The sequence below is a fragment of the Hydrogenophaga sp. genome (assembly GCF_011390835.1).
Taxonomy (GTDB): domain Bacteria; phylum Pseudomonadota; class Gammaproteobacteria; order Burkholderiales; family Burkholderiaceae_C; genus Hydrogenophaga.
The window spans coordinates 1-111,542 of sequence record NZ_JAABRQ010000010.1 but is presented as its reverse complement, the minus strand read 5'-3'; the positions used below and the strand labels follow the sequence as shown (position 1 = coordinate 111,542).

Genomic DNA, 111,542 nt, shown 5'->3' with positions numbered 1-111,542 from the left:
GCACACTGCCGGGATGGTCTTACTTGCTCGCGCCGGTGATTGAGGCCATGCTGTGGCCGGTGGTCAGCGTACTGCTGCTCGCCCCGCAACGCCGTGCACCCAATCCGGATGACAACCGACCACTCTAGACGCTCCCCCCCGCGCCGGCTGCGCCGTCGCCCCCTGGGGGGTGACGGCGCAGCCGGCATGGCGGAGGCTATATCATGACCGAGATCCGCAACGTCGAAGCCGAGCTGAGCCATTTCCGCACCCGGGTGCTGGTGGCGGGGCTGCTGGTGTTCTTTGCGTTTGGGCTGGTGGCCGCGCGCATGATGTACCTGCAGGTGGTGCGCCACGAAGATCTGCTGGCCCAAGCGGAGAGCAACCGCACGGCGGTGTTGCCGGTGGTGCCCAACCGAGGTCAGATCCTGGATCGAAATGGTCGGGTGCTCGCCACCAACTTCTCCGCCTACACGCTGGAGATCACGCCGTCCAAGGTGGAGGACCTGGATGCCACCATTGACGAACTGGCCCAGGTGGTGGACATCCACCCGCGCGACAAGCGGCGCTTTCGCAAGCTGCTCGACGAATCGCGCAGTTTCGACTCGCTGCCCATCCGCACCCGGCTAACCGACGACGAGGTGGCGCGGTTTGCGGCACAGCGCTACCGCTTCACCGGAGTCGACGTGCGTGCGCGCCTGATCCGCCACTACCCCAATGGTGACATTGCCAGCCACGTGGTGGGCTACATCGGCCGCATCAACCAGCGCGAGAAGGAAGCCATCGAAGACTGGCCCGAAGAAGAACAGGCCAATTACCGCGGTACCGACTACATCGGCAAGCTCGGCGCGGAGCAGCACTATGAGCGCGAACTGCACGGCATCACGGGCTTCGAGCAGGTCGAAACCTCGGCCGGTGGCCGTGCTGTGCGCTCGCTGGCCAACACGCCGGCCACGCCCGGCAACACGGTGGTGCTGGCGATCGACATCCAGCTGCAGAAACTCATCGAGGACATGTTTGGCCAGCGCCGAGGGGCTCTGGTGGCGATCGATCCACGCAGTGGCGAGGTGCTGGCCTTTGTGAGCAAGCCCACCTTCGACCCGAACCTGTTCGTGGAAGGCATCGACGTGGAGAACTGGAAAGCGCTCAACGAATCGCTAGACAAACCGCTGCTCAACCGCGCGCTGCGCGGCACTTATCCGCCAGGCTCGACCTACAAGCCTTTCATGGCGCTGGCCGCGCTGGAGACCGGTACACGCACTGCCAACACCGTGATCAACGACCCGGGCTTCTGGATGTTCGGCAACCACCGATTCCGCAGCCATGGCGATGGCGGTCTGGGGTCGGTGGACATGGCGCGCAGCATCATCAAGTCGAGCAACGTCTACTACTACTCGCTGGCCAACGAGATGGGGGTAGACGCCATGCACGACTTCATGGCGCCGCTGGGCTTCGGGCAAATCACCGGCATCGACCTGCGGGGGGAGCTGCGCGGCGTGCTGCCCAATCAGGAATGGAAACGCAACACCTACAAACGCCCCGAGCAGCAGAAGTGGTATGCCGGTGAAACCATTTCGCTAGGCATTGGTCAGGGCTACAACACCTTCACCATGCTGCAGGTGGCCCACGCCATGGCCACGCTGGCCAACGGTGGCAACAAATACACGCCCCACCTCACCCTAGCGACCGAAAACGTGGTGACTCGCGAGCGCACGCTGCAGATCGACCAAACCCCGGTGAGCCTGGGCTACAAGCCGGAGAATGTCAAAACCATTTTGCAAGCGATGCACGGCGTCACCACCGAGGGCACCTCAGCGCGCGTTTTTGCGGGAGCAGGCTACCTCAGCGGCGGCAAAACCGGCACCGCCCAGGCGGTGACCATCGGCCAGAAAGACAAATACGACGCCCGTAAGCTCGAAGAGCACCAGCGCGACCATTCGCTGTACGTGGCCTTCGCGCCGCTGGACCAGCCGCGGGTGGCGCTGGCGGTGGTGGTGGAAAATGCCGGCTTCGGCTCCGCCCACGCCGCGCCCATCGCCCGCCGCGTGTTCGACTACCTGCTGATGGACCAGTACCCCAACGCACAAGACCTGGCCGCGGTGCAAAAAGGCGAAGCGGCAGCGCCTATCGGGACACCGCTCAAAGCCAGCGAGATGCCGTGGCCACCGGAAGAAACGGCGATCCCCGCCGCGCTGCGCGCAGCACCCTAGGCAGGTTCCGAGGTGCCGTTGGAAAACCTTCCCTCCGGCGCTCAGGATATTGACTCAGGATGCGGTGGGACCGGCTTTGCCAGACCAGTCGCATCGCCCTCTTGGGGAGGTGACGGCGCAGCCGGCGCGGAGGTCAAATCCAAGCGTCATAGCCCGTCTTAAAAATCAGCGCGCCCACCACCAAGATGAAGGCCCCGCGCACAAAGCCGCTGCCGTACTTGAGCGCCAGCCGCGTGCCGATCAGGCTGCCCACCACGTTGGCCACCGCCATGGCCAGCGCCAGGTGCCACCAAACGTGGCCCTTGGCGGCGAAGAGCAACAGGGCCGCGAGGTTGGAGGTGGTGTTGAGCAGCTTGGCGCTGGCGCTGGCGTGCAGGAAGTCGTAACCCAGCCAGCGCACAAACAGAAAGACAAAAAAGCTCCCGGTACCTGGGCCGAAAAAGCCATCGTAAAACCCGATCGTGACGCCCAGGGTGGCCGCTGCCATCGCTTCCTGGCGGCCTGCGAAGCGCGGCGCGTGGTGGCGGCCCAGCTCCTTGCGTGCCACCGTGTAAATAAGCACACCCAGCAGGATGAGTGGCAGCAGCCGGCGCAGGAAATCGGGCGAGATCTGCGTCACCGTCCAGGCGCCGAGCATGGAGCCGGCAAAACACACGATGGCCGCAGGCCACAGGGCGCGCCAGGGCATCTGCACTCGGCGGGCGTATTGCACCGTGGCCGCTGCCGTGCCCCAGATCGACGCGCTCTTGTTGACACCGAACAACGTGGCCGGGTGCGCGTTGGGAAACACCGCAAACAGGGCGGGCACCAGGATGAGGCCACCACCACCAACGATGGAATCCACTAAGCCGGCAAAAAACGACGCGGTGGAGACCAGCAGCAATTCCATGCAATGGATTGTCGCTGCGCAAAAGGCCCGCGACCGGCGCGCCTGTCGCCCGCGAGCGGTACCGCCCAAAACAAAACCGACCCTTGTGGGGTCGGCTGTGGTGTGGTGCATCTCTTGGGACGCGGCGGCTGGGGTGGCGCCTGGACGGGTTTGTCTCCTCGGTCCTCCCGCGGTCGTCAGCGCAGGGCGCTGTTGCGAGTGCATTCACTTTAGCGGCTCGCACCAGTTGTGTGCATCGGGACTTTCCCTTGCCGCCCATGCATGGCACGGTCCCTGCTCAACGAAGGCCATCGTTGGGTTCTGGAGAAAACATGTCTAAAAACGAGGCGTTTGCGGCTGCCGCGCACCTGCACGTGCTGTTGCGCCGAAAAACCGGGCGCGTGACCGACACGGAGTGGATGGTGAGCAATGCCGACTATGCGCGCGCCATCGTGCGTTTCGCACGAGAAAAGGCGAGCAGCGAAGGCATGGTCGAACTGCTGCCCCTGGCCGATCGGCTGGAGTCGCTGTTGGCGCCACCGATCGCGGTACCGCCGCGCAATGAGTCCAGAACGCCGCCCTCAGCAGGCAGCGCAGATGGCGCAATGAGATCCCACACGACCGACATCAGCGCCCGCTACGTCGGCCGCTTGCGCTGAGAGCGTCCTGCGGCACCGGGCGCTTGCGCCGGGTCACTGGCCTATCACGATCCAGCGCGCCGCCTTCTCCGCGATCATCAGCGTAGGGCTGTTGGTGTTGCCGCTGGTGATCGTGGGCATGACACCGGCGTCCACCACGCGCAGGCCCGCCACGCCACGCACCCGCAGGTGGCTGTCAACCACGGCCAACGGGTCGTCTGTACGGCCCATGCGGGTGGTGCCCACCGGGTGAAAAATGGTGCTGGCGATGTCGCCGGCCAGGCGGGCGAGCTCCTCGTCGGTCTGGAATTGCGCGCCAGGCTTGAATTCTTCGGGCCGGTACTTTGACAGCGCCGGCTGGGCCAGGATGCGGCGCGTCACGCGCAGGCTGTCGGCGGCCACCTGCCGGTCTTCTGGTGTACTCAGGTACAAGGGCGCAATGGCGGGCGCATCTTCGAAACGGGGGCTCTGAATCCGTACATGGCCCCGGCTGGTCGGGTTGAGGTTGCACACACTGGCGGTGAAGGCTGGGAAGCTGTGCAGCGGCTCGCCGAAGGCGTCGAGGCTGAGCGGCTGCACGTGGTATTCGATGTTCGGATACGGCTGGTCCGGGCTGCTGCGAGTGAATGCGCCGAGCTGGCTGGGCGCCATGCTCATGGGGCCGGTGCGTTTGAGGGCGTACTCCAGCCCGATCATGGCCTTGCCCCAGAGCGAGTTTGCCAGTGTGTTGAGCGTTTTGGCACCGGTCACTTTAAACACGGTTCGGATCTGCAAATGGTCTTGCAGGTTTTCGCCCACGCCCGGCAGCTCGTGCTGAACTTCGATGCCGTGTTTGCGTAGCAGGCTCGCTGGGCCGATGCCCGAGAGCTGCAGGATCTGCGGTGAATTCACGCTGCCGGCGCTCAGCACAAGCTCGCGCGCGCAACACACGGCGACGTTTTGCCCACCACGCACCAACTCTGCTCCGGTGCAGCGCAATGCACCCGCGCCATCGCGCGCCAGTGTCAGCCGCTGCACACGGGTTTGTGTCCACACCGTCAGGTTGGGCCGCTGCGCAATCGGGCGCAGAAACGCCTTGCTCGCGTTCCAGCGCCAGCCGGCTTTCTGGTTCACCTCGAAATAGCCCACGCCTTCGTTGTCGCCGGTGTTGAAGTCGCTGCTGGCCGGCAGGCCGGCTTCTTGGGCGGCAAGCGCAAAGGCATCGAGCACGTCCCAACGCAAGCGCTGTTTTTCGATGCGCCATTCGCCGGTGCTGCCGCGCTGGCCATTGCCATGCAGCGCGGCGAAAGCGGGATCGGCCTGGGCATCCAGCCGATGGTGGTCTTCATGGGCTTTGAAATCGGGCAGGCACTGGACCCAGGTCCAGGCATCGTCACCGCTGAGCTGGGCCCAGCCGTCGTAGTCACGTGCTTGGCCGCGCATGTAAATCATGCCGTTGATGCTGGAGCAGCCGCCCAGCCCGAGACCCCGCGGGTAGCGCAGCCGCCGCCCATTGAGTCCGGCGTCGGGTTCAGTCTGGTACAGCCAGTCGGTGCGCGGGTTGCCGATGCAATACAGGTAACCCACGGGGATGTGAATCCAGTGGTAATCGTCCTTGCGGCCGGCCTCAATCAGCAGCACGCGGTGGCTGGGGTTGGCGCTGAGCCGGTTGGCCAGCAGGCAGCCGGCGGTGCCGGCGCCGACCACGATGAAGTCAAAAGTAAGGTCGTTCATGGCGGGGGTCATTCAAGCACCTCGTCTTCGCTCAGCCCATAGTCACCGCGCTCGAATGCTGCCAGCACTTGCTTGCCTTGGTCGATGCGCTGCTCGGGCACCTGCACCCGCACCGGAATCGCCGGCGCGAGCAGCCCATGGGCCTGCACCAGGTGCGCATCAGCCACCGCCGCCGGCACACCCGCGGCCTGCAACATGCCTCTGAGCATGTAGGCCTCGGTGGGGCTGAACACGGTGATCAAGGTTATCCAGTCGCCAAGGTCTGGGTCGTAAGCACTGTTCCCATCTTCCATTCATCAACCTTGCTGGAGGATCGAAGTGGCCCCGTTCAGGGCAACGGTGGAACTCGCTTTGCCGGGCCACTCGCTGCGTCCCCGCTCCGGGGGGACGCGCCGAAGGCGCGCAAGGGGGATCTCACTTCGCCGTGGGCATGACGAACTCGGCCCCTTTAGCGATCGACTCAGGCCAGCGTTGCATGATCGATTTCTGCTTGGTGTAGAAACGCACACCCTCTTCGCCATACGCGTGCATGTCGCCAAACAGGCTCTTCTTCCAGCCACCAAAACCCTGCCAAGCCATGGGCACGGGAATCGGCACGTTGATGCCCACCATGCCCACCTGGATGCGTCGCGCAAACTCGCGCGCCACGTTGCCGTCGCGGGTGAAGCAGCTGGTGCCGTTGCCGAACTCGTGGTCGTTGATGAGCTGCACCGCCTCGCCAAAGTCTTTGGCGCGCACGCAGCTCAGCACAGGGCCAAAGATTTCTTCCTTGTAGATCTTCATGTCGGCCGTCACGTGGTCGAATAGCGTGCCGCCCAGCCAGAAGCCGGCCTCACATCCCGCACCGGCGGCCTTGCCCTGGAAGCTCCGGCCATCGACCAGCAGCTTCGCGCCTTCCTTCTCCCCGGCTTCAATGTAGCCAGTGATGCGCTCGTGAGCCACACGGGTCACGATGGGGCCCATCTCGGCGTCGAGCTCCAGACCGTTCTTGATCTTGAGCGCCTCGGCCCGTTTCTTCAGCAGCGGCATGATCTTGTCGCCCACGTCGCCCACCAGCACCGCCACCGAGATCGCCATGCAGCGCTCGCCGGCCGAGCCATAGGCCGCGCCGATCAGCGCATCCACCGCCTGGTCCAGATCGGCGTCGGGCATCACGACCATGTGGTTCTTGGCGCCGCCCAGCGCCTGCACGCGCTTGCCGTGGTGGGCACCGGTCTCGTAGATGTAGTTGGCAATCGGCGTGGAGCCGACAAAGCTGATGGCCTTCACATCGGGGTGCACCAGCAACGCGTCCACCGCCTCCTTGTCGCCCTGCACCACATTGAAAACGCCGTCGGGCAGACCGGCCTGCTTGAGCAGTTCGCCCATGAGCAGCGCCGGAGAGGGGTCGATCGGGCTGGGCTTGAGGACAAAGCTGTTGCCCGCGGCGATCGCCACCGGGAACATCCACATCGGGACCATGACGGGAAAGTTGAACGGCGTGATGCCGGCCACTACGCCCAGCGGCTGGCGGATGGTCCAGTTGTCCATGCCAGTGGAGACCTGGTCGGTGAAATCGCCCTTGAGCAGCTGCGGGATGCCGCAGGCAAATTCGATGATGTCGATGCCGCGTGCCACCTCGCCTTGCGCGTCGGTGAACACCTTGCCGTGCTCCAGCGTGATCAGGCGGGCGAGTTCGTCCTTGTGCTGGTTCACGAGCTCAAGGAACTTGAACATGACCCGCGCGCGGCGGATCGGCGGCGTGTCGGCCCAGGCCGGGAACGCCGCCTGCGCAGCGGCTACCGCCGCGTCCACATCGGCGGCATTGGCCAGCGCCACGCGGGCACTGACCGCTCCGCTGGCGGGATTGAACACATCCTGGGTACGCGAGGCGCTGCCGGCGGCGGCCTGACCGTTGATGAAGTGATGAATATTTGAAACGCTCATGACAAATCTCCGTGTATCTGACCAGTGTGCGCAAAAATCCGGCAGAAAGCCAATGAAAAGACCCAAATCGTCGTATAAGCTGAACAAATATGAAGCCCGGCGCCCGTTCCATCCTGCCCACCCGCATTGATCCGCAGACCCTGCGCGCCTTTGCGTCGGTCGCGCGGGAAGGCAGCGTGTCGCGGGCTGCCGCCCGGCTGCACCTGAGCCAGCCCGCAGTCAGCCTGCAGCTTAAGACCCTGACCGAGGCCACCGGGCTGCCACTCTTCACCCGCACGCCGCAGGGCATGGCGCTCACCGCCGATGGCGCGGCCCTGCTGCCATTGGCCGACAAGGCGCTCAGTGCCCTGGCCGACTTCGGCCAGGCCGCCGCCGGCCTGCACACCACGGTCCGAGGCACGCTGCGCATCGGCACCATCCTCGACCCGGAGTTCATCCGCCTCGGCGCTTTTCTCAAACAACTGGTCGAGACCAGTCCACAAGTGGGCACAGAGCTGCGCCAGGGCATGAGTGGCAACGTGTTGGCACAGATCGACAGCGGGGACCTTGATGTGGGCTTTTTCCTAGATCTGCCGCAAGACCCGGTAGACGCCGCGCCTGGCGCCACGCACCGCCTGCGCCCACTCACCCGTTTCACCTACCGCGTGCTCGCCCCGGCGGGCTGGGGTCCGCAAGTGCGAGGCAAGGACTGGAGAGCGCTGGCCGCGCTGCCCTGGCTGGCCACCCCTGCGGCGAGCGCGCACCACCGCCTGCAGCGGCGGCTGTTCGGACCAGGCTCGCTCACTGGGGTCGAGCCTCGGCGGGTGGCGCTGGTCGACCAGGAAGCGTCCATGCTCGACCTGGTGCGCAGCGGCGTAGGCCTGTCCCTGGTGCGCGACTCGATCGCCATCCGAGAAGCGCAGGCTCGCGGCCTTGTGATCGCCGACCAGGTGGCCCTGGAGTGCGACCTCAGCTTCGTCTGCCTGGCGGCGCGCGCCGACGAGCCAGTGGTTGCGCAGGCTTGGGACGCCCTGGATGCGGTGTGGGGCTGATGCGCCGAGGGAGCAGCACGCCGCCCTGGCAGAAACCCGGTGCGCCGCCCCGTCTGCTCGTTTGGGCAGAATGAGCTGCTTGGAACCCCACCGAAAGGCCTCCGTGTCCGCAAGCGCCCCCTACCGCGTGCTCTTTGTTTGCATGGGCAACATCTGTCGCAGCCCGACCGCGCAGGGCGTGTTCGAAGCGCAGGTGCGTGCGGCAGGACTGAGTGAGCGAGTGCAGGTGGATTCGGCTGGCACCCACGGTTTTCATGTCGGCAAACCGCCCGACTCGCGCAGCCAAGCCCACGCGCTGCAGCGCGGCTACGACCTCTCGGCTCAGCGCTCACGCCAGCTGACCGCGCAAGACTTTGCCGACTTCGACCTGGTGCTCGCGATGGACTGGGACAACCTCGCGCTGGCCCAACAGCTGTGCCCGGCGCCGCACCAGCGCAAGCTGCGGCGCCTCGCCGAATTCTTCCAGCAGCACGACAGCCCCGTGGTGCCAGATCCCTACCAGGGCGGCGCCAGCGGATTCGACGAGGTGCTGGATCTGGTGGAAGACGGCTGCGCGGGTCTTTTGCTACACGTGCAGCAGCGGCTAAGCCGCCCTGGCTGAGGCGGTGCGCGCAGACCGCTCACCAGGCATCGGGGAAGTCGTAGTTCGGGTCCAGCACGCGCGCGGCCATGGTGGGCAGCATGTGCGCCAGAAACACTTCACCGACCCAGCGCCGCAACGCCGAGGTGTCGGAGGCGTTCAGGATGAGGCTGCTGAAGCGGGTGATGCCAGCGTCCGCGTTCAGGCCCTCGGGGACAAACGCAGCAGCCGGCGGGCCATCGGCGCGCACGGATGTCTCCAGCTGCCAGGCGCTCAGGAACCGCTCGAAGCTGCCCACCGTACCCTGGCGCCAGACCTCGGCCACATAGACTGCCCAGCCGTCGTCGGACTCGGTGAGAAAGCCCCAGGGAAATTCATGGATGGTTTCGGGTGCTGCGTCGAACACGCCTATCTCCCGCACGTCCTGGCGCGCTGCGTACTCCGCGTACAGCGGACCCGGGCCGCTGGGGGAGCCGGCGACAAAGCGTCGGATATCGTCTGCATCGGCCTGGAACAGCGGTGCGGGCTCTCGCCAGGCGGGTTTCGCCCGGTTGAGCAGCCGGGCGGTGGCGTCCGCACTCTTTTGCGCGTGGATGCACCAGTCCATGAAGGTCTGGCGACCTTCGGGCGTGGACACCTGCAACAGCAGCTTGTCGAACGCGGCGTCTTCCTGCAGGTAACCGTCCTCCCGCAAACGCAGAATCAGGTCGAGCATGGCACTGCGCGCAGTGTGCTCGATGCTGTAGGCCAGGTCGCCGCCTTCGAAGTCGGCCATGGCGCGTTCAATCCAGGCCACGGACTCTTCACTTGAGAGTCCCTGCGGTGCGCGCGGCAGGTCGCCAAAAAGGGCGCGCAAGGTGCGCACAGTGTCCAGATCGCTCGCCATGGAGTTGGTTGTCAGCAGCTAGTGTTGGGAAGGGCTGCGCCGACGGCGCAGGGGCAAGGTTTTTGAGCATAGTGGGGAATGCCCTGCCTGGGGGGCTTTCGCTGGGTCCACAGCCGCGCCGCGCGTGAGCAAGTTGGCAGGACTTGACCTGCGTCAGAGTGCGATTGGATACCGCGACTAGCATAAATATGGACGGCCTTCGGTTAAAAGGTCGCCATTTTCAACCCCAAGGAGACCCCCATGCGCCAAGCTTTGTTCACCCTCGCCCTGGCCGCCGCCCTGCCCGTGCTGGCCCAGACCCAGGCACCCACCTTCCAGATCAAGACCCTCACGCCCGAAACGGCGCTGGTGGCCGCCCAGGCCGCGCTGGCGAGCTGCCGCGCGCAAGGCTTTCAGGTCGGGGTGGCGGTGGTCGACCGGTCGGGCCTGACCCAGGTCTTTCTGCGCGACCGGTTTGCCGGCGCCCACACCTTGCAGGTCGCGACCGACAAAGCCTGGACAGCGGCGAGCTTTCGAACCTCCACGCTGGACCTGGCCAATGAAACCCAGGCCGGCAAGCCCATGAGCGGCATCCGCAACACGCCGCGCATGCTGGCCATTGGCGGTGGTGTGGTGATCGAGGGCGGTGGCTCCATCTATGGCGCCATTGGCGTCTCGGGTGCACCTGGTGGCGAGGCCGACGACGCCTGCGCCAAGGCAGGCATCAAGGCCATCGCCGACAAGATCGAGTTCTGATCGACGCGGGCGGCCGCCAGTCGAAAAAAAGGCGCCCGAAGGCGCCTTTTTTGATCGCGTCAGCCGCAAGGGCTGTTGCGGGGGATCAGACCTTGGCGGCCTTCTTGGCAGCGGCTGCGAAGTTGGCTTGGGCCGACTCCGTGGCTTTCTTGATTGTGGCCTGGGCCGACTCGATTGCTTTCTGGCTGTTGTTCACGGCGTTCTGGAAAGCGGCAACAGCGGCCTCGGAGCCAGCCGGAGCATTCTTGACCATCTGGTCCATGGATGCGCCAAAAGCCTTCTGGGCTTCGGCCAGGTTGGCCTCAACCTGCTGCGTGAAGCCAGCGCTGCCTTCGGTGGCAATGCTCTGCACGTGCTGGAAGTAAGCCACCGACTTTTCAGCCATGGGCTGGAAGAAGCTGGTTTGCAGCGTCATGAATTCCTGGGGGGTCTTGACCGACATCACGGCCTTGGCGTGGCCAAAGGACTCGCCCATCGCGGCCTTGGTGGCCGCCATGTTGAGCTCGACCAGTTTTTCCATGCCAGCGTAAGCTTGGCCCAGGGCGCCTTCAAAGGCTTCCATGTTGGCTTTGTTGGTGGCGACGATTTGTTCAGCGGGGTTTTTCATTTCGGTTTCCTTTTGGAATCTGTAAAGAGGTGGGGACAGAGGAGCTGCCCGGTCAACATGCATCAGGGTGATGATCTATGTTGCAGTGCAGCATGACCCGAATTTTACGGAGAATTGGCGCCTTGGCAAGTGTTTTTGTTGCAGCGCAACAAATCTAGGGAGCTGCACCCAGAGCCCATGAACCGGACCATCCCTTGCCCACAAGAAAAAGGCCGGCGGGAGCCTTGACGCATCCGGCTAGCTTGAGAGGTGGTGCCGTATCATCAGCCGGCGGCACAGGCCCCGCTGGCAGCAGACTCCATGGTGCGGCCGCTCAGCGGGAGGCGCACGGGCACGGTGGTGGCCTTGGTGAACGTTTCGGTCTTGGTGCCGGTACGCAGCTTGCCACCTTCGGCGACCAACTCGTTGGCGTGCGAGGCGATCACGGCCGTTGGCTTGACTAGCTCATTGACGACATACGCCGCCTCCTGCGGGCCGGTGGTGAAGGTGCCACCGATGTTGAGCAACACCAGGCCGGCCTTGTACATGCGGCGCACCACCAAGTCCTGTTCGGCGGTCACGCCAGTGTCACCTGACAGATAAACCACCAGGCCGTTGCTAAAGGTCAGCACGTAGCCGCCGGGCGGGCCGTGTAGGCGGTCAATGAGACGTTACCTGAGTGAGGCTTGAGGAAATTGCGACTATCCAGTTTAACAAGCGACTAATTCGTATTCAGGTTCGCCTGATACGCCTATCCTACTCGGACTGGGGTTTTCCACAGTGGCGCCCGTTGGTCCCTTGCCGGAAGGGCCCGCCTCGCTCAGGGAGCTTGCAACAGCCCCATGACCTCGTCGTCTTCCACCTGCGGGAAACGCCGGTAGTACTGGCCGACCGCCTGGAAGTCCTCCGGCGCCAGCAAGCACACCACCTCGTCGGCCAAGGGCCGGACCCTGTCCAGTGCATCGCGCGACGCCACCGGCACAGCGCAGATCAGCCTCGTCGGATGTCGCTCGCGCAGGCTGTGCAAGGCGGCAATCATGGTCGCACCCGTGGCCAGCCCATCGTCCACAACGATCACGGTGCGCCCTGTCGGGTCCAAAGGCGGCCGCACAGGCGAATAGCGCGCCCGCCGGGTTCGGATGGCTTCCAGCTGGCGGCGCTTCTCTGCCGCGATATAGGCCGCATCAGCACCCAGCAGCGCAGCGTGAGGCGCCAAGTAGGTCCAGCCACTTTCGTCCACCGAGCCGATCGCCACCTCGTCCGACCGCGGCGCGCCCAGCTTGCGCACCAGCACCACGTCCAGGTCGCCGCCAAGCGAGTCCGCCAACACCTTGCCCATGGGCACAGCGCCGCGCGGGATCGCGAGGATGAGCGGCTGTTTTCCGCGCAAACCCGCCAGCTGATCGGCAAGCTGAAGAGCAGCATCTTCGCGGTCATTGAACATGGCAGCAGATCTCCTGAAGTCCGCTGGCCTCGCAGATAGGGTGGCGCTTGCGGCATCCAAAGGCCACTGTAGGCTGGTCCCTCGGTGTGTTTCCTGACGCGGATCAATCCGCCGCAAGACGCCCGCTCAAAGGCGATAGCTCAGACTGCAGCCGCTCAAGTACCGCGGCCATGCCTCGGTACGCCACCACAGCAGGGCTCATGCTGGCCAGTGCGCTGTGCAGTTCGGCGCAACGCGAGGGGTGGTGGTCCAAGACCTTGGTCAGCGGCGCCACCACCACCCGGATCAGGAACACCGCGCGCTGTAGCTGGGGCAGCGGCAGCGTCGTCTGGCGCTCCACACGGAAAAACACCTGATCGATCAGGCGACAGCCACTTGTGTCGGCCTGCCGCAGCGCGTCGTCCCAGCGCAAACGGCGGGTCTGAGGGTGTTGCGCCAGGTCTGCGCTGGGTGTGAGCAGCCACACATGCCGCAGCATGGGCGTCTGGCGCAAGGCCAGATCGACGATGCCGCGCGAGCCGGCCTGCAGCAGTGCGTTGTCGGCCACTGGCGCGTGGATCGCGCTGAAGTCCAGGCCCAGCTTTTCAGCCGGCGACCAGTTGGATGGAAAACACACCGAGAGAAAGCGGGTGCGCAGATCGGGGCCGGCCTCTCCCGGTTCGTCATGCAGGATGACGAAGTCTTCCTGCATGTCCAGCGCCAGCGCATCGGCATCGGGCGACAGCCGCACGCCGGTTTGTGCCGCATAAGCGTCGGCAATCGCGGCGAGAACTGCCGGATCGGCTGCGCCGACTTGAGCGATGGCCCGTTGATCCCGCAGCGCTGCCCGCTTGTGGGCCGCGTAGACCGGCGCCAGTGCATCGCGCAGAAACAGCAGTGGGGCCGTTGCCGCATCCAGCCGGGCCAGGCCTGGTCGCATGCGAAACGGGCTGAGCACCGGCCACGGCATCTCTGCCGCGGGTGTGCAGATGTCAGAGGTGGCCATGCGGGTCAAGCCGGCGCGGTTTTCAGCAGACTTTGCACCAGCGGGTGCTGCACCTTGCGCGCCGTGCCGATGGCGTAGTAGTGCTCCTGCACTCCCTCACACGGCGCGACCCAGCGCAGGCCATAACCTTGCGAGAGCTTTTCGCGCATGCGCTCCGAAGCGGGAAACACCCCCATGCCCGAGGAGCCGAAGGTGGCGAGCAGCGCGCTGTCTTCGAATTCGCCCACCAGGTTGGGCAACACGCCATGCTGCTCAAACCACTGGTCAATCGACAGCCGCACCGAGGCCTGCGCACTCGGCAGCAGCACTGGCACGCGCGCCAGGCTGTGCGGAAAATCGAGCCGGACCTCGGCCAGCAGCGCCTTGGGCGCGTACCAGCCCAGAGGCGACGAGCCCAGCGCGTGGCTGTACAGCTTGAGGTTGGGGTTGGCGGGCGCCGGGCGGTCGGACAGCACCACGTCGAGCCGGTGCAGGGCCAGGTCGGCGAGCAGGTCTTCAAAGTCGTCTTCGTGGCACACCAGCCGAAGCCGCGGCTCGGCCAGCGCTGGCGCCAGCAGGTCGCGCACCGCCAGCTTGGCCAGACCATCGGAAATACCCACCACCAGGCGCACGCCGGTCTGGCTGGTGGCGTCGCGCACAGCGGTGTGCAGATGTTCACCCAGGTGGAAGATCTGCTCGGCCACCTGCAGGGCCGCCTGCCCGGCTTCGGTCAGCGCAAGGCCGCGGCCCGCCGGCTTGAACAGCGCATGGCCCAGCGACTGCTCGAGCAGGCGCACCTGCGCGCTCACCGTCTGCACCGCCATGCCCAGACGGGCGGCGGCGTGCGACATGCCGCCCTCTTTCGCAGTGACCCAGAAGTAATACAGGTGCTTGTAGTTGAGTTCCTGGTTCATATTCCACTTTTACGGGATGAAGGTTCTTTGATTATCTGCTTTCACGGGATTCTTGAGAGGCCTATCGTTGCATTTACCCGCCCGGTGCCGCCCCCGTTGTCTCACAAGGAGTTACCCCATGCAAATCCTGATCGAATCCCCCCGCGGGCCGCAAGCCTCTGCCGAGATCGCCCAGTGGCGCGCTGTCGCTGAGCGCCGGTTGCGCTTCGTGATGCGCCGCCTGCGCAGCGAATTGCTGCAGGCGCAGGTGCGGCTGGAAGACGTGAACGGCCCACGCGGCGGAGTCGACCAACGATGCCAGGTCCACCTGACCACCGACGGCCTGGGCACGGTGGTGGTGCACGCCACTCGCCGCCACGCCACGCAGGCGCTGGACGCGGCCCTCAAGCGAGCCGCGCACGCCCTGGTCCGGCTGTGGCAGAAGCAACGCCGGCCCGCTCGCCAGCCGCTGCGAGCGTTCACGGCCACCCCGACCCTCTGATCTTTTCTGTCACCCCTTCTTCGGAGCCCACCATGAACGACAACCCCCGCGTCATCGCCCTGCCCCGCGACCAGCGCCTGCCCGGCAACGGTGGCGACTCTCTGGCCACCGAACGCCCGGAAGTCACGCGCGTCCTGCGCAACACCTACGCCCTGCTCTCGCTCACGCTGCTGTTCAGCGCCGGCGTGGCGGCCGCCGGTGTGGCCTTCCAGTGGCCCGCACCCGGGCTGGTGCTCACGCTGGTCGGCTTCTTTGGTCTGTTGTTCGCGGTGCACAAGCTGCAGAACAGCGGCTGGGCGCTGCCCGCGGTGTTTGCACTGACCGGCTTCATGGGCTACACCCTGGGCCCGATGCTCAGCCATACCCTGGCCCTGCCGGGCGGCGCGCAAACCATCGTGACCGCATTGGGGGCCACTGGTGCGACCTTCGTGTCGCTGTCTGCCTATGTGCTGACCACGCGCCGCGACTTCAGCTTCATGGGTGGCTTCCTGTTTGCAGGGATCGTGGTCGCGCTGATGCTGATGCTGGCCGCGTTCTTCTTCCAGATGCCTGCGCTGGCGCTGGCCGTCTCGGGGCTGGTGGCGCTGCTGTCGGTGGGCCTGATCCTGTTCGAGACCAGCCGCATCGTCAGCGGCGGCGAGACCAACTACGTGCTGGCTACCGTGGGCCTGTACGTCTCGGTGTTCAACCTGTTCACCAGCCTGCTGAGCTTGCTCGGCATGGGTGGCGACGAGTAACAGCCAGTCCCACCACGACCCCGATACCACCCCACTCCCAGGAGTCAACGATGCGCAGCTATCCCACCGACAGCCCCGAAGCCGCCGCCCGACTGGTGGCCATGGCCCTGGTCGCCGACGGTCACTACGCCACCGCCGAAATCCGTACCCTGGACCGCCTCCGTGCGCCGGCGCGCCTGGGCCTCGCACCCGAGTCCTTCAAGCTGGTCATGGATCAATTCTGCGAAGACCTGCTGCTGGCCTCGCACGGTGAGTGGACAGGCTCTGCCGCGATCGACAGCAACACACGGCGCCGCCTGTTTGCCGAGGTGCAAGACCCGGCGCTGGGCGCTGAGGTGCGCGCCCTGTGCGAAGCGGTGATGCTGTGCGACAGCCACCTGGCCGACGGCGAGACTGCACTTCTAGACGACATGGCGCGCGCCTGGCCAAGCACCATCAACCCGCTCCAGACCACCAACCAAATGGATCGGCTGGCGATCTGATCGTGCCTTCAATTAGCCATCGCTGTCTCTGGAAAACCTCATGAAAATCGCCCTCTGGATTGTCTTCACCCTTCTCGCGGCGTTGTGGACCGGGACCGTACTGGTGTCGGCCGAGCTCACCGGCTGGCTGGCCACGACCATGGCCTCTGGCCAGGCTGGTGATGTCATCAACAACGTGGGGCAGTGGCCGGTGCCGGCCTGGATGGCGCTGTGGATCGACCCAGTCTGGATCCAGGGTCTGCAAACCGCCTGGGTGCAGGTGATGGGCTGGCTGGGCCAGAGCGGCCCGACGCTGGGCAGTCTGGTGAGCTGGCTGATCCCGCTGATGTGGGTGGTCTGGGGCGTGGTGCTGTTTCTGATGCTGGCGGCCGCGGTAGCCGGGCATTTTCTTCTGAGCAGCTTCTCCCGGCCGGGCACCTTAAAACGCGTGCCTGCATGACCCGAGCGCTGGCGCAGACCTTGCGCGATGACACCCAGCCCAACGACAGGTCCGCCGGCGCTTCTGTGCCGGCGGACCTGCGTTTGAGCGTCGCCGATCTGGTGAGCCTGACCAGAGACCCATCCGGCCTGAAGCCGCTCAGATTGATGGCGATGCTGGCCGTGGCGGGCGCCTCCGGCGTCGCGTGATGACCAGCGCCATGTTGCTGCCTCAACTGGTCACCACACTCGCGCAGACCGCCTGTGCTCAATTGCCGGCCTGACCCTGGCCACTTGTTCAGCGATCACCACAACAACGCCACCCCGAGGAAGACCATGAAAAACGACATCCCGTTCGACACCGCGCACCGGCCGTGGGCCTCCACCTACAACAGCGTCGGCATCTCGCCCGAGCTGCCGGCCCCAGCCCATGCCTCGCTCGCCGAGCTGGTGCAGGAGCGCTGCACCCACTTTGCCGCCGAGCAGGCCGCCAAGAGACTCAAGCACCCGGCCTTCAGTTGCGTCATGCCCAACGGCATGAATGGGCGCCTAAGCTTTGCGCAGGTCAACGACCTATCCGACGCCTTCGCCGGCTACCTGCGCCAGACGCTGAAGCTGCAGGCCGGTGACCGGGTGGCGGTACAAATGCCCAACTGCCTGGCCTACCCGGTAGTGGCGTTTGGTGTGCTCAAGGCCGGCTGCGTGCTAGTCAACACCAATCCGCTCTACACCGAGAGCGAGATGGTTCATCAGTTCAACGACGCCGGCGCACGCACCCTGGTGGTCATGGACATGTTCGCCGACAAGCTGCCAGACGTGCTCAAGCGCAGCAGTATTGAGCACGTGGTATTGGCCCGGGTGAGCGAGTTTTTCCCCGCCGTGCCGGGTACGGTGATCCGCGGCGTGCAAAAAGTCTGGAGCAAGGTGCTGCCACCAGTGACGGTGCCGCACGTGCGGCTGTCGCAAGCGCTGGCGCAAGGCTGTGCCACGCTGGCGGCGCAACCGGCCAAGGCCTACTGGAAGAGCCTCTCGCACGAAAGCCTGGCCGCCCTGCAGTACACGGGCGGTACCACGGGCGTGAGCAAGGGCGCCATGCTCAGCCACGGCAACCTGCTCAACAACGTCAACCAGATGCTGGCCATGGGCGCCACCCACATGGAGACTGGCCACGAGTGCGTGCTCACAGCGCTCCCGCTGTATCACATCTTCGCCTTCACGGCCAACCTGCTGGGCTTCCTGTCCATAGGCGCACACAACGTGCTGGTGCCCAGCCCGCGGCCGGTACAGAACCTGCAGCGCGCCGTGGAAAACTTCCCCATCACCTGGATGACAGGGGTCAACACCCTGTTCAACGGCCTGCTGAACGAAGAGTGGTTCACAGCCTACCCTCCGAGCAAGCTCAAGGCCTCGATTGCCGGTGGTACCGCCTTGCACAGCGCGGTGGCTCAGCGCTGGGCCGAGGTCACGCGCACGCCGATCGCCGAAGGCTACGGTCTGACCGAAACCTCGCCTGTGGTCAGCTTCAACCCGCTGCGTGGCACACCGCGGCTGGGCAGCATCGGCATCCCTGCGCCAGGCACCGAGCTGCGCCTGATGGGCGAGGACGGCATGGCGGTGGCGCCGGGCGAACCCGGTGAGATCTGTGTGCGCGGCCCGCAGGTGATGCGGGGCTACTGGAACAACGAAGCCGAGACCACGGGTGTGTTGAACGATGGCTGGCTGGCCACCGGCGACGTGGCGGTGATGGAGCCCGACGGCTTTCTGCGCATCGTCGACCGCAAGAAAGACCTGGTGCTGGTCTCCGGCTTCAACGTGTATCCCAACGAAGTCGAAGACACCATCGCGCAGCTGGACATGGTGCTAGAGGTGGCGGTCATCGGCGTGCCGGATGACAAGACCGGCGAGGCGGTGCGCGCCTATGTCGTGCCGCACCCGGACCACGCCGCTCAACTCACGACCGAGCAGGTGATCGCCCATTGTCGACAGCAGCTCACCGCTTACAAGGTGCCGCGCCTGGTGGTGCTGCGCGACGAACTGCCCAAGAGTCCGATCGGCAAGGTGCTGCGCAAGACGCTCAAGGCAGAAGTACAGACCGAAGCGAAGGCCAAGGCCTAATTCCAGAACAACACGAAGAGACCAACACCATGATCACCGAATTCGAAACCCGCCTGCTGGGCATCATGATGATGGTCATCATGCTGGGCATGGGCGCCTCCCTCACCTGGCGCGACTTCCTCATCGCCTTTCGCAAGCCCAAGGGCGTGCTGGTCGGCATGCTGTGCCAGTTCGGCATCATGCCGCTGCTGGGCTTTGCGCTGGCCATGGCACTGGACCTGTCGCCCGGCCTGACCGTGGGCCTGATCCTCATGGCCTGCATGCCGGGCGGCACCACCTCCAACATCTTCAGCTACTTCAGCAAGGGCGTGCTCGCCCTGTCGATCCTGATGACCACGGTCTGCACGCTCACCGCGCTGGTCATGGTGCCGCTGCTGCTGGAGTTCTATTCCTCGCTGGCCGGTCTGTCGAGCGAGTTCAAGATACCGGCGTCCAACGTGGCGCAGGTGCTGGTGGTGCTGCTGGTGCCCACCGTGCTGGGCATGGTGCTGCGCAAGCTCAATCCCAACATCGGCGCCACCATCGAGCTGCTGGGCGGCTTCATGGGCATTGTGGTCATCGTCTTCCTGGTCGCGACCTGGGTGCCTCGCAACCACCAGCTGCTGGCTGAGACGGCCTGGCCGGTGTACTTCGCGGCCATCGGCCTAGGTCTGATCGGCATGGCGCTGGGTTATGCGATGGCGCGCCTGCTGCGCCAGGACAACAACCGCAGCCGCACGATTGCGCTGGAGACCGGCATCCAGAACGGGCCGCTGGCGGTGCTGATCGTCACGCTCAGCATCTCCACCACCATCCAGCAAGAGGTGCTGTTGATCCCGGTGCTGTACTCGCTGTTCATCGTGCTCAGCAGCAGCGTGGTCACCATCTTCTTCCGCCGCTGGGCGACCCGCGAAGCCCTGGCGCGTGACCGCATGAAGGCAGGCGCGCTGGTCGCTGGTTGAGGACTTCAGGCCGATTCGATTTCGCAAGGCGAGGGCCGCAGACAGTGCGCCGGCACGGCAAGGCCAAACAACGCAGCCATCGGCTTGAAAGTGTGTCGGCCTCAGCAGCTGCGGGCGAAGAACAGGGCGGTCATCACCAGGCCGACCCCAATCACGCCCCAGCGCAACCAAGTCACCGATGGCACAAATGGGTATTTCGCGCACCAGACGGCGCTGAGGCAACGCGCGTAGCTCGGGTTTGAAACCCAGCGTGCTGCCTAGGTAACCTGGGCTCCCCAGCAGGGCGCTGGTGGCGTTGGCCACGTTTGGCGGCACACCGACAAACACATGGGCGGTAAAGCTCAGGGAGCTGCCACCACCGGTGAAGACGTTGAGCGCGCCAACCGCAAATGCGGCCATAGACAGCAGGGCAAAGATCAGCAATGGGTCCAGGGGGCCGTACGCTTCGGACGGCGGGCGCAATGGCGAAGCTGCGATGATGGCCGGCACCCTAGAATCCTCTCACCCCCACCCCGCTCGAATTCACCGCTTGACCACGCCCCTCGCCACCGTCGCGCCACGTCCCTGCCCGCTGTATGTGGACCTGGACGGCACACTCACGTTGAGCGACACGCTGTACGAGTCGGTGATGCTGTACATCCGGCGCAGCCCGCTCAACCTGCTGCGCCTGGTGGGCTGGTTGCTGCTCGGCAAGGCGGGCTTCAAGCAGCGCCTCGCGGGCGTGGTGCGGCCCGATCCGGCGCGCTTGCCTTACGACGAGCGCTTCGTGCAATACCTGCGCGATGAACACGCTCGCGGCCGATCGCTGGTGCTGGCCAGCGCGGCCGACGCCCGCATCGTGCGCGAGGTCGCCGCCCACCTGCAGCTGTTCGACGACGCACTGGGCACCGAGGGTGGTCCCAACCTCAGCCGCGGCCACAAGCGCGACGCCATCCAGGCACACGCCCAGGCGGGTGGCCACCGGCAATGGGCTTATGCGGGCAACAGCAAGGATGACCTCGCGGTCTGGCAGGGCAGCGCGCAGGCGGTGGCGGTGAACACGCCCGGCGCCGTGCTCAACCGGCTGCAGCAGCAACACCCCGATGCGCGCGTCTTTGAACGCCAGCCGCTGACCCTGGGCACCGTGTTGCGCGCGATCCGGCTCAAACAATGGGCCAAAAACGCGCTACTGTTCGTGCCGCTGCTGGCGGCGCATTCGCTGAATCCAGAGGCCTGGTTCGACGTCGCGCTAGCCTTTGTGGCGTTTGGCCTCTGCGCCTCGGCCACCTACCTGTTCAACGACCTGCTCGATCTGCCCAGCGACCGGGTACACCGGCTCAAGCGCCTACGCCCGCTGGCCTCGGGCGTCATCGCCATCCCCACGGCGGTGCTGTTGGGGCTGGCGATGATGGCGTCGGCCTATGGCGTTGGGTACGCCGTCTCGGGTGGCTTTGCCGCCATGCTGCTGCTCTACACCCTGATCACGCTGACCTATTCACTGCGGCTCAAACGCCTGCCGCTGGTGGATGTTTTGGTGCTGGCTTCGCTCTACACCTTGCGCGTGGGTGCTGGTGCGTTAGCGGCCCAGGTCACGCTGTCCAACTGGCTGCTTGGCATCTCAATGTTCTTGTTCCTGAGCCTGGCCTTGGTCAAACGATGCGCCGAGCTCGAAGAGCTCGAGGATGAGGCCGCGAAGCCGGCGCCAGGTCGGGGCTACCAGGCGCGCGACCTCGCCTCGCTTCGCGCCATGGGCATGGCCAGCGGCTTTCTGGCGGTGATGGTGCTCACACTCTACATCGACAGCCAGCATGGCCGCGAACAGTACGCCCAACCTGAATGGCTCTGGGCCGCCACGCCGCTGCTGCTGCTGTGGATCATGCGCATCTGGCTCAAGACCGGGCGGCGCGAGCTTCATGGCGAAGACCCGCTGCAGTTCGCGCTGCGCGACCGCTTCAGCTGGCTCACGGTGCTGCTGATGGCAGGCATTGGCCTGCTGGCCATCAATGGGGTGGATATATGAAATCGGTGGCGCTGGGCTTGGCCCTGTTCTGTGTGCTGCTGTCTTCGGCGGCGCAGATCGCGATGAAGCGCGGCATGTCGGCGCCCCCGGGCGGTGATCTCGGCACCACCTACGGCCACGCGCTGTCCAGCCCACTGGTCTGGCTGGGTCTGCTGCTGTACGGTGCAAGTGCGGTGCTCTGGCTATGGGTGCTGTCGCGGCTGGACGTGAGCGTGGCCTATCCGTTGGTGAGCCTGGGCTTTGTGGTCACGCTGGGCGTGGGCGTGGTCTGGCTGGGCGAGCCGTTTTCCTGGCTGCGGGTGGCAGCGTGCACGCTGATCGTCATCGGTGTCAGCCTGTTGGCGCTGGACAGTTGACCCACCGCAGCGCCGCCTGCGGCGTCACTCGCTCAAGGACGCGGCACTGGCGGCCTGGTGGAGCCAGTTCCGAGGTGCCCTGGATCGGAGCACTTCGCGCCGGGCACGATGCGCAGTTCAAGCTGCCTTGTTTTCTCCATTTGATCCGTCATGAAGCCTCCTGATTTCTCCATCGCCGCGTCCAGGCGGCTGTTCTGGCTCATCTTCGCGGGCACGCTGCTGCTCAAGATCGTGATCGCGGCGGGTTTCCCCATCACGGGCGACGAGGCGTTTTTTTACCAATGGGGCGTGCGCCCGGCATGGGGGTATTCGGACCACCCGCCCATGGTGGGCTGGCTGCTGGCGGTGCTGCATGGCATTAGCGATCAGCCGATCATCCTGCGCAGTGTCACCGTGCTGGTCACCAGCGTGATCGCGCTGGGGCTGGTCGATGCGCTGATGCGCATCCTGCCGGCTGAGCGCGAGGCCAGCGCCTGGATGGCCGGCGCGGTCTACCTGGCCCTGCCCTGGTCCTGGATGTTCGTGCTGGTCACGACCGACACGCTGCTGCTGCTGTTCATGGCGGTATCGGCCTGGTGCTATGTGCGGGCCAATGCCTGTCCGGATCGCGGAGCGGGCTGGTACACGCTGGCCGGAGGTTTCGTCGGTCTGGCCTTCCTCTCGAAATACTTTGCGGTGTTGCTGGGCATGGCCTACGCAGTGCACATCCTGGGTTGGCGGCGCGATCGCTGGTGGGCGCCGCTGCTGATGTTCGCCGCCGCCCTGCCGGCAATCGCCGTCAACGTCGCCTTCAACGCCACACATGGCTGGACCAATGTGATGTTCAACGTGTTCAATCGCAACGAAGGCGGTCACTGGAACCTGCAGACACCACTCACCTACGTGGCCATGGTGGGCTACCTGTTCACGCCTTGGCTGCTGTGGCAAGCGGGGCGCGCGCCCCGGGCCGATGGGGTGGCTCCAGCCACACGGCGGGCGCTGGCCGTGCTGTGGCTGTTTCCCATCCTGTTGTTCGCGGTCATCAGCTTGCGCCGCACCATCGGCCTGCACTGGGTGCTGGGCTTTGTACCGCTATTCGTGGCCTGGGCCGCGCTGTTCCTCGATGCGCGCAGCTTACGCCGCTCGCTGAACGGAACCCTGCTGCTCTCGGCCCCTCATCTGTTGATCGTGGCCGCGGTGGCCTGGGCGCCGCTGTCGTGGTGGCAACCCACCCGGCTTCACGACCGCGCCGTGTTTCTACGCGAAACGCCCGTGCTGGTTGAAGCCTTGCAACGCGACATGCCAGCTGGCGCCACGCTGATGGCACGCACCTACAACCCGGCGGCCATGCTGGCATTCCACCACCAACAGTATGTGCCCGTGTTTGGCGTCGGGCGCCACCACGCGCGCCAGGACGATCAGCAGGTGAATTTCCGCGACTTCGACGGCCAGTCCCTGCGCATCTTCGACTACAACCCGCCCGACCTGGCTGACTTCGCACCCTACTTCGAGCGCGTCAGCAGCCAGGTGATCGAGATCGAAGGCGTGCGCTTCTACGCGGTGGACGGCACAGGCTTTCGCTTCCAGCCCTATCGCGACACGGTGCTGACCACCATTGCGCGCGAGTTCCACCAGGTGCCAACCTGGCTGCCGCTGCTGGGCAGTCCCTTCTGCGAACGCTACGGCTTTGCCGAGTGCTCGCCAGGGCGCTGAAGCCGATCTGCCGCGGGGCTGAACCGGGGCAGATAGCCGCTGCGCAACGCTGGGGCCGAGTGTCTAGCGCGATTTGCCCAAGCGGGTCTGCAGCCGGTCCAGCACCTCGCCCACTGAGGGCGCAACGTCACCGGGCTGCGCCAGCTCCTGTTCGGCCACCGACAGGTTGAGCCGCACATAGGTGCTGTCCAGCGCATGGCGCGTGGCCAGCAACTGCTGCGCGATGCGGGCACAGTCAGCCCCCTCTTCCAGCAACCGCTGCAGCCCGCGCACCTGTCCTTCGGCGCGGCGCAGCCGGTGCAGCAGATCGGCCTTGCGTTCGACGGGCAAACCCGCCGCGCTGGTGGGTTCGGGCCGGGACAAGGGCGCTTGTTTCATGCTGCCACGGGCTGGATGTTGGCCAGCGGCTCTGGCGCCAGCAGGCTGCCGTCGCGCAGGCCGCGCACGGTGGCAAAACCCAGCCACAGCACAACGATGGAGGTAATGGCCAGCAGGACCACACCCGCGGTCTGCCAGGCCCCGCTGCCCGGCTGCAACTCGGCCAGCCTGAGGGTGAGCGTGCTCAGAGCAGCCAGTGGGAACGACAGCGCCCAGAACGCCAGGCCAAACGGCTGACTGGCGATGCGGCGCAGCATGGGCAGCAGCCACAACAAGGTGAACAGCGCCACGCCCCAGAGCGCGAGCACCAGCGGCAGCGGAGCCTGCCACTGCGCGAGCACGATGCCGATCACCGCTGGCGGCGCCAGGGTGATGAACCAGGCCGGCAAGATGCGATCGGGCACCGGGCTGTGGGCCAGGCGGCGCACCAGCACCAGCGCCAGCACGATGGGCCAGAAGAAGGCGCCGATACCCAATTGCGCAGCCGACCAGGCCTCGTGCCCCAGCGGCAAGCCGGCCAGCGGCACCACCACATTACCCACCACCGGAATCAGCAGGATCGGCGTGACCGCTGGCCACAGGCCGGTGTTGCCCGGGCCTTGCCCCGGCGTCACCGGCGCCAGCCAGCGCCCCAGCACCCAGACCGTGGCCCAGAGCTGGGTCAGTGCGCCCAGCCACCACAGGCCGTTCCACATCGGATTTGGCCCGGACAGCACGACACCCACCGCCGCTAGCAGCAGCACCGACACGGGAAACGCCGCCACGAAGGCGTGGCGCACCGGGTGGCGCAGGTCTTCGGCCAACGCAGCGGGGTAGCGCGCGGCGCGCAGCACCGAGGCCACCAGCAACACGGTGAACACCAACGCCGCGAGGCCTGCTGTCACCAGCGCCACCCCATCGGCCATGTCACCGAGCAAGGCCTGCGCCCGATGCCAGGCCAGGCTCAGGCCACACAGACCCATGACCACCGAAAACCAGCCGGGCATCAGGAATTTCAATGGGGTCGGACTGGACATGGCTGACTTTGGAAAAGTGGGCGGGGAATCCGGTCAGCGGGCCTTGCCGGTGGAGCAGGCGCCGCCGCCCTCAGGCACGCCCAGCTTCTTGAGCAGGCCGGCGGGTGGACAGAAGCCAGTGATACCCGACTGGAACAGGTTGAAGCCTGCAAATGCGGTCAGCGCCAGGAACCACTCGCTCACGAAGATCGGGCTGCCGTGGTAGCCCACGGCCAGGGAAAGCATGACCACAAGACCGGCCATGATGCGGATGTAACGTTCGACGTTCATTTCAGACTCCTTGAAAAAAGTACAACTCAGAGGGAAAAGGATCAGGCCGGTGCGACCTCGTGGTGCTTGCGGTAGACCGCGAAATACAGGACCGGAATCACCACCAGGGTGAGCAGGGTGGACACCGCGATGCCGAAGATCAGCGAGATCGCGAGACCGTTGAAGATCGGGTCGTCCAGAATGAAAAAGGCGCCCATCATCGCGGCCAGACCGGTCAGCGCGATCGGTTGCGCGCGCACCGCCGCCGACTGCACCACCGCCTGCGCAAACGGCACGCCGCGCTGGGTCTCCAGCTCGATGAAGTCAACCAGCAGGATGGAGTTGCGCACGATGATGCCGGCCAGGGCGATCATGCCGATCATGGAGGTGGCGGTGAACTGTGAGTGCAGCAGCGCGTGCCCGGGCATGACGCCGATCAGGGTGAGCGGAATCGGCGCCATGATGATGAGCGGCGTGACATAGCTTCTGAACTGCGCCACCACCAGCAGGTAGATCAGGATCAGGCCGACACCATAGGCCGCGCCCATGTCGCGGAAAGTCTCGTAGGTGATCTGCCACTCGCCATCCCATTTCACCGCGTACTGCCGGTAGGGGTCTTTGGGTTGGCTGATCCAGTATTCACCCAGCTCGCCGGCGTTGGGCAGCGCGGCGGCGTCCATGCGGGTTCGGATGCCGAACAGGCCGTACAGCGGCGAATCGAGCTGGCCCGCCATGTCCCCCATGACGTAGGTCACCGGCAGCAGGTTCTTGGTGTAGCGCGGCTGGTCGATCACGCCACGCTCCACCGTCACCAGCTCAGACAGCGGCACCATGGCGCCGTTGGCCGCCTTCAGTGGCAGCGCCAGCAGGCTGTCGAGACCCACCTGTTTGTCCAGCGGCAGCTGCAAGCGAACTGGCACGGCGAACTTGGCCTGTCCGTCGTGCAGGAAGGCGGCGTCGGCTCCCGAGAGCGCCGCGTTCACGGTTTGCGCGATCACCTGCACCGGAATGCCGAGCGACTCGGCGCGCTGGCGCTGGATGCGAAGAAAGGCGCGGGGTGCGTTTTCCTTGAGTGTGGTGTCCACACCCACGATATCGGGCGTGTCGCGGTAGGCCTGCGCCACGCGCAACGCGAGTTGTGCGCGACCGGTCTGGTCAGGGCCGTAGACCTCGGCCACGATGGGCGACATCACGGGTGGACCCGGGGGCACCTCCACCACCTTGACGCGCGCACCATGCACCGCGGCGATGCGCTCCAGCTCTGGCCGGTGGCGCTGCGCAATGGCGTGGCTTTTTTCGCTGCGGTGGTGGGAATCGACCAGGTTGATTTGCAGGTCACCGCTCTCGGCATCGGCGCGCAGGTAGTACTGGCGAACCAGGCCATTGAAGGTGATCGGACTGGCGGTGCCCGCATAGCCCTGCACGTTGGCCACCTCGGGCTGGCGGGCGAGCCAAGCGGTCATGTCCTGCAGCGCGGCGGCCGTGTCCTCCAGCGGCGTGCCCGCCGGCATGTCGAGCACCACCTGGTATTCGCTCTTGTTGTCGAACGGCAGCATCTTGAGCACCACCCACTGCACCCCGGCCAGACCGACCGACAGCAGCAAGGCGACCAGGATGCCGGCCAGCAGCAGCCAGCGCTTCTTGGCACTGGCCAGCAAGGGCGTGAGCACGCGGGTGAAGAAATCCTGCAACGCGCTCGTGACTTTGCTCGGGCCGTGTGCGGCGTGGCCCTCGCCGGTCTTGGTCAATTTGAGCGCGAGCCAAGGCGTGACGGTGAACGCGATCGCCAGCGAAATTGCCATGCCCATGCTGGCGTTGATGGGGATGGGGCTCATGTACGGCCCCATCAGACCGGTCACGAACGCCATCGGCAGCAGCGCGGCGATCACGGTGAACGTGGCCAGGATGGTCGGACCACCCACTTCATCGACCGCGCGCGGAATGATCACCGACAAGGGCACATCGGGTGTGAGCTGGCGGTGGCGGTGGATGTTTTCCACCACGACGATGGCGTCATCCACCAGGATGCCGATGGAGAAGATAAGGGCAAACAGCGAGACCCGGTTGAGCGTGAAACCCCAGGCCCAGGACGCGAACAGCGTGGCCGTGAGCGTGAGGATCACCGCTGCACCCACGATGATCGCTTCACGCCGACCCAGCGCCAGGCCCACCAGGATGATCACGCTGCCCGTGGCAAAAATCAGTTTCTGGATCAGCTTGTTGGCCTTGTCGGCCGCGGTCTGACCGTAGTCGCGGGTGATCGACACCTGCACCTCGTCTGGAATCACCGTGTTCTGCAGCAGGGTCAGCCGCTCGCGCACACCGGCGGCGACATCGACCGCGTTCTCGCCCGGCTTCTTGGTCACGGTGATGGTCACGGCCGGGTGGTTGTGGCCTTGTTGGTCCGCGTGTTCAGCATCGGCCGCGCCGGGCGTGAACCACACGTAGCGTTGCGGCAATTGCGCGCCGGCTTCCACCCGCGCCACCTCGCGCAGATAGATCGGCCGGCCCTGGCTCACACCGACCACGATGTCGCCCACGTCCTGCGCGTTCTGCAGGAACTCGCCGGTCTGCACGCTGAGCATGCCGGGCTCGCCGGGTGCCGCCGCCGGGTTGGCGACCGAGCCCGAAGGCATGGCTTGATTCGCTGCGGCGATAGCGCCGTGCAACGCCTGCACGCTGACACCTCGCTCGCGCAGCCGGTTGGGCTCCAGCCACACATGCACCGCGCGGCCGGGGCCGCCGATGGTGACCACCTCGCGCGTGCCAGGCACGCGCTTGAGCTCGCTCTCCACCGAGTTCGCTACCCGCTCCAGGTCGTAGGCACTGGCAGCATCCTTCGTCCACAGGGTCGCGGCCAGCACCGGCACATCGTCGATGCCCTTGGGTTTGACGATGGGGGTGAGCACGCCCAGGCCCTGGGGCAACCAGTCCTGGTTGGCGTTGAGCACGTCGTACAGCCGCACCAGCGCGTCGGTGCGGGGCACCCCCACCTGGAATTGAACCGTCAACACCGCCACGCCAGGGCGCGACACCGAGTAGGTGTGTTCAATGCCCTGGATCTGCGACAGCACATGCTCGGCGGGTGCAGCCACCATCTTTTCCACGTCCGCGCTCGATGCCCCGGGAAAAGGGATCAGCACATTGGCCATGGTCACGTTGATCTGCGGCTCTTCTTCGCGCGGCGTCACCATCACGGCGAACAGGCCAAGCAGCAGCGCCACCAAGGCGAGCAAGGGGGTGATGGCGTTGGCCTGGAAGGCGCGCGCGACCGAGCCAGAGAAGCCCAGTTTCTCAGGTACCGTGTCTGGTAGCGGGGTGTGGGAGGAGTCGCTCATGGCCGACCTCTCACTTCCCGGCCGCGGGCTGTGCGCCCGCCAGGCCAGCGCGCACCGGGTCCAGGGCCACCCGGTCACCCGCCTTCAAGCCTGCCAGCACCTCCAGCCCGGCCTCGCCGTGGCTGGCACCGGTGCGCACCGCGCGCAAAGCGAAGCCCGCGGGCTGGCCCTCACCGCGCGAGACCACCACATACACCGCGGTGAGTTCGCCGCGGCGCAGCAGCGCCGACTCGGGTACCACCATCCGCTGTTGATCAGAGTCGACCACGAAACGAATGCGTACCTGGCGCCCCGGCACCTGGTTGGCGCCATCGGCAGCGCTCAGGTCCAGCCGCCATTCCACCGTCTGCGACACCGGATCGGCAGCGGGCAGGCTGGTCACCGACGCCGGCTGGACCCAGGCCGTGCTGCCTGGCAGGCGCACTTCAACCCGCCGCGCCTGCAAAGCCGCCGCTTGTTGTGATGCCGGCACGTAAACCACTGCCCGGATGGGTTGTGGCGCATAGACCGTGAGCACCGGCGTGCCTGGCATTGCGAGTGCGCCGGCTTCGGAGTGGGTTTGCAGCACCCAGCCGTCATATGGTGCGGTCAGCCGGGTGAAGCCTTGCGCCAGGGAAGACTGCGTGCGCCCGGCGCGTGCAGCGGCCAGGCCAGCTTCGGCGGCGCGCAGTTGCGATTGCGCGCTGTCCAGCGCCGCCTGAGCGATGAAGCCCTGAGCTCTCAGGTCGCGTGTGCGCTCGAAATTCGCACGGGCGTTGGCGAGCTGGGCATCGGCCTGGGCCACACCGGCCTGCGCTTGGGCCACGCCAGCCTGCGTGGCGCGGTCGTCAATCACGGCGAGCACCTGCCCGGTCTTGACCCGGTCACCCGCCTTCACATTCAGCTGCGCAATGCGACCACTGGCCTGGGCAGACAGCGTGCTCTGCCGAACCGCCTGCAGGCTGCCATCCAGCTCCAGGCCGGCGCCCACCGCCTGCGCGCCCATGTCCATGACGGGCACCTGAGGCGCTGGTGCCGGGGCATCTGCCGCGAGCGCGGCACCGCTCAGCAGCAGCCCTGCCGCCAGAGCCAGCGACAAGGCCACGGCGCCAAAGCGTCGGTCGGCCGCAGCGGGAAGCGCGGCCAGCAGGGGTGAGCAAGACGGGGAAAGCATGTTGAATCTCCTATACCTGCCACAGTATATCTGTATACCCCCAGGGGTACAAGAGCCAAGCTAGAGATTGCACTCTTGCCAGCGAGGCTACTGCCGCTCAAAGGCCCAACCACCGAGGGCTCGGCTTGGATGGACGCAGGCCTCAAGCCACCGTGAACGGCACGCGCTGCGCCACCGCACACAACAGCTCGTAGGCAATAGTACCGGCCGAAGCCGCCACTTCGTCCACCGGCAGTGCGGCGCCCGACGCCGCGCGACCCCACAGCACCACCTCGGCGCCCACACCGGTGGCGGCGTCCAGCGGCGTCAGGTCGACGGTAATCATGTCCATGCTCACCCGCCCCACCACCCGCGTGCGCACGCCGTTGACCAGCACTGGAGTTCCGGTCGGTGCGTGGCGCGGGTAGCCATCGGCGTAGCCGCAAGCAACGACGCCGATTCGCGTCGCCCGCTCGGCGGTGAAGCTGGAGCCATAGCCCACCGTATCGCCGGGCTGCAACGACTGTACGCCGATCACGCGAGTCGACAGCGTCATGGTGGGCCGCAGATCCCAACTGGCGGCGGTGTGCTCGGGATGGTCCGGCGCACTGCCGTACAAAGCGATGCCCTCGCGCACCCAGTCGGCCGCCAGCGTCGACACCCCTTCACCTCGCAGTGGGCTGCCAGCGTGGCGCAGGATGGCCGCGCTGTTGCACAGGGTGCGCTCACCGGGCAAGTCGGCTGTGGCCGCTTCAAACACCTCCACCTGGTGGGCGATACCCCGCGGGCCATCGGCGTCGCTGAAGTGCGTCATGAGCGAGATTTCTTCCACCTGCGGCAGCGCATTGAGCCGCGCCCAGGCGGCCCGAAACGCCATAGGGGTGAACCCGAGCCGGTTCATGCCGCTGTTGAGCTTGAGGAAGATCCGGTGTGCCTGCTGGGTCTTGTGGGCCGCCAGCCAGTCGATCTGTTCGCTGCAGTGCACGGTGTGCCAGAGGTGCAAGCGCGAACAGAGTTCCAGGTCGCGCGGCTCGAATGCGCCCTCGAGCAGCAGCACGGGGCCGCGCCAGTCCAGGGCGCGCACGCGCTGCGCTTCGTCGAAGTCGAGCATAGCCAGGCCATCGGCGCTGCGCAGACCCTCGAAACAACGCTCGATGCCGTGGCCATAGGCGTTGGCCTTGATTACTGCCCACAACTTGGCGTCGGGCGCACGCAAGCGCGCCTGGCTCAGGTTGTGTCGCAAGGCGTCGATATGGATGGTGGCGAGGATGGGACGGGGCATGGGCAGACCAGAAATGAGGTGATGCGAGACAGGCGGCAGGCGCTGGGGTCATCAGCAGCCGCATCAGGGGCGCGTGCTATAACCCGGCATCGTTGGAGACACCCGCCGAACTTTCGCACAAATTCCCCGCGCCCGGCTCCGCGCCCGGGCAGCTTCGGCACACCATTCATTCTCATGAAGCGCGGCTTCTACACCATCATGACGGCGCAGTTTTTCAGCTCGCTGGCTGACAACGCGTTGTTTGTGGTGGCCATCGAATTGCTGCGCACCCAGGGTGCACCCAACTGGCAGGCCGCGGCCTTGGTGCCGCTGTTTGCGTTGTTTTATGTGGCCTTGGCGCCCTTTGTGGGCGCATTTGCCGACGCCCGACCCAAGGGCCAAGTCATGTTCATCAGCAACGCCATCAAGGTGGTCGGCTGCCTGATGATGCTCTGGGGCGTGCACCCGCTGCTGGCCTACACGCTGGTTGGCCTGGGCGCTGCGGCCTACTCGCCGGCCAAGTACGGCATCCTCACCGAGCTGCTACCGCCATCGCAGCTGGTCAAGGCCAACGGCTGGATCGAAGGGCTGACGATTGCCTCCATCATCCTGGGCGTGTTGCTTGGTGGCCAGCTGATTGCACCCTACTTGTCCAACCGCCTGCTGGCGCTGGACCTGCCGTTCATGCAAACCGGGGTGAATACCCCGCCCGAGGCGGCGATTGCGGTGCTGGTGGTGGTGTACGCGCTGGCGGCCTGGTTCAACACCCGCATTCCGCTCACCGGCGTGACCCCACGCCCCATGCCCACCAACCCGCTGGCGCTGCTGCCAGATTTCTGGCGCTGCAACCAGCGCCTGTGGCGCGACCGCCTGGGCCAGATTTCACTGGCCACCACAACACTGTTCTGGGGTGTGTCGGGCAATCTGCGCTACATCGTCCTGGCCTGGGCTGGCGCAGCGCTGGGCTACTCCACCTCTCAGGCCTCCGCGCTGGTGGGCGTGGTAGCGTTGGGCACCGCAGTGGGCGCGGTGGTGGCGTCGATGCGCATGAGGCTGGACCAGGCGACGCGGGTGATGCCACTGGGCATCGCCATGGGCGTGCTGGTGATCGCGATGAACTTCATCGACAACGTTTGGGTGGCGGCCCCCTTCCTGGTGCTGCTGGGCGGGCTGGGCGGCTTCCTGGTGGTGCCCATGAACGCCTTATTGCAACATCGCGGCCACAACCTCATGGGCGCGGGCCGCTCCATCGCGGTGCAGAACTTCAACGAGCAGGCCTGTATCCTGAGCCTGGGCGCGCTCTACAGCTTTTCCACCGCCGCCGGCGTCTCGGCTTTTGTCGCCATTACCCTTTTCGGCCTGGTGGTGGCCGGCTTCATGGGCCTGATCGCGCTTTGGCACCGCCACAACCAGCGCGAACACCCGCACGAGCTGGATCGCCTGCTTGAGATCGCACGGCGCGACGATCTTCACGGGTGAATGGGTACCCCCTGCCGCCTGCGGCGTCACCCCCCAGCCGGCGATGCGAGTGGCCCGGCAAAGCCGGTTCCACCGCATCCTGGGTTGAAGAAGGCTCGCGCCAGAGGGCAAGTTGTTCTAGGGCACCGCGGAACCGACTTTGCCAGGCCGCCAGTGCCGGCCCCTTGGGCGGTGACGGCGAAGCCGGCGCGGGGGCAGACTAGAAATCCACTGACGTCTTCTGGAAGCCGTCGAGATTGACCAGCCGGTGCTGGGCAAGCACCTTGTAGAGGTCGGACTCAGCCACCGACCGCGAGAGGTAGGCATCGCTGCCGGCCAGTCCAGCCTTCATGCGGTCCATGCTGCCTGCGATGGCAGCAAACATGATCACCACGGGCGGCTTGCCGAGCTGCTTTTGCTGCTTGGCGGTGCGGCAGACCTGGAAGGCATCGGGCTCGCCGCTGAGCCGGTCAACCACCACCAGCCGGTAGGGATGGGCCTTGAGCATCACCACCGCCTGGGTCGCTTCGCGTGACCAGTCGACATTCAGGTTGTATTTCTTGAAGCGCTTGAGCAGGATACGGCCTTCGACCAGACTCTCGGCCACCAGCAGCACCTCGCCGCGCTGCACTTCGGGCACCGCTGGCGCCTTGCTGAGACTGGGCGGAGATCTCTCCTGCGCCGAGTCGCTTGGGCTGCGGTTCAGCCTGGAGGCGGGCAGCGGCAAATCTTCCAGACCACCAAAGTCCGTGACACCCATGACACCCGGGCGCTGCGCGGGCGCCGCCGCGCGCACCGGGGCCTGCGGTGCGGCGGGCTCGGTCATCCGAGCTGCGACCGCCTCGCCGTGTGTCATAGGCCGGGTGGGCGGGAATTCTGTGTCTTTGGCGCGCCGACGTGGCGCCATGGTGGGCTTGAGGAGCGGTGTCTGCCGACTCTGATAGGGCTCGGTCTGGGCAAAAGAGCGGTCGCCTCCTTGACGCGGCTGCACGGGAGGGTCGTGTTGGGTCGCGGCCGCGGGCCGGAGAGAGGATGTGGCCACGGGCAATGCAGCCGGTTTGCCGCCTACGATGCCATCGAGCTCAGCCAGCACCGCCACCAGCTTGACCGGCTTTCGCTGCAGCGGCCAGCCGGTGCCACCGTCGCTGTTGCCCACCAGCAGCACCCGCCCGGGCAGGTCGGCATGCCGCACCAAGTGCAAGGCCTGCGGGTTATCAGCGTTGACGATCAGGATCTGCGCATCGATCACCTCGTCCTGCACCCGATAGCCGGGCGGGCGGCGCGCTGCAAGCCGAAAAAACGACTCGAAGGTCGACGCCTCGCTTTGCGCGAAGCCCACCAAGGCCACTGTGTAAGAACCACGCATCAAGCGCCCCCGCTGCTGTCTAAAAATGGGTTACCGGAGCCAGTATGCCCTTTCTGGTTCCTAGTCGATCCGCAGAAATGAGCCATAAAACGCACAAACGCCACAGATCGCACAAGCGCTTAGACGGCAAGCCACAATCCTTTGTCACGTCACTCGATCACCGCAGGAGTTCGCCCATGTCCAGCCTCTACGATTTCGAAGCCCAGTCCATTGGCGGCCAGCCGGTCCGCCTGGACCAATACCGCGGCAAACCGCTGTTGATCGTCAACACCGCGAGCGCCTGCGGCTTCACGCCGCAGTTCGGTGGCCTGGAGAAACTGCACCAGACCTACGGCCACCGTGGCCTTGTGGTGCTCGGTTTCCCGTGCAACCAGTTTGGCCGCCAGGATCCCGGTAGCAACGCCGAAATAGCTACCTTTTGCCAGCGCAATTACGGAGTGAGCTTTCCGATGATGAGCAAGGTCGACGTCAACGGCGCCGAAGCCCACCCGCTTTACCAGTGGCTCAGCGCAGAAGCCCCTGGCCTGCTGGGCAGCAAGGCCATCAAGTGGAACTTCACCAAGTTCCTGGTTGGCAAGGACGGCCGCGTGATCAAGCGCTACGCGCCACAGGACGCGCCTGAGAAACTCGCCAAGGACATCGAAGAGGCGCTGGGGTAACCGCCCCCTGGGGGGGTGACGGTGCAGCCCGCGCGGGGGGGTATCTAAACCCAGCGCAGCAGCACACCCGCCACCAGCGGCAGCGCCACCGCGCTGAAAAGGGCGCACAGCCCCATCGCCAGGCCGGCAAAAGCGCCGGCCTCTTCACTCACCTGAAACGCGCGGGCGGTACCGATGCCGTGTGCAGCGGTACCGAGGGCAAATCCGCGCACCATGGGGTCGTGGATGCGCAAGGCGTCGAACAGGAAACGTGCGCTGGCCGCGCCCACGATGCCGGTGCTCACCACCAGCACCGCGGTGAGCGAAGGCAGGCCACCAATCTTCTCGGCAATGCCCATGGCCACCGGCGTGGTGACCGACTTGGGCGCCAGCGAGGCGAGCGTGGCCCGGGAAGCGCCCAGTGCCCAGCCGATCGCGATCGCGCTGGCGGTCGCGGCCAGGGTACCGACCACCAACGCGCCGAACATCGGTAGCCACAACCGCTTCAAACGGTCGAGCTGTTCGAACAGGGGCACGGCCAGCGCCACCGTGGCAGGGCCGAGCAAAAAGTGCACGAACTGCGCGCCTTCGAAATAGGTAGCGTAAGGCGTACCGGTGGCCCAGAGCAGCGTGCCCAGCGCGATCACCGACATGGCCACCGGGTTGGCCAAAGGATGAAAACCGCTGCGCTGGTAAATCAGGAAGGCGCCATGGTAAACCAGCAGCGTGGCGGTCAGGCCCAGCAGCGGGGTCGCTGAGAGATAGACCCACACCTCGTTGAGCGCAAGCGGCAGCCCCGGCGTCATGCTTTGTCCTTGGAGGCTTGCACGCGCTTGATCAGCCAGGCCATGGTGAGCGCCGCACTCGCCAGCCCGACCCAGGTGCTGACCACCAGCGCCACCCCGATAGCCAGCGCCTCATCGCCCAGGCGCTGCAAATGCAGCATCACGCCCACGCCAGCCGGCACGAACAGCAGCGAGAGGTGTTGCAACAGGGTCTGGGCGGTGGGTTTGAGGCCCGTCACCAACGTGGGCCGCAGCACCAGCGTGAACAGCAACAAGGCCAGCCCCACCACCGGCCCAGGCACCGGCGCGCCCGAGACAAACACCAGCGCTTCGCCCAGCAACTGGAAAACAAGCAAGGTGGCGAGAGCAGCAATCATGTCCCCCCCGCGCCGGCTTTGCCGTCACCACCCAGGGGGCGGCAGTGGCGGCCCGGCCAAGGCGGTTCCGCGGTTCCCTGAGAGAACGGCACTTCCGGCGCGAGGGATCTTCGTTCAGGATGCGACGGAACCGGCTTTGCCGGGCCACTCGCATCGCCCCCTAGGGGGTGACGCCGCAGGCGGCACGGGGGGTTCATCATGAAAGCGCGTCGTCCAGCACCTCGACCCAATGACGCACCGGCGTCTGTGTGCCGCTTTGCAAGTGGGTGATGCAGCCGATGTTGGCGCTAGTGATGACTGCGGGCTTCAGTTCGGTCAAATGGCCAAGCTTGCGGTCGCGCAGCTGGTAGGACAGTTTGGGGTTGAGCACCGAATAAGTGCCAGCCGAGCCGCAGCACAAGTGTGCTTCGTTCTGCGCCACCATGACGGTGAAGCCCAAAGCGCTTAGGTGCTGCTCGACGCCCCCTTTGAGCTGCTGGCCGTGTTGCAGCGTGCAAGGCGGGTGAAAGCCCACCACCTTGCTGGCGTCGGGCGCTTTCGCGAACTTCGGCTTGAGCACCGGCACCAAGGCTGGCAGCAGTTCGCTCAGATCCTGGGTGAGTTCGCTGATGCGCGCGGCCTTGGTCGCGTAGACTGGGTCGTCGGCCAGGATGTGGCCGTACTCCTTGATAGTGACGCCGCAGCCCGAGGCGTTCATCACGATGGCTTCGACCCCGCTCTCAACGTGGGCCCACCAGGCGTCGATGTTGGCGCGCATTTCCGCCTTGCCGCCGTCCTGGTCGTTCAGGTGGAATTTCACCGCGCCGCAACAGCCGGCCTTGGGCGCGATCACAGTCTGGATGCCCGCAGCGTCCAGCACGCGGGCGGTGGCGCTGTTGATATTGGGCATCATGCTCGGCTGCACGCAACCGGCCAGCATCAGCACCTTGCGCGCATGGATCTGCGTGGGCCAGGCCCCCGGGTTTTGTTTGGCGGGCACCTTGTTCTTGAGCACGTCGGGCATCAGCGGGCGAATGAGTTGCCCCATCTTCATGGCCGGACCAAAAAGCGGTGACGGCAGGCCTTCCTTGAGCAGCCAGCGCACGGCTTTCTCCGTCGCCGGCCTTGGCACTTTTTCATCTACGATCTTGCGGCCGATGTCGATCAGGTGACCGTAGTCGACACCACTGGGGCAAGTGGTTTCGCAGTTTCGGCAGGTAAGGCACCGGTCCAGGTGCATCTGCGTTTTGCGCGTGGGCGCAGCGCCCTCTAGCACCTGCTTCATCAAATAGATGCGTCCGCGCGGACCATCGAGTTCGTCGCCCAACAGCTGGTAGGTCGGGCAGGTGGCGGTGCAGAAACCGCAGTGCACACACTTGCGCAGGATGGCTTCGGCCGCACGGCCGTCGGCTCGGTTCTGGTATTCAGGGGAGAGTTGGGTTTGCATGGCGTTCAGCCCATCCGGCCGGGATTGAAAATGCCAGCCGGGTCGAACTCGGCGCGCAAGCGTTGGGTGATGGTCTCGATGGTGGCGCTCTGGCGATCGAAGCGCGGCACACCCGGTGCCCCGTCGGCGCCCGCGCGAAACAGGGTGGCATGCCCCTGGACCGAAACCGCCGCCGCCCGAATGTCGGCTGCGGCCGATGCCGGCGCCCACAGCCAGCGCTGCGCACCATGCCATTCCACCAGTTGCGCATGGGGCAGCTTCATCACCGGCGCGGTCTGTGGCAGCGACAGCCGCCACAGGCACAGGTCCGGCGACGGAGCCTGGAAAAACGGCAGGGTCTGGTCCCGGCAGGCGGTCCAGTCGCCCGCGGCCTGCGCGTTGTCCATGCGCTGGCCCCCGGCTTCGCGGATCAAACGTTCGCAGGCGGCGTCCACCGCGGCGACCGCGCCGCGCAGGCGCACATACAGGCGCTCGGGTTGCCCCGCCACGGTCTCGTCCTTCACCCAGCAACTGGCGTTGAGCGGCAGGGGCTGGCCGCCCCAGCGGTGCAGCTGTTCGAGCGCATCGTGCTGGCCAAGCTCAAACACCAGCGTGGCCTCGGCCGGCGCCACTGGTAGCACCTTGAGCGAAACGTCGGTGATGACCCCCAGCGTGCCTAGGCTGCCCGCCATCACGCGGCTGACGTCGTAGCCAGCCACGTTCTTCATGACCTGGCCGCCGAAAGTGAGCCACTCGCCGCGACCGTCGATGAATTGCATGCCGAGCACAAAATCGCGCACACCACCCGCGCTGGCGCGAGCCGGACCTGCCAGACCAGCGGCGACCACGCCGCCGATGGTGGAGGTCGGGCCAAAGTGTGGCGGCTCAAACGGCAGGCACTGGCCTTTCTCGGCCAGCGCTGTCTCCAGCTCGGCCAGCGATGTGCCGGCGCGAACCGTCACTACCAGCTCGGTGGGTTCGTGGCTGCTGATGCCGCGCCAGTCGCTGGTGTTGAGCAGCGGATCGCTGCCCGGCTGTCCGTAAAAGGTTTTGCTGTCACCACCGACGATGCGCAGTGGCTGGCGCGCGGCGCTGGCGGCGCGCACCTGGTCGATCAATTGGCTGGGGGCGTGGTCGGACGATGCTTGCATGGCCGCCATGGTAGCGGCCAGCCTCGAGCGAGGCGTTGAATTTTTTGCACAACGCAGTGCAATCGCAAGCGGAAGAGGCGCGTCCCAGCGCAGCGACCTAGGGATTACCCCTGGTCAGTGCCGGCGAGTCAGTGCATTTAGCCCAGGCACATGCCGGCGTTGGGGCGGCCTTTGCATTCGCGCTCGAGGCGCTTCTCTCGCGCAGCCGGTTTTTCGCTTAAGGGGGTGTCGTTGAACGAGACCTCGCTCGGCAGGCTGCGCTCGCCCGGCGGCGTGACGGCCAGGGCGGTGGCACAACAGGCGATGAGCCAGATGGCGACGACGGCGTACAGCCAGCGCTGATTGAAAACTTCCGGCATGAGGTACCCCTCGGCATGGTGTTCTGAAGATTCACATCTTGCCGCGAGCGCTCATCGCTGTCTGTGATGTGTTCACCAACAAAAAAAGACCCGCGTGCCTTTCAGCAACGCGGGTTCAACATCCAAAGGAGAACAGTTCACCCAGGCAGCGCGGGTGCGCCGCCTGGGGCTTCGACCGGGTCAGCGGCCGTAGGCCGTCTCGCCGTGCGAGGTGATGTCCAGACCTTCGCGCTCGGCTTCTTCCGTGACGCGCAGACCCATGACCATGTCGACGATCTTGTAGCAGATGAAGGCCACCACACCCGACCACACCATGGTGATCAGCACGCCTTCGGCCTGGATCAGCAGCTGGCCGCCGATGGAGAAGTCGTCGCCACCGGTGCCGCCCAGGCCAGGGGCGCCGAACACGCCCACCAAGAGCGCACCTACGATGCCACCGATGCCATGGATGCCGAACACGTCGAGCGAGTCGTCGGCGCCGAGCATCCTCTTCAGACCACCCACGCCCCACAGGCACAGGAAGCCGGCGATCAGGCCGATGATGATGGCGCCCATGGGACCCACCGAACCGCAAGCCGGGGTGATGGCCACCAGGCCGGCCACCGCGCCGGACGCAGCGCCCAGCATCGAAGCCTTGCCCTTGCCCAGGGACTCACCGATGCACCAGGCCAGCACAGCGGCTGCGGTGGCCACCAGCGTGTTGATGAACGGCAGGCCGACAAACGTGTTGGCTTCCAGGTTGGAGCCGGCGTTGAAGCCGAACCAGCCAACCCACAGCATGGCAGCGCCCACCATGGTCAGCGTCAGGCTGTGAGGCGCCATCGATTCTTTTCCGTAGCCGATGCGCTTGCCCACCACATAGGCACCCACCAGACCGGCCATGGCCGCGTTGATGTGAACCACGGTTCCGCCGGCGAAGTCCAGTGCACCCTTGTCGAGCAGGTAGCCACCGGTACCCCACACCATGTGAGCGATCGGCAGGTAGCTGAAGGTGAACCAAAGGGCGCAGAACAGCAGCACCGAGCCGAACTTGATGCGCTCGGCAAACGAGCCCACGATCAGCGCGCAGGTGATGCCAGCGAAGGTGCACTGGAAGGCGATGAAGATGTACTCAGGGATCTTCACGCCATCGGTGAAGGTGTCTGCCAGCGAATCTGGCGTGACACCCATCAGGAACACCTTGCTCAGGTTGCCGATGATGAGTCCTTCGCCGCCAAAAGCCAGGCTGTAACCGTAGACGGCCCACAACACCGAGATCAGGGAGAACACAACCATCACCTGCATCAGCACCGACAGCATGTTCTTGCTGCGGACCAGGCCGCCGTAAAACAAGGCCAGGCCGGGGATGACCATCATGACCACTAAGATGGTGGAGACCATCATCCAGGCCACGTCGCCTTTGTCCACAGTGGGCGCAGGCGCCGCAGCTTCTGCGGCGGGAGCGGCTTCAACCGCCATCGCAGGGGCTGCAGCGGCATCGGGCGCTGCCGCGGCTGCGTCGGCAGGTGCGGTCGCAGCGGGCGGCGCTTCGGTGGTGGTCTGGGCGATGGCGCTCAGCCCGCCCAGGGCCAGGCTCAAGCCCAGCGTGAGGGAAACAATCAGCTTTTTCATGTCCGTGCTCTTTCTTGTGCGGGCGTTGATCAAAGCGCTTCTTTACCGGTTTCACCGGTGCGGATGCGAACCACCTGTTCGAGGGCGGTGACGAAAATCTTGCCGTCGCCGATCTTTCCGGTGCGCGCAGCACCCTCGATGGCTTCGATCACGCGCTCGACGAGGTCGTCGGACACGGCGGCTTCGATCTTCACTTTGGGCAGGAAGTCGACCACGTACTCGGCGCCGCGGTACAACTCTGTGTGGCCCTTCTGGCGGCCAAAGCCTTTGACTTCAGTCACGGTGATGCCTTGCACGCCCATGGTGGACAGGGCTTCACGCACCTCGTCCAGCTTGAACGGCTTGATAACGGCTGAAACCATTTTCATGCTGTGATTCCTCTTCTAGATCGCAAAAGGCGCTGAGCCAAAGGCCCGGCGCAAGGGTGGATACAAACGCTCACAGACCTAAGCACGGTCCGTGCCAGGCGACTCGAATGTGCTGCTCGCAGCAGGCGGGCATATGGCTGCAAAGCAGCACCAGTGCGGCGCTAGGCCCTTACCTCCCCCGCATGGGTGGCGGATCTTGGCGCCGCCTGCGCCATGATTTACTTGCTGTTGCGCGCGTCCTGCTGTCACACCAAAGCCGTGCGCACCAAGTTTGTGCATGCACCGCGTTGATCTCGTCCGGGGTCGCCCGTTGCGTTATGCACCGAAAAAGGGATTTTTCACACCATGAGTCTGTCGCTGGTGCACAGCCGCGCCCTGATCGGACTGGACGCGCGCCCGGTGCAGGTGGGAGTCCACTTGGCCAACGGCCTGCCCAGCTTCACACTGGTGGGCCTGACCGTGTCCTGAGAAATTAATCGCACACAACGCGATCAATAAAATCAATGACTTACAGGCGATTTTTTCGCTGCGCGGCACCGTTTTGCGTCGCACAAGTTGTGCACGCACAATTTTTCGACTCGATTCGAAAAATGCGGTCGGCTTTAGATCTCCGGGGGACCCGAGGCTTGGCGTCTTTCTACGGTCGCCCCTCCTGCCACCGGGTCCCTGTGGTTCAGTTTTCCCGGCCGTCCGCTGGATTTCTCATTTTTAAGGTCATCTCGATGAAGACTCGCCTGATCAATGCATTTTTGCTCCTTGTGGCTCTGTCGCCAGCATGGGCAGGCGTCCTCGTCGGCAAGGTCGTCGCCGTGGCTGATGGCGACACCATCACCGTGCTCGATGAGAGCAAGCTTCAGCACAAAATCCGATTGGTTGGCATCGACGCACCGGAGAGAAAACAGCCTTTCGGCCAGCGCTCAAAGGAACTGCTGTCGGACCTAGTCTTTGGCAAGACTGTCCAGGTTGATACGGAGAAAGTGGACCGGTACGGGCGCCAGATCGGCAAGGTACTGCGGCCCCGGAGCGATGGGATCTTCAATGCATGGATCGATCAATGGATTCACCTGGCCAAAGCCAGCGGTGTACACGACAAAATCGTCTCGCGCTGGCTTAAATAGGCCTCGGCTACCGCCAGCAGACGCGAGACCGCGCCGGTTGATGGCCGGCACCACGCGACGGAGACGGCTTTGTGCCAGACTCCGCCATCGTTATTATTTTCCCCCTCCAGCGTTAACCCGTGTACCCCACCCTGACCCACTCGACCTTGCCCATTTTCAAAACTGCGCTTGCCAACTTGGCACACTGCCTGAATAAGGCCGAAGCCAACGCGGTGGCGCGCAAGTTCAGCCCGGAGGTCTTGGCGGGCTTGCGCCTGGCGCCCGACATGTTGCCCCTTGCCGCGCAGGTGCGTATCGCCTGCGATGCCGCGAAGAATGGTTCGGCGCGGGTGAGCGGCCTGGAGGCGCCCAAATTTGCCGATGATGAAACCACGCTGGCCCAGTTGCAAGAGCGCATCGCCAAGACGCTGGCCTGGCTCGCCGCGCTGCCTGCGGACGCCTTCGACGGGCGCGAGGCGCAAGATGTGACCTTCCCGGTGGGCAAGGACGCCACCCGCACCATAAAGGCCGATGCCTACCTGAGCCATTGGGCTATTCCCAATGTGTACTTTCATGCCACCACCGCCTATGCGCTGCTGCGCCAGGCTGGCGTGGACCTGGGCAAGGTCGATTTCCTCCTGGGTAGGCAAGCGCCTGCGGCCTGAACGGTGGATTCCATGAAATCTGTTATTCGCGCCTTCTTCCGAACCCTTCGCACCGTGCTGGGCCCGGTCATGCTGTTCAAGGAGCGGGTGACCCGGCCCAAGGGCATGGAGCGCGAACCCAACCAACAAACGGTGGTGAACCTGCAGTGCCAGAACCTGGCGCTGTACCAGTTCCAGACCTGCCCGTTTTGCATCAAGGTGCGCCAGGAAATGCGCCGCCTCTCGCTGCCCATAGAGCGCCGCGATGCTCAGCACGACACCGCCCACCGTACGGCGTTGCTGCAAGGGGGTGGCGCCGTCAAGGTACCCTGCCTGAAGATCAGCGACGGTCAGGGGCAAAGCCAATGGCTCTATGACTCTGCAGCCATCATGGCTTACCTGCAGGCGCGCTTCGAGAAGGTCTGAGGGGCGACCCATCGGGCGGGCTGGTTTGGGCGGGTCTTCCGGTGATCGCCGTCAGGTTCTGATGGATTCGTGAGGGAGGCTCCAGCCCGCAGTCAACGCCGCCCAACAGTTTTCCCATCAGCCACCGCTCACCGCCCTGCCACAATCCCCGGCATGGCCACCTCCGTCCTGCTCAAACTGTTGGCCATGGGCCTGATCGTGGCGCTGGGCTGGGGCGCGGCGCGGCTGCGCTGGCTGGGGCCGGGCGACGTGGCGCGCACACTGAGCAACGCGGCGTTCTACCTGTTTGTGCCCGCGCTGCTGTTTCGCACCTCGTCGCGCATGGACTTTTCGGCCATGCCCTGGAGTGCGCTGGCGGTGTTTTTCCTGCCGGCCTGGGCCCTGATGCTGGCGGTGGTGGTGTGGAACCAGCGCCGCGTGGCCCATGCCTCGCCTGCGGCGCCGGGGGTTCGCGCCATGACCGCGTGTTTCGGCAACTCGGTGCAGCTGGGCATTCCGCTGGCCGCCTCCGTGCTGGGCGAGGCGGGGCTGGCCATCCACCTCACCATCGTGAGCCTGCACGCGCTCACCCTGCTCACGCTCATGACGGCGCAGGTGGAGCTGGCCCTGGCGCGGGACCGCGCGCGCCAGGGGCTGGCCGACGGCCACCTGGGTCGGCTGCTGCGCGACACCGCACGCGCCACGGTGATCCACCCGGTGGTACTGCCCATCATCATGGGTCTGCTGGTGAACGCCAGCGGCATAGGCGTGCCCTCGCTCATCGACGAACTGCTGATTCAGCTGGGGCAGGCGGTGGTGCCGCTGTGCCTTGTGCTGATCGGAGTCTCGCTCAACCAGTACGGCTTCGTGTTCACGGGGCGCGGCATGGCGGCGCTGGTGGTGGTCAAGTTGCTGGTGATGCCGGCGGTGGTGCTGGTGGTAGGGCATTGGGTGTTTGGGCTGGAGGCTTTGCCGCTCACTGTGGTGGTGATGGCCGCTGCCCTGCCCTCGGGCAGCAACCCGCTGCTCTTCGCGCAGCGCTACAAGGTGCTGGAGGCTGAGACCACGTCGGCCATCACGGTGTCGACGCTGACGTTTGTGCTGACCGCACCCTTATGGCTGGCCGTGATGGCCTGGGTGGTGGGCGCCTGAGTGACCCGATGGCGAGCCTTGAAGACCTGAACGCAACACACGGACTGGGCAAGGCGCTGCGTGTCGTGGCTGGCGCCAGCGGCGGGCCCGTGATCGAGATTCACAGCGCCAACGCCAGCGCTCGTGTGGCACTGCACGGGGCACAGGTGCTGAGTTTCTGGCCTCACGGCGCCAAAGCCGATCTGCTGTTCCTCAGCGATCGCGCCGTGTACCAGCCCGGCAAGGCGATTCGCGGCGGCGTACCGATTTGCTGGCCCTGGTTCGGACCCGATCCCGCGCGCCTGGACCGGCCCAACCACGGGTTTGCGCGCATCACGGCCTGGCAACTCACCCGCACCGAGCAGTTTGCCGATGGCGGCATCCGCGTGGAGCTGGTCTTGCGCGACACACCCGACACAAGGGCCCTGTGGCCTCACGCCTTTTGCCTGACTTTGTGTGTGACCGTTGGCCAGCAGTTGCGGCTGGGGCTGAGCACACACAACTCCGGCGACACAGCCTTTGCGATCACACAAGCGCTGCACAGCTACTTGGCGGTGGGTGACATCGCACACACCCAGTTGCTGGGGCTGGGCGGCACACGCTACCTCGACAACGCCGCCAGCGCCCATGGCGTTGAGCGCGAGCAGGTGGGCGACGTGAGCTTTGAAGACGAGGTGGATCGCGTCTACCAAGCGGTACCGCCCGAGCTGAACCTGGTTGACGGCCGCCTGCAGCGGCGCATCCACATCCGCGCGGAGGGCAGCCGCACCGCCGTGGTCTGGAACCCTGGCGACAACGTGGCAGCCCGCCTGAGCGACCTCGCTCCCGGCGACCACAGGCGCTTTGTGTGTGTGGAGACCGCGAATGCGGGAGATGAGGTGGTGACGCTGGCTGCGGGGGACATCGCCACCATCACCGCGGTTATCGCAGGGTTGGCATGAGGCCCCTCAGTTCGTCGGCTGGCGGCGGTTGGCCGCCTCGACCTGCCGGAACCGAATGCACACCGGGTCGTTGAAGAACGCCGCTTCGCCGCAGCTCTGGAAACGGCAGACCTCGCGCGCGAAAAAGTTGCCGCTGCTGGCGCAGGTCTGCTCCACGGTTTTCACCAATGGTGGCGGTACGGCTGGCGCTGTGCTGGCCTGGGCCGGCTGGGCCCGGGCTGCGGCTTCCTGAGCAGCTTTCTGTTGCGCGGCCCGTTCGGCGCGCTGTTGCGTCTGGGCCAGCGCCAGGCGCTCGCGCTGGTCGGCAGCGGCTTGCTCCCGCTCCGCCTGCTGGCGCCTTTTCTCCACCGCAGCTCGTCGACGCTCCTCGCGAGCGCGCTGCTCGCGCTCGGTGACCGAGGGCTGGGTCGCCGTGGTCGACTCGGTCTGGGTGATGGCGGCGGTGGGCGTCAGACTGGGCAAGGAAGCCGACTGACTGGCCACGACGCCCGTGGGCTCAACGGACGCCGAGGCGGACGATCCAGCATCGCGCAGACCCCACCAGCCGGCGGCGCCGACCAGCAACACCAAGCCGATCAGGACCACTGCCTTGGTTGCGCCGCCGCTCGCACCCTGAGTGGACACCGGAACCGGGGGAGCAACCCAGTCGGGCACCAGCGACGTGCGACACGATTTGCACACCGTCGCCGCCAGGGGGTTGGCGGTCTGGCAGGTCGCGCAAACCTGGACCGGCCCTGGCGCTGGCACCGGTGCGGCCGGCGCATCAACCGGCGTCACCAGCGCTCGCGCGCAACCCCGGCAAAACTTCGCCTTCTCCCGGTTGTCCATTCCGCACGCATCACACAACGCCATGATTCATCCGCCCATTGCTGCTTTGCGCGGGTTCTATCACGCCCCGCCGGGGCGTCGAGCGCCAACGCGGTTCAGCGGGCCGGGCGCCGCGATGGGCGGTCGGTTTCGGCGGGGGCAGCCTACAGGCTGGGCGCGAGCCAGCGCCGCAGCTCGCTCGCCTCTACCGCGCTGCGCTGGGCCAGGTCGGCCACCTGATCTTCGCCCAACTTGCCGACGTTGAAGTAACTGCTTTGAGGGTGGCTCAGGTAGAAGCCGCTCACGCTGGCGGCCGGCGTCATCGCCAGGCTTTCGGTCAGGCCCATGCCGATGTCTTCGCAGCCCAGCAACGCAAACATGGCGCGTTTGACCGAGTGGTCCGGACAGGCCGGATAGCCCGGTGCCGGGCGAATGCCCTGGTATTTTTCCTTGATGAGGTCTTCAACGCTCAAGTCTTCATCGGCCGCGTAGCCCCAGAGGTCGATGCGCACGCGGTGGTGCAGGCACTCGGCAAACGCTTCGGCCAGCCGGTCGGCCAGGGCCTTGAACAGGATGGCGTTGTAGTCATCGTGCGCGTCGAGAAACTGCTGTTCCTTTTTCTCGATGCCCAGACCAGCGGTGACCGCAAACAGGCCCACATAGTCTGGCGCCACACCTTGGGGCGCGACAAAGTCGGCCAGACAGCGGCTGGGGCGCATCACGCCGTCGATTTCCTGCTTTTCGGTCTGTTGACGCAGACCGCACCAGGTCAGCGCGATCTGGCTGCGGCTCTCATCGGTGTAAAGCGAGATGTCATCATCGTTCACCGCGTTGGCCGGGTAGAGACCGATCACGCCGCTCGCCCTCAGCCAACGGCCTTCGATGATTTTCTTCAGCATCGTCTGCGCGTCGGCAAACACCTTCTTCGCCTGCTCGCCCACCACCTCGTCTTCCAGAATGGCCGGGTAGGGGCCGGCCAGATCCCAGGTCTGGAAAAACGGACCCCAGTCGATGTATTTCGCGATCTCGGCCAGATCGAAGTTCTTGAACTGGCGCTTGCCGATGAACTTCGGCTTCACCGGCTTGAAGCCGCTCCAGTCGATCGGCGCCTTGTTGCCGCGCGCCTTGTCGAGCGGCCACAGCGTCACGGCCTTTTTGTTCGCGTGCTGCGTGCGCACCTTGTCGTAGTCGGCGTTCAGATCGGCAATGGTCTGCACACGGCTGTCACCCAGCAGGCTCTGCGCCACGCTCACGCTGCGCGAGGCATCGGGCACGTACACCACCGGCCCGCTGTAGTGCGGCGCGATCTTCACCGCGGTATGCACGCGGCTGGTGGTGGCGCCGCCGATCAGCAGCGGAATCGCCTGGTCGCGGAAATGCGGGTCTTTCTGCATCTCGCTGGCCACGTACTGCATCTCTTCCAGGCTTGGCGTGATCAGACCCGACAGGCCCACGATGTCGGCGCCGGCTTCCTTCGCCTTGGCCAGGATTTCATGAGCCGGCACCATCACGCCCATGTTCACCACCTCGAAGTTGTTGCACTGCAAGACCACGGTCACGATGTTCTTGCCGATGTCGTGCACATCGCCCTTCACGGTGGCGATCACGATCTTGCCCTTGGCTTTCACGTCCTCGCCGGCGGCGGCCTGAGCCAGCTTCTCGGCCTCAATGTAGGGAAGCAGATGGGCCACGGCCTGCTTCATCACGCGCGCACTCTTGACCACCTGCGGCAAAAACATCTTGCCCTGGCCGAACAGGTCGCCGACCACGTTCATGCCGTCCATCAGCGGGCCTTCGATCACGTTGAGCGGGCGTCCGCCATCGGCCTCGATCTCGCGCCACATCTCCTCGGTGTCTTCGGTGATGTGCTCATTCATGCCGCGCACCAGCGCGTGCTTGAGGCGCTCGCGAATCGGCAGCTTGCGCCATTCGTTTTTCTTGCTGTCGTCCTTCGCCATGCCTTTGGCGTTTTCCGCCACGTCCACCAGCCGCTCGCCGGCATCGGGGCGGCGATTCAGCACCACGTCTTCCACCCGCTCGCGCAGCTCGGGCTCCAGCTCGTCGTAGACGCCGACCATACCGGCGTTGACGATGCCCATGTCCATGCCCGCTTGAATCGCGTGGTACAGGAACACAGTGTGGATCGCTTCGCGCACCGGGTCGTTGCCGCGGAAGCTGAAACTCACATTGCTCACGCCACCGCTCACCTTGGCGCCGGGCAGATTGGCCTTGATCCAGCGCGTGGCGTTGATGAAGTCGACCGCGTAGTTGTTGTGCTCTTCGATGCCGGTGGCGATGGCAAAGATGTTGGGGTCGAAGATGATGTCCTCCGGCGGAAAACTCACCTCGTCCACCAGCACGCGGTAGGCGCGCTCGCAAATCTCGACCTTGCGCTCGTAGGTGTCGGCCTGGCCTTGTTCGTCAAACGCCATCACCACGGCGGCAGCGCCGTAGCGCTTGACCAGCCGCGCCTGGCGCTTGAACTCGTCCACGCCCTCTTTCATGCTGATCGAGTTGACGATGCCCTTGCCCTGGATGCAGCGCAGCCCGGCCTCGATCACCGTCCACTTGGAGCTGTCCACCATGACCGGGACGCGAGCAATGTCAGGCTCGCCCGCGATCAGGTTCAGGAAACGCACCATGGCGGCCTGGCTGTCCAGCATGGCCTCGTCCATGTTGATGTCAATGATTTGCGCGCCGTTGTCCACCTGCTGGCGCGCCACGGCCAGCGCCTGCTCGTATTCGCCGTTCAGGATCATGCGGGCGAAGGCCTTGGAGCCCGTGACGTTGGTGCGCTCGCCTACGTTGACGAACAGACTGCCCTCACCGATGCGCACCGGCTCCAGACCCGACAGCAGCATGGGCGGCACGAGCGCGGCGGTGACAGCAGAGGACGACGGGGCTTTGGAAACGGCTTCGGGCATGGGGCTCACCAGGACGGACACAGGGCTGGTGAGCGCGGTTGGGACCGGACCAGCCGGCGAGGAAGGCAGGCTTCCCGACCACTCAAGCCTGACACCGGCAAGGTGAACCCGCTGGGTCCGGCCGGCGCTGCAGCGCTCCTTGAGAGGCCCTCATTTTAACGGGGGACCGTTGGCGGCTTCTGCTTTGCCAGCCTCAAGCCCTGGCTTGGTGCAATGTTTGCTTGCACTGGCCCCATGCCCCAGATCACACCAGCCTCCGAATCCGCCCCGCCACCGGGCACCGACTGGCGCGCCCAGGAGCTGCTGCTGATGCGCGAGGTGATGAAGCTGGTGGGGCGCAGTCTGGCGCCCGGCCTGGTGTTTCGCGAAATGCTGCACCTGATGAGCGAGCTGCTCGGTCTGAACCGCGGGCGCATGGTGCTGGCCGACGAGGCCGGCGCTGGCGGCGGGGCGCGCACGGCTTCGGTGCGCCACGCCTACGGCCTCAACCCCGACGAGGTGGCGCGCGGTGTGTTCGCCTGGGGAGAGGGCATCACCGGCCGCGTGCTGGCCAGCGGCCTGCCTGCCATCGTGCAGGACGTGGACGCCGAGCCGCTGTTTCTGTTTCGCAGCGTACGGCGCGTCCAACTGCCGCCGGAAACCGTGGCCTTCATCGCGCTGCCGATCGCCGTCAACGGCGCCACCGTGGGCGTGCTGGGTTGCCACCGCATCCGCAGCCGCCAGCGGCATCTGAACGACGATCTGGCGCTGCTGCGCATCCTGGCCACGCTGGCTGGCCAACTGCTGCAGCTCGAGCAACTGGTGGCCGAGCAGACGCGCCAGCTGGAGGCACGCAACGAAGCTTTGTCGCGCGCGCTGGACACCCGAACGGCGCGCTACGGGCTGATCGGAAGCTCCCCGGCGCTGTTGCAGGCATTGGGCGAGCTGGAGCGCGTGTCGCAGTCGCAGGCCACCGTCTTGCTGCTGGGCGAGTCGGGTACGGGCAAGGAGCTGTTTGCGCGCGCCGTGCATCTGGCGAGTGGCCGGCGCGACCGCCCGTTCATCAAAGTCAACTGCTCGGCCATCCCGGAGACGCTCTTTGAGTCCGAGCTGTTTGGCCACGAGCGCGGCGCCTTCACCGGCGCTGCCACCGCGCGCACCGGCTGGTTCGAGCAAGCCGAAGGCGGCACCTTGTTTCTCGACGAAATCGGTGAGCTGCCCCTGGCTTTGCAGGCCAAGTTGCTGCGCACCTTGCAGGAAGGCACGCTGGTTCGCCTGGGCGGCACGCGCGAGATTCGGGCCGATGTGCGCCTGGTCGCTGCCACCAACCGCGAGCTCAGTCACGAAGTACAGGTCGGCCGTTTCCGGCAAGACCTGTACTACCGCCTCAACGTGATCCCGATCCGCCTGCCCAGCCTGCGCGAGCGGCGCGAAGACGTGCGCGCGCTCGCGCTGCATTTCGTGAGCCGCGCCAACCAGGCGCACCAGCGCAACGTCTACCTCGCGCCCGATGCCCTGGCTCGGCTGGAAGCGCACGCCTGGCCCGGCAACATCCGCGAGCTGGGCAACCTGATAGAGCGCCTGGTGCTGCTGGCCGATCACGCCATGGTGAGCGCCGTGGCTCTGGAGCGGTTCATGCCTGTGGACGAGTCACCCACCCTGTCCGGCCCGATGGACCCTGACCTGTCCAGCGCGCCCAGCAACGTTCGCGATTACCAGAGCGCGAACTCCCATAGCGCGCAGGTGTTGAAGGACACGCTGCAGCGCCACCAGGGCAACCAGACCCGAGCAGCGCAAAGCCTGGGGCTCACGCTGCGGCAGTTCAGTTACCGACTGCGCAAGGCGGGGTTGCGGTAGGGGGTGAACGCGAGCGAGTCGGCTTTCGGTCAGGAGCGGCCAGTGCTCAAACGGGAAAGCTGTCGCTCCGGTTCAGCGAGGGGCTAGGCTGCACTCGTTGCGACAACGTGGCGGCCCTTGGACTTATTTGGCTTCGGTGCCAGGATTGACCCACCTTTGCACAGCTGCCACTGAGTCAAACGGCCCGCCGTTGAAGCAGACCCTGGCCTTGGGCGCGTACTCATGGAAAGTGTTGACCAAATTCTCGAAGAGGTGAAGGTACTCGGGAACCGTTCGTACCCCGGCGCCGATCAGAACGCAATCTCGGTCCTTCTCCGTCAGCATAGCCTTGAGCAACGCAGCTGCCGTTTCCGCGCTATCGATCAATCCGAGCTATGCGTCGTAGCCAGCGGCTTCCAACTTGGCTCGGTCACTATCAAGCGCGGCGCGCGGTTTTTCTGGCGTCAGTCCTGGCCACTTGCTGTAGTCATCAACCTCTGGATTCCAGCCAATGAGAAGTACTGCCTTCCTGTGCTCCATGAATGTCTCCTTCACGGTTGATTGACGGGGAAACGCTGGCCGTGCGGCCTTCCTTTGATTTAAACGGAATCATGTAGGGTACCCACAATCCCGATCATTAAACAAGGTGAGCCACGGCTGTCACAGACAGCAGACCAAAAAGATCTTCGTCCACTGTGCTGTGGATTTGTAGCGTTGAGTGACTGCTTTGAGGAATGTGCTGGATAGTCTGCATCAGCTCGACAGGGTGATCTCGCAGCCTCAGAGAACGGCCGCTCAACCCTGACCGGATCGGATGGCCAGTGTCGACATTGACCGCGAGAGGGAGGTACCGCCCAAGAGCGATCTATCAAGCTCGGTGGGCGCTTCAGTTGAAGCACCGCACACGGGAGACTTCTGTCGCTCGACTCTCGGCGCCAGAGCACGAGAGTTGGGCTACGTGGTTCCCAGTCAGCTCAGGTGCTTGCCCACCAGCCCGGTCATCTCGAACATGGTGACTTCATCTTTTCCGAAGACCGCCTTGAGCTTAGCGTCTGCCAAGATGTTTCGCTTGTTCTTCGGGTTCTGCAGGTTGTTGGCCTTGATGTACTCCCACATCAGCTTCACAACTTCGGTACGGGGTTGTGGCGTTGCACCGATCACTGCGGCCAGTTCGGCACTGGGGGTGAGGGCACGGTTGAATGCGGTTTGCTTTTTGGCAGTGGTCATCTGAAGCTCAGTAGTTAAAGCGGAGATTTTAGGGCGTGCTTTCGATCCCCGTGTAACCGCGTGCCACCGAGCAAGCGATTCAGGAATTTTCTTGTCCGGTGCAGGAGCGCGTTCGATAAAGGCTTGGCGCAGGCTCCGACGACAGCAAGGGGTCGAAAACGGAGGCTCCAGTTCCGGGCCACCCGCAAACCTGGACGGGCCCAGACTGAGCGCCCCAGCCCCTCGCCACTGTGTCGACATTGTGTCGACACAGTGGCGCCCTGAAGCGGCAAGCCGCTGACCCCGGCGCTTCGCCTGCGCGCGGAAAAACCCAACTGCAGCAAGCACTTGCGTCCATTCGCAAGGTGCATCGCAGTGTCTCGCCGCGTTGGCACGGCAGTTGCAAAACAAATTGCAGGCCATTTCGCCCGCCCTCTGTCTTGCGAGGTTCCCCATGAGCATCTCTGCCGTCCTGATCGCACCCGATCAACTGAACACACTGCAAGCCACCGAACCCGTGGTGGTGATCGACACGCGCGACGCCGACACCTTTGCCGCCGGCCACATTCCCGGCGCGGTGAACCTGCGAGAGGTGTTCACCTTTCTGGCCACGTCCACGCCCGAAGGCTTGAAGGAACTGAAAGACACCTTCGCCAGCGCGTTGGGGGCGGCGGGCTTGTCGGGCAAGGAAACGGCCGTGTTTTACGAAGACGCCATGCACAGCGGCTACGGCCAGTCGTGCCGCGGCTACTACCTGCTCACCTGGCTGGGCTACCCCAAGATTAAGGTGCTCAACGGCGGTTTCAGCGCCTGGATCGCCGCTAGCCTGCCGGTTTCCACTGAAGCGGCCACGCCCACGCCGGCCACATTCCCCGAGCTGACCATGAACGATGTGATGCTGACCCAGGCCGACGTGCAGGCCGCGCTGGGCACGGGCACCGTGCTGCTCGATGTGCGCGATGTGGACGAGTGGATTGGCGACAGCTCGTCACCCTATGGCAAGGACTTCGCGCCGCGCAAGGGTCGCCTGCCCGGCGCGGTGTGGATCGAGTGGTACCGCTTCATGAAACCGTCGCCACAAGGCGCGGTGTTCAAGACGCCGGACGAGGTGCGCGCCGAGTGCGCCACGGCCGGTATCGCGCCGCAAGACACGGTCTACCTGTACTGCTTCAAGGGCGCGCGGGCCTCCAACACCTTTCTGGCGCTGAAGCAAGCGGGCTTTGACGACGTGCGCATGTACTTCGGCTCATGGAACGAATGGTCGCGCGACGACAGCCTGCCGATCGAGACCGGCCTGCCGGTGGCAAAGACCAGCAGCAAGCCTGCACTGGCCATGGCCGCCTGAGCCTTCCGACAACCCCCATCAACCCGTTTTTTCACCCCGCAACCCGGAGACACCATGTCCGACATCGCCACCCCCGAAGCCACCACCACGATCAAGACCCACCTGCGTCCCATCGACGCAGCCGGCTTGGCCGCCTTCGCCGCCAAGGGCAAGGCCAACCCTGGTTCAAGGGGCACCAACAAGGTCCACACCGTGATGGAGGGCCAGTACCGCTCGCTGTCTTACGTGGGTAACCACGCGCCGGTGGTGGTGGACGAACCGCTGCACCTGTTCGGCGAAGACACCGCACCGGCGCCGGGTGAGATCGTGCTCTCGGGCCTGGGCGGCTGCATCGCCGTGGGCGTGACCGCGGTGGCGACCTGGAAAGGCGTGAAGCTGAGCAAGCTCGAGGTGTTTCTGGAGGGCGACATAGGCAACCCCGCCGCCTGGGGCGCCGGTGGCGCGCTGGACAAGACGCCACCCGAGATGGGCTTTCAGGCGATTCGCGTGAAGGTGCTGGTGGAGGGCGATGCGCCGCGCGAGGTTCTGGACGAGATCGTGCAGCACGCAAATTTCTATTCACCGGTGGCCAATTCGATGCGCAACCCGATTCCGTTCTCGATCGAGATGGCGGCGTGAGCCTTCTGCCGAACCGCGCACCCTGAACCGCCAAGCAAGGACACACCATGAACCCGAAAGACTTGCCTCCCGAACTGGGCCACGAAGCGGCGGCCGAGCAGCTGCTGGCTGCAGTGCGCGAGGTGGCCCGCGGGCCGCTGGCGGCGGTGGTCGAGTCGATTGATCGCACGGGTTATTACCCGCGCTCCGAGATGCAGCAACTGGCTGCGCTCGGGGCCATGAGCGCGCATTTGGATGCCCCCGCCGGTCGCGGTGATTTTGGCCTGGCGATCCGCGCCATGGCCGAGGTGTCGCAGGTCTGCGGCGCTACCGGCTTCATGATGTGGTGCCAGGCCGTGTGTGGCCTGTACATGCAGGCTTCAGGCAACCAGGCGCTGGCCGGCGACGACCTGCTGGCGCTGGCGCGCGGCGAGGTGCTGGGCGGCACGGCCATGTCCAACCCGATGAAGAGTTACGCCAAGATCGAAACCTTGTTGCTCAAGGCCACGCCCGTGGAGGGCGGTTTTTCGGTCAGCGGCACCTTGCCCTGGGTGAGCAACCTGGGCCCGGACCACGTGTGCGGCGCGCTGGCCGGCGTGGTCGATGCCGACGGCAACGTGGTGCGCGAAGTGATGTTCCTGCTGCGCTGCAACGGCCAGGGCGTGGAACTGCCCGACTGCCCGAGCTTCTCGGCCATGGAAGGCACGGGCACCTACGCGCTGCGGCTCAAGAACCATTTCATCGGCGCGGGCGAGATCATGGCCGATCCGGCCAAGCCTTTCATTGCGCGCATCCGCAGCGCCTTCGTCATGCTCCAGTGCGGCATGGCGGTGGGCGTGACGCAGGCGGCTATCGATTCGATGTGGGCAGTGGAAGACCAGCTGGGTCATGTGAACCAGTTCCTGGAAGACCGGCCTGACACGCTGCAGTCCGAGCTGGACGCGCTCACCGCTCGTGTGATGAAGCTGGCCGAGACCCCCTTCAACCCATCGGTAGAGTTTTTCATCGACGTCCTCGATGCGCGCGCCCACGGTGCCGAGCTCTCGCTGCGCGCGGCGCAATCGGCGCTCCTGCACCAGGGCGCGCGCGGTTACCTGATGAGCTCGGCGGTGCAGCGCCGCGTGCGCGAATCGCACTTCGTGGCCATCGTCACGCCGGCGATCAAGCACCTGCGCAGCGAAATCGCGCGCCTGTCGGCCGAGGTGCTGCCGGCATGAACACCCTCTCCACGGTGGCTTCCGCGGTGCAGGCCCTCACGCAGACGCCCTTCGAGACCTACATCTGCGAAGCCTGCGGCTACGTCTACGACGAAGCACTGGGCGACCCCGATGGTGGCCTGCCCCCCGGTACCCGCTTCGCCGACATCCCGGACGACTGGGCCTGCCCGCTGTGCGGCGTGACCAAGGCCGACTTCACCGCCTACGCCGCCCCCTCGATGGAGGCGCTGCGCGCGCGCGCGCCAGCCAGCGCTGCCGTGGCCAAGCGAGGCGGCCCCGCGGGCGTGGTGATCGTGGGAGCGGGTCGCGCCGGCTGGCAGACCGCCGAGGCGCTTCGCGCGCTGGACGCCGATCTGCCCATCTCCCTCGTGACCGCCTGCGCTGGTGACGTGTACGACAAACCGCTGCTGTCGGTGGCAATGGCGCGCCATCTGGATCTTGAGACGTTGGTGAAAGAGAGCGGTGCGGCGGCCGCGGCGCGGCTCGGTGTTCGCCTGCTGCCTCACACCCAGGCCACCCGCATCTGCAGTGACACACGCACGCTGCGCACCACGCGCGGCAACCTGCGCTACGACCGTCTGGTGCTGGCCCATGGCGCGCGCGCAGCCCTGCCCGCCAGCCTGCCACCCGAGCTGTGCTGGCGCGTCAACCACCTAGCCGCCTACCAGAAGCTGCGTACCGCGCTGGGCGATGCGCCACGCGACTTGCTCATCGTCGGCGCCGGCCTGATCGGCAGCGAACTGGCCAACGACCTGGCCCTGGGCGGTCACCGCATCACCCTGCTGGACACGCAGCCCGAGCCGCTGGCGCGCTGGCAAAGCGAGCAGGCGGGCACGCAACTGCTCGACGCGTGGAAAGACCTGAGCATCCGTTTCGTGGGCGGCGTGCAGGTGGCGCAGGTGGAGGAGCTGGGCGGCCGCTACCGCGTGACCACAGCCGACGGCCAGCGCTTCGCTGCCGACCAGGTGATCGCCGCTGCGGGCCTGGCCACACCGTCGCGCCTGGCCGAGAGCGCGGGCCTGGCCTGGGACCAGGGCATTGCGGTGGACGCGGCCACCCTGGGCACCAGCGTAGAAGGTATCCACGCGCTGGGCGACTGCATCACGGTGAACGGGCAGGCCAGCCGCTACATCGAACCCATCGCCCGCCAGGCGCGAGCCATCGCCGCGGCCATCTGCGGAGCTGCGCCCGCGCCCTACGAACCGCGCGCGGCCACGGTGCGCGTCAAGACCACTTCACACCCGATGACGCTGCACTGAGCGGCTGAGACAGCGCTCGCTCAGGCTTCGGCTCGGATGGGCACGGAGCGCCGCGCTGGCATCTCAGCTCGCGCGCGCAGCTGGCCGCAACCACCATCCACATCCTGCCCTGCAGACTGACGCAGTTTGGTCAGGATGCCGCGGCGGTGCAGGCGGCGCGCCAGGTCGGCGGCCTTGTCCCAGCTGGGGCGGGTGAACGGCAGCTCGGGCACGGTGTTGTAGGGAATCAGGTTGAGGATGGCGTACTTGCCGTGCAGCAACCGCACCAGGCCTTCCACCTCGTCATCGCCGTCGTTGATTCCGTCGAGCAGCGTCCACTGGTACTGAATCGGGTGGTCGGTGACGCGGGCATAGGTCTCGCCCAGCGCCACCAGCTCGTCTGGCGCGATGCGCGGCGCGCGAGGCAACAGGCGTTCGCGCAGATCGGCTTTCGTGGTGTGCAGCGACAGCGCTAGCGCCGGTTTTACACGGGCAGCCGGCAGAGCCTCAAACACCCGCAGATCCCCGACGGTGGAGAACACCAGGTTCTTGTGGCCGATGTTGCCCACCGTACCCAGCAGGTCGATGGCTTCCATCACGTTGTCCAGATTGTGCGCGGGCTCGCCCATGCCCATGAACACGACCTTTTTCACCGGGCGCTTGGTTCGAGCGAGCGCCACCTGGGCCACGATCTCGGCGCTGCCCACCTGGCGGATCAGGCCGGTGGTGCCGGTCATGCAGAACACGCAGCCCACCGCGCAGCCCACCTGGGTGGACACGCACAGGCCACCGCGCGGCAGTAGCACGCTCTCGACCATTTGCCCGTCGGCCAGCTTCACCAGCAGGCGCGCCGAGCCGTCTTCGGCCGGGTGCTCGCTGTGCAGCGTGGCCAGCTTGGCCAGTTCGCCGGCGATGGCGGGCAGCTCGGCCACCAGCGCTGCGGGCAGGAAATGTTGCACCTGGCGCCGGCCCGCCGTCTGCGACAAAGCCTGGCTCCACAGGCGCAGCACGCGCTGCTCGTGGCGGGGGTTGGCGCCCAGCGCGCGAAGGCGCTGACGCAGGGATTCGATCTGCATGCTGTGGATTGTCTCCCCCCAGCGCCGCCTTGCGGCGTCCCCTCAAGGGGGACCACGCCCTCGGCCCGGCAAAGCCGGAGTTTCGGCGTGCGCTGGTGAACTTCCCTTGCTTCGGCGGGGTGTTGGGGATCGGCCGACAATGACCTTCAAAGGAGACTCCCGATGAAGTCCGTGTCTTTCATCCAGCGCAACACCCAGGGCCACTGGGTCGGCGACGGCTTTCCGGTGCGCACGCTGTTTTCGTACAACGACGACCCCGCCGCGTTTTCGCCCTTCCTCATGCTCGACTATGGCGGCCCGATGAACTTCGAGCCGACCACCCAGCGCCGTGGCGTGGGCGCGCACCCGCACCGCGGCTTCGAGACCGTGACCATCGTCTACGACGGCGAGGTCTCGCACCGCGACTCCAGCGGCGGTGGCGGCACCATCGGCCCCGGCGACGTGCAGTGGATGACCGCCGCTTCGGGCATCGTTCATGAGGAATTCCACAGCGAGGTTTTCGGCCGCGTCGGCGGGCTGTTCCGCATGGTGCAACTGTGGGTGAACCTGCCAGCGCGCGAGAAGATGGCGCCGCCTGGCTACCAGGGGATCACCGCCGCACAGACGCCCACGGTCGCTCTGCCCGGTGGCGCTGGCTCGGTGCGCCTGATCGCCGGCGAGTTCCAGGGCGAGCGCGGGTCGGCGCGCACCTTCACGCCCATGCAGGTCTGGGACGTGCAGCTCAAAGCCGGTCACACCGTGATCCTGCCCGCGCCCGAGGGCCACACCACCGTGCCGCTGGTCTACCAGGGCCGGGTGAAGACGACCGACGGCCAGGAGGCCAGCGACGCGGAAATGATCGTCTACAAGCGTGCGGGCGAAGGCGTGACGCTCACCGCGCTGGCCGACACCACCCTGCTCTGGCTGTGCGGCGAACCGATCGACGAGCCGGTGGTTGGCTACGGCCCGTTCGTGATGAACACCCCGCAGGAAATCCAGCAGGCCTTCGTCGATTTCCAGAACGGCCGGATGGGGAGGCTTTGACCCACCCCTGCCGCGCTGCGCGCGACCCCCTCAAGAGGGCGACCCTGGCGGCCCGGCGGAGCCGGCTCCACGGCGCCTTGGGTTTTGGGCATCTGCGCTCGGGGCGCGCATCTGAGTTCAAAGTAGTGGGAGATCGCCGTGCTTGAACTGATCATCAACGCCCGCGCGGCCGACCTGGGCCACGGCCTCACGGTGCGGCGCGTGCTGCCCCACGCCAAGCGCCGCATGATGGGCCCGTTCGTGTTCCTTGACTACGCGGGGCCGGTGACGATTCCGCCCGAGGCGATCGCCCAGGCCGATGTGCGGCCACACCCGCACATCGGCCTGTCGACCGTGAGCTACCTGCTGAGCGGGCAGATCACCCACCGCGACAGCCTGGGCGTGCAGCAGGACATCAGGCCCGGCGATGTGAACTGGATGACTGCCGGGCGCGGCATCAGCCACAGCGAGCGCTTCACCCACCCGCAGTCGTTCGCAGGCGACGGCCTGGAGCTGATGCAGATGTGGGTGGCCCTGCCCGAGGCCGACGAGGAAACCGAGCCCGCCTTCACCCACTATCCCCAGGCCGAGCTGCCGGCGCGTGAGCAGAGCGGCGTGTGGCAACGCGTGATTGCCGGCCAAGCTTACGGTTTGCAAAGCCCGGTGCGCACCCATTCGCCACTGTTCTACGTGCACGCCGAGTGCCAAGCTGGTGCGCAGCTTCCACTGCCTGGCGGCTACAGCGAACAGGCGGTGTATGTGGCCAAGGGCCGGATCGAACACGCGGGCGAGACCTACCAGCCCGGGCAGCTGCTGGTGTTCGATGGCGACAGCTCGGCGGTGGTGCGGGCACACAACGCGGCCACGCTGATGGTCTTTGGCGGCGAGCCACTGGGTGAACGACACCTGTTCTGGAACTTCGTGTCATCACGCAAGGAGCGCATCGAGCAGGCCAAGGCCGACTGGCAGGCCGGCCGTTTTCCGCGGCCGGCCGGTGACGATCAGGAATGGATCCCGCTGCCGGGCTGAACGCCTAAGCTCGCGGCTGGTACCAGCCGCTCAGAGCCCTAGTTCGCTCAATCCCGGATGGTCGGCCGGGCGCGCGCCCAGCGGCCAGCGGAACAGGCGCTCGGTCTCGGTGATCAGTCGGTCGTTGATGCTGGCGTGGCGCTGCTCCATGTAGCCCCGCGCATTGAACTGCCAGTTCTCGTTGCCGTGCGAGCGATACCACTGACCTGCGTCATCGCGCCATTCGTAAACAAAACGCACGGCAATGCGGTGGTCGCTGAACGTCCACAGCTCCTTGATGAGCCGGTAGTCCAGCTCGCGCGCCCACTTGCGCACCAGGAAAGCATGCACCTGTTCCCGACCCACCGGGAACTCCACCCGGTTGCGCCAGCGTGTGTCTTCCGTGTAGACCTTGACCACCCGGTCCGGATCGCGCGAATTCCAGGCGTCCTCGGCCATGCGCACCTTCTGTGCGGCGGTTTCGGCGGTGAAGGGCGGTAAAGGTGGGCGGGGTTCCACAGGACGTTCAACTGGTGAGTGACTTGGAGTCTGCGGATCGGCAGCGCGGGTGTGTTTCGAGTCCGGCGCGCACACCACCCTCAGCGGGCGCCGTGGAACGGGCTTTGCCCGGCCACAGGCGCCGCCCCTTGAGGGGCTGACGCCGAAGGCGACGCGGGGGTGGTCTTGCCCTGGGGTCAGTACTGCTTGTAAGGCAGAAACTTGCCCGACATCACGATATTCACGCGGTCGCCGTTCGGGTCGGCCTGGCGCTTCATGTCCATTTTGAAATCGATGGCGCTCATGATGCCGTCGCCAAACTCTTCGTGAATCAGTTCTTTGAAGGTGGTGCCGTAGACGTTGATGAGTTCGTAGAAACGGTAAATCAGCGGATCGGTCGGCACGGCCGTGGGCAGCGAACCCTTGTAGGGAACGACCTGCAGCCACTTCTGCTCTTCGGCGCTCAGACCAAAGATTTTGCCCAGCACCTTGGCCTGCGCCGGCGTGGCCGTCATCTGGCCCAGGCACAAGGCCGTGGTCCATTCCTTGGACTGGCCCACCTTCTTAGCCACGTCGGCCCATTGCAGGCCCTTGCTGACCTTGGTGGTGATGATTTTTTCGGTGACGGCGAGTCGGCTCATGGTGTTGCCTCGTGATGGTTGGTAGTGAGAAGAGAAACGAAAAAGGAAAAGTGAAAGACAGAAAAGAAGCGGGGACGTCGAAACGAAGGGAAGCTGATCAAGGGCGCCGCGGAACCGGCTTTGCCGGGACACCAGCGCCGCCCCTTGGGGGTGACGCTGCGGACGGCGCAGAGGGAGCCTTTCCTGCGGCGCGGGAGGTCAATGGGCTTTCGCGCGACTCACCAGGAAATCCACGATGTGGTTGCGCAGCTCGTAGTAGCCATCGAGGTGGTGCAACTGGGCACGCGTGCGGCTGCGCGGCAGCGGGTTCACCACCACCTCGGCCATGCCGCCGGGCGCGTAGCCACCGCCTTCCAGCTCCTGGCCGTTGGTCATGAGCAGGATGCGGTCAGCCAGCAGGATGGCTTCGTCCACGTCGTGCGTGATCATGAAGACGGTCTGCTGCGTCTGGCGCACGATGCTCATCAGCTCGTCCTGGATGGTGCCGCGTGTGAGCGCGTCCAGCGCGCCGAAGGGCTCGTCGAGCAGCAGCATCTTGGGCTGGATGGCAAACGCGCGCGCAATGCCCACCCGCTGCTTCATGCCGCCCGAGAGCTGGCTCGGCTTCTTGTCGATGGCCGGCGTCAGGCCCACCAGTGCCACGAACTTTTCCACCTGCTCGCTGATCTGCGCCTTGCTCCACGACGGCCAGCGTGACTTCACCGCGAAAGCAATGTTCTGGCGCACGGTCAGCCAGGGCATCAGCGCATGGCTCTGGAACACCACGCCGCGCTCCAGACTGGGGCCCGCGATCTCGCGACCGTCCATGAAGCAGTGGCCAGCGGTAGCGGTGTCGAGCCCGGCCAGCACGTTGAGGATAGTGGTCTTGCCGCAGCCACTGTGGCCGATGATGCAGACGAACTCGCCCTGGTCGATGGCGAACGAGACATCGGCAAACACCGGCTTGTCGGTCTGATAGGACTTGGCGAGGTGCTCGACCTTGAGGAAACCGGACATGTTGGAACTCGCCTGAGGGGTTGGACGCGGGGCCGTCAGGACGACGCCCTGGCGGTCGGAAGATTCACTCCACATAGGTCACCGCCTTCTGCAGCTGGGCAAACATGAGGTCGAGCAGCATGCCGACCACGCCGATCACCAGCACCGCGAAGATCACGTTGGTGAGCGAGAGGTTGTTCCACTCGTTCCAGACGAAGTAGCCGATGCCGGTGCCGCCCACCAGCATCTCGGCCGCCACGATCACCAGCCAGGCAATGCCCATGCTGATGCGCATGCCGGTGAGGATGGTGGGTGCGGCCGCGGGCAGGATCACCTGCAGCGCCTTGCGCAGCGGGCTCACCTCCAGCGTGCTGGCCACGTTGAGCCAGTCGCGCTTAACTGAGGCCACGCCAAAAGCGGTATTGATCAGCATGGGCCAGATCGAGCAGATGAAGATCACGAACACACCGCTCACGTTGGAGTCCTTGAGCGTGTAAAGCGCCAGTGGCATCCAGGCCAACGGGCTGATGGGCTTCAGGACCTGCACGAAGGGATCGAAGGCCTTCTGCATCAGCGGCGACATGCCGATCAGAAAGCCCATCGGGATCGCCACCGCCATGGCCAGCAAAAAGCCAGCCGCCACGCGCGCCAGCGAGTGGCCGAGCTGGATGCCCACGCCCTTGTCGTTCGGACCGTTGTCGTAAAACGGGTCGGACAGATGCGCCCAGCTTGCCTCGGCCACCGCCAGCGGTTGCGGGAAGCCGGTGGTCTTCTCGGCACCCGGATCCTTACCCAGCAGTTTGGCGTACTCGATTTCCTCGGCCGTCATGCCGGCGCTGGAGCCGCCCACCGAGGGCGCTTCAGTGGCGAGTTGCCAGGCCCCGATGAACACCACGAACAGGATCAGCGAGACTAGCGCGGCGCGCAGGTTGAGGTTCCGGGTGCTCATGGTCAGGCGGCCTTGCTGATCGCGAAGCTCTTGGCGTAGGAAGCGGCCTTGCTGGGGTCGAACTCCTTGCCCATGATGGTGTGCTTGGCGTAGCCCGAGCCGGCCTGGAACGGCATGCCCAGATCCTTCATGTGCTTGCGGGCATCGGTGATGAGGAACACCTTTTCAGCGATCTGGTTGTAGTTCACCTCGCCCTTCACATAGCCCCAGCGCTGCATTTGCGTGAGCATCCACACCGCCATGCTCTGCCACGGCATGGGGTCGAAGTCGGCGCGGTCGGGCACAGTCTGCACATTGCCCAGACCGTCGGCGAAGCGGCCGGTTAGCACCTGCGCCACCACCGTCTCGGGCTGGTTCAGGTAGGCTTGGGGCGAGATCACCTTGGCGATCAGCTCGCGGTTTTTGGCCTGGCGCGCCATGGCGGCGGCGGTGAGCACCGCGCGGTAGAGCGCGGCGAAGGTGTTGGGATTCTGCTGGATGAACTCGGTGCTGGTGCCGAAAGCACAGCAAGGGTGGCCGTTCCACAAGTCCTTGGTCAGCACATGCAGGAAGCCGATCTCGTCGAACACCGCGCGCTGGTTAAACGGGTCCGGGCCAAGGTAGCCGTCGATGTTGCCAGCGCGCAGATTAGCCACCATCTCCGGTGGCGGGACGACGCGGATCTGCACATCCGTATCGGGGTTGATGCCGGCTTCAGCCAGGTAGTAGCGCAACAGGAAGTTGTGCATCGAATACTCGAACGGCACACCGAACTTGAAGCCCTTCCACTGCTTGGGGTCGCGCTTGTCCTTGTGTTTGTTGTGCAGCGTGATCGCCTGGCCATTGGTGTTCTGGATTGTGGCCACATTCATGGGTACGGCGTTCGAGCCAGCTCCCATCGAGATCGCCAGCGGCATGGGCGAGAGGAAGTGCGTGGCGTCGTATTCCTTGTTGATCATCTTGTCGCGGATCAGCGCCCAGCCAGCTGTCTTGATCACCTCAACATTGAGGCCCTGCTTCTCATAGAAACCCAGTGGCTTGGCCATGATGAGCGGCGTGGCGCAAGTGATGGGGATGAAGCCGATCTTGAGATTGGTCTTCTCCAGTGAGCCTTTCTTGTCCTGGGCCATTGCCTGCAGGCTGGCCACAGGCAGGAGGCTGGAGATAGCCGCCATGGCCGTGCCCTTGCCAACCGCACGCAGGAAGCGGCGGCGCACCTCATCCTGCGGAAACAAGGCCTTCATCAGCGTGGCCTCGATGAACTCATTGCTGTAGGCCTCAAACTCGGCCGTCTCGCTGCGCTCGCGCAGGGTGCGGGTGGCCTCGGATGCACCGGCCTGCTCTGCCTCGTGCTCGGCCACGGTGTGGTCGCGACCGCAACTGCACTTCATCATGAGCGGACGGTCGGCGTTGTAGGGATCGAAGAATTCAGACATGGCGCACCTCTTGAGTTGAAGACCCTTCATGCATTGCAAGCAGCGGGCCAAGTTGGGCGATCAAGGGCCCCTCTTTGAACCCGAAGCCCATTTCGCAGCCGTGACCACCACCCGCTGTAGGGCTGGCCCTACGCCAAGCCGGCGGGTTGGATACGCTCGGATCGCCAACGCGCCCGCCACCGGGCTCCTGGGCGGCCCTCCATCTGCTCAGCTGGGCATTAAAGTCGCGGAGGGTGCGGTGCGCTGTCGAGTCAGGGCGGCAATTGGCCACTGCAGCCACATCGCGCACCAAAGCGGGACGGTTCCATCCTGGCCAAGCACCGCCTTAGTGCTGAGTCAGCCCCTGCCAATGGCGAAGGACTTCACATAAGCCTCGGGCTTCGCGGGGTCGAAGGTCTTGCCCATGATCACGTGGGTCTTGCTGTTGGCTGCGGGGGCGGTGAAGCCCAGCTCGGCCATGCGCTTGCGCGCATCGGTGGCGAGGAACACCTGCTCGGCCACCTGGGCGTAGTTGATGTCTTGTTTCACATAGCCCCAGCGCTTCATCTGGGTCAGCATCCACACTGCCATGGACTGCCATGGGAAGGGGTCGAAATTGATGCGGTTGGGTTCGTTACGCACGCTGCCCAGCCCGTCGGCGAAGCGGCCCAGCAGCACCTGCTCCAGCACGGTGAGCGGCTGGTTGAGGTAGTTTGGCCCGGCAATGGCAGCGGCCACCGCCGGGCGGTTTTCCATCTTGGAGCAATGCAGGGTGGAGGTGACGATGGCGCGGAACAGGGCTGCAAAGGTATTCGGGTTGGTCTCCACAAACTTTCGCGTGGCAGCAAATGCGCAGCACGGGTGGTTGTCCCAGAGTTCGCTGGTAAGCAGATGGATGAAGCCCACGCCGTCGAACACGGCGCGTTGGTTGAACGGCTCGGCGACGATGAAGCCATCGATGTTTTCGGCGCGCAGGTTGGCCACCATGTCGGGCGGTGCCATCACACGAAGCTGCACGTCGGTGTCCGGGTCGATGCCGTTTTCTGCCAGGTAATAGCGCAAAAGGAAGTTGTGCATGGAGAAGTCGAACGGAATGGCGAACTTCATGCCCTTCCACTTCTTAGGGTCCCGGTTGTCCTTGTGCTTCACGTGCAGGGTGATCGCGTTGCCGTTCACGTTCTCGATCGCCGGCATCACCATGGGCGTGGCATCTGCACCCAGGCCCATGCTGATGGCCAGCGGCATGGGCGAGAGCATGTGCGAGGCATCGAACTCGGCCGCGAGCGTCTTGTCGCGCACCACCGCCCAGCCCGCCGTGCGGTTGAGTGAGACCTTGAGCCCTTCTTTGGCGTAAAAGCCCAGCGGGTCTGCGGCCACCAGCGGCGTAGCGCAGGTGATGGGCAGGAAACCGATCCTCAGATCGGTTTTTTCCAGCGGCTTTCTGTCCTGCGCAAGCGCCTGCATCGCGCCCATGGGGAACAGGCTAGCAATGGCCGCCATGGCGGTAGGGCGCCCCACCGCTTTCAAAAAGGCTCGCCGCACCGGCTCCTGTGGGAACAAGGCCTTGACCAGCGCCGCCTCCATGAAGTCCGCGGCGCGCTGTTCCTCGGCATTCATGCCCGCGTTGTCCACCAGCCGCTGAGGCCCGGCATGGGCGGCACCAAACGCCTGAATGTGCTCGGCCACCGAGTGGGGTCGGCCACAGGTGCAGCGCAGGGTCAATGGTCGGTCGGCATCGAAGGGGTCGTATTCAGCGGTCATGGCACACCTCTTGAGTTGAAGAACGCGGTGTGCGTTGCAAGCGTCGCGCCAGATCGCGGAGCAGCGAAGGCATTCGACGTGGCCGGCACCACGTCATGTAGGGATAGCCCTACAAATCCCCGCGCAGCGTGAACTTGAAAGCGCCTCTCAAGCCATGGATGGGCCGGGCGCAGCAGCCCGAGCGTGGCGCTCGGCGTAGAGCGCGAGCTCCACGTCGTTCTTCGCACCGGTTTTTTCTAGGATGCGTGCACGGTAAGTGCTCACCGTATTGGGGGCTAAACCGAGCTGTGCACCAATTTCGCTCACGGTGTGCCCTTGAGTGAGCAGGCGATAGACCTGGTGTTCGCGGTGCGACAGGGCTTCGGGGCCAGCGTGTGTGCGGGCCTGGCCAACGGCGGTGGCCAGGGCTTCGGCCGTGGCTTCGGTAAGGTAAACGCCGCCATGGGCCACCTTTCGCACCGCTGCCAGCATGTCGTCGGGGTCGGCGCTCTTGTTCAGGTAACCGCTGGCGCCCAGGCGGATGCAGCGCACCGCGTATTGCTTCTCCGGGTAAGTGCTAAGCATCAACACCGGCAGGCGCGGGTTTTCTCGCTTGAGGGTCTGCAACACATCGAGTCCGTCGATGCCGGGCAGCGCAATGTCGAGCAACACCAAGCCCAGGCCTGGCGCGCCGGGTGCCATCCAGGTCGCCACCTGTGCAAGCACCTCAGGACCGGTGGGCGCCTCAGCCACTACGGCCACATCGGGCGCGTCGGCCAGCACCTGCTTCAGGCCTTCGCGCACGATGCGGTGGTCGTCGCCAATGAGCACGCGGATGGTGTCGGGATCAATGATGGTCATGCCGAGGTCTCTGGGGGGATGGCGACCGAGAGGCACATGCGCGTGCCCGCGCCGGGTGCGCTGCGGATATCGATGCGGCCGCCAAAATGCCCGGCGCGCTCGCGCATGCCCATGACGCCGTAGGCATCGGCCGCCTCAAAGGCTTGCGGCGGCGCGCCCTGGCCGTCGTCCTGCACCGCCAGCGTCAGCGCGCCGCCCTCCAGTCCAATCTGCACCCGTAGCGTCTGCGCACGGGCATGGCGGCCGACATTGCTTAGCATTTCCTGAAAGATGCGGAACACCGCCATGGCCAGCGGCTCGGGCAGTTCCAGGGACTCGTCCAGCGCCAGCTGCCAGTCAAGCGCCAATTCGGCGGACGCCACGAATTCCTGGGCCTGCCATTCCAGCGCCGCCCAAAGTCCCTGGTGGTCGAGGATGCTGGGGCGCAGGTCGGTGATGATGCGGCCCACGTTGTCCACTGCGGTCTCGATCAGGCGACTCATGTTCTGGCACTTGCAGCGCATGCGCTCGCGCATGTCGGTGGCCGCCTCGGGTGCGCGCTGGGGTTGCTCCGCCAGGCGCTTGTCCATCCAGTTCACGTCCATCTTGAGCGCCACCAGCAGGCTGCCGAGCTCGTCGTGCACTTCTCGCGCGATGCGGGTGCGCTCGTCTTCACGAACCGTGTCCGACCAGGCAGCCAGTTCGCGAACGCGCTGCAAGGCGGTCTCTAGCGCCCCGGTGCGCTCCCGGACGCTGGCTTCCAGCCCATCCTTGGCGCGCTGAAGGGCATCAGCCGCGCGCTTGCGTTCTGTGATGTCGACAAAGGTGACCACCGCGCCCAGGACCCGCCCCGCCTCCACGATGGGGTGGCTGGAATACTCCACCGGAAAGGCCGTACCGTCCCGGCGCCAGAACACCTCGCTGTCGATACGACACGGAAGGCCCTGGCGAAAGGCGTTGAAGATCGGGCACTGGTATTCGGGGTAAGCCGAGCCATCGTGCCGGGCATGGTGGGTCAGCTCGTGCATGTTGCGCCCGCGCACCTCGTCGGGCTCGTAGCCGATCAGGCGCGCGCCGGCCGGGTTGATGAAGACACACAGCCCGTCCAGGTCGACCCCGTAAATACCTTCGCCGGTCGAGGCCAGCAACAGCGCCAGCGGGTCTCGCCAGGCATCGGCCGCCACCGGGGTGGCACGGGCATACAAGGCTTGCGCGTCAATCTGCATGCACCAGCACAAGCAATGGATGTGCCAAAGCAGTGCAATCGGTCACAGCGTGTGTGGCGCATCGGCGTCACAATGATCCAAACGGTGCCCCGTCGGGCATGCGCTCCTCTTTTCACCACCATGGCCCTGTTCGACAAGTTGTTCGGTTCCCACCGCGAGGGGGAGGCTCCCGAGTCTCGCCTGCCCGCCGAGCGGCAGGCCGCTGTGGGTGCGTCGGATGCGGCGCGCCGGGCTGCCCAGATGCTGCGAGCACCCACGGCGCTGATGCAGCTCACAGAAACGGAGGCGCTCGCGGTGGTGGGCTTCATGCGCCCACGCGTATTCAAGAGCGGCACCGAGATCATCCGCCAGGGCGAAACGGCCGACACCGGCTTCATGGTGCTGGTGCTCGAAGGCGAAATCACGGTGGAGAGCCTGATGGCCAGCCGCGTCAACGCTGCCACCGTGAAGGTGCTCGGCCCGGGCAGCCTGATCGGCGAGATGGCGCTGGTGGACGGCGCGGCACGATCGGCCTCCTGCACCGCCAGCACCGAAGTTAAGTGCGCCGTGCTCACCCGCGAATCGCTCGAAGTCCTGACCACCGAACAACCCGCCACCGCCGCCAAGCTCATGACCGCCGTGGCCCAGCGCCTGGCTGAACGCCTGCGCGAAAGCAGCCACAAGCTGCAGGTCTACAGCAAGCTGGTGGACACGCTGCAGCAAGAGGTGGATCGCCTCATGCCCACCCCAAAGGGCAAGCATCGCAGCTAGGGCCTGGAGCCTGCGGACTGCTGATCGTAGGACAGACACGCCAGACGAACGCGACAACGATCAGCCCTGCTCCCGGCCGAAAACCCCATGCCACAGACCCTTCATCCCCTTTCATTTCGGGCCACTCGCCCATGAGTGACGCGCCCACCGATTCCCCAGCTTCCTGCCCGGTGCTCATCATGGGCGCGGGCAGCGTGGGCTGTTATGTGGGCGGCTGTCTGCAGGCCGCCGGCGTGCCGGTGGACTTCGTGGGCCGGCCGCGCGTACTCGATGCTTTGCGCCAGCACGGCCTGAGGGTCACCAACCGCGACGGCGCTGACCGACGCATCCCTGCCGATGCGCTGCGGCTGCACGAGCAAGTGCCTGCTGACAGCGCGCACGCGCTGGTTTTGCTGTGCGTCAAGAGCCCGGCCACCAGCGCCGCCGCACGGGAGCTCGCCGAGCGCTTGCCGCTGGGCACCGTAGTCCTCTCGCTGCAAAACGGCTTGCGCAACGCCGAGGTGGCCGGCGCGATCGCCCCCGGCCTGCGCCTCGTGCCGGGCATGGTGCCGTACAACATCGCCGAGCTCGCCCCGGGCCATGTGCACCGCGGCACCGACGGTCACTTGGCCGCGCAGCACGACGCCACACTGGCCGCCTGGGTCCCGCGCTTCGCCGCCGCTGGCATCCCGCTGGACCTGCATGCCGACCTGCTGCCGCTGCAATGGGGCAAGCTGTTGCTCAACCTGAACAACCCGGTCAACGCCTTGTCGGGCCTGCCGCTCCTCGCACAGCTGCTCGACGCCGACCACCGCCGTCAGTTTGCGGCGCTGGTGCAAGAAGCGCTGGGTGTGCTCAGCGCGGCGGGCATCCACCCCGCTCAACTCACGTCCCTGCCTTGGCCCTGGCTGGTGCGCGTGTTGCGCCTGCCCACACCGCTGTTTCGAGTGATTGCGGCGCGCATGCTGCGCGTGGACAAGCTGGCGAGGTCCAGCATGGCCGATGACCTAGCGCTGGGCCGGCCGACCGAAATTGATGCCCTGAGCGGCGAGGTGGTGCGGCTGGCGCAGTCGGTCGGCAGCCGGGCACCGCTCAACGAGGCCATCGCGGCGCGCGTGCGTGCGCTGCAGGCCTGAGCCACCGTCAGGTGTTGGGCGCGGTCTTGCTGCTCCAGACCATGGTGATGGCCAGGATGGACAGCACCACGCCCAGCGACACCGCCACCGGAATCTTGTAAATGTCGATCAGCATCATCTTGCTGCCGATGAAGACCAGGATGATCGCCAGACCATAGTTCAACAGGTGGAAACGGCTGGCGGCGGCCTGCAGCAGGAAGAACATAGCGCGCAAACCGAGGATGGCGAACACGTTGCTAGTGAGCACGATAAAAGGGTCTTTGGTGATCGCGAAGATGGCCGGAATGGAGTCCACGGCAAAAATCACGTCGGTCATGCCGACCAGGGCGACCACCATCAGCAAGGGCGTGGCGATCTTCTTGCCGTTCTCCACAGTCCAGAATTTTTCGCCATCGTAGTGCTGGCTCACCGGGAGGATTCTGCGCAAGAGCCTGAGCGCCGGGTTGTCTTCCAGGCTTTCTTCCTTGCCTGCTGCCCACCACATCTTGACGCCGGTGAGGATGAGGAAAGCCCCGAACACGTACAGGATCCAGTGGAACTGGTCGAGCAGCCAGGCACCCAGCAAGATCATGATGGTGCGCAGCACGATGGCGCCGATGATGCCGATCATCAGCACCCGTTTCTGGAACGCTGGCGGCACCGAGAAGTAGGTGAAGATGAGCAGAAAGACAAAGATGTTGTCTACAGCCAGGCTCTTCTCGATCAGGTAGCCGGTCAGGAACTCCAGCGATTTTTCGTTGGCGATCGCCGTGGACCCGGTGGTGTCGCGGATGGCGAACCAGAACAGCACGTTGAACACGAAGCTCAGGCCCACCCAGGCCAGCGACCAGTTCACCGCCTCCCGCACGCTGACTTCGTGCGCGCCCTGCTTCTTGAGCACGACGAAGTCCACGAACAGCGCCACGATGACGAAGGTGACAAAGACGATCCACAGCCAGAGAGGCGCGATGGTTTCCATGAGGCAAGAGACCTGGGTTGGGTGTTGGCGGTCACACCTGCAAGGTCTTGCTGAAACCGGGCATGGCGCCCGGCCCGGAGTTTCCGGCCGCGTGATCACGCGGCGTACTGACGAAAACCCCTCCCGACCCTTCGCGCGGCAGGGCCGGCATCGAATCTGGATGGCTACTCCCCTTGTAGGGAAAACTAGATTTTCACAGCCGGCGCGAGGCCGGGACAAGCTGATCCACCTTCAGCAAAAACCGGAAGGTAGACCCTCAGCGTTTCCGTTGTTGCGCTGCCGGCGTCTCCAATATCAAGCCGCTTCCCTGTAAAACAGCTCGCGTTTCACCGGGCGCGGCGCCTGTGGAGCCACGCTGTCATGAATGGCGGCAATGTGTTGCGGTGTGGTGCCACAACAACCCCCGACGATGTTCACCAGGCCTTCGGCCGCGAACTCGCGCAGCAGGCGGCTGGTGACATCTGGCGTTTCATCAAAGCCGGTGTCGCTCATGGGGTTGGGCAGGCCGGCGTTCGGATAGCAGCTGATGAAGGTGTCGCTCGCCACCTTGGCCAGTTCCTGGATGTAGGGCCGCATCAGCGTGGCTCCCAGCGCACAGTTCAGGCCCACCGCCAGCGGCTGCATGTGGCGCACGCTGGCCCAGAAGGCGCTCACCGTCTGACCGCTCAGGATGCGGCCCGAGGCGTCGGTCACGGTGCCACTGATGATTACCGGCAGGCGCTCGCCGCTGGTCTCAAAGAACTCGTCGATCGCAAACAACGCGGCCTTGGCGTTGAGCGTGTCGAAGATGGTTTCGACCAGCAACACGTCCGCACCCCCTTCCACCAGCGCTTCCACCTGCTCGTAATACGCGGCGCGCAGCTGCTCAAAGGTGACGTTGCGAGCGCCGGCGTCGTTCACGTCCGGGCTGATGCTCGCGGTCTTGGGCGTGGGGCCCAAGGCACCGCAGACGAAACGGGGTTTGTCGGGCGTTGAATATTTGTCGCACGCTTCGCGGGCGATGCGGGCGGAGGCCAGGTTCATCTCTCGCGCCAGGCTGGCCATGTCGTAGTCCTCCTGCGCGATGGTGGTCGCGCCGAAGGTGTTGGTCTCGATCAGGTCGGCGCCAGCGGCCAGGTAACTTTCGTGGATGTCACGGATCACGTCGGGCCGGGTCAGGCTCAGCAGCTCGTTGTTGCCTTTCACGTCCCGGTGAAAGTCCTTGAACCGCTCGCCGCGGTAACCGGCTTCGTCAAGCTTGAAGCGCTGGATCATGGTGCCCATGGCGCCGTCGAGCACAGCGATGCGCTTCGCGAGGATGCCGGGCAGCGCCTGGGCGCGGGTAAATTGAAGTTGAGAGGCGGTCATGGAGGGATTGTAGAAAGACTGGCCCGGCGCCGCGCCGAACCTCTGACCTGGCCCACAGGGCATTCGGGCTACATTCGTGACAAGCGCTGCCTGGCTCGCATCCGCAAACGCACTTTTTTCTCCCCCCTACCCGGAAACCCCATGACCCCCGCGATGTACACCCACTCCGTTCCCGTCCTCAAGCAAATGCTGACGGCCCTGAAAACCATGCTGGCGCAGGCGAGCGAACACGCAACCGCCAAATCGATCGAGCCCGATGCCTTGTTGCAGGCACGGCTGTTTCCCGACATGTTTCCACTGATCAAACAGGTGCAGATTGCGGCCGATTTTTCGCGCGGTATTGCGGCGCGCCTGGCTAGCGTCGATGTGCCCACCTTTGAGGGCAGCGAAAAAACCTTTGCCGATCTGGATGCGCTGCTGACGCAGACACTGGCTTTTCTGGACAGCGTGAACGCCGACCAGTTTGAAGGCAAGGAAAGCAGCGAGATCGTCTTGCGCCCGGGCACGCCGAAAGAGAAGAAGCTGAGCGGGCAGACCTACCTGGCCAACTATGGCTTGCCTCAGTTCTTCTTTCACGTGACCACCGCCTACGCCATCCTGCGCCACAACGGCTTGGCCATCGGCAAGCGCGACTTCATGGGCACCTATTGATCGCGCCCTGCGCACCGCCTTCACCATGACGCTTTTGTTCACTTACGGTTCGCTCAAGCAGGGTTTCTGCAACCAGCACATCAACACCGGCGAGCGCATGCCGGGCAGCTACCGCACGAGAGAACGCCTGCCGTTTTATCTGATGGGCGACGGCCATGTGCCCTGCGTGATCCACGATCCCGGGACTGGCCATCAGGTGGTGGGCGAGCTGTACCGGGCCGATCCTGCTGCGATGGCCAACATGGACCGGCTGGAGCGCATCGGCGAGCCGGGCGGCTACTCGCGCATTGCGATCGAGCTGGAGCGCACCGACACGGCCACGTCAGAGACCGTGATGGCCGAAATGTATGTGCGCCTGCCCGCCGATGTGATACCGGGTGAGCGGCAGTCGGAGTACCTGAGCGAGTACACGACCGAGCACGCGCTGCGGTTCGCCTGGTAGCACGACGGGCCGGGTCTCACCCCGTCGTGCCAGTGACCAGGCGCCATCAAGCCTCAGAACTACAGCTGCGCCGCCAGCCGCGCAGCCTGGTCGATGGCGCGTTTGGCGTCGAGCTCTCCGGCTTCCAGCGCGCCGCCGATCACATGCGTTGACTTGCCGAGAGCCTGCAGTTGATCGGCCAGCGGGCGATGCGGCAGCTGACCGGCGCAGAGCACCACGGTGTCGCAAGGAATCCAGGTCGGGTCTTCGCGTTTCTCGCCGTGGGACACGAGCAGGCCTTGGTCGGCAATGCGCTCGTAGTTGACGCCGCCGATCATCTCCACCTGCTTGTGTTTGAGCGCGGTGCGGTGGATCCAGCCAGTGGTCTTGCCGAGGCCGGCGCCGAGCTTGCCGGCCTTGCGCTGCAACAGCGTGACCTGGCGCGCCGGTGCGGACACCGCGGGCTTGGTAGTGGCCAGGCCGCCAGCGGCCAGCGCCGGATCGGCCACGCCCCACTCGGCCTGCCAGGCGGGCAGGTCGAGCGTGGTGGAAGTGCCGCTGTGCACAAGGTACTCGGCCACGTCGAAGCCGATGCCCCCAGCGCCCACGATGGCCACGCGCTCGCCCACCGGCTTGTGCTCGCGCAGCACCTCGATGTAGCTCAACACCTTGGGGTGGTCCTGGCCGGGAATCCGGGGGTCGCGCGGCGTGACGCCGGTGGCGACAATGACTTCGTCAAAGTCCGCCAGATCGCTGACCGCCACGCGCCGGCCCAGGTGCAGTTCGACGCCGGTGGTTTCCACGCGGCGACCGAAGTAGCGCAGCATCTCGTGAAACTCCTCCTTGCCAGGCACCTGCTTGGCCATGTTGAGCTGGCCGCCGATGTCGCTCGCAGCGTCAAAGAGCTGCACCACATGGCCGCGCTCGGCCAGCAACGTGGCAGCGGTGAGGCCAGCCGGGCCAGCGCCGACCACGGCGATGCGCTTGGCCTTGAGCGTGGGGCGAAACACCAGCTCGGTTTCTCGGCAGGCGCGCGGGTTCACCAGGCAGCTGGCGGTCTTGTTCTGGAACACATGGTCCAGGCAGGCCTGGTTGCAGGCGATGCAGGTGTTGATGAGGTCGCTCTGGCCTTGGGCAGCCTTGTTCACGAAATCCGCATCGGCCAGCAGCGGGCGCGCCATGGACACCATGTCGGCCGCACCGTCGGCGAGCAGCTGCTCGGCCACCTCAGGCGTGTTGATGCGGTTGCTGGCAATCAGCGGCGTGGTGATGCCTGCGGCGGCGAACTCGGCCTTCATCTTCTGCGTGACCCAGGCGAACGCGGCGCGCGGCACGCTGGTCGCGATGGTCGGAATGCGCGCCTCATGCCAGCCGATGCCGGTGTTGATGATGCTCGCGCCACCTCGAGCCACTGCCTTGCCGAGTTGCACCACCTCGTCCCAGCTGCTGCCACCGGGCACCAGGTCGATCATGGACAGGCGGTAAATGATGATGAAGTCGCGGCCTACGGCCTCGCGCGTGCGTGCCACGATCTCCAGCGGCAGGCGCATGCGGTTGCTGTAGTCGCCGCCCCATTCGTCGCTGCGCAAGTTGGTGGCCAGGCTCAGGAACTGGTTGATGAAGTAGCCCTCGGAGCCCATGATTTCCACGCCGTCGTAGCCCGCTTCGCGCGCCTTGGCTGCGCAGTTCACGAAGGCGCGGATCTGCCGCTCGACGCCGCGCGCGGTGAGCGCAAACGGAGTGAATGGCGAGATGGGCGACTTCAGTCGCGAGGGCGCGACCGCCAGCGGGTGGTAACCGTAACGCCCGGTGTGCAGGATCTGCAGCGCGATCTTGCCGCCAGCCTGGTGCACCGTCTCGGTCACCACGCGGTGGCGCTTCGCTGCGCCCGAGGTGCTGAGCGTGCCGGCGAACGGCTTGGTCCAGCCAGCGATGTTGGGCGAAAAGCCGCCGGTGACCATCAGGCCCACGCCGCCCTCGGCGCGCTCTCGGAAATACGCCGCCAGTTTGGACAGGTCGCGCCCTTCTTCCAGGCCTGTGTGCATCGAGCCCATGAGCACGCGGTTTTTAAGCTTGGTGAAGCCCAGGTCCAGCGGGGCCAGCAGGTGGGGGAAAGGGGAAGCGGTGGGGTTCGCGGTCATGTGGGGTGGGCTGGGTCGGAAGGTAAGGCGCGGCGCGGCGCGTGGCTCAAGCCGCACAGCCTACCTGCTGTCAGACGCGCCGCGTAGAGGACAAGACCTATCGATGCCCGACAATAGCGGCCATGAAACACCTCTTTCCCAAGGAAGCCTGGACCTGGCTGCAGGCCGAGCAGGCCAGGCGCGAAGCCGCTGGGCTGGAGGGGCCACTGTTTGTCGACGTGCGCATGGAAATCGAGTCACTTTACGTGGGGCGCCCGCCCGGCGTGGAGAACATCCCGTGGTACGAATACCCCGACCTCACGCCCGACCCCGCGCGCTTTGCGGCGGCCGTGGCCGCCGAGGCGGGGAGCAAAGACCGCCCAGTGCTGCTGATCTGCCGCAGCGGCAAGCGCACGCTGGACGCTGGTCTGGCGCTGGAAGCCGCCGGCTTTTCCGAGGTGGCGCACGTGGTGCACGGCTTCGAGGGCGATCTCAACGAGACTTTCAAGCGCTCGTCCATCAACGGCTGGCGTCACGACAACCTGCCCTGGGAACAGATGTGAGCAGGTCGGTATGGGCCTGATCGACATCGCGCCCGCTGGCGAAACGCTGGAAACCTGCGCCGGCGTGCTGCAGGAGGTGTTTGGCTACGACGCGTTCCGGGGCCCGCAGGCACAGATCATCACGCATGTGAGCGAAGGTGGCGACGCGCTGGTGCTCATGCCCACGGGCGGCGGCAAATCGCTGTGCTACCAGGTACCGGCCATCGTTCGCGCCCGCGCCGGTCAAGGCCTCACCGTGGTGGTGTCGCCGCTGATCGCGCTCATGCACGACCAGGTGGGCGCGCTGCTCGAAGCCGGCGTGGCCGCGGCCTTTCTCAATTCCAGCCTGAGCAGCGAGGACGCGCAGCGCGTGGAGAAAGAGATGCTGCGCGGCGAGATCACGCTGCTGTACGCCGCGCCCGAGCGCCTGACCACGCCGCGTTTCCTGGCCCTGCTCGACTCGCTGCACGAGCGCGGCCAGCTCAGCCTGTTCGCCATCGACGAGGCGCACTGCGTGAGCCAGTGGGGCCACGACTTCCGGCCCGAGTACCGCGGCCTTGTGGTGTTGCACGAGCGCTTTGCCAGCGTGCCGCGCGTGGCGCTCACCGCCACGGCCGACGATCTGACCCGCGCCGACATCGTCGAGCGGCTGCAGCTGCAAGACGCGCGCACCTTCATCAGCAGCTTCGACCGGCCCAACATCCGCTACACCATCGTCGAGAAAAAGGACAGCACGCAACAGCTGCTGCGCTTTATCCGCGATGAACACAGCAGCGCCCAGGAGCACGATGCCGGCATCGTCTACTGCCAGTCGCGCAAGCGTGTGGAAGAAGTAGCCGGCTTGCTGCGCGATGCCGGATTTAACGCCCTGCCGTACCATGCCGGGCTGGAAGCCGCGACGCGGCAGAACCATCAGGACCGCTTTCTGCGCGAAGAGGGCTTGATCATGGTGGCGACTATCGCCTTCGGCATGGGCATCGACAAGCCCGACGTGCGTTTCGTCGCCCACCTGGACATGCCCAAGAACATCGAGGGCTATTACCAGGAGACTGGCCGCGCTGGTCGCGACGGCGAACCCGCCAATGCCTGGATGGTTTACGGCCTGCAAGACGTGGTGAACCAGCGCCGCATGATCGATGAGAGCCCGGCGGCCGACGAGTTCAAGCAGGTGTTGCGCGGCAAGCTTGACGCACTCTTGACCCTGGCCGAAGCCAGCGACTGCCGGCGCGTGCGCCTGCTCGGCTACTTCGGCGAAACGGGCGAGCCCTGCGGTAATTGCGACAACTGCATCAAGCCGCCCGAGCTGATCGATGCCACCGAGGCCGCGCGCAAGATCCTCTCCTGCATCTACCGCGTGCAGCAGGCCAGCGGCACCGCGTTTGGCGCTGGCCACATCATGGACATCCTGCGCGGCAAGCAGACCGAGAAGATGGCGCAGCACGGGCACGACAAGCTGTCCACGTTCGGCATCGGCACCGACTGGTCGGAAACGCAGTGGCGCGCGCTGCTGCGACAGCTGATCGCCCGTGAAGCGGTGCAGGTCGACGCCGAGCATTTCAACACTCTGCACCTGGCCGAGGGCGCTCGCGACATCCTCAAAGGCGCCGGGCAGGTGTGGGTGAAGCAGGCGAGCGAGAAGCCCACCCGAGTGCGAAGTGGCCGCAGCAGTTCAAAGAAAGACGTGGCGCCCGACGGCAAGCCGCTGAGCCTGGCCGAGCGCGAGTGCCTGGACGCGCTCAAGGCCTGGCGCGCCAAGGTGGCGCAGGAACACAACCTGCCCGCTTTCGTGATCTTTCACGACGCCACGCTGCGCGAACTGGCCGTTCGACGGCCGCGCACGATGGCCGATCTGGATGGCATCACCGGCATCGGCCAGAAAAAGCGCGAAGCCTACGGCGCCGAGGTGCTGCGGGTGGTGAGTGCTTTTGGGTGATTGGTGACCGCGCTTCGGCGCGCTTGCGTGAGTACCATCGTCTGATGGCGTGATTTCTGAATGACCGTCCGTCGGGGCGCGTGCATTTTTTCCCGGATTCCTACTTAAGGGCTGACGGAGTGAGCCGAAGCGGAGGTGAAGCTGGCGAATACCTTGCCCGCGAGCCCTGTGAACACATCCGGAGTCCCCACCATGTTCTTCAAGCTGCCCTGGTTCAACAAAGCCAAGAACGACAACTACCATGACACGCAGGTGCTCGAGATGGATTTTCTGGTGGACGAGTTCGAAGACGCCATGTCCGACATCCAGGACCCGCTACGCACCCGCCTCCGAGCCGCACTGATCGGCTGCGAAACGCCGAAAGACCTGTGGTTTCTGCGTGGCAAGCTGCACAACCTGATCTCCAAGCACCACTGCGAGCAAATCGCCCGCGAGCGCGTGGGACGGCTCGACCAGAAGATGCAGTTTTTCGTAGCCCACCACCCAGACTACGACGCCGAAGAACTGCCGTCAGGGCCGATGGCGCTGCTGCACTAGCTCCCCGCGCGCCGCGCCTGTGGCGCAGGGGGATACTACTGAAAGCCGATTCGTCGGCTTTCGCGCACTTCGGGCTTGATGCGGTGTTCCGCTTCTAGCTGGGCAAGGAATTCGCTCGGCTCCAGGGTTTCGCCGAGGATATCGACCTGGCGCTTGACGGCGGCGAAGTCGCCCGGGCAGAGCTGGTCGAGCCGGGTCAGACGCTGGGCCAGCTCGGGGTTCAGGCGACTGGTTTCGCCACCGAGGGCTTCCACAACAAACATGGTTTCGCGCTGCTCGGTGGTGAGCGGCCGGAAGCGAATCTTGAAGGTGAAGCGCCGAAGCGCGGCCTGGTCAATGCTGTCCATCAGGTTGGTGGTACAGATGAAGATGCCGGCGTAGCGCTCCATGCCCTGCAGCATCTCGTTGACCTCGGTCACTTCGTAGGTGCGCTGCGCGCCACGGCGATCTTGCAAGAAGCTGTCGGCCTCATCCAGCAGCAGCACGGCTTTTTCGGCCTCGGCCTCGCGGAACATGGCGGCCATCTGCTGCTCGGTTTCGCCCACGAACTTGCTCACCAGGTCGCTCGCGCGGCGGATCATGAGCGGGCGCTCCAGCTGCTGCGCCAGGTGCTCGGCCAGCGCGGTCTTGCCGGTGCCAGGGGCGCCATGGAAACACAGGCAGCCGTGCCCACGCGCCTTGAGCGCAGTGATGATGCGCGGCACCTCGTAGCGCGTCTCCACATTGAGCATGGCCAGGCTGTATTGCGTGACGCTGGGGCGCTGGACCACATCGGGCGCACGGCCCAGGGCCAGGTCGGCGTGCTTGAGCTGGCGCTCGATGAGGTCGTCGAGCAACGGTGCGGCCTTGCGGCTACGCCGCGCGGTGGATTTGGCCGGCCCGGCAGCGAGCTGGGCGAAGCGCACCGCGGTGCGGATCTGCGCCGGGGTCAAACCCTTGCGCTCGGTCAGGCGGGCCACTAGGGTTTCGGACACCGCCACGTCTTCCAGCGTCTTGCGCACCAGCTGCTCGCGTGCGCCGGGCGGCGGGCTCTTGAGTTCGAGGTGGTAAGCGAAGCGGCGACGGAACGCAGGGTCGATCTGCTCGATGCGGTTGGTGACCCACAGCGTAGGCACGGCATTGGATTCCAGAATCTGGTTCACCCAGGCCTTGCCGCTGACGCTGCCCGTGTGCGGCGCGGCCACATGCTCAGCGCGCGCCATGAGCTGGGCCGCCTCGCTGGAAATGGGCGGAAACACGTCCTCCACCTCGTCAAACAACAAAGCCGAGTTCGCGGTGCCTTTCAGGAACACCTGCGCGATTTGCAGCGAGCGGTAGCGGTCGCGCCCACTGAGCGCATTGCCATCGCGGTCCGCGTACTCCACTTCGAACAGCTCCAGCCCTGCCGCCTGCGCGACCACGCGCGCCAGTTCGGTCTTGCCGGTGCCCGGCGGACCGTAGACCAGCACGTTCACGCCCGGCTCCTTGCGCGCCACCGCTTCGCGCAGCAGGCCGCAGAGCAGGCGCACGTCATCGCCCACAAAAGCGAAATCGGTTTCGGTCAGGGTGGAGCGAGCGGCGGGCCGGGTGAACACGGCCATGAGCTCGCTTTGCGTCTGGTACTCGCGCATCAGCACCGGTGGCAGCTTCTCGCTCACCTTCATAAGGTCGGCCAGGTCGGTGATGTTGTGCTCGGAGATCAGGTTCTCCACCATGCCGATGCGCTCCAGCCGCGAGCCGACGCGCAGCGCCTCGCCCACTTCGCTGGCCTTGACGCCGGCCACATCGGCGATCGCCGCATAAGCCTCGGGGGCGTTGTTCACCTTGAACTCGACCAGGATGGAGCGCAGATCTCGCTGGTAACGCGCCAGCGTGCCGTAGAGCAACAGCGCACGCTCGGCGCGGTTGAGCTGCAACAAGCCCGCCAACGCGTCGATGTTCTTTTCCACCAGGGTGGACTGCTTCTTGAGCGCCTGGCTCAGCCAGTCACCGGTTACGGCGAGCACCGAAAGCAGATCCTTGGGCGATTCCTTGGCGTATTCATCCAGGTAAAAGAACAGCGTGCCTTCTTCGTAGGGACCGCGCCACACGCCGTAGCGCTCCATGAAGGCGGCCGTGCCCAGGCGGTCGTGGCCAGCCCAGAGCTCGTTGTCCTTGCAGCGGCGGCCAAGAAACTCTCGCACCCTTGCCAGCACCGTGTGCGGCCAGACCAAGTGCCGGCCAGCCAGCGAAAGCAGGGTGTTGAGGTCGCGGCGCACATTGAAGCGCGGGCCTTGCCGCGCGGCCAGCGTGAGCACGAAGTGCGAACACATGAGGTCAAGCACCGGCGCCTGGCGCAGCCCGTGCGGCACGAAGACGCGCCCTTCGCGCGCCTCGCTGCCAGGGCGCACCGAAGCAGCCATTGGCTCCACCATGCGTTTGCTCATTCAACAATCTCCAGAACGACGATGTCGCGGTGCCCCGACGGGACCGACCGGGCGTGGCGTTGAGGCACTCGCCGCGCGAGCCTTGGGGCCACCACCCCGGGTATTCACGCGGACCATACCCCAGCTTGCACCAACATGGAAGGGATGCAAGCGGGGAGGTACAGGACTTTGTACGGCCTTTTTACTGGGCCGTGCAAAACACACGCTGACCCCGGGCACGCCACAATGGCAGCCATGTTGCAACTCACCGACATTGAAGCCGCCGCCGACCGCCTGAAGGGCCAGGTGCTGGACACGCCGTTCGTCGAATCGCGCACGCTCTCGCAGCTGCTGGGTTGCAACGTGTTCCTCAAGTTCGAGAACCTTCAATACACTGCCTCTTTCAAGGAGCGCGGCGCCTGCAACAAGCTGGCGCAGCTGAGCGCAGCCGAGCGAACGCGCGGCGTGGTGGCCATGAGCGCGGGCAATCACGCCCAGGGCGTGGCCTACCACGCGCAGCGCCTGGGCCTGCGGGCAGTGATCGTCATGCCGCGCTTCACGCCCGGTGTGAAGGTCGAGCGCACCCGCGGCTTTGGTGCCGAAGTGGTGCTGCACGGCGATTCGCTGGAGGAAGCGCGCAGCCATGCCCGGGCGCTGGCCGACAGCGAAAGCCTGGTGTTTGTACATCCCTATGACGACGAGGCCATCATCGCCGGCCAGGGTACGGTGGCGCTGGAGATGTTGCGCGTGCAGCCCGATCTGGACACGCTGGTGGTGGCGATCGGCGGCGGCGGGCTGATGGCCGGCATGGCCACAGTGGGGCGTGCGCTGAAACCCGGCATCGAGATCGTGGGCGTGCAGGCCGAGCGTTTCCCCGCCATGTTCAACGCCATCAAGGGCACGCACCTGCCGCAAGGCAGCAGCACGATTGCCGAAGGCATCGCCGTGGGCACACCGGGTACGCTGACCGAGGCCATCGTGCGCGAACGAGTGGACGACCTGCTGCTCGTCGACGAAGGTGACATCGAGCAGGCCATCGTGATGCTGCTGGAAATCGAGAAGACCCTGGTGGAAGGCGCTGGCGCCGCTGGCCTGGCCGCCCTGATCCGGCACCCGGCGCGCTTTGCTGGCAAGCGGGTGGGCCTCGTGCTGTGCGGCGGCAACATCGACCCGCTGCTGCTGGCCTCCATCATTGAGCGCGGCATGGTGCGCGCCGGGCGGCTGGCCCGCATCGAGGTCAGTGCGCGCGATGTGCCGGGCAATCTGGCGCGCATCACCGCCATCGTGGCCGATGCCGGCGCCAACATTGACGAGGTGCACCACCAGCGCGCCTTCACCCTGCTGGCGGCGCAGAACGTGTCAATAGAGCTGGTGGTGCAGGCGCGCGGGCGCGAACACACGGCCCAGGTAATCGACCGGCTGCTGGCCGCCGGCTTTGACGCGCGACTGGTCTGAACGAGGGACCCAAGCCACAGGCCGTCAGTGACCCAAAACAACTGCTTTGAATTTGCCGTCTAAGCGCGGCAATTTGCATTTTCTCGCGGCTTCCGCTGCCATCGCGCGCACATGGGTTGCGCCACCAAGCCCCGTCTGCCATCATGGATGCGTATCCAAACATGACAGGAGAAAGAAAATGAACGCTCTATGGGACTCCATGCAGAACACGCTCGGCGCCCACATACCGCAGCTGTTTGGTGCCCTCGCGATTTTTGTCCTAGGCTGGATCGTGGCGGTGCTGGTGCGCGCAGGTGTGCGCCGCAGCCTGGGCTTCATCGGTGTGAACCACCAGTTTGGCAAGCTCACGGGCAAGGGTGTCGACATCGAGGGTGCAGTAGGGCTCGGCCTCTTCTGGGTGGTAATCCTACTCACCCTGGCTGCCGTGTTCAATTCACTGGATCTCGCCCTGGTCTCCGGCCCCTTCTCGGCCCTGACCACGCAGCTGTTTGAATATGCACCGCGCCTGCTCGCCGGCCTGATGCTGGCCCTGGTGGCCTGGCTGGCCGCCAGCGTGGTGCGAGCGGTCGCGCAGCGCCTGCTGGACAAGACCACGCTGGACGAAAAACTGTCCGAACACGCCGACATGGCGCCCATCAGTGAAGGTCTGGCCAATGCCTTGTTCTGGCTGGTGATCCTGCTGTTTGTGCCGGCTGTGCTGGGCGCACTGCAAATGGATGGTTTGCTCGACCCTCTGCGCGCGATGATCGCCAAGACGCTGGACATGGTGCCCAACGCGGTCGCTGCGCTGGTGATCGGTGGTGTGGGCTGGATCGTGGCCACCGTGTTGCGCAACCTCGTCACTAACCTCTCTCGCACCGCCGGGGTGGACAAGCTGGGCGACCAGGCCGGCATGGCGCCGAGCGTGAAGGTCTCCAGCGTGCTCGGTCTGCTCGTGTTTGTGGTGGTGTTCGTGCCCTCTCTGATCGCCGCGCTCGATGCCTTGAAGATCGAAGCTATCTCCCGCCCCGCCACCGACATGCTGGCCATGCTGCTCGACGGCGTGCCGCACATCATTGCGGCTGGACTCATCCTCGTCATCACCTGGCTGGTGGCCTCGTTTGCCTCCAAGCTGCTTGCCAGCGTGCTGGCCACGCTCGGCTTTGATACCCTGCCCCCACGCGTCGGCCTGGCTCATGCGTTTGAGCAGACGCCGGCCTCGATCGTGGTGGGGCGCGTGGCCCTGTTCTTTGCGATGCTGTTCGCCACCGTCGAAGCCGCGGCCCAGCTCGGTTTTGGACAGGTGAGTGACCTGGTGAGCAGCTTCATCCGCTTTGGTGGCGACATCCTGCTGGGCTCAGCCATACTCATCATCGGCTTCTGGCTGGCCAACCTGGCGCATGACGCCATCGACCGCGCGAGTGGCGCCAAGAGTCAGGGCCTGGCGCGCATCGGTCGTTACGCCATCCTGGCGCTGGTGCTGGCCATGGGCCTGCGCGCCATGGGCATCGCCGACGACATCGTCAACCTCGCCTTCGGCCTCACACTCGGCGCGATCGCCGTGGCCATCGCATTGTCGTTCGGCCTGGGCGGGCGCGAAGCCGCCGGCAAGCTCATGGACCACTGGCTGTCCAAATTCCGCAAGGAAGACTGAACGCTGAACGCCCCCGCTGGATGACAAAGCGCGGGGCCTGGGTGAAGTGGCTTACCTCAAGCGACGCACTATGGCCCCGCTGAAGCGCCGCAGTAACCACTTGGGCGCGGCGCGTCCGGCGGTGGTGACCGCCTGATTCACCCATCCCGGGACACAGATGACATCGCCGCGCATGCAGGCCTCGTAGCCCTGCTGCGCAACCTCGTCGGCGTCCCCGATCAGAAAGTCGGGTAGTCCAGCCAGCGCTTCTCGCTCGGCAGCGGCGCTGCTCAGCATCTGGGTAGCGGTGATGCCGGGGCAGAGAGCGGTGAAGCTCACGCCCGTTCCCTTGAATTCCTCCGACAAGGATTCGGTGAGCGACAGCACATAGGCTTTGGTAGCGGCGTAGACGGCCAGCGAAGGCACGGGCTGGAACGCGGCAATCGAGGCCACGTTGAGGATGCGACCCTGACCACGTGCCGCCATGGCGGGCGCGAACTCGGCCACCATGGCCGTCAACCCGATGATGTTGAGGTCGATCATGCTGCGCTGCAAAGCCAGGCCTATGCCGCTGAAAGCGCCAGTGTGCAAAACGCCCGCGCAGTTGACCAACACATCGATGGGCCGCCGGGCGCGGCGCATGGCGGCTGCCAGCCGCTGGGGCGCATCGGCATCCGACAGGTCAGACGCCACCGGCCAGGTCTTCACGCCGTGTGACATGGTCAGGCGGTCTGCCAGCGTCTGCAGCCGTCCGCCGCTGCGCGCGACCAGCACCAGGTTGAAGCCCGCCCGCGCAAATTGATCTGCCAACGCGGCGCCAATGCCCGACGACGCGCCCGTGATCAAGGCCGTTTGGACTCGGTGGGGTGGGGTTGTCATCTCGGGGATCCTTGTACAAGACCACAGGGGTTTGGTGGATCCCCCCCTGCGGCACGTCTGGGTAGGATAGCCTCGACTCCCTGAACGCCCGCTGCATGAGGAACGCTGCCATGAAGGCCCACGAAACACCGCCAACCCCTGTGACCACTCAAACCCTGGAGGACGCCCTGAAAGGCTGGTTCGCCCCGTGGGTCCAGGCGCTGGACTTGCGCGTGGAGTCGTTCGAGGTCGGCGCGGTCACCCTGCGGCTGCCTCAGCAGGCGGCACTCAGCCGCATCGGCGGCATGGTGTGCGGACAGGCGCTGATGTCAGCCGCCGACACCGCCATGGTGCTGGCCATCGTGACCCAGCTCGGCGCACAGCGACCCATGACAACGGTGCAGCTCAACACCAGTTTCCTCAAGCCCTTGTCCAACCAGGACGCCCTGATCACAGCCCGCGTCATCCGGGCTGGCAAGAGCCTGTTGTTCGGGGAGATCGACATCGTGGCAGCCAACGAGGGCAAAAGCGTCTGCCGGGCCAGCACCACCTACGCATTGTTGTAGGCCCATTACCCTCGCTGCTCTTACAATCTGTTGTTATTCGCGTATTCATCCGGAGCCCTCCATGTCGCAACCTGATCACAAAACCCCAGCCGACCAGCCCCAGGACGTGGTCGAGTCCATCGTGCACCTGATGCCCATCGTGTTGCCGGTGGCGGGCGCGGTGCTGATCTTTCTGCTGGCCTTCATCGCCGTGTTCATGGCCTGACGTTCCCGCGACCCGGTCAAGCCGAACGCCCTCTGGGGCCTTCGGCTTTTTTCTTGCCTGTTCGGCCAAGCGGCGACAGACCGCAGCGGCACCCTGTTTTGGGCATGAAGTTATGCGGGTTTTGCATGTAACAACTCTGTAACCACCTTGGGGCGTTCTTAAAATGGAGCCATAAGTCGACCCGCGGAACGCCAACCTGGTCCACAGACCGGGCCAGGCACTCCAGCCGCTGTATCCGTTACCCGCCCCGCAGCCCCGAGCGCCGACCGCCCTTTTCGCACGCGAGCCCTTCAACAGCCGCCCGCCCACGCAGCCCGTGGACAGCGGCTGTTGGTGTCTTGAATGCACACCGCTTTGATCTTTTGCCTGGAGCCGTTTTCATGAACTCACCCGTGATGCAGGGCCTGAACCTGAACACCCCCGCCTATGTAAAGCATGCGCGCCTGATCGCCTGGGTAGCCGACATGGTCGCGTTGTGCAAGCCGGCCGATGTGGTCTGGTGCGATGGCAGCGAGGCCGAATACCAGCGCCTGTGCCAGGAGCTGGTGCAGGCCGGCACCTTCAAGCAGCTGAACCCGGCCAAGCGCCCGGGCAGCTACCTCGCCTGGTCGGACCCGTCGGATGTGGCGCGGGTGGAAGACCGCACCTACATCTGCTCTGAGAAGAAGGAAGACGCCGGCCCGACCAACAACTGGATGGCGCCTGCCGAAATGCGTCAGACGCTGCAGCCACTGTTTGACGGCTGCATGGCGGGTCGCACCATGTACGTGGTGCCGTTCAGCATGGGTCCACTGGGTTCGCACATTGCCCACATTGGCGTGGAGCTGACCGACAGCGCCTATGTTGCGGTTAACCAGAAGCTCATGACCCGCATGGGCAAGGCCGTGTTCGACGTGCTGGGCATGGACGGCGAATTTGTGCCGTGCATGCACTCGGTGGGCGCACCACTGGGCGCTGGCGAGAAAGACACCACGAGCTGGCCCTGCAACCCGAAAGTCAAGTACATCGTGCACTACCCGGAGTCGCGCGAGATCTGGAGTTATGGCTCGGGCTACGGTGGCAACGCTCTGCTGGGCAAAAAATGCTTGGCGCTGCGCATCGCTTCCACCATGGGCCGCGACCAGGGCTGGCTGGCCGAGCACATGCTGATCCTGGGTGTGACGAATCCGCAGGGCAGGAAATACCACGTGGCCGCAGCTTTCCCCAGCGCTTGTGGCAAGACCAACTTCTCCATGCTGGTGCCGCCCGAGAGCGCATTTTCGGGCTGGAAGGTCACCACCATTGGTGACGACATCGCCTGGATCAAGCCACACGCGGACGGCAAGCTCTACGCCATCAACCCGGAAGCGGGTTACTTCGGCGTGGCCCCGGGTACGAACATGCACACCAACCCGAACTGCATGCGCTCGCTGGACAAGAACGTGATCTTCACCAACGTGGCGCTGACAGACGACGGCGATGTGTGGTGGGAAGGCATGGAGAAAGACAGCGGCCAGTTACCCGATCACTTGATTGACTGGCAGGGCAAAGACTGGACGCCGCAGATCGCCAAGGAAACCGGCGCGAAGGCCGCGCACCCCAATTCGCGCTTCACCGTGGCCGCCACCAACAACCCCGCGCTCGACCCCCAGTGGGACGACCCGGCCGGCGTGGCCATCGATGCCTTCATCTTCGGGGGCCGCCGTTCTACTACCGTGCCGCTGGTGACCGAGGCACGCACCTGGATGGAGGGCGTCTACATGGCTGCCACCATGGGCAGCGAGACCACCGCCGCCGCGTTCGGCGCACAAGGCGTGGTACGGCGCGACCCTTTCGCCATGCTGCCATTCTGCGGCTACAACATGAGCGACTATTTCCAGCACTGGCTGGACATGGAGAAGAGACTGGAGAGCTTGGGCCATACCCTGCCCAAGATCTTCTGCGTGAACTGGTTCCGCAAGAACGCCGAGGGCAAGTTCGTCTGGCCCGGCTACGGCGAGAACATGCGCGTGCTCAAGTGGATGATCGACCGACTCGAAGGCAATGCCCAGGGCGAGCTGACCATGTTTGGCGTCGCGCCCGCCTACGCTGAAATGAACTGGACCGGCCTGGACTTCAGCGCCGAGCAGTTCCAGACCGTGACAAGCATCGACAAGGCGGCCTGGGTCGAGGAGCTCAAGCTGCATGACACCCATTTTGAACAGCTGGCTCACCACCTGCCCGAGGCGCTGGTGAGCACCAAAGCCGAACTGGAGAAGCGCCTGGCCACCCTGGCCTGAGGCGAACAATGGCGGGTGCACGATCTGCGCCTGACCCTGATGCCCGGGACGCGAGCCGCCCCCGGGCCTAACAAAAAAGAAGCCACCGCGACCCGGTGGCTTCTTTCATGGTGGCCTCAAGCGCCGATGTTGATCTGCGCCTCAGATGTAGTGCAGGTGCATGTTACGCAGGCGATTCTCGCCCACGCGCTCGATGAAGCGCTCCCATCGGCTGCCTTCGGGCTCCACCAAGTCGGGCGACAGGCCCATGGGCGCGAGGGCGTTGCTGAACGCGAGGTCGTCGACGAGATCACGCGCCTGCGCTTGCATCAGCTCACCCATGAGTCGCGGGTCGCTTTGTGCAGCTTTCCACAGGCGGGCATCGGCGCGGGCCAGTGCCCGGGCTCGCGACCAAGCATCAAGACCGCGCATGGTGCGCTGCGCCAGCCGGCGGGCCGTGCCAGCGAACAGGGCCAGACCGGCGAGCACCACGATCCAAGAAAACACCCAGGCAGCGAGCAGATGACCGTCGGCCCAAGTGTTCACGAGCCGATCTGCGACCACGACCAGCGCGGCCACAGCTGCGGCCAGCAGCAAAGCGGCGAGGCTGCGGGCGCCATCAAATCGGCGCGGGGTGTGGTACTGGCCGGTGGCAGAAGCCACGGAGGGGTACCCAAGGGTCGGAGAGGCGGTGGGTGACAGCGTATTCATGTGAGGCTCCTTCAGGGAAGGGAATGGCAATGTGCACATATTAGGGTAAACCCGAATGTCTTGCTCGCTTATTTTTGTTGTGCCTTACATTCACCAATGTTATGAATGAACGCAACTTCCGCACGCTCGATCTCAATTTGTTGCGGGTGTTTGACGAGGTGATGGCCGAGGGCAACCTGACCCGCGCGGCCCACAACCTGGCCATGACCCAGCCCGCGGTGAGCAACGCCCTGCGCCGCTTGCGTGAGACCCTGGGCGACGACCTGGTGAGGCGCTCGGGCTACGGCGTGGAGCCCACACCGGCGGCGCTGGCGCTGTGGCCGGTGGTGCGTGACGCCTTGAAGCAGCTGCGCGAATCGCTGTCGCCCGGCGAGTTTGATCCCGCCCAAGCGCGCAACAGCTTTGTGCTAGCCATGGCCGACGCCACGGCAGCCATGGTGGTGCCCGACCTGATGGACATCCTGGAGCGCGAAGCGCCGGGCGTGAATTTACGGGCCCTGCCCTTGACCACCCGCGATCCGCGCGACATGCTGGCGTCGGGTTCGGTCGACCTGGCGCTGGGCCATTTCCCGGGTGTGCTGGCGGAGCTCAGCGCCGGGCATCTGCAAGACGACAACCCGCGCTTTCTGCACCGGCGACTCTACGAGGGGCAGTACGCGGTAGTGATGCGGCGCGGCCACCCGCTGGCCGGGCAACCGATCTCGCTGGACGACTACTGCAGCGCCCGCCACCTGCTGGTGAGCTTTTCCGGCCGGCCATACGGCTTTGTGGACGAGGCGCTGAGCGCGCTCTCCCGGCGGCGCCGGGTGGTGCTCACCGTCAACCAATTCTTCACCGCTGGGCAGGTGGTGGCGTCCACCGACTTGCTCACCGTATTACCACGGCATTTCCTGCGCGCCACCGGCATGAAGCACCGCCTGGCCCAGACGGCACTGCCGCTGACCGTACCGGCCGTGCACGTCGACGCGATCTGGCACCGCCAGTTTGCACACGACAGCGCTCGACGCTGGCTGCTCGATGCGGTGAGCCTAGCCTCGGCAGCCGGGTTTCGCGGCGAAGGCAGGGGTAGCCGCCAGCCCCGACAATGAGCCCATGCGCATCCAGCTCCTGAGTGACCTGCATCTTGAAACCAACCCAGACTTTGTGGCCATGCCCGCGCCCGGTGCAGACGTGCTGGTGCTGGCCGGCGACATCGGCTCCTACCAGACGCGGCACGACGGCAGTGTGATGACTGAGCCCGACTGGGGGTTGCGGCGTTTTTCGCCCCTTCCCCAGTACGCGGGCTGGCCGGTGCCGGTGATGTTCGTACCCGGCAACCACGAATACGATGCGCGCGACGTGGATCAGGTGCACGCCGAGCTGCGCCAGACCTGTGATCGGCTCGGTATCGACTGGCTGGAGCGTGAAACCCGCGTGATGCAAGGTGTGCGGCTGATCGGCACCACGCTATGGGCAGACTACGACGCGCTGGGCCAGCTGCCGCCGGAGACGCCTCGACCGCTCAACAGCCCGCAGGCCAAGGGCAAGGGCAAGGCCCGCAGCATCCGGCCTGCGCGCACCACCGATCCCCTCACCCACCGCCTGCGGCAGCGCGAGAAGGCGTTCCGCGCCGCCAACTTCTACTTGGAGAAGATGGCGAGCGAGCGACATGGCCGCCTGTTTGATGCCGAGGCCATGCGCGCGATCGCGCTGGACTGCCAGCACTGGCTGCAAGCTGCGCTGGCCCAGCCCTTCGACGGGCTCACCGTGGTGGTGACGCACTTCGCACCCACTCTGCATAGCGCCGATCCGCGCTACGGCCTCAGCCCGGGCACCGCCGGTTTTTGCAACGCGCTGGACGATTGGCTGCCGCTGGCTGACCTCTGGCTTCACGGCCACCTGCATTGCCCGCAAGACCAACGGGTCGGGCGCTGCCGCATCGTGGCAAACCCCCTGGGCTATGCCCACAAAAACGAACAGCTCGCCTTCAACCCGGTCGGGCTGATCGACATCTGAGCAGGCGCGGCTTGCGCCAGCGCAAGGTTTTGTGCCCGGATGGCCGTAAACTGAAAGCGTCACCCACACCATGAGGAGAAGCACCATGAAGATCCTGCTCGCCGTCGATGGCAGCACCTACACCAAGAAGATGCTGGCTTATCTCACGACCCACGATGAGGTGTTCAGTGGGGCCAAGGAGGTCACGCTGCTGACGGTCCAGTCGCCATTGCCTTCGCGCGCGCGCGCGGCCGTGGGCAAGGAGATTGCTGACGGCTATTACGCCGACGAAGCTGAGAAAATCACCGCTCCGGTGGTGAAATTTCTGCAACGGCACGGCATGAACCCCAAGGTCATCCACAAGGTGGGTTCGGCCGGCGAGATGATCGCCAAAGCTGCCGAAGCCGGCAAATTCGACCTCGTGATGATGGGCTCTCACGGCCACAGCGCCCTGGGCAATCTGGTCATGGGCTCCGTGGCCACCCGGGTACTGGCGCACTGTCAAGTGCCCGTGCTATTGGTGCGGTAGTGACACCCCCCCCCCGCGCTGCGGGGGGTTAGCGGGTCTTTAGGCCGTCGAAGCAGGTGCCAAGCACCATGTCGATGATCTGCTCGCTGTTGTACAGACCAGAGCCTTTGAGAAAGCCCAGCACCGGGTCACAGGCCCGCGCATACAGGGTGTAGAGCACAGCGATCGGTGGCAATTTTGGATTGATGCTGCCGTCGGCCTGCGCCATTTCAATCCAGTGCCCCAAGCGCTCACTCACGTCCATCAGGCCATCCACATAGGCCTTGTTGGTGGTGAGCGCTGCTCGCAGGCTGGAGTTTTCGCTCGGTAGCGAAGGCATTTCACCCGCCAATTGCACTTCCATGGTCCAGCGGGCCACCGCCTGGAGCAGATCCGCTGCCGGGCGAGTGGTGTCCAGGCTGTCGAGAAAGGCGCGTGCCCGGTCCATCACGCGCACCATGGCCGCGGCCGCCAGATCTTCCTTGCTGGGAAAGTGTTTGTAGAGGCTGGCCTTGGCAATGCCCACCTCGGCCGCGACCTCGTCCACCGTCATCGCCTCAAAGCCCTTCTCGGCCAGCAGCCGATTCACGGCGGAGACGATGGCGTCCTCTCGCGCAAGGTGCATTTGCTCGCGAAAACTGCGTTTGGGGGTGGAGGTAGTGGGGGAATTCAGGACGGCACTGGACATGGCACACCAAAGTAATGTTCAGCAGGAATTGTGCCAGAAGTCGACCCAGAAGTCGATAACCCCACTGCTAGGTATCGTTACATACTCCTCAGTCACATTTCAGTCTTTTGTGATTATTATTCGCTCTGGCAAGTTTTTGGCCGTGATTTTCCACACACAGGAAAGCGGTCATCACGGGCCTTCGAAAAGAACGTTTACCTCCATTTCATTCAGGACAACGCCATGCCCTTCAACCGACGAACCCTCCTGCTGACCTCTGTAGCCGCAGCCGGTACTAGCCTGCTCGCCGCTTGCGGCGGTGGCGATGATGAACCCACCCCCGCCGCTCAGCAGAACATCGTTCAAATCGCGCAGGACAATCCCCAATTCAGCACGCTGGTCGCTGCCGTGATCAAGGCCGACCTGGCTGGTGCTTTGAGCGGCACCGACTTGCTGACGGTGTTTGCTCCCACCAACGAAGCGTTTGACCAAGCGGCCACCGCCCTCGGTCTGGCCGACGGCCCTGCGCTTGTGGCTGCACTCCCTGCGGACGCTTTGGCCTCTTTGCTCACCTATCACGTGGTGGCTGGTCGCAATCTCTCTGGCGATCTCGTCGCTGGAAACCTGCCCACGCTGTTTCAATTTGAGAATGCAAGTGCGCCGCTGGCGCTTGCTCTGACCAGCGGCGTGCAGCTGACCGATGCACTCCTGACCACCGCCACGGTGACCACGCCGGACATTGCCGCGAGCAACGGCGTGGTTCACGTGATCAACAAGGTCCTGGTGCCGCCGGGCGTGCTGAATATTGTGCAAATGGCTCAGCTGAACCCGGCGTTTTCCACCTTGGTGGGTGCGATGGTCCAGGCTGACCTGGCAGCAGCCTTAAGTGCAGCCGACCCCAAGCTCACGGTCTTCGCGCCCACCAACGCCGCTTTCGCTGCCATTCAACAAGTCGTGGACGGCCTGAGCAACAGCGAGCTCTCGACGGTTTTGCGCTACCACGTGTTACCCATTGAGGTGCTCTCGGCGGGCATCCCCTTTGGCACGCCCGTCAACACGATCACCCTGCCGGCCAACATGCCACAGCAGATCACCATAAACAACAACGCCACAGCGCCGGCGATCGCCACCATCGCCGACACCACGATGAACGCAGCCAACATCGTGGCGGTCGATGTGCGTGCCAGCAATGGCGTGATCCATGTCATCGACAAGGTGCTAATCCCCAACCTGCAAACGCAAGCAGGGTAACCACTTTGCCGCCGATCAATGGTTTTTCCTGACCGCCTCTTGTTTCCCCTGTCAGTTCCTTTCCCCAACCAACCTTCTCAATGGAGTTCATCATGAAAAAGACCCTCATCGCTTCCCTCATCACCCTCGGCGCCATGACCTCGGCCTACGCCAAGGACATCGTCGACACCGCGGTGGCCGCCGGCAACTTCAAAACGCTGGCAACCGCGCTGACGGCCGCCGGCCTGGTGGACACGCTCAAGGGCCCAGGCCCGTTCACCGTGTTCGCCCCGACCGATGAAGCCTTTGCCAAAGTGCCCAAGGCTGATCTGGACGCGCTGCTGAAAGACAAGGCCAAGCTGACCGCCGTCCTGACCTACCACGTCGTGCCCGGCAAAGTGATGGCCAAGGATGTCAAAGCCGGTCAGGTCAAGACCGTCCAGGGCAGCATGCTGACCATCTCCACCACCGGTGGCGTGATGGTCGACAACGCCAAAGTGACCGCCACCGACATCGCGGCCGACAACGGCGTGATCCACGTGATCGACACCGTGGTGATGCCGAAGTAATCAATCACTCTGTTCATGAAAAAGCCCCGCCTCGGCGGGGCTTTTTCATGGGCGTTTGACCGCTGGCGGGTGCAGGGCGTGGCCCGCCGCCTCACGCAGTGCTCGGCTGAGCGAATCGAGCACGTCGGAGCTCAGGTTCCAGCAGTGCCAGTACAGCGCCACACGCAGCGCATGGCTGGGCACCAGGTTGATCAGTTCGCCACGGGCCAGTTGCCCGCGCACCTGCAGCTCGGGCAACACGCTCACTCCCCAGCCCGCCTGCACCGCACGCACCTGGCCTTCGCAGGTCGGCACGAACCGCTGGCGCAACATCACGCGAGGCAGGCCAAACGCCTGTGTCACGAACAGGTGCTGCAGCTGGTCCTTGCGATTGAACGCAACGTAGGGGAACTGGTGAAAATTGTGCGCGCTGATCCCCTGGGGGCAGTGCTCGCGCGCAAAACTGGCCGACGCCACCAGCACATAGTCCATGCCGCCCAGCGATTCCATCTTGCAGCCCCGCAGTGCCTGACCGAGTGAGGTCACACAGCCCAGCACCTGCCCCTCTCGCAACCATTCGTGGGTGACGTCCTGATCGTCGGTAATGATCTCGATCGGCAGGCCGCCCTGAGCCAGCGGGTCAAGAGCGGGCAGCGCCCAGGTGGCGATGCTGTCGGCGTTGATGGCCAGCGAAATGCGTTCGTCCTCGCGCGAGTGTCCGGCCGAGCTGGGGGCCAGCTCCTTGAGATCCTTGTCAAGGTCAGCGCGCAACAGCCGCATCATCTTGGCGTGCTTGATCATGAGCTGACCGGCGGCCGTTGGCTTGAGCGGGCGGCTGCGCACGATGAGCACCGTGCCCACCTGCGCCTCTAGCGCGCGAAGGCGCTGTGAAACCGCCGACTGGGTGATAGACAGGCGCTGCGCCGCGCGCTCAAAGCCACCCTCTTCCACGATGGCGGCCAGGCATTCCAGGGCGTCGGGATCGAACGTGCTCACCTCGGGGCTCTCCACGGCATCAGCGGCGAAGCCGTCGTATCATCCATTAGCCGTGCTGATAGTCCCGATTCTAGTTTCGCCCCGCTTCACTTGGTACCGGGATTTTCCGCGTTGAGCCGAGGGTCATTCCGCTGGTTGTGGCGCCGCGCGAAGACCCCCAGGCGGTGGGGTGCAACGGTCAAGACACGCACGGCTGGACCCACGGCGCAAGTCCAGGCAAGGAGCTGGCTGAACGCATCCTCGGCGAGCTTTCAGCGTTGGATTTGGATGTTGCAAGCCAACCATCAAGTGCCCGCGCATTCTTTCTAAGCTGCGAGCCTGAGAGGCGCCCCTGGTCAGCCGGCTTTCTTGACGCGCTCTGGCACGACGCGCGGCGAGTTGTCCTCGGGCACCACGCGCTCGCTCATCCAGCGCAACAGATCCAGCCACATCTGGCGCATCTCGGCGTCCAGCGGGGTGCGAAATGCGCTGGGCAGTTCGACTGTGACCACCGGCATGCCCTTGTGCACGCCGCCGTAGTTGCCCAGACTGCCGGGAAAGATGCCGACCTGATCCAAGTACAGCCGACCCAGCTTGGGTGGCGCCGTACCCGGACCGTCGAAGTCGAGCACACCGTAAGGCGCGTGGACGCTCACGACCAAGTGCGGCTGAAAGCGCTGCATCTCGTCGTGCAGGTAGCGCGACTCCGGCTCGGACAGCGGGCTGGGGCCGGGCCAGCGGCGCGGGTCCTTCTTGGTGCGCTGTTCCCAATAGACCTTGGCGTCACGCGTCCAGTTGGGTGTCGGGAAGTTGCGGTTGAGGTCGACCCCGCGGGCGTTCATGCGGCGCGCCGGGCGCATCATCAAGCCATCGGGGTTGAGTGCGGGGATGAAGCGCCAGTGCGCATTGGACGGGGTCTCCACGGCGCGCTGGATCCAGTGCAGCGCCAGCGAAGCAGAAGACAGCTCGTCGCCGTGCATAGCGCCGATCACAAGCACGCGGATCTTGGCGTCGGGCGCGACCACGTCGCGCGCATACAGCGTGCGACCCTGCAGCGACCGGCCCACGGTGGGCAGCAGCTCAGCATCGGCACACAGCTGCGATTTCACATTGGGCAGCCGAGCGACAAACTCCTGGCAGGGGCCGCTGCCGACCACGTCGGCAAGCGGGTGACCTGGCCCTGTCGCGATACGGGCCGAGGCCCCAAAAGGCAACAACAGAGCAGCCAGCGCTAACAAGCCGGTGCCTCGGGTCAGGAAGAACGGAAAAGACATCCTTCCATTCTAGAGAACGGCCAGCAAAGCCCCGCTAGCGGATGGACATCGGCGCGACCCGTCCCCATGCCCGCTGGCAGCACAAACGATCAGGCGTCTTTTTCGCCAGCCTCGTACAGGGTCTCGCGGCCCATGCGATCAAGAATGAGCTCGGCGGTCCAGGGCAGCATCAGCGCGCCGCAACGGCTGTCGCGGTACAGGCGCTCCAGCGGCAGGTGCTTCATCATGCTCTGGCCACCGCAAGTGCGGATGGCCAGGCGCGCGATGTCGTTGGCGCCCTCCATCACGCTGTAGTGCGCCGCGTACAGGCGCAGCTTTTCGTCTTTGCTCGGGTTGGGCTTGGCCTCGGCAATGGCGCGGGCAAAGATGCTCTTCATGTTCTCCAGCTGAATGCGCATCTGCGCCACCGCGATCTGCTTGGTTGGGTACTGCCGCCGCTTGACCGGTGGCTCGCCTGGCACCTCGCCGCGCAGGTAGCTAACGGTGAAATCGTAAGCCGCGTTGGCCAAGCCCAGGTAGGTGGGTGAGAGGGTGAAGAACATGGCTGGCCAGGTCTGCGCGCCCTTGAAGTAGATGCCGCGTGGCATGAGCTGTTCGGCATCGCTCACGAACACATCCTTGAACGCGAGGTTGCGGCTGACGGTGCCACGCATGCCCATCGGGTCCCACTCTCCACTGATGGAGAAGCCCTCGCTGCTGGCGGGCACGCTGATATACAGCGTGTCCTTGGCGTCCGGGTGGTCGTCGCCCTTGTCTTCGGTACAGAGAATGCCGTAGTAGTCGGCCGCGCCCGACAGGCTGGCCCAGATCTTCCGGCCGTTGATGAGCCAGCCGCCTGCCACCTTCTTCGCGGTGGTGCCGAACGGCGCGCGGCCCGCCGCGGCGGCCGTGCCTTCGCTGAACGGCTGGGCATAGATCGCCCCGTCGTCCACGATGCGCTGGAAGTGCAGCTCGCGGCGAGCCGCGTGCTCTGTGCGCTGTGCTTCGGTCATGGCGATGCCATCGGCCAGCACGCCGGTCCACATGGTGGAACAGATGTGCATGTTCCAGGTTAGCGCGGTGGCGCCGCAAAAGCGCCCGATCTCCGCCGCCACCATCATGTAGGTGGCGTAGTCGGCCCCTAGGCCACCATGGCTGGTGGGCACGCAGAGCCTGAGAAATCCCGCGTGGCGTAAGTCGTCGTAGTTGGCGAAAGGAAAGCTGGCTTCCTGGTCCCACTGGGCGGCGCGCCCGGCGAAGCGGTCGCGGCCCAAGGCGTGGGCCTGGGCGAGCAACTCGCGTTGCAGGGGGGTGAAGGCGAGGTCTCCGACGGCGGGGGTGAAGTTCAGACCGGTGGTAGTGGACGGCAGCGGCGCATTCATGGGCGTCTCCTGTGGTCAATGCAAATCGGGGCGACGTGTGGGAGCGGGCTCGCGCAAAAAGTCGAGCAGCAACTGGTCAAACGCCTCGGGCGCCTCCAGGTTCATCAGGTGACCCATGCCGGCAAGCTCCGCGTACCGCGCCAGGGGAATGGTCGCGGCCATCATCTGCATCACCGAGGGCGCCGCCACTCGGTCGAACTCGCCGCCGATCAGCAAGGTGGGCACATGGATCTCAGCCAAGGCATGCTGGCGATCAAAGGTCACTAGCGCATCCAGGGCACGGCGGTAGGTGGACGGCGGCACATTGCCCATGCAGAACTCGGCCAGACGAAGGCCCTCGGGCAAGGCGCCAGGACCGACCATTTGCGGAATCAGCTTCTGCGCCATCTGCTCCATGGTCTGGCCGGCATCGAGCGGCGCGGTGCGCTGGGCCACAAACTGCTGCGCCCAGCCTTCGGCCAGCCGACCATCGGTGCGCTTGCCAAAGGCCGCCGAGGTGCCGCACAGCACCAAGCGGTTGACGCGGTCGGGCCGGCGCGCAATCAGCTCCTGCGCCACCATGCCGCCCATGCTGTGACCCACCAGCGTCACGCTGTCGCAGCGCAGAGCATCGATCAGGTCGAGCGCGCTTTGCGCCAAGCCTTTGAAGGTGTAGGGCTCGATCGGCGCGCTGCGACCGTAGCCCGGCATGTCCCAGGCCACCGCGCGGTAACCGGCGCCAGCCAGTGTCTCGACCTGGGGCGCAAACGCGCGGTTACCACCGCCGATGCCGTGCAGCATGAGCACGGTAGGGCCACTGCCCAGAGTGGTGAACGTCGGCAATGCATTCATGAGACCACCTTGCCCGCGTCGACCACGGCGTGACCATCGAGCTGCACGGTGCAGCCGCGCATTGGCCAGTCAAAATGCCCACGCGTGTGGCGCCCGGCCACTTCGTTGGCCCCGGTGCTGTAGAGGAAGTTGCCGGCAAAAGCGCGCAACTCGGTGCCGTTGAAGTCGCGCTTGTCGTAAAGCGCCATGCTGTCCCAGCGGGCGGCATCATTCAAACCGTAGCCCACGTGGCTCACGGCATAAGCCTCCTTGTCACCCCAGGCGGCGAAATAGGAGCGCAAGAGTTCGGCATCAACTCCGGCTCCATCGATGTGGGTCACGTGGTCGTCTTCAATGGTGAGCGTGATGGCGCGCTCGATGTAGCGCTTGAAGGTCAGGTTCACGTCGCCCTCGGCCAGCACCAGCCTGCCGCTGACGCTGCCGGCCGCCGGGAATGCCAACACCAGGCCGCCCGGCCAGTGGGTGAGCGTGCCGGGGCGCGTGGTGCTGCCCCAGTTGCCGCCCACTACCGCGCCTTGCAGCGCAATTGACAGATCGGTGCCGGTGGGTGACGTAACTCGCATGGACTGGGCTGCGCGCAGGCGCTTGACGTGGGCCTTGACGCGCGCCTCGGTGACGTCGTCGGGCAGCAGACGGGCCAGCGCCTCCGGGTGCTCGTTGCTCACGTAGACGATGCGGGGCTGGTTGCTACCGTTGCCTTGCAGGATGGCGGGCAGCTCGGGCGCGTGCATCAGGCCCTCGACCGTGCAGTCGATCACCAGCGTGCTGGCCTGCAGCGCCGCCATCACCGGGGCGAGCTTCTGGATGACCGGGCTGGCACCGGTGGAGCGGGTCACCGGCTCGGCGCTGCTGAAGACCGACGGCAGGCAGATCGTGAACGCATGGGCACCGATGCGCGCGGCGGCTAGCCGCGCCAAATCCATCAGCACGCGCCGACTCTGGCTTTCGCCGAGAATGGCGACAGCGTCACCTGGCTGCAGCGCACAGCGCTGCAGCACGGTTTCGAAGGCGTCGATCCAGGCCGGTTCGATCCGCTCTTGAAGCATGTGGACTCTCTCCGCGCCACCGTTGACGTCACCCACTGGGGGCAATGCCGGAGCCTGGCGATGCCAGTGCCACGGCACCCTGGACGTTCACATGCGAGCGCAAACCGTGATTTCGATCAACCCACCACGCAACCGCTGCGCAGGGTGTTCGCCATTATTCATGAATTTTCATATAGATTGCACGCATGTCCCCAGCCCGCTCCGCCGGCCTTCAGGCCCGCCCACCCGACTTCTCCGCGCTGGAGTTCCGTGCCTCACTTGGCATGTTCGCCACCGGGGTGACCATCGTCACCGCGCGCACAGCGGCGGGTGAACTGGTCGGGCTGACCGCCAATTCCTTCAACTCCGTCTCGCTGGAACCGCCCCTGGTGCTGTGGAGCCTGTCGCGGGGTGCAGGCTCGATGTCGGCCTTTTCCAACGGCCTGCACTACGCGATCAATGTGCTTGCATCGAACCAGCAAGACCTGGCACTCAAGTTCGCATCGCGCCAAATTGACCGCTGGGCGGGCGTGGCCTTCAGCGACGGCGTGAGCGGCGCCCCGCTGCTGGCCGGGGCAGCCGCTACCTTCGAGTGTTTCAACCGCAGCCAGTACGCCGAAGGGGACCATGTGATCTTTGTCGGCGAGGTCGAGCGCTGCGCCCACCGCGCAGATGTTTCGCCACTGATCTATCACGGTGGCAAGTTTTTCACCGAACACCTTCTTTGACCAAGCCAAGCCAAGGCCTGTTGACGGGACAACGAGACGTTGCGCCGGCGGGAAACCCCAAGGCGGAGCTGCCTCGCCGAGAGACTGCGACCTGTGCAGCGGCAGAGCCGCGAGCCGAATCCGCAGGATGTGGCTCGCAAGGGGGCAAACGTTTCATTGACGACTACCTCGGCTATCTGCTGGGTCAGGCCAACCATGCGCTGTTCAAAGACTTTGAGGCGGCGGTGCGAGCCGCCGGTCTAGGCTCGTTGGAGTGGCGGGTGCTGGCCACGTTGAGTGGGCAGGCGCCGATGCCGGTCGGGCAGCTGGCGCATGAGGTGTTGAGCCAGCAGCCCACGGTGACCAAGCTGGTGCAGCGGCTGGCTGCGCAGGGCTGGCTTGGTCTGCGCGACGATCCGACGGATCAGCGGCGCACGCTGGTGCAGATCACCCCCACCGGGCAGCGCAAGATTGCGCCGCTTATCCAAAAGTCGCGCGAGCATGAGGCGCGCGTGCTGGTCGACCTGGACGAGTTCGAAATCCGCCGTCTGAAGCATCAGCTTCGGCAGCTCACCCGGTTTCGCTGACCAAACCACCGCGACAGCGCCGCCACCCTGGCCAGCGGCAGAATCGCCGCATCCTTGTCCCCGAGCACCAGCCTTGGGCGCACACCCTACTGCCTGCTAGGCCAAGACAGACCCGTGATCATCACCACCATCCGCAAACCCCATCTCGATTCGCTGGCCATCGGGCTGCTGGTGCTGTGCTGCGCTTTCTGGGGGTTTCAGCAAATCCTGATCAAGTCCACCGTGGCCGAAATCCCGCCGCTGTGGCAAGCCTCGCTGCGCATGGGCGGGGCCACGTTGCTGCTCTTGCTGTGGTGCCAGGCACGCGGCGTATCGCTGTTCACCCGCGACCACACGCTCAAGGGTGGGCTGCTGGCAGGCCTGCTGTTCGCCGGTGAGTTTGCGTTCATCTACCTTGGCCTCCAATACACCAGCGCTTCGCGCTTGACGGTCTTCCTCTATACCAGCCCCTTCGTGGTCGCGCTGCTGCTGCCGCGCGTGGTGCCGAGCGAGACGCTCAAACGCATGCAATGGATCGGGCTGGTGATCGCGTTTTGCGCGGTGGCGATTGCGTTCAGCGAGGGCTTTCTTCACAGCTCGCCGGTGGCCGGCCAGTGGCGTGGCGATGCGATGGGCCTGGCCGCCGGCATTTTCTGGGGTCTGACCACGCTGACCATCCGCAGCACGCGGCTTTCAGATGCGAGCGCGGAGAAAACGCTGTTCTACCAGGTGGGCGTGACGGCACTGGTCATGCCGCTGTTGTCACTGGCGTTGGGCGAAACCTGGTCACTCGACTACTCGGCCCAAGCCTGGACTTCGCTCGGTCTGCAGACCGCCGTGGGCGCGTTCGCGAGCTACCTGACCTGGATGTGGCTGCTGCGGCACTACCCGGCCACGCAAATGGCTAGCTTCACCTTTCTCACGCCGGTGTTTGCGCTGGTGTTCGGCGTTGCCCTGCTAGGCGAAGCCCTCACCCTGCAGCTCACTCTGGCCCTGGTGGGGGTAGCGGCGGGGATCGTGCTGGTGAACCGGCGCGGCTGAAGACCGCGCCGGCGGGAAGACTCAGCTCTTTTTCGCCAGACCCAGCTTCTCCACCGTGGACTTTTCCGCCTTGAAGGTTCGCTCGGCGTAGGCGGTGTACTCGGAGGTGCTCATGTAGATGGTGGGCATGTAGAACCTGTCCAGCGTCTCCAGCAGCTTGGGGTCTTCCAGCGTTTTCTTGAAGGCGTCATGAAGCACCTTGGTCACCGCCGGGTCCATGCCGGCCGGGCCGCCGATGCCAAACGGCGATTCGCTGATGGTGTCCCAGCCGCTTTCCTTGACCGTGGGCACGTTGGGGAAAGCCTTACTGCGCTGGCTGCTCAGTGTGGCGAGCAGGCGCAGCTTGCCGCTTTGCACGTGGGGCGCCACGTCCAGCGTGCCGCTCATCATGCGGATGTGCCCCCCGAGGATAGCGGGCACCAGTTCGGCCGAGCCTTTGTAGGGAATGGGGTTGAGCTGGATGCCGGCCTTTTCGCTGAACTCTTCGATCGCCAGGTGGGGCGTGGTGCCGGTGCCGGTATGGCCGTACTCGAGCTTGCCGGGGTTGGCCTTGGCGTAGGCCACCATCTCCTGGATGGTCTTGAAGGGTGCGTCGGCCGTGCAGGCCAGCGCAAACGTGTAGCCCACCAGGCAGACCACGTGGGTTATGTCCTTCACCGGGTCGAAGTTCATCTTCTGCATGTGCGGCAGGCGGTAGATGCCCAGCGGCAGCTGGGTCAGCGTGTAGCCATCGGGCTTGGCGCCCACCATGGCACTGGCGCCCAGGGTGCCACCCACGCCGGGCTTGTTTTCCACCACGATGGGCACGCCGAGATGGCGCGACGCGCTCTCCGCGATGGCGCGCATAACGCCATCGCTGGCACCGCCGGCGGGCCAGGGCGCGATCAGCGTGATGGGGCGCGACGGGAACTTGTCTTGCGCAAACGCGCCAGAGGGAAGTAGCGCGGCCGCGGCGGCCGCGGCGGTGAGCACCTGGCGGCGGTTCAGTTGGTCGGGACGGATGGGCATGGTGGTCTCCTGGGCATCGAACAAAGGGTGTGCCCGCCGAGGCGGAAGCGCCACCTTAGCGGCCACATGCCCACAGGGGAAGCGGGTTGACCCCGCGGCGTGGGGCCATTCAGTCGCTGGGGTGACTGTGATGATGTGTCTGGTCGGCGCCGCACCGCGGCTTCAGCCTTGGGTATTCACCCAGGCCTGGTAACGCGCTAGCGTGGCCTCGTTCGCCGGGTACAGGCCGGGTAACGCCACCCCCGCCGCCACCTCTCGCACCACCCAGCCCTCAAAACGCTCCTGCTCCACGGCGATGGGCACCACCGCCTCCAGCAGATCGGCGGGGATCAGCACCGCGCCATCGGCATCAACCACCACCACATCGTTGGGAAACACCGCCACGCCACCGCAGCCAATCGGCTCCTGCCAGCCGACAAAGGTGAGCCCGGCCACCGAGGCGGGTGCGGCCGTGCCCTGGCACCATACCGGCAGGCCAGAGGCCAGAACACCATCGAGATCGCGGATCACCCCATCGGTGATCAGCCCCGCCACACCTCGCTGCTGCATGCGCGTGCACAGGATGTCACCAAAGATGCCGGCATCGGTCACGCCCATGGCGTCCACCACCGCGATGCAACCTGGCGGCATCGCCTCGATGGCCGCGCGGGTGGAAATGGGCGAAGCCCAGGACGCAGGCGTGGCCAGGTCTTCGCGCGCCGGCACAAAGCGCAACGTGAAGGCCCGCGCCACCACCCGTGGCTGCCCGGGCTTGAGCGGTTTGGTGCCGCGCATCCAGAGATTGCGCAAACCCTTTTTGAGCAACACGGTGGTGAGCGTGGCGGTGGTGACGCCGCTCAGGGTGCGAACGAGCTCGGGGTCAAGCGGCAGCGGGTCAATGCCCATGGGTGTCTCCTAATGGTCCAGGCTGTGTGAAAACCCTCTGCCTGGCCGGAGGCGAACTCGGTAGAGTTCACAGACATATTGGACACGGGAGTCAATATGTCGAGATTCATTGAGGGCCAGGACAGGCAGCAGGTCACGTTGCTGCCGGAGTGTCTGGATGACTTCATCGCTGAGGACAACCCGATACGGGTGGTTAATGCCTTCGTTGGCGAGTTGAACCTGACGGCACTGGGCTTTGATGGCTCAACGCCAGCCGCTACTGGTCGCCCGTCCTACCACCCCGCAGTGCTGCTGAAGATCTACATCTACGGATACCTCAACCGGGTCCAGTCCAGCCGGCGCCTGGAGCGCGAGTGCCAACGCAATGTCGAATTGATGTGGCTCACTGGTCGCCTGGCACCCGACTTCAAGACGATTGCCGACTTCCGTCGCGACAACGGTGTTGGCATTCGCAATGTGTGCCGCCGCTTCGTGGTGCTGTGCCGAGAACTCAAACTGTTCAGCCAGGCACTGGTGGCCATCGACGGCAGCAAGTTCAAGGCGGTCAACACGCGGGACCGCAACTTCACCAGCGGCAAGCTCGACAAGCGCCAACAGCAGATCGAGGAGAGCATCCAGCGGTACTTGACTGCGCTTGAGACGGCGGACCGCACGCAGCCAGTCGAACTGGAGGCCAAGACCGCCCGCCTGCAGGACAAGATTGCACAGCTGCGCCAGCAAATGCGCGTACTTGATCAGGTCAAGGAACAACTGAAGAACGAGCCCAACGGGCAGATCTCGCTGACCGATCCGGACGCTCGATCCATGGCCACCAGTGGCCGGGGTTCTGGCATGGTCGCCTACAACGTGCAAGTGGCCGTGGATGCCAAGCACCATTTGATCGTTGCGCACGAGGTCACCAACGCTGGAAGCGACAGGGCGCAACTCGCCCCGATGGCCATCGCCGCACGTGAAGCCATGGGCAAGAAGAGACTGCGCGCGATTGCAGACCGCGGCTACTTCAGTGGTCAGCAGATCAAGGCTTGTGCGGACGCTGGCATCTCGGCTGTGCTGCCCAAGCCCACGACATCCAATGCCAAAGCCGAGGGGCGCTTCGATCGGTCCGACTTCATCTACATCAAGGAAGACGACGAGTACCAATGCCCTGCTGGGCAGCGAGCCATCTACCGGCTCTCCCGCGAGGAGAAGGGCATGATGCTGCGAACGTACTGGAGCAGCGCATGCACCCAGTGCGCGATGAAGGCGCAATGCACACCCAGCACTAACCGGCGCATCTCACGCTGGGAGCACGAAGAGGTGCTGGAGGCTGTCCAGCGCCGTCTGGACCAGTCACCCAAATCCATGACCATCCGACGCAGAACCGTTGAGCACGTGTTCGGCACCTTCAAGAGCTGGATGGGTTACACCCACTTCCTCACCAGAAGGCTGCGCAACGTCGGCACGGAGATGAGCTTGCAGGTGCTGGCCTACAACCTGCGGCGCGTGATGGCTATCTTGGGATTCGAAGGCACCATCAAGGCGATGAAATTGGTAGGGGCGTAAGCCCTCTTTGCAGCCAAGACGGGCCTCCAGGAGGCTTCTGGAAGCTTGCAAGACCGCACTGGTGCCTTGAAAACGATCGAAGCCAATCCATAGAGCCCGATCGCGTCGACACGCCGTGAACTACCGCAGCCCGAATGCGTTTCCACACAGCCTCGACCGTGAAGGGAAAGGATCAGCGCTGTTCGGGCGGGATGTGCCGGATGGGCGCCGCGAACGCCGCATGGGCGATCGGGTCCACCGGCCGGTGTTTCACCGTGGTGCTTGCCGGATCGGTGGCGAGGCAGTTGTGGTTCTTCCAGTTCTGAACTGGCCGAACCGGTCGGGGCACAAAGCCACCGCCGCAATTGGGGCAGACGTTGCCCAGCACCGCCTCCACACAGCTGGCGCAAAAAGTGCACTCGTAGCTGCAGATGCGCGCGTTCAGCGCATCGGGTGGCAGCGATTGGTTGCAGTGCTCACAGGTGGGTCGCAGTTCAAGCATGAGGTCCTTCCGATCTTTATTAGCGCGACGTTGGCTTGTCGCGGCAGCCACATTCGGCGATGTCCTCAGTGCGCGATATCGGTGCTGCGCGACCCAGCTGCAGCCGCCATCCACCCAGAGCAGCCACCCTGTCGTGGTCCGTACGGCGGCGATTCAATTGTTTGGGACGGACGGGCATGGTGGTCTCCTGGCCATCGAAACAGGGTGGAGGGGAGCCCGACGGTAGACAGAACCGGAACCGATTCACCAGCATGACCGCGACGCAGCAGTGCCCGGGCCTATGGCTATCTGGGCCCAAAGACCGGCATTGTCGCTGGGCCAGCAGGTCGTGGCCGGCCCTGGCTACTCCCTTTTCCTGCTTGCGCAGGAGGTATGCACAAACCCTGGTCGTTGGTCATTTGACGATCTGCAGCGACTCCACCCAGAGATATCGATTACCGCCCAGGCCTACGTCCACTTCCGCCTGCAGTCGAACGAGGGTGTCGGGACCGACCTGGCGGTTTTTCCAGACGGGCTGCTCGATCTCGATTCGCATGTCGCCGGTGTTGTCCCGAAACGTGTAGTAGTTCTCTCTGAGGTGGTTGACGATGTGGCCGGTGACGGTGACGTAGCTGTTGATGCGCGCGGCTTGCGCCTGCGCCACCGTGCTGGCCGTACCTGTGGCGGCCGGGCCGGTGAACTGGGCCCATGCATTGGAGGACAGCAAAAAGCCGACTGTGGTCAGCGCCAGCAGGTTCTTCCATTGAAACATCGCCTTCTCCATGACTACTTCTCCGTGGGTTGTACATCGCTTTGAAGTCGGTTGAGAACCCGTTGCGCTGCAAAAGTTGCATACCAGTCCAGGCAGCCCGGGTTCGCCATCGCTTCCTTGTTGATCACCTTCTCCATCGGCTGACCGAGCAAGAGCTTCTTGATTGGCAGCTCCTGCTTCTTGCCCGATAGCGTGCGCGGAATTTCGGCCACCTGGAAGATGGCGTTGGGCAGGAAGCGCGGCGAGAGAGCGGTACGGATCGCGTCGTTGATCTTCGCCGTCATGGCGACGTCGAGCGCCACGCCTTCTCGCAGCACGACGAACAGCGGCATGTAGCTCTCCCGGCCCAGGTATTCAAGGTCGACCACCATGGAGTCCATCACCTCGGGCAGCGCCTCGACCGCGCTGTAGAGCTCGCTGGTGCCCATGCGCAGGCCGTGGCGGTTGATGGTGGCATCTGACCGGCCATAGATCACGCACGAACCATCGGGGTGGATGCGCAGCCAGTCGCCATGGCGCCATACGGCGCCGGCCTCAGCAGGGAGATCTCCGCCACCGGGTTTGCGACCATGACCAGGGGGATAGGTATCGAAATAGCTGCCGATCAGCCGCCGGTTGTCGGTATCGCCCACGAAGTACAGCGGCATCGAGGGGATGGGCTGCGCGCAGACCAGCTCCCCCACGGCATCGATCATCGGCTGGCCCTGCTCGTCCCAGGACTCGACCGCGCAACCCAGCAGCCGGCACTGCATGCGGCCAGGGATTTGCGGCAACTCACGGTGGCCGCCGATGAAGGCGCCGGCAAAGTCGGTGCCGCCCGAGATGTTGCACCACCAGATGTCTTGCTGGGCTTCGGTCTTGGCGATGGCCGCAAACTGCTGGGTACCCCAGGCTTGCGCATCTGGCGACAGCGGCGAGCCGGTGGTGCCCAGCGCGCGCACCGCCGACAGATCGCCGCAGCTGGACAGGTCCACCCCCGCCTTGAGGCAGTTGGCGAAGAACGCCGCGCCGGCGCCGAAGAAGGTCACGCCCTGCTCGGCGGCAAATCGCCAGAGCGTGGTCCAGTCGGGTTTGTCTTTGGTGCCCCCGGGATTGCCGTCGTAGATGACGCAGGTGGTGCCGTTGAGCAGGCCACTGGTTTGCGCGTTCCACATCACCCAGCCGGTGGAGCTGTACCAGTGGTAGCGCTCCCCCCAGCTGTTCGGCGCGTAGCTGCAACCCACGTCGTTGTGAAGGATCTTGAGTGCCAGCGCCACGATCAGCGTGCCGCCGTGGCCGTGCACGATGGGCTTGGGCAGGCCGGTGGTACCGCTGCTGTAGACGATCCACAGCGGGTGGTCAAACGGCAGCCAGACGGGCTCGAACGCGGCCACAGCCGCGTCGTCGCGGGCGGTGACAGCGGCAAACGATGCACACGGTGCGGCAGCTTGCAGCGCCTGCTCGGCTTGCGCCGCCGACTCGGCCAGGTTGGTTTGCAGGATCACGTGTTGCACGCTCGGCAGCGCCGCGCGCAGCTCGGCCACCACCGCCAGGCGATCAAAATCGCGCCCGCCGTAGGTGACGCCATCGCAGACGATCAGCACCTTGGGGGCGATCTGCTGGAAGCGATCGAGCACCGCGTTCGTCCCCATGTCAGGCGCGCACACGCTCCACACGCCACCAACGCTCACCGTGGCGAGAAAGGCGACCATGGTCTCGGGAATGTTGGGCAGGTAGGCAGCCACGCGATCGCCCGGCTGCACGCCCTGAGCCTTCAGGTGCAGCGCGAGCGAGGCCACCCGGCGCTGCAGCTCTGGCCAGGTCAGCTCGACCGCGCGTCCCTTTTCATTGCGGCTGATCACCGCAGAGAAGCCGGCTACGTGGGCTGGCTGTACATGGCGCAGCACCTGCTGCGCGTAGTTCACCTGCGCGCCGGGGAACCAGTTGGCACCCGGCATCACGTTCTGCTCCAGAACCGCCGTGTGCGGCGTGGGCGAACGCAGATCGAAGTAGTCCCAGATGCTTTGCCAGAAGGCGTCGAGCTCGGTGGTGGACCAGCGCCAGAGCGCTTCGTAGTTGTCGAACGAAAGGCCGCGCTCGGCGGCGAGCCAGTCCTGGTACAAGCGGATCTGGGGCACGAAGGAGGGTGGCGAAACAGGTGCGGTAGGGGTGGCGGAGCTCATGGTCGGTGTACCGGTAGAGAGGTCTGGTGAGCGCGAGGGTATCAGTGGCACCCGCGCGCCGCCAGGGCGCGGGTGACAGGTCGCAGTCGCACCCGAGGCTGCGATCCGATCGCCACCAGGTGGGCGGCGGCAGAATGCAAGGCATCGCTCCACCCCACGCAAAGGAAGCCCCATGGGCATGTTTCACTGGACAGAAAAACCCACCGCCACGCTCACCGACGGCGGTGTCATCGGCCCCGACGAGCGCCTGCCTTGGGGGCAGACCACGGTCATGGGCGTGCAGCACCTGATCGCAATGTTCGGCGCCACCGTGCTGGCGCCCATCCTCATGGGCTTCGACCCCAACGTCGCCATCCTCATGAGCGGCATCGGCACTTTAATCTTCTTCGTCATGACGGGCGGCAAGGTACCAAGCTACCTCGGGTCGAGCTTTGCCTTCATCGGGGTGGTGATCGCCGCCAGTGGTTACCAGGGACCAGGACCGAACGCCAACATCGGCGTGGCGCTGGGCGGCATCATCGCCTGCGGATTGCTCTACACGCTAATCGGTGCGCTGGTACAAGTGATTGGCACCGGCTGGATCGAGCGCCTGATGCCACCGGTGGTGACCGGCTCGGTGGTGGCGGTGATCGGCCTGAACCTGGCGAGCATTCCCATCAAGAACATGGCGCCGACCAACTTCGACGCCTGGATGCAGGGCATCACTTTCGTGAGCGTGGCGCTGGTGGCCGTGTTCACTTCGGGCATGGTGCAGCGCCTGCTGATCCTCATGGGCCTGATCGTGGCCAGCGTGATCTACGCGGTGCTGACCAACGGCTTGGGCCTGGGCACGCCCATGGACCTCTCGGGCATCGCCAGTGCGGCCTGGTTCGGCCTGCCGAACTTCGCCGCGCCGGTGTTTGAAGCCAAGGCCATGAGCCTGATCGCGCCGGTAGCTATCATCCTGGTAGCAGAGAACCTGGGCCACATCAAGGCCGTGACCGCCATGACCGGCAAAAACCTCGACCGCTACCTGGGTCGCGCCTTCATGGGCGACGGCATCGCGACCATGGTGGCGGGCAGCGCTGGGGGCACCGGCGTGACCACCTACGCCGAAAACATCGGCGTGATGGCCGCGACCAAGATCTACAGCACCGCAATCTTCCTGGTGGCGGGCTGCATGGCCATCCTGCTCGGCTTCAGCCCCAAGTTCGGCGCGCTGATCCAGGCCATTCCGCTGCCGGTGATGGGTGGCGTGTCGATCGTGGTGTTTGGCCTGATCGCGATCGCGGGCGCCAAGATCTGGGTCGACAACAAAGTGAACTTTTCCGACAACAAGAATCTGTTGGTGGCAGCGATCACGCTGATCCTGGGCACGGGTGACTACACGCTGAAGTTCGGCGACTTCGCTTTCGGCGGCATCGGTACTGCAACCTTCGGCGCGATCCTGCTTTACGCGCTGCTCAACCGGCGCACCTGAACCTGAACCGACCCCGGCTGGGGGTCGGATAACGGACCTGTTACCTCAGGGTTTTCCGCCTTTTGCTTTAGCCTTCAACTATTCAACAATGAATCGAGACCATCCGGTGCGCTGACTCTGCGGGGTCGTCGCGCCCCTTTTTCCGAGGTGACCCATGAAGATCGTCTGCATCGGGGGCGGCCCCGCCGGCCTGTACTTTGGCCTGCTAATGAAGCAGATCAACCCTGCACACGAGGTGACCGTCGTCGAGCGCAACCGGCCCTACGACACCTTCGGCTGGGGTGTGGTTTTTTCAGACGCCACGCTGGAGAACATGCGGGCCTGGGACCCCGCGACGGCGCGCGAGGTGGAACAGGCATTCAACCATTGGGACGACATCGAGCTGCGGTTCAAAGGTCGGCGCATTCGCTCGGGCGGCCATGGCTTTGTGGGCATCGGGCGCAAGAAGCTACTCAACATCCTGCAGGCGCGCTGCGAGCGCGTGGGTGTGAAGCTGGTGTTTGAAACCGACGTGGCATCCGACGCCGACTTCCCCGACGCCGACCTCATCGTGTCCAGCGACGGCATCAACTCGCGCATCCGCACCCAGCACGAGGCGGTGTTCCAGCCCGACATCGTGGTGCGACCCAACCGCTTCATCTGGCTCGGCACGCACCGGCTGTTTGATGCATTCACCTTCGATTTCCAGAAAACCGAACACGGCTGGTTCGCCGCGCACATCTACAAGTTCGACGAGAACACCACCACCTTCATCGTCGAATGCCCCGACCACGTGTGGCTGGCCCACGGCCTGGACCAGGCCGACGCCGACGCGTCCATCGCCTTTTGCGAAAAGTTGTTTGCCGACACGCTGCAAGGCGAAAAACTCCTGACTAACGCGCGTCACCTGCGCGGCTCAGCCTGGCTCAACTTCCAGCGCGTCACCTGCCGGCAGTGGTCGCTGCAGAACGCGAACGGCAGTCACGTGGTGCTGATGGGCGACGCGGTGCACACCGCCCACTTCGCCATCGGTTCTGGCACCAAGCTGGCGATCGAAGACGCGATGGAGCTGGCGCGGCAATTCCAGCTCGCCGGCGACTCGCCCGAGGCCATTCCCGCCGTGCTGCAGCGCTATCAAGCGGTGCGCGCGGTCGATGTGCTGCGCTTGCAGAACGCCGCGTGGAACGCGATGGAGTGGTTTGAGGTCTGTGGCGAACGCTACTGCGACCAGCTCGAACCCGAGCAGTTCATGTACTCCATGCTCACGCGCAGCCAGCGCATCAGCCACGAAAACCTGCGCCTGCGCGACAAAGCCTGGCTGGAAGGCTACGAGCGCTGGTTTGCTGAACGCGCCGCAAAACTTGCTCCGGTGGGACAAGAGGGGATCAACGATCTGGCGCCGGACCGCTCCAAGCCGGATCAGCCCCGGGATGCGGGTGGCACCGGGTCCCCCCCCGGTTCGGGGGCAGCGACCCGCGAAGCGGCAGAGCGTGGTGGGCAACCCATTCCACCGATGTTCACGCCCTTCACCTCGCGCTCGGTCACGCTCAAAAACCGCGTCGTCGTCTCGCCTATGGCGCAGTACCTCGCGGTCGATGGCCTGCCCACCGACCATCACTTGGTGCACCTGGGTGCGCGCGCGCTGGGCGGCGCCGCGCTCGTGATGGCCGAAATGACCTGCCCCAGAGCCGATGCGCGCATCACCCCCGGCTGCCCGGGCCTGTGGAACGACGCGCAAGGGGTGGCCTGGCAGCGCATCGTCAACTTCGTGCACGACAACAGCGACGCCAGGATCGGCATGCAGCTCGGCCACGCCGGCCCCAAAGGCTCCACCAATGCGCCCTGGGACCACAGCGGCGCCGACCGGCCATTGCCCGTCGGCAACTGGCCGCTGATCGCTGCCTCGGCCCTGCCCTACCTGCCCGATGGCCAGGTGCCGCGCGCCATGACACCAGCCGACATGGACCGCGTCACCGCCGATTTTGTCGCCGCCACGCAGCGCGCCGCCGCGGCCGGCTTCGACTGGCTGGAGCTGCACTGTGCCCACGGCTACCTGCTCTCCAGCTTCATATCGCCACTGACCAATGAGCGCAACGACGAGTTTGGCGGCTCGCTGGCCAACCGCCTGCGCTACCCGCTCGCGGTGTTCGCCGCGGTGCGGGCGGCCTGGCCGGCGCACCTGCCCATGTCGGTGCGCATCTCGGCACACGACTGGGTCGAGGGCGGCATCACGCCGGCCGATGCAGTCGAGATGGCGCGAGCTTTCAAGGCCGCAGGCGCGGACCTGATCGACTGTTCGTCTGGCCAGGTGAGCGCGGCCCAGAAGCCGACCTATGGCCGCATGTACCAGACGCCGTTTGCCGATCGCGTGCGCCAGGAAGCTGGCATCGCCACCATCGCCGTGGGCGCCATCAGCGAGGCCGACCATGTGAACAGCATCATCGCCAGTGGTCGCGCCGACCTGTGCGCGGTGGCCCGCCCGCACCTGGCCAATCCGGCCTGGACGCTCACCGAAGCGGCCAGGATCGGCTTCACCGCCGTCACCTGGCCCGCGCCCTACCAGGCTGGCAAGCCGCAGATGGAGGGCCTGTTTGCCCGCGAAAAAAGTCAGCAGGAAGCGGCCGATGGCGGCACCGTGCTGCCGGCGCGCCCATTGCACCACCACGCCGACTGAAAGACCGCCCATGGCCATCTGGACCCAGCCCATTTCCTGCGACATCCTCGCGCGCATCCACGAAGGCACGGCGGTGCAACACCTGGGCATGGAGTTTCTGGAAGTTGGCGACGACTTCATCACCGCGCGCGTGCCGGTGGATGCCCGGACGAAACAACCATATGGCTTGTTACACGGCGGCGTGAGTGTG

108 protein-coding genes, 1 pseudogene and 1 riboswitch (1 of these 110 running past the window's edge) are annotated in these 111,542 nt (G+C 65.2%); of the genes and pseudogenes, 55 read left to right on the top strand and 54 right to left on the bottom strand.

Translation table 11 applies throughout. The features are described 5' to 3' along the window. Both mreD and mrdA read left to right on the top strand, forming a co-directional pair. On the top strand, positions 1–128 hold the final stretch of the coding sequence (gene mreD / locus GPT34_RS08160) for a rod shape-determining protein MreD (protein WP_291010901.1). 403 nt of this gene lie to the left of the window's left edge; 128 of the gene's 531 nt are visible here — the last part of the coding sequence; its start codon lies off the left edge, out of view; its stop codon occupies positions 126–128. Positions 129–203: 75 nt separating this feature from the next. Beyond that, a complete protein-coding gene (gene mrdA / locus GPT34_RS08155) occupies positions 204–2,189 on the top strand; it encodes a penicillin-binding protein 2 (protein ID WP_291010898.1) in 1,986 nt (661 codons plus the stop codon). Positions 2,190–2,322: 133 nt separating this feature from the next. Here the strand turns inward: mrdA and GPT34_RS08150 are convergent, their stop codons facing one another. Then, the gene (locus GPT34_RS08150) at positions 2,323–3,078 is read right to left on the bottom strand and encodes a TSUP family transporter (protein ID WP_291010896.1); all 756 of its coding nucleotides are present in this window, start codon (positions 3,076–3,078) and stop codon (positions 2,323–2,325) included. Between the two features lie 311 nt (positions 3,079–3,389). Here GPT34_RS08150 and GPT34_RS08145 point away from each other — a divergent pair, with 311 nt between their 5' ends. Then, entirely contained in the window at positions 3,390–3,716 is a 327-nt protein-coding gene (locus tag GPT34_RS08145) for a hypothetical protein (protein WP_291010894.1), read from the top strand. A 33-nt stretch (positions 3,717–3,749) separates the two neighbouring features. On the opposite strand, the gene GPT34_RS08140 is transcribed toward GPT34_RS08145, so the two are convergent. From GPT34_RS08140 to GPT34_RS08130, 3 genes are all read right to left on the bottom strand, one after another. Further along, positions 3,750–5,408: a GMC family oxidoreductase N-terminal domain-containing protein gene (locus GPT34_RS08140; RefSeq protein WP_291010892.1), complete on the bottom strand. Its 1,659-nt coding sequence runs from the start codon at positions 5,406–5,408 to the stop codon at positions 3,750–3,752. A gap of 8 nt (positions 5,409–5,416) precedes the next feature. Further along, the gene (locus tag GPT34_RS08135; RefSeq protein ID WP_291010889.1) at positions 5,417–5,701 is read right to left on the bottom strand and encodes a DUF2007 domain-containing protein; all 285 of its coding nucleotides are present in this window, start codon (positions 5,699–5,701) and stop codon (positions 5,417–5,419) included. A 121-nt stretch (positions 5,702–5,822) separates the two neighbouring features. Further along, entirely contained in the window at positions 5,823–7,334 is a 1,512-nt protein-coding gene (locus GPT34_RS08130) for a CoA-acylating methylmalonate-semialdehyde dehydrogenase (RefSeq protein ID WP_291010887.1), read from the bottom strand. An 89-nt stretch (positions 7,335–7,423) separates the two neighbouring features. On the opposite strand from GPT34_RS08130, the gene GPT34_RS08125 reads away from it, so the two are divergent. Together GPT34_RS08125 and GPT34_RS08120 are read left to right on the top strand one after the other, a co-directional pair. Further along, positions 7,424–8,365 carry a LysR family transcriptional regulator gene (locus GPT34_RS08125; RefSeq protein WP_291010885.1) on the top strand — a complete coding sequence of 314 codons (942 nt, stop codon included), beginning with the start codon at positions 7,424–7,426 and terminating at the stop codon, positions 8,363–8,365. Between the two features lie 70 nt (positions 8,366–8,435). Next, complete coding sequence (locus GPT34_RS08120; protein WP_291010883.1) at positions 8,436–8,966, top strand: low molecular weight protein-tyrosine-phosphatase; 531 nt, start codon at positions 8,436–8,438, stop codon at positions 8,964–8,966. Positions 8,967–8,985: 19 nt separating this feature from the next. Here GPT34_RS08120 and GPT34_RS08115 read toward each other — a convergent pair whose 3' ends face one another. After that, on the bottom strand, positions 8,986–9,831 hold the full coding sequence (locus GPT34_RS08115; protein ID WP_291010881.1) for a hypothetical protein: 846 nt from the start codon (positions 9,829–9,831) through the stop codon (positions 8,986–8,988). Positions 9,832–10,071: 240 nt separating this feature from the next. Between GPT34_RS08115 and GPT34_RS08110 the strand changes: the two genes are divergently transcribed. After that, a complete protein-coding gene (locus GPT34_RS08110; RefSeq protein ID WP_291010879.1) occupies positions 10,072–10,566 on the top strand; it encodes a heme-binding protein in 495 nt (164 codons plus the stop codon). Positions 10,567–10,651: 85 nt separating this feature from the next. Here the strand turns inward: GPT34_RS08110 and GPT34_RS08105 are convergent, their stop codons facing one another. The 5 genes from GPT34_RS08105 to GPT34_RS08085 form a co-directional block, all read right to left on the bottom strand. After that, on the bottom strand, positions 10,652–11,173 hold the full coding sequence (locus tag GPT34_RS08105; RefSeq protein WP_291010877.1) for a phasin family protein: 522 nt from the start codon (positions 11,171–11,173) through the stop codon (positions 10,652–10,654). A gap of 263 nt (positions 11,174–11,436) precedes the next feature. Then, positions 11,437–11,784, bottom strand: a complete 348-nt coding sequence (locus GPT34_RS08100) for a hypothetical protein (RefSeq protein WP_291010875.1) — start codon at positions 11,782–11,784, stop codon at positions 11,437–11,439. Positions 11,785–11,972: 188 nt separating this feature from the next. Beyond that, positions 11,973–12,596, bottom strand: coding sequence for a phosphoribosyltransferase family protein (locus GPT34_RS08095; protein WP_291010873.1), 624 nt, complete (start codon positions 12,594–12,596; stop codon positions 11,973–11,975). Between the two features lie 103 nt (positions 12,597–12,699). Next, positions 12,700–13,581 carry a heme-dependent oxidative N-demethylase subunit alpha family protein gene (locus GPT34_RS08090; RefSeq protein WP_291010872.1) on the bottom strand — a complete coding sequence of 294 codons (882 nt, stop codon included), beginning with the start codon at positions 13,579–13,581 and terminating at the stop codon, positions 12,700–12,702. A gap of 5 nt (positions 13,582–13,586) precedes the next feature. Continuing rightward, entirely contained in the window at positions 13,587–14,474 is an 888-nt protein-coding gene (locus GPT34_RS08085; protein WP_291010870.1) for a LysR family transcriptional regulator, read from the bottom strand. A gap of 118 nt (positions 14,475–14,592) precedes the next feature. Here GPT34_RS08085 and GPT34_RS08080 point away from each other — a divergent pair, with 118 nt between their 5' ends. The 10 genes from GPT34_RS08080 (at position 14,593) to GPT34_RS08035 (ending at position 23,694) form a co-directional block, all read left to right on the top strand. Next, entirely contained in the window at positions 14,593–14,955 is a 363-nt protein-coding gene (locus GPT34_RS08080; RefSeq protein ID WP_291010868.1) for an HPF/RaiA family ribosome-associated protein, read from the top strand. Between the two features lie 32 nt (positions 14,956–14,987). Beyond that, positions 14,988–15,692 (top strand): Bax inhibitor-1/YccA family protein, encoded by a 705-nt coding sequence (locus GPT34_RS08075; RefSeq protein ID WP_291010866.1) that lies wholly within the window; start codon positions 14,988–14,990, stop codon positions 15,690–15,692. A 50-nt stretch (positions 15,693–15,742) separates the two neighbouring features. Beyond that, the gene (locus GPT34_RS08070) at positions 15,743–16,174 is read left to right on the top strand and encodes a TerB family tellurite resistance protein (protein ID WP_291010864.1); all 432 of its coding nucleotides are present in this window, start codon (positions 15,743–15,745) and stop codon (positions 16,172–16,174) included. A gap of 40 nt (positions 16,175–16,214) precedes the next feature. Then, complete coding sequence (locus GPT34_RS08065; protein ID WP_291010862.1) at positions 16,215–16,613, top strand: hypothetical protein; 399 nt, start codon at positions 16,215–16,217, stop codon at positions 16,611–16,613. Next, a complete protein-coding gene (locus GPT34_RS08060) occupies positions 16,610–16,801 on the top strand; it encodes a hypothetical protein (protein WP_291010860.1) in 192 nt (63 codons plus the stop codon). Before GPT34_RS08065 ends, GPT34_RS08060 begins: the two co-directional genes overlap by 4 nt. Positions 16,802–16,927: 126 nt before the next feature. Beyond that, positions 16,928–18,706 (top strand): AMP-binding protein, encoded by a 1,779-nt coding sequence (locus GPT34_RS08055; protein WP_291010858.1) that lies wholly within the window; start codon positions 16,928–16,930, stop codon positions 18,704–18,706. Positions 18,707–18,735: 29 nt separating this feature from the next. Continuing rightward, positions 18,736–19,647: a bile acid:sodium symporter gene (locus GPT34_RS08050; RefSeq protein WP_291010856.1), complete on the top strand. Its 912-nt coding sequence runs from the start codon at positions 18,736–18,738 to the stop codon at positions 19,645–19,647. A gap of 529 nt (positions 19,648–20,176) precedes the next feature. After that, complete coding sequence (locus tag GPT34_RS08045; protein ID WP_291010854.1) at positions 20,177–21,646, top strand: UbiA family prenyltransferase; 1,470 nt, start codon at positions 20,177–20,179, stop codon at positions 21,644–21,646. Beyond that, entirely contained in the window at positions 21,643–22,002 is a 360-nt protein-coding gene (locus tag GPT34_RS08040) for an SMR family transporter (RefSeq protein WP_291010852.1), read from the top strand. The genes GPT34_RS08045 and GPT34_RS08040 overlap by 4 nt, the downstream gene beginning before the upstream one ends. 150 nt (positions 22,003–22,152) lie before the next feature. Further along, positions 22,153–23,694, top strand: a complete 1,542-nt coding sequence (locus tag GPT34_RS08035; RefSeq protein ID WP_291010850.1) for a glycosyltransferase family 39 protein — start codon at positions 22,153–22,155, stop codon at positions 23,692–23,694. Between the two features lie 63 nt (positions 23,695–23,757). Here the strand turns inward: GPT34_RS08035 and GPT34_RS08030 are convergent, their stop codons facing one another. The 6 genes from GPT34_RS08030 to alr form a co-directional block, all read right to left on the bottom strand. Further along, positions 23,758–24,072 carry a metal-sensing transcriptional repressor gene (locus tag GPT34_RS08030; protein ID WP_291010848.1) on the bottom strand — a complete coding sequence of 105 codons (315 nt, stop codon included), beginning with the start codon at positions 24,070–24,072 and terminating at the stop codon, positions 23,758–23,760. Beyond that, positions 24,069–25,088 (bottom strand): SLAC1 anion channel family protein, encoded by a 1,020-nt coding sequence (locus GPT34_RS08025; protein ID WP_291010846.1) that lies wholly within the window; start codon positions 25,086–25,088, stop codon positions 24,069–24,071. The genes GPT34_RS08030 and GPT34_RS08025 overlap by 4 nt, the downstream gene beginning before the upstream one ends. Positions 25,089–25,121: 33 nt before the next feature. Then, positions 25,122–25,358, bottom strand: a complete 237-nt coding sequence (locus GPT34_RS08020) for a DUF2892 domain-containing protein (protein ID WP_291010844.1) — start codon at positions 25,356–25,358, stop codon at positions 25,122–25,124. A gap of 41 nt (positions 25,359–25,399) precedes the next feature. Continuing rightward, entirely contained in the window at positions 25,400–28,675 is a 3,276-nt protein-coding gene (locus GPT34_RS08015; protein WP_291010842.1) for an efflux RND transporter permease subunit, read from the bottom strand. Between the two features lie 10 nt (positions 28,676–28,685). After that, complete coding sequence (locus tag GPT34_RS08010) at positions 28,686–29,828, bottom strand: efflux RND transporter periplasmic adaptor subunit (RefSeq protein ID WP_291010840.1); 1,143 nt, start codon at positions 29,826–29,828, stop codon at positions 28,686–28,688. 142 nt (positions 29,829–29,970) lie between these two features. Beyond that, positions 29,971–31,089, bottom strand: coding sequence for an alanine racemase (gene alr, locus GPT34_RS08005; RefSeq protein WP_291010838.1), 1,119 nt, complete (start codon positions 31,087–31,089; stop codon positions 29,971–29,973). A 174-nt stretch (positions 31,090–31,263) separates the two neighbouring features. Here alr and lplT point away from each other — a divergent pair, with 174 nt between their 5' ends. After that, positions 31,264–32,547 carry a lysophospholipid transporter LplT gene (gene lplT / locus GPT34_RS08000; RefSeq protein WP_291010836.1) on the top strand — a complete coding sequence of 428 codons (1,284 nt, stop codon included), beginning with the start codon at positions 31,264–31,266 and terminating at the stop codon, positions 32,545–32,547. Positions 32,548–32,746: 199 nt separating this feature from the next. Here the strand turns inward: lplT and GPT34_RS07995 are convergent, their stop codons facing one another. Continuing rightward, positions 32,747–33,892, bottom strand: a complete 1,146-nt coding sequence (locus GPT34_RS07995; RefSeq protein WP_291010834.1) for a hypothetical protein — start codon at positions 33,890–33,892, stop codon at positions 32,747–32,749. A 176-nt stretch (positions 33,893–34,068) separates the two neighbouring features. Between GPT34_RS07995 and GPT34_RS07990 the strand changes: the two genes are divergently transcribed. Further along, on the top strand, positions 34,069–34,551 hold the full coding sequence (locus tag GPT34_RS07990) for a glutathione peroxidase (protein ID WP_291010832.1): 483 nt from the start codon (positions 34,069–34,071) through the stop codon (positions 34,549–34,551). Positions 34,552–34,595: 44 nt separating this feature from the next. Here the strand turns inward: GPT34_RS07990 and GPT34_RS07985 are convergent, their stop codons facing one another. The 7 genes from GPT34_RS07985 to GPT34_RS07955 form a co-directional block, all read right to left on the bottom strand. Further along, on the bottom strand, positions 34,596–35,336 hold the full coding sequence (locus GPT34_RS07985) for an LrgB family protein (protein ID WP_291010830.1): 741 nt from the start codon (positions 35,334–35,336) through the stop codon (positions 34,596–34,598). Continuing rightward, positions 35,333–35,692 (bottom strand): CidA/LrgA family protein, encoded by a 360-nt coding sequence (locus tag GPT34_RS07980; protein WP_291010828.1) that lies wholly within the window; start codon positions 35,690–35,692, stop codon positions 35,333–35,335. The genes GPT34_RS07985 and GPT34_RS07980 overlap by 4 nt, the downstream gene beginning before the upstream one ends. Positions 35,693–35,888: 196 nt before the next feature. After that, positions 35,889–37,118: a glycolate oxidase subunit GlcF gene (glcF, locus tag GPT34_RS07975; RefSeq protein ID WP_291010826.1), complete on the bottom strand. Its 1,230-nt coding sequence runs from the start codon at positions 37,116–37,118 to the stop codon at positions 35,889–35,891. 5 nt (positions 37,119–37,123) lie between these two features. Continuing rightward, positions 37,124–38,248, bottom strand: coding sequence for a glycolate oxidase subunit GlcE (glcE, locus tag GPT34_RS07970; protein ID WP_291010824.1), 1,125 nt, complete (start codon positions 38,246–38,248; stop codon positions 37,124–37,126). Positions 38,249–38,385: 137 nt separating this feature from the next. Then, the gene (locus GPT34_RS07965) at positions 38,386–38,607 is read right to left on the bottom strand and encodes a hypothetical protein (protein WP_291010822.1); all 222 of its coding nucleotides are present in this window, start codon (positions 38,605–38,607) and stop codon (positions 38,386–38,388) included. 180 nt (positions 38,608–38,787) lie between these two features. Then, positions 38,788–40,218, bottom strand: a complete 1,431-nt coding sequence (locus tag GPT34_RS07960) for an ammonium transporter (protein ID WP_291010820.1) — start codon at positions 40,216–40,218, stop codon at positions 38,788–38,790. A 29-nt stretch (positions 40,219–40,247) separates the two neighbouring features. Beyond that, on the bottom strand, positions 40,248–40,586 hold the full coding sequence (locus GPT34_RS07955) for a P-II family nitrogen regulator (RefSeq protein ID WP_291010818.1): 339 nt from the start codon (positions 40,584–40,586) through the stop codon (positions 40,248–40,250). 345 nt (positions 40,587–40,931) lie between these two features. Between GPT34_RS07955 and GPT34_RS07950 the strand changes: the two genes are divergently transcribed. From GPT34_RS07950 to GPT34_RS07925, 6 genes are all read left to right on the top strand, one after another. Next, entirely contained in the window at positions 40,932–41,054 is a 123-nt protein-coding gene (locus GPT34_RS07950) for a hypothetical protein (RefSeq protein ID WP_291010921.1), read from the top strand. A gap of 254 nt (positions 41,055–41,308) precedes the next feature. Continuing rightward, on the top strand, positions 41,309–41,704 hold the full coding sequence (locus tag GPT34_RS07945) for a thermonuclease family protein (RefSeq protein WP_291010815.1): 396 nt from the start codon (positions 41,309–41,311) through the stop codon (positions 41,702–41,704). A 146-nt stretch (positions 41,705–41,850) separates the two neighbouring features. After that, positions 41,851–42,348: a DUF1993 domain-containing protein gene (locus tag GPT34_RS07940; RefSeq protein WP_291010813.1), complete on the top strand. Its 498-nt coding sequence runs from the start codon at positions 41,851–41,853 to the stop codon at positions 42,346–42,348. Between the two features lie 12 nt (positions 42,349–42,360). Continuing rightward, positions 42,361–42,753, top strand: a complete 393-nt coding sequence (locus GPT34_RS07935) for a glutathione S-transferase N-terminal domain-containing protein (RefSeq protein WP_291010810.1) — start codon at positions 42,361–42,363, stop codon at positions 42,751–42,753. A gap of 153 nt (positions 42,754–42,906) precedes the next feature. Continuing rightward, positions 42,907–43,884, top strand: a complete 978-nt coding sequence (locus tag GPT34_RS07930) for an AEC family transporter (protein ID WP_291010808.1) — start codon at positions 42,907–42,909, stop codon at positions 43,882–43,884. 8 nt (positions 43,885–43,892) lie between these two features. Next, complete coding sequence (locus tag GPT34_RS07925) at positions 43,893–44,804, top strand: D-hexose-6-phosphate mutarotase (RefSeq protein WP_291010805.1); 912 nt, start codon at positions 43,893–43,895, stop codon at positions 44,802–44,804. Between the two features lie 6 nt (positions 44,805–44,810). Here the strand turns inward: GPT34_RS07925 and GPT34_RS07920 are convergent, their stop codons facing one another. The 3 genes and pseudogenes from GPT34_RS07920 to metH all read right to left on the bottom strand — a co-directional run bounded on the left by GPT34_RS07920 (position 44,811) and on the right by metH (position 48,535). Next, complete coding sequence (locus tag GPT34_RS07920) at positions 44,811–45,428, bottom strand: hypothetical protein (protein ID WP_291010802.1); 618 nt, start codon at positions 45,426–45,428, stop codon at positions 44,811–44,813. Positions 45,429–45,482: 54 nt separating this feature from the next. Continuing rightward, positions 45,483–45,656: pseudogene (locus GPT34_RS17745) on the bottom strand (zinc ribbon domain-containing protein); the annotation flags it as partial. A gap of 119 nt (positions 45,657–45,775) precedes the next feature. Further along, the gene (gene metH / locus GPT34_RS07915; protein WP_291010800.1) at positions 45,776–48,535 is read right to left on the bottom strand and encodes a methionine synthase; all 2,760 of its coding nucleotides are present in this window, start codon (positions 48,533–48,535) and stop codon (positions 45,776–45,778) included. Between the two features lie 23 nt (positions 48,536–48,558). Further along, a riboswitch (S-adenosyl-L-homocysteine riboswitch) is annotated at positions 48,559–48,682 on the bottom strand. Positions 48,683–48,769: 87 nt separating this feature from the next. On the opposite strand from metH, the gene GPT34_RS07910 reads away from it, so the two are divergent. Continuing rightward, a complete protein-coding gene (locus GPT34_RS07910) occupies positions 48,770–50,371 on the top strand; it encodes a sigma 54-interacting transcriptional regulator (RefSeq protein ID WP_291010798.1) in 1,602 nt (533 codons plus the stop codon). Positions 50,372–51,319: 948 nt separating this feature from the next. Here the strand turns inward: GPT34_RS07910 and GPT34_RS07905 are convergent. Then, positions 51,320–51,748: an SWIB/MDM2 domain-containing protein gene (locus GPT34_RS07905; protein WP_291010917.1), complete on the bottom strand. Its 429-nt coding sequence runs from the start codon at positions 51,746–51,748 to the stop codon at positions 51,320–51,322. 262 nt (positions 51,749–52,010) lie between these two features. On the opposite strand from GPT34_RS07905, the gene GPT34_RS07900 reads away from it, so the two are divergent. Genes GPT34_RS07900 through GPT34_RS07885 form a run of 4 tightly spaced genes read left to right on the top strand, consistent with a single transcriptional unit; the run spans position 52,011 to position 55,974 of the window. Beyond that, entirely contained in the window at positions 52,011–52,901 is an 891-nt protein-coding gene (locus GPT34_RS07900; RefSeq protein WP_291010796.1) for a sulfurtransferase, read from the top strand. Between the two features lie 54 nt (positions 52,902–52,955). After that, entirely contained in the window at positions 52,956–53,519 is a 564-nt protein-coding gene (locus GPT34_RS07895) for an OsmC family protein (RefSeq protein ID WP_291010794.1), read from the top strand. A 47-nt stretch (positions 53,520–53,566) separates the two neighbouring features. After that, positions 53,567–54,715, top strand: coding sequence for an acyl-CoA dehydrogenase family protein (locus GPT34_RS07890; protein ID WP_291010793.1), 1,149 nt, complete (start codon positions 53,567–53,569; stop codon positions 54,713–54,715). Beyond that, on the top strand, positions 54,712–55,974 hold the full coding sequence (locus GPT34_RS07885) for an FAD-dependent oxidoreductase (protein ID WP_291010791.1): 1,263 nt from the start codon (positions 54,712–54,714) through the stop codon (positions 55,972–55,974). Before GPT34_RS07890 ends, GPT34_RS07885 begins: the two co-directional genes overlap by 4 nt. A 20-nt stretch (positions 55,975–55,994) precedes the next feature. On the opposite strand, the gene GPT34_RS07880 is transcribed toward GPT34_RS07885, so the two are convergent. Further along, positions 55,995–57,029 carry an RNA methyltransferase gene (locus GPT34_RS07880; RefSeq protein WP_291010789.1) on the bottom strand — a complete coding sequence of 345 codons (1,035 nt, stop codon included), beginning with the start codon at positions 57,027–57,029 and terminating at the stop codon, positions 55,995–55,997. 162 nt (positions 57,030–57,191) lie between these two features. Here GPT34_RS07880 and GPT34_RS07875 point away from each other — a divergent pair, with 162 nt between their 5' ends. Together GPT34_RS07875 and GPT34_RS07870 are read left to right on the top strand one after the other, a co-directional pair. Continuing rightward, complete coding sequence (locus GPT34_RS07875) at positions 57,192–58,052, top strand: pirin family protein (protein WP_291010788.1); 861 nt, start codon at positions 57,192–57,194, stop codon at positions 58,050–58,052. Between the two features lie 138 nt (positions 58,053–58,190). Next, entirely contained in the window at positions 58,191–59,060 is an 870-nt protein-coding gene (locus GPT34_RS07870; RefSeq protein WP_291010787.1) for a pirin family protein, read from the top strand. A gap of 30 nt (positions 59,061–59,090) precedes the next feature. Here the strand turns inward: GPT34_RS07870 and GPT34_RS07865 are convergent, their stop codons facing one another. The 8 genes from GPT34_RS07865 to GPT34_RS07830 form a co-directional block, all read right to left on the bottom strand. Then, positions 59,091–59,558, bottom strand: coding sequence for a nuclear transport factor 2 family protein (locus GPT34_RS07865; protein WP_291010786.1), 468 nt, complete (start codon positions 59,556–59,558; stop codon positions 59,091–59,093). A gap of 176 nt (positions 59,559–59,734) precedes the next feature. Beyond that, on the bottom strand, positions 59,735–60,178 hold the full coding sequence (cynS, locus tag GPT34_RS07860) for a cyanase (RefSeq protein ID WP_291010785.1): 444 nt from the start codon (positions 60,176–60,178) through the stop codon (positions 59,735–59,737). A gap of 198 nt (positions 60,179–60,376) precedes the next feature. Then, a complete protein-coding gene (locus GPT34_RS07855; protein ID WP_291010784.1) occupies positions 60,377–61,249 on the bottom strand; it encodes an ABC transporter ATP-binding protein in 873 nt (290 codons plus the stop codon). Then, positions 61,239–62,102, bottom strand: a complete 864-nt coding sequence (gene ntrB, locus GPT34_RS07850) for a nitrate ABC transporter permease (protein WP_291010783.1) — start codon at positions 62,100–62,102, stop codon at positions 61,239–61,241. The genes GPT34_RS07855 and ntrB overlap by 11 nt, the downstream gene beginning before the upstream one ends. Before the next feature lie 2 nt (positions 62,103–62,104). Further along, on the bottom strand, positions 62,105–63,517 hold the full coding sequence (locus GPT34_RS07845; RefSeq protein ID WP_291010782.1) for a CmpA/NrtA family ABC transporter substrate-binding protein: 1,413 nt from the start codon (positions 63,515–63,517) through the stop codon (positions 62,105–62,107). Positions 63,518–63,853: 336 nt separating this feature from the next. Further along, entirely contained in the window at positions 63,854–65,257 is a 1,404-nt protein-coding gene (locus GPT34_RS07840; RefSeq protein WP_291010781.1) for a CmpA/NrtA family ABC transporter substrate-binding protein, read from the bottom strand. 147 nt (positions 65,258–65,404) lie between these two features. Next, complete coding sequence (locus GPT34_RS07835) at positions 65,405–66,097, bottom strand: response regulator transcription factor (RefSeq protein WP_291010780.1); 693 nt, start codon at positions 66,095–66,097, stop codon at positions 65,405–65,407. Continuing rightward, positions 66,094–67,302 (bottom strand): PAS domain-containing sensor histidine kinase, encoded by a 1,209-nt coding sequence (locus tag GPT34_RS07830; RefSeq protein ID WP_291010779.1) that lies wholly within the window; start codon positions 67,300–67,302, stop codon positions 66,094–66,096. The genes GPT34_RS07835 and GPT34_RS07830 overlap by 4 nt, the downstream gene beginning before the upstream one ends. A gap of 120 nt (positions 67,303–67,422) precedes the next feature. Here GPT34_RS07830 and GPT34_RS07825 point away from each other — a divergent pair, with 120 nt between their 5' ends. Further along, on the top strand, positions 67,423–68,052 hold the full coding sequence (locus GPT34_RS07825; RefSeq protein ID WP_291010778.1) for a cyclic nucleotide-binding domain-containing protein: 630 nt from the start codon (positions 67,423–67,425) through the stop codon (positions 68,050–68,052). A gap of 131 nt (positions 68,053–68,183) precedes the next feature. Then, positions 68,184–69,167: a 2-dehydropantoate 2-reductase gene (locus tag GPT34_RS07820; RefSeq protein WP_291010776.1), complete on the top strand. Its 984-nt coding sequence runs from the start codon at positions 68,184–68,186 to the stop codon at positions 69,165–69,167. 7 nt (positions 69,168–69,174) lie between these two features. Here the strand turns inward: GPT34_RS07820 and GPT34_RS07815 are convergent, their stop codons facing one another. Both GPT34_RS07815 and GPT34_RS07810 read right to left on the bottom strand, forming a co-directional pair. Then, the gene (locus GPT34_RS07815; protein WP_291010775.1) at positions 69,175–70,125 is read right to left on the bottom strand and encodes a TerC family protein; all 951 of its coding nucleotides are present in this window, start codon (positions 70,123–70,125) and stop codon (positions 69,175–69,177) included. A 294-nt stretch (positions 70,126–70,419) separates the two neighbouring features. Further along, positions 70,420–71,472, bottom strand: coding sequence for a homocysteine S-methyltransferase family protein (locus GPT34_RS07810; protein WP_291010774.1), 1,053 nt, complete (start codon positions 71,470–71,472; stop codon positions 70,420–70,422). A 141-nt stretch (positions 71,473–71,613) separates the two neighbouring features. On the opposite strand from GPT34_RS07810, the gene GPT34_RS07805 reads away from it, so the two are divergent. Continuing rightward, positions 71,614–72,123, top strand: a complete 510-nt coding sequence (locus tag GPT34_RS07805) for a DUF1993 domain-containing protein (protein WP_291010773.1) — start codon at positions 71,614–71,616, stop codon at positions 72,121–72,123. 25 nt (positions 72,124–72,148) lie between these two features. Further along, positions 72,149–72,565 (top strand): gamma-glutamylcyclotransferase family protein, encoded by a 417-nt coding sequence (locus GPT34_RS07800; RefSeq protein ID WP_291010771.1) that lies wholly within the window; start codon positions 72,149–72,151, stop codon positions 72,563–72,565. Positions 72,566–72,624: 59 nt separating this feature from the next. On the opposite strand, the gene GPT34_RS07795 is transcribed toward GPT34_RS07800, so the two are convergent. Then, entirely contained in the window at positions 72,625–74,685 is a 2,061-nt protein-coding gene (locus GPT34_RS07795) for an NADPH-dependent 2,4-dienoyl-CoA reductase (RefSeq protein WP_291010769.1), read from the bottom strand. A gap of 122 nt (positions 74,686–74,807) precedes the next feature. Here GPT34_RS07795 and GPT34_RS07790 point away from each other — a divergent pair, with 122 nt between their 5' ends. The 3 genes from GPT34_RS07790 to GPT34_RS07780 all read left to right on the top strand — a co-directional run bounded on the left by GPT34_RS07790 (position 74,808) and on the right by GPT34_RS07780 (position 77,676). Next, entirely contained in the window at positions 74,808–75,227 is a 420-nt protein-coding gene (locus GPT34_RS07790; protein ID WP_291010768.1) for a rhodanese-like domain-containing protein, read from the top strand. 10 nt (positions 75,228–75,237) lie between these two features. Next, positions 75,238–77,139 (top strand): DNA helicase RecQ, encoded by a 1,902-nt coding sequence (recQ, locus tag GPT34_RS07785; protein ID WP_291010767.1) that lies wholly within the window; start codon positions 75,238–75,240, stop codon positions 77,137–77,139. Positions 77,140–77,331: 192 nt separating this feature from the next. Continuing rightward, positions 77,332–77,676, top strand: a complete 345-nt coding sequence (locus tag GPT34_RS07780) for a hypothetical protein (RefSeq protein WP_291010765.1) — start codon at positions 77,332–77,334, stop codon at positions 77,674–77,676. Between the two features lie 35 nt (positions 77,677–77,711). On the opposite strand, the gene GPT34_RS07775 is transcribed toward GPT34_RS07780, so the two are convergent. Then, a complete protein-coding gene (locus tag GPT34_RS07775; RefSeq protein ID WP_291010763.1) occupies positions 77,712–80,081 on the bottom strand; it encodes an ATP-binding protein in 2,370 nt (789 codons plus the stop codon). A gap of 234 nt (positions 80,082–80,315) precedes the next feature. Between GPT34_RS07775 and GPT34_RS07770 the strand changes: the two genes are divergently transcribed. Both GPT34_RS07770 and GPT34_RS07765 read left to right on the top strand, forming a co-directional pair. Then, positions 80,316–81,515 carry a threonine ammonia-lyase gene (locus GPT34_RS07770; protein ID WP_291010761.1) on the top strand — a complete coding sequence of 400 codons (1,200 nt, stop codon included), beginning with the start codon at positions 80,316–80,318 and terminating at the stop codon, positions 81,513–81,515. 178 nt (positions 81,516–81,693) lie between these two features. Further along, positions 81,694–83,148 carry a mechanosensitive ion channel gene (locus GPT34_RS07765; protein ID WP_291010759.1) on the top strand — a complete coding sequence of 485 codons (1,455 nt, stop codon included), beginning with the start codon at positions 81,694–81,696 and terminating at the stop codon, positions 83,146–83,148. Positions 83,149–83,199: 51 nt separating this feature from the next. On the opposite strand, the gene GPT34_RS07760 is transcribed toward GPT34_RS07765, so the two are convergent. Further along, complete coding sequence (locus tag GPT34_RS07760) at positions 83,200–84,006, bottom strand: SDR family oxidoreductase (protein WP_291010758.1); 807 nt, start codon at positions 84,004–84,006, stop codon at positions 83,200–83,202. Between the two features lie 110 nt (positions 84,007–84,116). Between GPT34_RS07760 and GPT34_RS07755 the strand changes: the two genes are divergently transcribed. The 3 genes from GPT34_RS07755 to GPT34_RS07745 all read left to right on the top strand — a co-directional run bounded on the left by GPT34_RS07755 (position 84,117) and on the right by GPT34_RS07745 (position 87,014). Beyond that, positions 84,117–84,551, top strand: a complete 435-nt coding sequence (locus GPT34_RS07755; RefSeq protein WP_291010757.1) for a PaaI family thioesterase — start codon at positions 84,117–84,119, stop codon at positions 84,549–84,551. A gap of 61 nt (positions 84,552–84,612) precedes the next feature. Beyond that, on the top strand, positions 84,613–84,756 hold the full coding sequence (locus GPT34_RS07750; protein ID WP_291010756.1) for a hypothetical protein: 144 nt from the start codon (positions 84,613–84,615) through the stop codon (positions 84,754–84,756). A gap of 380 nt (positions 84,757–85,136) precedes the next feature. Next, entirely contained in the window at positions 85,137–87,014 is a 1,878-nt protein-coding gene (locus tag GPT34_RS07745; protein ID WP_291010755.1) for a phosphoenolpyruvate carboxykinase (GTP), read from the top strand. Positions 87,015–87,155: 141 nt separating this feature from the next. Here the strand turns inward: GPT34_RS07745 and GPT34_RS07740 are convergent, their stop codons facing one another. After that, a complete protein-coding gene (locus GPT34_RS07740) occupies positions 87,156–87,704 on the bottom strand; it encodes a hypothetical protein (protein ID WP_291010753.1) in 549 nt (182 codons plus the stop codon). A gap of 101 nt (positions 87,705–87,805) precedes the next feature. Here GPT34_RS07740 and GPT34_RS07735 point away from each other — a divergent pair, with 101 nt between their 5' ends. The 3 genes from GPT34_RS07735 (at position 87,806) to GPT34_RS07725 (ending at position 90,207) form a co-directional block, all read left to right on the top strand. Further along, complete coding sequence (locus GPT34_RS07735) at positions 87,806–88,792, top strand: LysR family transcriptional regulator (protein WP_291010752.1); 987 nt, start codon at positions 87,806–87,808, stop codon at positions 88,790–88,792. A 4-nt stretch (positions 88,793–88,796) separates the two neighbouring features. Continuing rightward, complete coding sequence (locus GPT34_RS07730) at positions 88,797–89,699, top strand: metallophosphoesterase (RefSeq protein WP_291010751.1); 903 nt, start codon at positions 88,797–88,799, stop codon at positions 89,697–89,699. A gap of 85 nt (positions 89,700–89,784) precedes the next feature. Further along, positions 89,785–90,207, top strand: a complete 423-nt coding sequence (locus GPT34_RS07725; RefSeq protein WP_291010749.1) for a universal stress protein — start codon at positions 89,785–89,787, stop codon at positions 90,205–90,207. Positions 90,208–90,235: 28 nt separating this feature from the next. Here GPT34_RS07725 and GPT34_RS07720 read toward each other — a convergent pair whose 3' ends face one another. Further along, on the bottom strand, positions 90,236–90,874 hold the full coding sequence (locus GPT34_RS07720; RefSeq protein ID WP_291010747.1) for a TetR/AcrR family transcriptional regulator: 639 nt from the start codon (positions 90,872–90,874) through the stop codon (positions 90,236–90,238). Positions 90,875–90,904: 30 nt separating this feature from the next. Here GPT34_RS07720 and GPT34_RS07715 point away from each other — a divergent pair, with 30 nt between their 5' ends. Together GPT34_RS07715 and GPT34_RS07710 are read left to right on the top strand one after the other, a co-directional pair. Next, complete coding sequence (locus GPT34_RS07715) at positions 90,905–92,104, top strand: fasciclin domain-containing protein (RefSeq protein ID WP_291010746.1); 1,200 nt, start codon at positions 90,905–90,907, stop codon at positions 92,102–92,104. A 92-nt stretch (positions 92,105–92,196) separates the two neighbouring features. Further along, positions 92,197–92,652, top strand: coding sequence for a fasciclin domain-containing protein (locus GPT34_RS07710; protein ID WP_291010745.1), 456 nt, complete (start codon positions 92,197–92,199; stop codon positions 92,650–92,652). A gap of 45 nt (positions 92,653–92,697) precedes the next feature. Here the strand turns inward: GPT34_RS07710 and GPT34_RS07705 are convergent, their stop codons facing one another. From GPT34_RS07705 to GPT34_RS07685, 5 genes are all read right to left on the bottom strand, one after another. Continuing rightward, positions 92,698–93,627 carry a LysR family transcriptional regulator ArgP gene (locus GPT34_RS07705; RefSeq protein ID WP_291010744.1) on the bottom strand — a complete coding sequence of 310 codons (930 nt, stop codon included), beginning with the start codon at positions 93,625–93,627 and terminating at the stop codon, positions 92,698–92,700. Positions 93,628–93,962: 335 nt separating this feature from the next. Next, positions 93,963–94,880, bottom strand: coding sequence for a M14 family zinc carboxypeptidase (locus GPT34_RS07700; protein ID WP_291010743.1), 918 nt, complete (start codon positions 94,878–94,880; stop codon positions 93,963–93,965). Between the two features lie 89 nt (positions 94,881–94,969). Beyond that, a complete protein-coding gene (locus tag GPT34_RS07695; protein ID WP_291010741.1) occupies positions 94,970–96,241 on the bottom strand; it encodes an acyl-CoA dehydrogenase family protein in 1,272 nt (423 codons plus the stop codon). 15 nt (positions 96,242–96,256) lie between these two features. Next, positions 96,257–97,072, bottom strand: a complete 816-nt coding sequence (locus tag GPT34_RS07690) for an alpha/beta hydrolase (protein WP_291010740.1) — start codon at positions 97,070–97,072, stop codon at positions 96,257–96,259. Then, positions 97,069–98,118 carry a peptidase M29 gene (locus GPT34_RS07685; RefSeq protein WP_291010738.1) on the bottom strand — a complete coding sequence of 350 codons (1,050 nt, stop codon included), beginning with the start codon at positions 98,116–98,118 and terminating at the stop codon, positions 97,069–97,071. The genes GPT34_RS07690 and GPT34_RS07685 overlap by 4 nt, the downstream gene beginning before the upstream one ends. Before the next feature lie 185 nt (positions 98,119–98,303). Between GPT34_RS07685 and GPT34_RS07680 the strand changes: the two genes are divergently transcribed. The 3 genes from GPT34_RS07680 (at position 98,304) to GPT34_RS07670 (ending at position 100,411) form a co-directional block, all read left to right on the top strand. Then, entirely contained in the window at positions 98,304–98,825 is a 522-nt protein-coding gene (locus GPT34_RS07680) for a flavin reductase family protein (protein WP_291010737.1), read from the top strand. Positions 98,826–98,845: 20 nt separating this feature from the next. Beyond that, on the top strand, positions 98,846–99,391 hold the full coding sequence (locus GPT34_RS07675; RefSeq protein ID WP_291010736.1) for a MarR family winged helix-turn-helix transcriptional regulator: 546 nt from the start codon (positions 98,846–98,848) through the stop codon (positions 99,389–99,391). 120 nt (positions 99,392–99,511) lie between these two features. Next, entirely contained in the window at positions 99,512–100,411 is a 900-nt protein-coding gene (locus GPT34_RS07670; RefSeq protein WP_291010915.1) for a DMT family transporter, read from the top strand. A 21-nt stretch (positions 100,412–100,432) separates the two neighbouring features. Here the strand turns inward: GPT34_RS07670 and GPT34_RS07665 are convergent, their stop codons facing one another. After that, positions 100,433–101,419 carry a tripartite tricarboxylate transporter substrate binding protein gene (locus GPT34_RS07665; protein ID WP_291010735.1) on the bottom strand — a complete coding sequence of 329 codons (987 nt, stop codon included), beginning with the start codon at positions 101,417–101,419 and terminating at the stop codon, positions 100,433–100,435. Between the two features lie 162 nt (positions 101,420–101,581). Continuing rightward, positions 101,582–102,304, bottom strand: coding sequence for a ribonuclease activity regulator RraA (locus tag GPT34_RS07660; RefSeq protein ID WP_291010733.1), 723 nt, complete (start codon positions 102,302–102,304; stop codon positions 101,582–101,584). A 96-nt stretch (positions 102,305–102,400) separates the two neighbouring features. Between GPT34_RS07660 and GPT34_RS07655 the strand changes: the two genes are divergently transcribed. Next, positions 102,401–103,846, top strand: coding sequence for an IS1182 family transposase (locus GPT34_RS07655; protein ID WP_291010732.1), 1,446 nt, complete (start codon positions 102,401–102,403; stop codon positions 103,844–103,846). Between the two features lie 172 nt (positions 103,847–104,018). Here GPT34_RS07655 and GPT34_RS07650 read toward each other — a convergent pair whose 3' ends face one another. The 3 genes from GPT34_RS07650 to GPT34_RS07640 all read right to left on the bottom strand — a co-directional run bounded on the left by GPT34_RS07650 (position 104,019) and on the right by GPT34_RS07640 (position 107,240). Further along, positions 104,019–104,327, bottom strand: a complete 309-nt coding sequence (locus GPT34_RS07650) for a DUF1272 domain-containing protein (RefSeq protein ID WP_291010731.1) — start codon at positions 104,325–104,327, stop codon at positions 104,019–104,021. 394 nt (positions 104,328–104,721) lie between these two features. Then, positions 104,722–105,090 carry a NirD/YgiW/YdeI family stress tolerance protein gene (locus GPT34_RS07645; RefSeq protein WP_291010729.1) on the bottom strand — a complete coding sequence of 123 codons (369 nt, stop codon included), beginning with the start codon at positions 105,088–105,090 and terminating at the stop codon, positions 104,722–104,724. Between the two features lie 2 nt (positions 105,091–105,092). Continuing rightward, a complete protein-coding gene (locus GPT34_RS07640) occupies positions 105,093–107,240 on the bottom strand; it encodes an acetoacetate--CoA ligase (RefSeq protein WP_291010728.1) in 2,148 nt (715 codons plus the stop codon). A gap of 178 nt (positions 107,241–107,418) precedes the next feature. Between GPT34_RS07640 and GPT34_RS07635 the strand changes: the two genes are divergently transcribed. From GPT34_RS07635 to GPT34_RS07625, 3 genes are all read left to right on the top strand, one after another. Then, positions 107,419–108,699: a solute carrier family 23 protein gene (locus tag GPT34_RS07635; RefSeq protein ID WP_291010913.1), complete on the top strand. Its 1,281-nt coding sequence runs from the start codon at positions 107,419–107,421 to the stop codon at positions 108,697–108,699. Positions 108,700–108,853: 154 nt separating this feature from the next. Next, positions 108,854–111,352: a bifunctional salicylyl-CoA 5-hydroxylase/oxidoreductase gene (locus GPT34_RS07630; RefSeq protein WP_291010726.1), complete on the top strand. Its 2,499-nt coding sequence runs from the start codon at positions 108,854–108,856 to the stop codon at positions 111,350–111,352. 10 nt (positions 111,353–111,362) lie between these two features. Continuing rightward, on the top strand, positions 111,363–111,542 hold a 180-nt coding region (locus GPT34_RS07625; RefSeq protein WP_291010725.1), incomplete at its 3' end, for a hotdog fold thioesterase.

Bases quoted from the DNA above. Each gene is read 5' to 3' on its own strand.
- GPT34_RS07985 (WP_291010830.1), bottom strand. From the start codon at position 35,336: ATGACGCCGGGGCTGCCGCTTGCGCTCAACGAGGTGTGGGTCTATCTC.
- GPT34_RS07945 (WP_291010815.1), top strand. From the start codon at position 41,309: ATGAAGACTCGCCTGATCAATGCATTTTTGCTCCTTGTGGCTCTGTCG.
- glcF (WP_291010826.1), bottom strand. From the start codon at position 37,118: ATGCAAACCCAACTCTCCCCTGAATACCAGAACCGAGCCGACGGCCGT.
- GPT34_RS07995 (WP_291010834.1), bottom strand. From the start codon at position 33,892: ATGCGTGGTTCTTACACAGTGGCCTTGGTGGGCTTCGCGCAAAGCGAG.
- GPT34_RS08060 (WP_291010860.1), top strand. From the start codon at position 16,610: ATGACCCGAGCGCTGGCGCAGACCTTGCGCGATGACACCCAGCCCAAC.
- GPT34_RS07760 (WP_291010758.1), bottom strand. From the start codon at position 84,006: ATGACAACCCCACCCCACCGAGTCCAAACGGCCTTGATCACGGGCGCG.
- GPT34_RS07630 (WP_291010726.1), top strand. From the start codon at position 108,854: ATGAAGATCGTCTGCATCGGGGGCGGCCCCGCCGGCCTGTACTTTGGC.
- alr (WP_291010838.1), bottom strand. From the start codon at position 31,089: ATGCCCCGTCCCATCCTCGCCACCATCCATATCGACGCCTTGCGACAC.
- GPT34_RS07885 (WP_291010791.1), top strand. From the start codon at position 54,712: ATGAACACCCTCTCCACGGTGGCTTCCGCGGTGCAGGCCCTCACGCAG.
- GPT34_RS07735 (WP_291010752.1), top strand. From the start codon at position 87,806: ATGAATGAACGCAACTTCCGCACGCTCGATCTCAATTTGTTGCGGGTG.
- GPT34_RS08105 (WP_291010877.1), bottom strand. From the start codon at position 11,173: ATGAAAAACCCCGCTGAACAAATCGTCGCCACCAACAAAGCCAACATG.
- GPT34_RS07825 (WP_291010778.1), top strand. From the start codon at position 67,423: ATGGCCCTGTTCGACAAGTTGTTCGGTTCCCACCGCGAGGGGGAGGCT.
- GPT34_RS08110 (WP_291010879.1), top strand. From the start codon at position 10,072: ATGCGCCAAGCTTTGTTCACCCTCGCCCTGGCCGCCGCCCTGCCCGTG.
- GPT34_RS07980 (WP_291010828.1), bottom strand. From the start codon at position 35,692: ATGATTGCTGCTCTCGCCACCTTGCTTGTTTTCCAGTTGCTGGGCGAA.
- GPT34_RS08115 (WP_291010881.1), bottom strand. From the start codon at position 9,831: ATGGCGAGCGATCTGGACACTGTGCGCACCTTGCGCGCCCTTTTTGGC.
- ntrB (WP_291010783.1), bottom strand. From the start codon at position 62,102: ATGAGCACCCGGAACCTCAACCTGCGCGCCGCGCTAGTCTCGCTGATC.
- GPT34_RS08065 (WP_291010862.1), top strand. From the start codon at position 16,215: ATGAAAATCGCCCTCTGGATTGTCTTCACCCTTCTCGCGGCGTTGTGG.
- GPT34_RS07680 (WP_291010737.1), top strand. From the start codon at position 98,304: ATGTCCCCAGCCCGCTCCGCCGGCCTTCAGGCCCGCCCACCCGACTTC.
- mrdA (WP_291010898.1), top strand. From the start codon at position 204: ATGACCGAGATCCGCAACGTCGAAGCCGAGCTGAGCCATTTCCGCACC.
- GPT34_RS07730 (WP_291010751.1), top strand. From the start codon at position 88,797: ATGCGCATCCAGCTCCTGAGTGACCTGCATCTTGAAACCAACCCAGAC.
- GPT34_RS07990 (WP_291010832.1), top strand. From the start codon at position 34,069: ATGTCCAGCCTCTACGATTTCGAAGCCCAGTCCATTGGCGGCCAGCCG.
- GPT34_RS08070 (WP_291010864.1), top strand. From the start codon at position 15,743: ATGCGCAGCTATCCCACCGACAGCCCCGAAGCCGCCGCCCGACTGGTG.
- GPT34_RS07815 (WP_291010775.1), bottom strand. From the start codon at position 70,125: ATGGAAACCATCGCGCCTCTCTGGCTGTGGATCGTCTTTGTCACCTTC.
- GPT34_RS07840 (WP_291010781.1), bottom strand. From the start codon at position 65,257: ATGACCGCTGAATACGACCCCTTCGATGCCGACCGACCATTGACCCTG.
- GPT34_RS07890 (WP_291010793.1), top strand. From the start codon at position 53,567: ATGAACCCGAAAGACTTGCCTCCCGAACTGGGCCACGAAGCGGCGGCC.
- GPT34_RS07910 (WP_291010798.1), top strand. From the start codon at position 48,770: ATGCCCCAGATCACACCAGCCTCCGAATCCGCCCCGCCACCGGGCACC.
- GPT34_RS07725 (WP_291010749.1), top strand. From the start codon at position 89,785: ATGAAGATCCTGCTCGCCGTCGATGGCAGCACCTACACCAAGAAGATG.
- GPT34_RS07830 (WP_291010779.1), bottom strand. From the start codon at position 67,302: ATGCAGATTGACGCGCAAGCCTTGTATGCCCGTGCCACCCCGGTGGCG.
- GPT34_RS07950 (WP_291010921.1), top strand. From the start codon at position 40,932: ATGAGTCTGTCGCTGGTGCACAGCCGCGCCCTGATCGGACTGGACGCG.
- GPT34_RS07895 (WP_291010794.1), top strand. From the start codon at position 52,956: ATGTCCGACATCGCCACCCCCGAAGCCACCACCACGATCAAGACCCAC.
- GPT34_RS08030 (WP_291010848.1), bottom strand. From the start codon at position 24,072: ATGAAACAAGCGCCCTTGTCCCGGCCCGAACCCACCAGCGCGGCGGGT.
- GPT34_RS07800 (WP_291010771.1), top strand. From the start codon at position 72,149: ATGACGCTTTTGTTCACTTACGGTTCGCTCAAGCAGGGTTTCTGCAAC.
- GPT34_RS07925 (WP_291010805.1), top strand. From the start codon at position 43,893: ATGGCGAGCCTTGAAGACCTGAACGCAACACACGGACTGGGCAAGGCG.
- GPT34_RS08125 (WP_291010885.1), top strand. From the start codon at position 7,424: ATGAAGCCCGGCGCCCGTTCCATCCTGCCCACCCGCATTGATCCGCAG.
- GPT34_RS07640 (WP_291010728.1), bottom strand. From the start codon at position 107,240: ATGAGCTCCGCCACCCCTACCGCACCTGTTTCGCCACCCTCCTTCGTG.
- GPT34_RS07770 (WP_291010761.1), top strand. From the start codon at position 80,316: ATGTTGCAACTCACCGACATTGAAGCCGCCGCCGACCGCCTGAAGGGC.
- GPT34_RS07765 (WP_291010759.1), top strand. From the start codon at position 81,694: ATGAACGCTCTATGGGACTCCATGCAGAACACGCTCGGCGCCCACATA.
- GPT34_RS07660 (WP_291010733.1), bottom strand. From the start codon at position 102,304: ATGGGCATTGACCCGCTGCCGCTTGACCCCGAGCTCGTTCGCACCCTG.
- GPT34_RS07685 (WP_291010738.1), bottom strand. From the start codon at position 98,118: ATGCTTCAAGAGCGGATCGAACCGGCCTGGATCGACGCCTTCGAAACC.
- GPT34_RS07750 (WP_291010756.1), top strand. From the start codon at position 84,613: ATGTCGCAACCTGATCACAAAACCCCAGCCGACCAGCCCCAGGACGTG.
- GPT34_RS07740 (WP_291010753.1), bottom strand. From the start codon at position 87,704: ATGAATACGCTGTCACCCACCGCCTCTCCGACCCTTGGGTACCCCTCC.
- GPT34_RS08150 (WP_291010896.1), bottom strand. From the start codon at position 3,078: ATGGAATTGCTGCTGGTCTCCACCGCGTCGTTTTTTGCCGGCTTAGTG.
- GPT34_RS08080 (WP_291010868.1), top strand. From the start codon at position 14,593: ATGCAAATCCTGATCGAATCCCCCCGCGGGCCGCAAGCCTCTGCCGAG.
- GPT34_RS08075 (WP_291010866.1), top strand. From the start codon at position 14,988: ATGAACGACAACCCCCGCGTCATCGCCCTGCCCCGCGACCAGCGCCTG.
- GPT34_RS07635 (WP_291010913.1), top strand. From the start codon at position 107,419: ATGTTTCACTGGACAGAAAAACCCACCGCCACGCTCACCGACGGCGGT.
- GPT34_RS07955 (WP_291010818.1), bottom strand. From the start codon at position 40,586: ATGAAAATGGTTTCAGCCGTTATCAAGCCGTTCAAGCTGGACGAGGTG.
- GPT34_RS07755 (WP_291010757.1), top strand. From the start codon at position 84,117: ATGAAGGCCCACGAAACACCGCCAACCCCTGTGACCACTCAAACCCTG.
- metH (WP_291010800.1), bottom strand. From the start codon at position 48,535: ATGCCCGAAGCCGTTTCCAAAGCCCCGTCGTCCTCTGCTGTCACCGCC.
- GPT34_RS08120 (WP_291010883.1), top strand. From the start codon at position 8,436: ATGAGCTGCTTGGAACCCCACCGAAAGGCCTCCGTGTCCGCAAGCGCC.
- lplT (WP_291010836.1), top strand. From the start codon at position 31,264: ATGAAGCGCGGCTTCTACACCATCATGACGGCGCAGTTTTTCAGCTCG.
- GPT34_RS07835 (WP_291010780.1), bottom strand. From the start codon at position 66,097: ATGACCATCATTGATCCCGACACCATCCGCGTGCTCATTGGCGACGAC.
- GPT34_RS07820 (WP_291010776.1), top strand. From the start codon at position 68,184: ATGAGTGACGCGCCCACCGATTCCCCAGCTTCCTGCCCGGTGCTCATC.
- GPT34_RS07720 (WP_291010747.1), bottom strand. From the start codon at position 90,874: ATGTCCAGTGCCGTCCTGAATTCCCCCACTACCTCCACCCCCAAACGC.
- GPT34_RS07710 (WP_291010745.1), top strand. From the start codon at position 92,197: ATGAAAAAGACCCTCATCGCTTCCCTCATCACCCTCGGCGCCATGACC.
- GPT34_RS07700 (WP_291010743.1), bottom strand. From the start codon at position 94,880: ATGTCTTTTCCGTTCTTCCTGACCCGAGGCACCGGCTTGTTAGCGCTG.
- GPT34_RS07880 (WP_291010789.1), bottom strand. From the start codon at position 57,029: ATGCAGATCGAATCCCTGCGTCAGCGCCTTCGCGCGCTGGGCGCCAAC.
- GPT34_RS08010 (WP_291010840.1), bottom strand. From the start codon at position 29,828: ATGCTTTCCCCGTCTTGCTCACCCCTGCTGGCCGCGCTTCCCGCTGCG.
- GPT34_RS08085 (WP_291010870.1), bottom strand. From the start codon at position 14,474: ATGAACCAGGAACTCAACTACAAGCACCTGTATTACTTCTGGGTCACT.
- GPT34_RS08135 (WP_291010889.1), bottom strand. From the start codon at position 5,701: ATGGAAGATGGGAACAGTGCTTACGACCCAGACCTTGGCGACTGGATA.
- GPT34_RS07900 (WP_291010796.1), top strand. From the start codon at position 52,011: ATGAGCATCTCTGCCGTCCTGATCGCACCCGATCAACTGAACACACTG.
- GPT34_RS08055 (WP_291010858.1), top strand. From the start codon at position 16,928: ATGAAAAACGACATCCCGTTCGACACCGCGCACCGGCCGTGGGCCTCC.
- GPT34_RS07805 (WP_291010773.1), top strand. From the start codon at position 71,614: ATGACCCCCGCGATGTACACCCACTCCGTTCCCGTCCTCAAGCAAATG.
- GPT34_RS07795 (WP_291010769.1), bottom strand. From the start codon at position 74,685: ATGACCGCGAACCCCACCGCTTCCCCTTTCCCCCACCTGCTGGCCCCG.
- GPT34_RS07790 (WP_291010768.1), top strand. From the start codon at position 74,808: ATGAAACACCTCTTTCCCAAGGAAGCCTGGACCTGGCTGCAGGCCGAG.
- GPT34_RS07650 (WP_291010731.1), bottom strand. From the start codon at position 104,327: ATGCTTGAACTGCGACCCACCTGTGAGCACTGCAACCAATCGCTGCCA.
- glcE (WP_291010824.1), bottom strand. From the start codon at position 38,248: ATGCAAGCATCGTCCGACCACGCCCCCAGCCAATTGATCGACCAGGTG.
- GPT34_RS08040 (WP_291010852.1), top strand. From the start codon at position 21,643: ATGAAATCGGTGGCGCTGGGCTTGGCCCTGTTCTGTGTGCTGCTGTCT.
- GPT34_RS08095 (WP_291010873.1), bottom strand. From the start codon at position 12,596: ATGTTCAATGACCGCGAAGATGCTGCTCTTCAGCTTGCCGATCAGCTG.
- GPT34_RS08050 (WP_291010856.1), top strand. From the start codon at position 18,736: ATGATCACCGAATTCGAAACCCGCCTGCTGGGCATCATGATGATGGTC.
- GPT34_RS08025 (WP_291010846.1), bottom strand. From the start codon at position 25,088: ATGTCCAGTCCGACCCCATTGAAATTCCTGATGCCCGGCTGGTTTTCG.
- GPT34_RS07960 (WP_291010820.1), bottom strand. From the start codon at position 40,218: ATGAAAAAGCTGATTGTTTCCCTCACGCTGGGCTTGAGCCTGGCCCTG.
- GPT34_RS08130 (WP_291010887.1), bottom strand. From the start codon at position 7,334: ATGAGCGTTTCAAATATTCATCACTTCATCAACGGTCAGGCCGCCGCC.
- GPT34_RS08020 (WP_291010844.1), bottom strand. From the start codon at position 25,358: ATGAACGTCGAACGTTACATCCGCATCATGGCCGGTCTTGTGGTCATG.
- GPT34_RS07655 (WP_291010732.1), top strand. From the start codon at position 102,401: ATGTCGAGATTCATTGAGGGCCAGGACAGGCAGCAGGTCACGTTGCTG.
- GPT34_RS07810 (WP_291010774.1), bottom strand. From the start codon at position 71,472: ATGACCGCCTCTCAACTTCAATTTACCCGCGCCCAGGCGCTGCCCGGC.
- GPT34_RS08145 (WP_291010894.1), top strand. From the start codon at position 3,390: ATGTCTAAAAACGAGGCGTTTGCGGCTGCCGCGCACCTGCACGTGCTG.
- GPT34_RS07645 (WP_291010729.1), bottom strand. From the start codon at position 105,090: ATGGAGAAGGCGATGTTTCAATGGAAGAACCTGCTGGCGCTGACCACA.
- GPT34_RS07855 (WP_291010784.1), bottom strand. From the start codon at position 61,249: ATGTGGAGTGAATCTTCCGACCGCCAGGGCGTCGTCCTGACGGCCCCG.
- GPT34_RS07875 (WP_291010788.1), top strand. From the start codon at position 57,192: ATGAAGTCCGTGTCTTTCATCCAGCGCAACACCCAGGGCCACTGGGTC.
- GPT34_RS07930 (WP_291010808.1), top strand. From the start codon at position 42,907: ATGGCCACCTCCGTCCTGCTCAAACTGTTGGCCATGGGCCTGATCGTG.
- cynS (WP_291010785.1), bottom strand. From the start codon at position 60,178: ATGAGCCGACTCGCCGTCACCGAAAAAATCATCACCACCAAGGTCAGC.
- GPT34_RS07965 (WP_291010822.1), bottom strand. From the start codon at position 38,607: ATGCCGGAAGTTTTCAATCAGCGCTGGCTGTACGCCGTCGTCGCCATC.
- GPT34_RS08140 (WP_291010892.1), bottom strand. From the start codon at position 5,408: ATGAACGACCTTACTTTTGACTTCATCGTGGTCGGCGCCGGCACCGCC.
- GPT34_RS07935 (WP_291010810.1), top strand. From the start codon at position 42,361: ATGAAATCTGTTATTCGCGCCTTCTTCCGAACCCTTCGCACCGTGCTG.
- GPT34_RS07665 (WP_291010735.1), bottom strand. From the start codon at position 101,419: ATGCCCATCCGTCCCGACCAACTGAACCGCCGCCAGGTGCTCACCGCC.
- GPT34_RS07845 (WP_291010782.1), bottom strand. From the start codon at position 63,517: ATGTCTGAATTCTTCGATCCCTACAACGCCGACCGTCCGCTCATGATG.
- GPT34_RS08015 (WP_291010842.1), bottom strand. From the start codon at position 28,675: ATGAGCGACTCCTCCCACACCCCGCTACCAGACACGGTACCTGAGAAA.
- recQ (WP_291010767.1), top strand. From the start codon at position 75,238: ATGGGCCTGATCGACATCGCGCCCGCTGGCGAAACGCTGGAAACCTGC.
- GPT34_RS07745 (WP_291010755.1), top strand. From the start codon at position 85,137: ATGAACTCACCCGTGATGCAGGGCCTGAACCTGAACACCCCCGCCTAT.
- GPT34_RS07780 (WP_291010765.1), top strand. From the start codon at position 77,332: ATGTTCTTCAAGCTGCCCTGGTTCAACAAAGCCAAGAACGACAACTAC.
- GPT34_RS07695 (WP_291010741.1), bottom strand. From the start codon at position 96,241: ATGAATGCGCCGCTGCCGTCCACTACCACCGGTCTGAACTTCACCCCC.
- GPT34_RS08035 (WP_291010850.1), top strand. From the start codon at position 22,153: ATGAAGCCTCCTGATTTCTCCATCGCCGCGTCCAGGCGGCTGTTCTGG.
- GPT34_RS07775 (WP_291010763.1), bottom strand. From the start codon at position 80,081: ATGAGCAAACGCATGGTGGAGCCAATGGCTGCTTCGGTGCGCCCTGGC.
- GPT34_RS08090 (WP_291010872.1), bottom strand. From the start codon at position 13,581: ATGGCCACCTCTGACATCTGCACACCCGCGGCAGAGATGCCGTGGCCG.
- GPT34_RS07690 (WP_291010740.1), bottom strand. From the start codon at position 97,072: ATGAATGCATTGCCGACGTTCACCACTCTGGGCAGTGGCCCTACCGTG.